Consider the following 88,032-nt stretch of genomic DNA (forward strand, 5'->3'; position numbering starts at 1 on the left):
AAAGTAAAAAATAGAGTTGAGGCCTTCGGCCATCAACCCTATAAATTATAGAACCTATTAATATATCGGTCTTTTATTCCATTTTATAAGCATTTTATGGTAATCTTAACTTAGTTTATTAATAAAGGAGACGACTATTTGAATAACAACGAAAAATTCTCAAAACAAGTCACCGTCACAAACACAGATTGGCTAATTTCCTTGTTGGGCAATCATGATAAATACATACGTATGATTGAAGATAGTTTCGAAGTAGAAATAACCAACCGCGGTGAAATAATTAACATTATTGGTGAGCGTGAAGAGACAGTGGAGTCTGTTCGTCAAATCCTCCTAAACCTTATTCAACTTTTGGAAAGGCGAATCACCCCTCGATCCATGGATGTCATGACAGCCATTAAAATGGCAAAAAGTAATAAATTAGATTTTTTTCTCAACCTTTACGAAGAAGTGGTGGGTCGTTCTGCAGATGGAACAGCTATTCGTGCCAAAAACTTTGGACAGTTACAATACGTTAGAGCTGTTAACCGACAAGACGTTGTCTTTGGTATGGGACCTGCTGGAACTGGAAAGACCTACTTGGCTGTTTTGATGGCTGTCCAGGCTATGCGAGAAGGTAAAGTGAAAAAAATAATACTGACACGCCCAGCAGTCGAAGCTGGAGAAAACCTTGGTTTCTTACCAGGTGATTTGAAAGAAAAAGTAGATCCTTACTTAAGACCAATATACGATGCCTTATATAACATTTACGGAACGGAACAAACCAACCGTCTAATGGAAAGAGGCATTATCGAAATTGCGCCATTGGCTTATATGAGAGGTCGAACCCTAGACGATGCTTTTGTTATTTTAGATGAGGCTCAAAATACAACAATTGCACAAATGAAAATGTTCTTAACTCGATTAGGCTTTGGCTCAAAAATGATTATAAATGGCGATCAGTCACAAATTGACCTACCTAAAGGGGTAAAATCTGGATTGATTGACGCCTATCATAAATTAAGAAAGGTTAAACGCATTGAATTTGTATCTTTTGATGAGTTCGATGTGGTTCGTCATCCAGTAGTTGCGGATATTATTAGAGCTTATAGCAAAGAACCCATGATTGAAAACCTTCCAAGGAGAGAAGAAAATGAATCGTCGACTACAGTTACTTCATGAGCGTTTAGGTAAAGTCTTTATACCTCTTATTACATTCATACTATCCTTAGCAATTTTTTTAATTGGCTATCAACACGTCAAACCAGAAGTTTATCACTTTGAATTGAATCAAGTAGCAGATGAAACAATTTTAGCGCCTGTGACGATGGAAGATGTTGAGCAGACAAAAGCCAATCAACAAAGAGCTAAGGATGCTATTAATGATATCTATTTATATCAAGAAGATATCAGGATTCAGGAAATTACGCGGATTGAGCAGTTTTTTGGCTTTGTTCGTGAGGCTCGAAATGGTAAGTACTCACGAGACGGTGTAATTGATTCTTTAAAGAATGCATCTAAAGAAAAGCCACTGGATCAATCTTTTAATGAAAAGGTCAATAATTTACCAACTAAAAAAACCAACTTCGATAATTTATCCGAGGAGCAAAAGCGAACAGTGATTCAAGCACAATTACAAATGGTAGATGAAAATGTTTTTAATTTGTTTGATCAGCTTTCTAACCGCTCAATTGATCAAGTTTTTAAAATCAGTCCCTTAGAACTATCTGAATTACAATCGAATTTAACTGATTTTATATCCGAGAGTCTTGCTCAAGAATTAGGTCCTGATCAAGTTGATAAAGAGTTGGATAAATATCGTTTACAAATCACATCTTCCGATATGTCAGAGCTTGCTCAGCAAACGACTTTAAACTTTTTAGGCGCCTTGATAAAACCAACGATGGTATATTCGGAGTCAGAAACAAATCGCTTAAAGGAAGAAGCAGCTTCCAAAGTTCAAACATCTTATATTCTACAAGGACAAGTTATTGTTCAAGAAGGTCATATTATTAATCAAAATAATATGCGACAACTTGAGATGTTTGGTTACTTGGATGCATCGACTAAGCAATATCTCATGCCAGTCTTTGTTCTATTAATTTTTGTCCATGCTTTTCTATTCGTTTATATCTTTTCTGATAAATTAAATTGGACAGATTTAAGCCGTGCGAATATGCAGGCTACTGCTTATATGATTATTGTTTTTGGGTCGTTGATCATGGCCAAGATGGGACATTTCTTCCAACAGGCAGGTCTAGAGTATGGTATGTTGCTTCTACCTTTGATGATTTTACCAGGATATTTAAAAGAAAAATCTTCCTATAAAGTAACATTGTTAGCATTTCTATTTATTAATATCTTTGCTATTTTTATAGTTAGTGATTTAGACAATCAAACTGTTGTAACCTTCATCAGTTTATTTTACCTATTTACTACCATTGTTTCCGTTTTACTGACTACTTTTTCTGATCGTCAGGCGATGAAAGTAGAAAAAAGAGTGGCCTTAAATATCATTTGGCAGTTCATAATTGCTTTGCCTCTAATGGCTGTTCTTACAATTCCTATATTATCTCGTCAGGCTTTTATCATCCTAATAATGACAATTGCAGCTAATTTACTTGGCTTGTTATTAATCGCTGTTTTTGAACCCTACTGGGAGCAACTTTTATCCAGTCGTTCAGCCATGACGATGAATCAGTTAGCTAATTTAAATCATCCCTTATTAAAATTGTTGATTGAAAAAGCACCGGGAACCTATCATCATTCAATTATGGTGGCTAATTTAGCAGCGAATGCCGTGGAAGCCATAGGCGGGGATTCCTTGACCACCCGGGTAGCCTCTTACTATCATGATGTTGGAAAGACAGTCCATCCCCTATTCTTCGTTGAAAACTTATCTGGAGGCATTGAATCACCTCATCGCATGGTAGGGCCAGATGAGTCTGCTAAAATTATTATTGATCATGTTGCTCAAGGTGTAAAATTATTAGAAGAGTACCGTATGCCTCAGTCTGTTATTGATTTATGTAAAGAACACCATGGCACAACCATGACTAGCTATTTTTATTACCAAGCTAAAGAGCAAAAAATGCCTATTAATCCAGAGACCTTTAGATATCCTGGCCCGATTCCACAATCAAAAGAATCCGCTATAGTGATGATTGCAGATTCAATGGAAGCAGCCTCTCGAACAATGAAAGAACATACTCAAAAGAGTATTGAAGAATTACTGGATTCCATAATTGCGAGTAAGATTAACGATGGCCAATTTGCCGATTGTGGGTTGACGGTTGATGAACTAAAAACAGTAAGAAAGTCACTAATTTTAGGGATAGCTAGTATGTATCACACACGTGTGGAATATCCTAAATAAGGAGAAGAAAATGCAAGTTGAATTAATTGATGAAGGTCAGAGGCTGACTGAAAAACAAAAACAGATTATCTTAGACTTAATTGATCAAGCAGGCTTAAAAATCGCTGCTCCTACTCAAGCAGAATTAGACATAACCATCGTCGATAATCACACCATTCGCCAATTGAATCGCGACTACCGTGGTATTGACCGAGCAACGGATGTGCTATCTTTTGCTTTAATGGAGGGGGAAGAACCAATAGATTGGTCAGTTATCAGCTCAAATGAAGTTCAAGAGCCAATCAATCTTCACTTGGGAGATATTATTATTTCAATCGAACGAGCGCTTGAACAAGCCAGTGAATACAACCACTCTCTAGAAAGAGAGTTGGGATTTCTAGCTGTCCACGGTTTCTTACACTTAAATGGTTATGATCACCAAACCATTGAAACTGAGAAAGAGATGTTTGCAATTCAAGAAGAGGTGCTGAGTGAATATGGACTCACAAGATAATCCTTTTAAGAATTCAAATTTTTTCCAGTCTTTTATTTGTGCCAGCCAAGGATTTTTTCAAGCAATTAAAAGTGAAAGAAATCTAAAAATCCACTTATTTTTTGCTTTAGTGGCAGTCCTTTTAGCCTTTTATTTTAAATTTGAACCACTGAAATGGACGATTTTACTATTAACTATTGGCCTTGTTATCTTTTCCGAATTAATCAATACAGCAATAGAAGCGGTTATTGATTTAATTGTAGCAGACCAATGGCATCCCTTAGCGAAAAAGGCAAAAGATATCGCTGCTGCTTCTGTTTTAATGACAGCAATCATTTCCATTATAATCGGGGCTATACTATTTCTCCCCTATTTATTTTAAAAGGTGACAATTAATCATACTAAAGGAGTTTAAATGAAAAAAGATTTTAAATCGGGTTTTGTAGCTATTCTTGGCCGTCCCAATGTTGGGAAATCAACTTTATTAAATCAAATTATTGGCCAAAAAATAGCGATTATGTCTGATAAAGCCCAAACAACCCGCAATAAAATTCAGGGTGTCTATACCCGTGAAGACTCACAAATCATTTTTATTGATACCCCCGGAATCCATAAACCCAAGCATGCTTTAGGAGACTTCATGATAAAAACAGCCTATTCCTCTTTGAGTGGGGTGGATGCAGTGATTATGGTAGTCAATGCGACAGAAAAAATAGGACCTGGCGATCAATTTATTATCAATCGTTTAAAAGATGTCCAGCAACCAGTCTTTTTAGTTATTAATAAAGTAGATCTGATTGAAAAAAATTTGCTTTTTGATATTATCACTAAATATCAAGATGCTTATGATTTTGATCAGATTATCCCTTTATCTGCACTTACAGGTGAAAATGTCGAAGCTTTATTAGACCAACTGACACTCAGCTTGCCAGATGGCCCCCAATATTACCCGGCTGACCAGGTAATGGATCATCCTGAGTATTTCCTCGTTGCGGAGTTAATTCGTGAAAAGATTTTAATGTTAACACGCGAAGAAATTCCTCATTCAGTAGCCGTCCAAGTCCAATCCATGCAAAAAAATGCTGATGACAAGGTAGAAGTACTAGCTACAATAATCGTGGAACGTAAAAGCCAAAAGGGAATAATTATTGGTGCTCAAGGATCAATGATTAAAAAGATAGGTCATCTGGCACGACGTGATATTGAAAAGCTTTTAGCAACCAAAGTCTATTTAGACTTATGGGTCAAGGTGCAAAAAGATTGGCGGGATCGTCAAAGTAATTTAAATGAATTGGGCTATCAGAGTGAGAATTATTAATAAGGAGAGTGCCAATGAACGAAAAATTTACCGGAATTGTTTTGTTTATTCGGCCGTACCGCGAAAAAGATAGTCTAGTTAAAATTTTTACACGTGAATTTGGTACTAAAATGTTTTTTGTAAGAGGTTTACAGTCACTCAATCATCCCCTTAAAAAGCATTTAATCCCATTGACAGAACATCAATATTGGGGAACTATTAACCAACAGGGTTTGTCCTTTTTGAAAGAAGGTCAAACTCTTAACCTCTTTCGATCCATTCAATCTGATCCCTTTAAGCAAGCGCATGCTGCTTATATAAGTCAACTAGTGGATGCCAGTGTGGATGATAATAGCAAAGATCAACAGCTATTTGATTTTTTCCAAGCTACTCTAAGCAGTCTCAATGAGCGTGAAGATGCCCGGCCTATTCAATTACTTTTGCAACTTAAACTTTTGCAACGCTTCGGGCTTCAATTAAATATGAAAAATTGTGTAGTCTGCGGATCGAGCCAGAGGATTGAGGACTTTTCGATGGTCCATTTGGGTGTTTTGTGTCATAACCATTTAGATAAAGATCCCAACCGAATGCATCTTAGTTCTAAGCAAGTCAAAATTTTACAACTCTTTAATGAAATTAAACTGAATCAATTAGGACAAGTCTCAATTTCAGACCTTTCTTACAAAAAAATTGATGAATTGATCTTCACCATCTACCATGAACAAGTAGGGATTAAATTAAAAGGAGAATCTTATCTCAATCAATTATATAAAGTAGCCGACCAATTGAAAATCAGTAAAAATCAAGGAAGATAATTGACAAAAAGCTTTATAATTAGTAGAATTTTAACAAGCCAAAGCAATTAAAAGAAGATAGTAAAGCGACTCTAGGCAGGTGAAAGCTAGAGCAAATCGAATGGTCCTTTGGGTTAACAAATGAATTTTAAGAGTGCTAGTCTAACTAGAATTAGGGTGGAACCGCGAATTTATTTCGTCCCTATGACCTCCAAAGGGGGTCATAGGGACTTTTATTTTAAGAAAGAGGTGTTAAAATGGCAGTTGAATCGTTACAAGATATGATTTTAACCTTGCAAAATTTTTGGTCAAAGAAAGGATGTTTGATCCTTCAATCCTATGATACTGAAAAAGGAGCCGGAACCATGAGCCCCTATACCTTTTTAAGGGCTAATGGACCAGAACCTTGGAATGCCGCTTATGTTGAACCGTCAAGACGACCTGCTGATGGAAGATACGGTGAAAATCCTAACCGCTTATACCAACACCATCAGTTTCAAGTGGTTATGAAGCCTTCTCCTCTTGCTATACAAGAATATTACCTGGATTCATTGATTGAATTAGGCATTGATCCCCTAGAGCATGATATACGGTTTGTAGAAGATAATTGGGAAAACCCTTCCTTGGGTTGTGCGGGACTGGGATGGGAAGTTTGGATTGATGGTATGGAAGTGACTCAATTTACCTACTTCCAACAAGTGGGGGGATTAAAGTGTGATCCGGTAATGTCAGAGATTACTTATGGCTTGGAGCGTCTTGCTATGTATATTTTTGATGTGGAAAATGTTTATGATTTAGAGTGGGCCAAAGGCGTGAAGTATGGCGAAATCTTTTTCCAACAAGAATATGAGCAGTCTAAATATTCTTTTGAATTAGCTGATACTGACTTATTAATGAAGCAGTATGAAGCTTATGAAAAAGAAGCCAACCGTTTACTTGAGGAAAACTTAGTTCATCCAGCCTATGATTATATTTTAAAGACCAGTCATACCTTCAACTTAATGGATGCTAGAGGGATGATTTCGGCATCAGATCGCCCTGCTTATTTAGGACGTGTTCGTAAATTAGCTCGCGGTATTGCTAAGACCTTCGTACAAGAAAGAGAAAAACTTGGATTTCCATTATTAAAAGAAAATAAGAACTAGGAGGATTGCTATGAGAGATTATTTATTAGAAGTAGGAATGGAAGAAATTCCAGCTAGATTTTTATTGAAATTGCGTGATCAATTAGCCGAAAAACTTGCAGCATTTCTTGCAGAAGAAAGAATCAGCTTTCAATCCATTGAAACTTACGCAACTCCTAGAAGATTAGCTCTAAGAGTAGAAGGTTTATCTGATCAGCAATCAGCTTTAGAAGAAGAAGTAAGAGGACCGTCCGTAAAAGTTGGACAAGATAACGAAGGGAATCTGACGAAAGCTGCATTGGGCTTCTTAAAAGGTCAAGCCTGTCAAGAGGAAGACTTATTTGTTAAAGAAGTTAAAGGAACTGACTACCTCTTTGTGAATAAGGTGGCTGAGCAGAAGAAAGTAGAAGAAGTGTTAAAAGCTATCCCAACTGTTCTTGCCAGTATGCATTTCCCAGTTACCATGCGGTGGTCAGATTTAAATTTAGAATATATTCGTCCGATTCATTGGATACTTTCATTACTAGAAGATCAGGTGATTAACTTTGAATTTGCTGGTATTCAGGCGAATAATTTTTCACATGGTCATCGTTTTCTAACTAAAAATGACAAAGTTATAATTAAAAATAGTCGTGACTATGAAAACGCACTAGAAAAGATGTATGTGATTGCCAGTTTTGAAAAACGACAAGAGAAGATTTACCAGCAAATTCAAGCGATTGAAGATGAAAGGGGCTGGGTTATACCGGAAAATGATGAATTACTAGAAGAGGTAACAGCCATTGTCGAGTGGCCAACTGCTTTTTACGGCAGTTTTGAGGAAAAATATTTAGAAATTCCCCAAGAAATGGTCATCACAGCAATGCGTGATCATCAACGTTATTTTTATGTTTTAGATCCTAAAAGCAAAGAATTGTTGCCTTATTTTATTTCAGTACGAAATGGTAATGATCAGCATATTGATCAAGTCATTAAAGGTAATCAAAAGGTATTAAGAGCTCGTTTAGCAGATGGTTTATTCTTTTACCAAGAAGATTTAAAATTATCTTTAAAAGAAGACTTAGCTAAATTATCAAGCTTGAAAGAGCATTTTAAGTTAGGTACTTATAGTCAAAAACAAGAACGTGTTAAACACTTGCTTGAAGAATTGATGGATTTTATCGATTTATCTGCTCAAGATCAAAAGACCATTTTGCGTGCTAGTGAGATTTACAAGTTTGATCTTGTGACTCAAGCGGTAAATGAGTTTGCCGAATTACAAGGTGTCATTGGTGGGATTTATGCCAAACATTATGGTGAAGAAGATAGTGTAGCGCAAGCAATTGCTCAGCAATACCTACCAACTTCGGCTGGAGGGAAATTACCTGATAAACCTGCGGCTGCCGCCTTATCGATTGCAGATAAATTAGACAGTCTAATTGCTTACTTCAAAGCGGATATGATACCAACAGGGTCTAATGATCCTTATGCATTAAGAAGACAAGCCATGGGATTAATTGACATTCTTTTAGACCAATCTTGGAATATCGATTTAAAGAGCTTGTTAGTGAAGATTAACCATGAAGATGCTGATTCAGCAGCCGATTACTTAAATGATTTGCTTAGTTTTATAGAAGCTCGGATTCAAGTTAGATTAGGTAATCTAGGAATGGATTACGATATTATTCAAGCAGCACTCGCACAAAAACAACTAAATCCTGTAAAAATAAAAGAAACGGCTAAAAGTTTACAAGACTTCAAAGCTGCCAAACCGGTTGAGTTTTCAAAAATGATTGAAAACTTGGCACGAGTAGTTAATTTAGGTGAAAAGGTTAGCGAGCAAGTTAAAATCACTGATAACCTAGCTGAAAGTCAACTAGAAAAGGACTTAATTGAAAAGATAGTGGCAATAGAGGACTTACAAGACACCTCAAGATTAATGGAATATTTTGAAAGCATTAGTCCAATGATTGCTTCATATTTAGAACTACATATGGTTAACGCTGACCAAGAAGCTCTTCGCCATAATCGCTATCAAATGATGTACCAATTAACACAAACAATTCTCAGTCTCATGGATCCTAGAAAAGTGGTCCATAAATAAGAGTAAAGGAGCGATAATAATGTCTACCTTTTTAGATCGCGCAAAAGTGAAGGTAATTGCTGGTAAAGGTGGCGACGGAATGGTCGCTTTCCTAAGAGAAAAATATCGACCAGATGGTGGACCTGCAGGAGGAGATGGCGGCCGCGGTGGCGATGTCATTTTTCGAGTGGATGAAGGCCTTCATACTTTGATGGATTTTAGATACAATCGTCAATTCAAAGCGCATAACGGGGAAAATGGAATGAGTAAGAGTAAATATGGAGCGAATGCAGAAGACCTTTATGTAAAAGTTCCACCAGGAACCTCTGTTTATGACGAAGCAAGCGGTAGACTCATTGCCGATTTAGTGGACCATGGACAAGAAGTAATTGTTGCTAAAGGAGGGAGAGGGGGGCGTGGAAACATACGCTTTGCCACGCATAAAAACCCTGCTCCTTCAATTGCTGAAAATGGAGAACCAGGTCAAGCCTTGGAGTTACAATTGGAACTTAAAGTTCTAGCAGATGTGGGCTTGGTTGGTTATCCAAGCGTGGGCAAATCAACCCTATTGTCCATTATTTCTAATGCTAAACCCAAAGTAGCAGATTATCAATTTACTACCTTAGTACCCAACTTGGGAGTGGTTAAAATTGCTGATGGTCAGGAATTTGTCGTTGCAGACATGCCGGGCCTTATTGATGGTGCTTCTGATGGTGTTGGTTTAGGTATTGATTTCTTACGCCACATTGAAAGAACTAAAACGTTATTACATATTGTGGATATGGCAGCGGTACATGAACGCGATCCCTTTGAAGATTTTTCTTCTATTATGCAAGAGTTAGCTAATTATCATCCTCGTCTTTTAGAAAGACCCATGTTGATTGTGGCTAATAAAATGGATTTAGATCAAGCTAAAGATAATTTAAAAGTATTTGAAGAAAAAATATCTGATTATTATCAGAATTTAAATCTTTCTATTCCAAAAATTTATCAAATTTCAGCTTGGCAAGCCCAGGGAATTGATTCATTGATGCGAGCAACAGCTCAATTAGTTGACTCCAGTGACTTTATACCCTTGGAGGAAAAAGAAAGTGATCATAAAAATTATACGATCGACGAAAGCCCTGATTTTACTGTTCGTAAACTTGAAGAAGGTTATTGGGAATTAGAAGGTGAAAAGATTATCAAGCTTTATAAAATGACCAATACAGCTCATGATGAAAGTTTACAACGCTTTGCACGTCAACTGCGATCAATGGGTGTCGATCAAGCCTTGAGAGAAGCTGGCGCGAAAAATGGCGATACAGTTTACTTAGAGGATTATCAATTTGAGTTTATTGATTAGGTGGTTTTAATATGCAAAATAAAGTTAAACAAGGGCGTATCCCAATTTTTGACGGTCTTAAGGGAATCGCAATACTGCTAATCATTGCTTATTACTACTTTGAACATATTGTTCCAGGTGGTTTCCTTGCAGTTAATCTATTTCTTTTCATAGCTGGTTTTTTTAACTTTAGACATTTTTATTTAAAAGATATACAAGCTAGAAAAGAGTCCTTTTGGCAATTTATATATAAGCGTTTTGAAAGACTTTTTTTCCCTACTTTATTCGTAGTTTTAACTACGTCTACCTATATTTTACTTTTTAACCGTGATTTTTTATCTAATATTCGGTGGATGGGATTAAGTTCACTCATATTTATTAACAATTATTATCAGATTTTTAATCAACAGTCTTACTTTGTTCAAGCGGCTAATCCAAGTCCCTTTACACATTTGTGGTACGTCTCTTTATATGGACAATTGGTTATTTTAACACCTATTTTAATATTTTTACTTTACAGTTGGCATAAAAAACCTCAAGTAACTATTCGTATGTTATTGATTATTTCAGCCTTATCCGCTTTTTTAATGGGCTATCTTTATAAAGATAACCAAGATCCTACCCGAATTTACTATGACCTTTTAACAAGATTATCTGCTTTTACTCTTGGGGGTTCTTTAGGATTAGCTCTTCCAGTTAATTTATCACCTAAAAAGATTTCATCAAAGAAAATTATGACCATGAATCTTATGGGTTTACTTGCAGTCATTTTTGCTTTCTTCATGATTAAATTCATGTTTGCAACCAAACCTTTTGCTTATCGTTTTGGTTTAACTTTGTTTTCTTTGATTTCTGCTGTAATTGTTGTTTCAAGTATTCATCCAGCAACTATTTGGAACAAAATCTTTCGTTTTAAACTATTTACCTGGATAGGCCAACGATCTTTTTCTTACTATCTATGGTACTATCCTGTCTATCTTTTAATGCCTCAAAACATTAGCTTTATGAATAGGTCTCCATGGTTAAATTATGGTTTTCAGTTGCTTTTGATCATTATTTTAGCTGAAATTACTTACCAATTATTTGAAAAGCGCAGAATTAGTCTTCCAATTGGACAAGACTTTAATTGGCGCAAAATGAAGCATCAATTTGATTATTTAAGCTCTCACCCTCAATCATTAAGAGTAGTGAAATTTATCACAGCGTGTTATATTTTTAATGTCGTGATGGGGGTCATCGCTCTGGCTATTTCTTCACCAGCTAAGGGTGTAGAATCAAGTAAGGAAATTCAAGCCATTATTGAAAACAATATGAATATTGCTGAAGAGTCAAGAAAAACTGAAGAAAGACAAGTAGTTGTTAATAATATCGAAGGCTTAGATCAAGAAGTCTTACTCTATGCTAATGCATTGGAGATAACTTTCATAGGGGATTCAACTTTAGCTGCAGCCACCGAGCGCTTGAATGATGTATTTCCTAAGGCTGTTTTTGATCCGAAAGTCGGTCGACAACTTTATGAATCTTATGATACGGTATATGGTCTCAATCAAACAGGCGGATTAAAGCCTACTGTGGTAACCATGTTAGGCTCTAATGGAACATTTACAGTTGGTCAAATGGATGATTATATTCAAGCAGTCGGTCTAGACCGTGATCAGTATTATGTCAACGTTTTGGTTGATCGCATTTGGACAGATGATGCTAACCGTCAATTGGTAAGAGCGGCTCAAGAATATGGAAATGTTAGAATTATAGACTGGGCGAATTATGCCCGTGGACACGCTGAATGGTTTGCTGAAGATGGCGTTCATCTAAATGATGAGGGGTCATTGGAGTTATCTAAATTTATCGCTAAGGAGATATACCGTCAGCGCTAGTCATAGAAAGAGGTTGATGGAAATATGAAATTACATTTTTTAGGCACAGGTGCTGGGATTCCATCCAGACAAAGAAATGTTTCTTCGCTGGCTTTAAAGTTATTAGATGAGTTGAATGAAATCTGGTTATTTGATTGTGGAGAAGCAACCCAGCATCAAATCTTGGAAACAACCATTCGACCTAGAAAAATAACTAAAATTTTTATTACTCATCTTCATGGAGACCATATTTTTGGCTTGCCAGGACTTCTAAGTTCAAGATCTTTTCAAGGTGGAGAAGACTGTTTAGAAGTTTATGGACCTAAGGGGATAAAAGATTTTATTAAGATTTCCTTAAAATATTCAAAATCCAAACTTGCATACAGTTTAAAAATAACAGAGTTGGTAGACCGAGGTGGCGAGTTAATCTTTGATAATGGCTGGAAGGTTAATTATTTACCTTTAGAACATGGGATTCTTTCTTTTGGCTACCGAGTAGAAGAACCAGATTTACCTGGTCAACTTTTAGTTGAAGAGTTGAAAAAATTTGAGATACCTAATGGTCCAATTTATGGTCAACTCAAACGCGGAGAACGTGTTCAATTAGAAGATGGCAGATGGATAGATGGCCAGAATTTTCTTGCTCCGGATCGACCTGGTAGAATCGTTACCATTTTGGGGGATACCCGTTATTGTCAGAATTCTAAAGTCTTAGCCAGAAAAGCGAATGCTTTAGTCCATGAGGCTACTCATGAAGCAGCGGAAGAAAAAATGGCAAGAGCTTATTACCATTCGACCAGTCATCAAGCAGCCCAAGTGGCTAAAGATAGTCAAGTAGAGGCTCTTTATCTCAATCATATTTCAGCTCGCTACTTAGGCAAGGCTCTCAAGCAACTTGAAAAAGAAGCTTGTTCTATTTTTCCTAACAGTCATCTTGTTAATGACTTTGATGAATATGAAATCCCACTTAATTAATGAGTTTATGATGTGTAAGGAGAATAACGATGTTGTCTAAATACCAATGGCAATTGCCAGAAAATTTAAATGGAAATCAAAACTATCAAAAATTATTAATAGCGGGAGAAGACTATTCGCCCGCTTTTTTAGCAATCTGTTTTAATCGTGGTCTTCATGATCTATCGGCAATAAAAAAAGCCACCGAACAAGAGCCAACTTTATATCATGACCCCTTTGCCTTATATCAAATGGATATAGCAGTAAAACGCATCCATTTAGCCATTGAAAAGGGAGAAAAAATTTTGATTTATGGTGATTATGATGCAGATGGAATCACTTCTTCTTTAATTTTAAAAGAGGCTTTAGATGCTTTAGGAGCTGACAGTCGAGTCTATCTACCCAATCGTTTTAAAGATGGCTACGGTCCCAATATCGATCGTTATCAAGAGTTTATTGAAGAAGGGGTTCAATTAATCATCACGGTTGATAATGGAGTGGCAGGTCATGAAGCAATTGAATTTGCTCAAGAAAAGAAGGTCGACGTTATTGTAACTGACCATCACGAGTTACAGGAAACGCTGCCAGCTGCATATGCCATCATACATCCTCGTCACCCTCAGGGAAGTTATCCTTTTGGAGATTTATCTGGAGCAGGTGTCGCATTTAAAGTAGCAACAGCCATCCTTGGTGAAATACCAATAGAAATGTTAGATTTAGCAGCTATTGGTACGGTTGCTGATATGGTCTCTCTCTTAGATGAAAATCGAACAATTGTTATTGGAGGAATCCATCAGTTAGAAGTTACTCAGCGGCCCGGACTACAGCTTCTATTAAACCAACAATTACAGTCAAAAGATGATATATCTGCCGAAACGATTGGTTTTATTATTGGTCCTCGACTCAATGCTGTGGGACGGTTGGGAGATCCTCGACCGGGATTCGATTGGTTGGCAGCTTTTACCGAGCAAGAGGCTAGTCAGTGGCTTGAGTTTATTGAACAGGAAAATTATAAAAGACAGCAATTAGTCACTCAAATTTATCAAGAAGTTACATCAAAATTAGATGTTTTAAAGGAGTTGCCTCGAATTATTTGCCAGACTTCTCCAAATTGGCATCCCGGAGTTTTAGGAATTGTAGCTAGTCGCATTTGTGATAAATACCAGCGCCCATGCCTACTTTTCAACTTTGACAAGAAAAATCATCAGTATAAAGGTTCAGCTAGATCAAAAGAAAACTTTAATCTTTTCAAAAATCTTAGTCAGCTAAAAGGACTATTAAAGCATTTTGGTGGTCATAGCCAAGCGGCTGGTATGACAATTGAAGAAGATAATTGGCAAAAATTTCAGACTGAATTAAGCCAGTTAGCTGATAAACACAAAGATCAAATTTTAGCCAAAACTTCCTTGTCGGTTGATGCTAGACTAAGTTTGACAGATATTAATTTAAAATTAATCGAAGAGATTCAAAAATTAGGACCTTTCGGTATGCATAATCCTAAGCCTATTGTTTTATTTAAGGACTTAAAGATGATTGAAAAAAGAGTAATTGGAGCGAATAAACAACATGTTAAAATGAAATTTAATCAATCAGGCACTGCAAACTCACTAGCTGCCATAGCGTTTAGTATGGCGGATGACTTTGAAGATTGTCAATTGGGTATTCAGTTGGATATGGTTGGAGAACTGTCAATTAACGAATGGAAACAACAAAAAGAATGTCAATTAATTGTCAAAGATTTTAATTTGGAAGGGCAATTGTGGATTGATTACCGAGGGAAAACACATTTTGATAAATTAAAACAGCTGTCTGAGGTGGTTTATTGTTTTCAAGATAAAAAAAATGCGGCACTCTTTTCTGAACAGTTGAAAAACGACTATCAATTGATTAATTATGAAGCATTACCCATTAATTTTAAATATGAAAATCTAGTGTTGATTGAGCCCCCCCAAAATCTTAATAAACTAAAAAAACTTTTAAAGAGTCACGGATGGGAAAAAATTTATTTAGCCAGTGTTGTTGTAGAATCCAGATATTTAGCAGGCTTGCCCCAGCGTCAAGACTTTGCAAAATTGTTCCAACTGCTTAAGCAAGAAGGTAGTCTTCAACTAAAAGATTTACAAGTTCTTTCTAGCTATTTATCAATTCCATTAATAAAAATAAAAACAATGATTGTGGTGTTTTTTGAGGCGGGTTTTGTTACAATAAAAGATGGACTTGTAATCATGAACCAGCTTAAGCAAGCCAACAAACTTGATTTAATGGAGTTGCCTGCCATGAGCAAGTATCAAGAAGCCATGGAAGCAGAAAAATTATTGAATTTTCAAACACTTGATCAAGTGAAAAGCTGGATAAATAAGGAGACTTAAAATGGATTATACAAACTATATCGCTCGTGTTGATAATTACCCAGAAGAAGGTATTATTTTCCGTGATATCACACCTCTCATGGGAAATGGTCCCGCTTTTGAAGCAGCGACTCAAGAGATAGTAGACTATGCTAGAGAATTAAAGGTGGACATGGTCGTAGGGCCTGAAGCGCGTGGTTTTATTATTGGATGCCCAGTTGCTTATGCGCTTGGAGTGGGCTTTGCCCCTGTCCGTAAAAAAGGTAAACTTCCTAGAGAAACAATTGAAGTAGACTATAGTTTAGAATACGGATCAAATGTCTTACAAATCCACAAAGATGCTATTCAACCGGGCCAAAGAGTCTTAATAACCGATGATTTATTAGCAACAGGTGGAACCATTCAAGCAACTATCCAATTAGTGGAAAATCTTGGAGGAATTGTCGCAGGGTGTGCTTTTCTTATTGAGTTAGATGACTTAAAAGGAAAAGAGAAGTTGGGAGATCACAAGTATTTCACACTAATGCACTATTAGAAATAAAAAGAGCCTAACCAGTTTTAATCTCTGGTTAGGCTAATCTTTAATTGAGTTGATTAGAAATAGCGATTAAGACTAACTACTTTGCCTAAAATTGAAACGTCGGGCAAGATAATATCGTCCATGGTATCATTTTCAGGGCGAAGTACGATATGATCTTTTTTCTTATAAAAAGTTTTACATGTTGCTTCATTATCTTCAGTCATAGCAACAACGACTTCACCATTATTGGCAGTTGCTTGTCTGCGGACGGTGATGATATCGCCATCCAAAATGCCAATATTAACCATGGATTCACCTTTAATGATCAGCATAAATAATTCGCTTGAATCATATTGAAGATCGGTAGGCTTAGGATAATATTCCATAGCTTCTTCTTCAGCAAGAATCGGAGCACCTGCGGCAACATAGCCGAGTAAAGGTACTTTATCGGATTTGATGCCCAATTTTTTAATTCCCAAGGCCGTTATTTCAATCGTCCTTGTTTTACTGGCAGATCTTTCAATCAGTCCACTTTCTTCTAATCGGTCAAGATGACCGTGGACAGTGGATGGAGAAGAAAGTCCAACACGCGCTCCAATTTCGCGAACAGTGGGTGGATAACCATTTTCATTGAGTAATTCATAAATAGATTGTAGCACGTTTAATTGCTTGGTCGTTATCTTAATCATTTCACTCACTCTTTCTATAGGATAATTTAATTGTAGCAGAAGTAGAATTATAAATCAAACAAATGTTCGTAGCAAAGGAGGATCGCTATGCTTTCATCTTCAAAACTAGCAAGAATTAATGAGTTAGCTAAACTTCAAAAAACTAAAGGCCTTACGGATTCAGAAAAAGAAGAACAGAATCAATTAAGACAAGAGTACTTAAAAGTCTTCAGACAGCACATGGTAAGACAGGTTGAGGGAGTTAAAATTGTCGATTCAGATGGAAATGATTTAACACCTGAAAAAGTTAAAAGAATTCAAAAAGCTAAAGGAATGCATAATCGTAAAGATTAATAGGTTAGAGTATTTAATCGGTTAAATTTTTAAAAGGAGAGATGGTATGTCAACATTTTCATGGGTTTTAATTGTTATTTTAGCATTGGTAGCAGGAGCAGTGTTAGGTTTCTTTATTGCTCGGAAGTATATGATGAATTATTTTAAAGAAAATCCACCTATTGATGAGCGCATGATTACGACTATGATGGCGCAAATGGGGCAAAAGCCTTCCAAGAAAAAAGTTCAGCAAATCATGCAGTCTATGAAGATGCAATCGAAATAGCTTTGTTTGAAAATATGTTTTTTCTTTCACAATTTTTGTTACTGTTTTCTGTCCTTAAGGAGCAGAAAAGGCGCAGAAAATTAGGTTTTCTTTAATCAAGTATACAATAAATTATTTTTAAGATTAAAAACCTCCTCCCTAGAGCAGCTTAACGACAGCTTCAAGGGTAGGAGTTTTTTTATAAAGCGTAATAATTATTTCTTTTTAGCAGGAACATAGCTAAAGCTTGGGTCTAATTGATGATCCAAATTATCAAAAGCCTTGGCCAATTCCTGGTCTATTTTAGCTAGTTGATCTTTATTATAATCTAATTCAGGATTATATTTAATGGCAGGTCCAAAAGCTATTTTAGCTCCTTGTCTCTTAAAGAATGATTTAAAGTCTAAAGGTGGTTGAATAGCAATTGGGATGATGTCTTTTTTTGAAAGACGTTGAATGAAAGCAGTTCCACCTTTAATTTCAGTTGTGTACCGACTACCAGAAGGAAAGATACCTAAATTCAAATTTTTTTCAGTTAATTGTTTGACGGCTATTTTGATCGTTTTAGGACTAGGTTTTTCTCGATTAACTGGAAAAACATGTGCCTTTCGTAAAATGCTAGCTAACAAAGAATTATGAAAAATTGATTCTTTTGACATAAAAGAAATTTCAAGTGGATAAAGTGCAATGGCCAAGTATAATGGATCCCAAAAAGAGCGGTGAGTGGCTGCTAGAATAAAAGTTGATTGATTGGGATCGGGAATGTTTTCTTTGCCAATTATATAGGATTTCCCATTAAAAAGACGAAAGAGACAGCGTAAAATGGCTACGGCAAACTGATAAAAAGTCATATTCAATTTCCTTTCAGTTACAATGTTTGTTATTATTTTACCAAGATTCAATCAAGATTCAAGTCAGCATATTCTTAAGGATTTATCAAGTTTTTTATAGGAGGAATGAATGATGTTTAAAATATTGAATTTCACTATTTTATTGTTAGTTAGTCTTACTTTTACAAGAAACGTTATAGCTAATGGTAGCTTAGGAGGGGTCTATTTAATTGAGACATACCCTATCAAGGAAAATTTATTTATACAAGGATTTGAGCTTGATCAAGAGGCCCAACTCTTAATCGGCACAGGTTTATACGGAGAATCAGCTTGGGGTTATTTTAATTGGGAAAAAGGCTTGTTAGACCGCTCCATTGGATTAGATAACCAATACTTTGGAGAAGGGATTTCTTTGCGTGACAATGAACTTTGGCAGTTAACTTGGAAAGAGGGCAAAGTTTTCAAATGGGATGTAAAGACCAAAGAACTAGTCAACACTTATGAAATAAAAGGTGAAGGATGGGGATTAGCTTATAATGAGGAAAAAGATCTGTTCTACTTGTCTGATGGGTCATCAACTATCTATACTTATAATCCTGACAACTTTAAATTAGTTGATCAAGTGGAAGTGAATTTAGAAGGAGAGCCATTAGATCAGTTAAATGAGTTGGAATATGCCAATGATGCAATTTACGCTAATATTTGGTATGATAATCGCATTGTTAAAATTGATCCCCAAAGTGGTCAAATACTTAAAACATATGATTTGACTCCTATGCTCGATCAGTTGGATCTTACAGCAGAACAAAGAGAAACAATGGATGTCTTAAATGGGATTGCTCATATTGAAGCGGATCAATTTTATTTAACTGGAAAAAATTATCCATTAATTTTTAAAGTGGAATTGAAATAATAGAAAGGAAGGTAAATAGTGGCTGCTATAACTTATGAATTAATCAAAGAAGAAAAACATACGGGAGCTCGATTAGGGATACTTCATACTCCACATGGCTCATTTGAAACCCCCATGTATATGCCGGTAGGAACATTAGCTACCGTCAAATCATTATCACCTGAAGAGTTAAAAGATATGGGAGCGGGTGTGATATTAAGTAATACCTATCATTTATGGTTAAGGCCTGGTGAAGAGATTATTGAGCAAGCAGGCGGGCTTCACAAGTTTATGAACTGGGATCAAGGGATTCTAACCGATTCAGGAGGGTTTCAAGTCTTTTCTCTGAGTGAGATTCGTGATATAGAAGAAGAAGGCGTTCATTTTCGTAATCATATTTCAGGAGAAAAATTATTCTTATCTCCTGAGAAAGCCATTCAAATTCAGAATGCTTTGGGATCAGATATTATCATGTCCTTTGATGAATGCCCAGACTATCATCAGCCTTATGATTACGTTAAAAAGTCGATTGCTAGAACTAGTCGTTGGGCAGAAAGAGGATTAAAAGCACATCAAAATCCTGAAAAACAAGCACTCTTTGGCATTTGCCAAGGGGCAGGTTATAAAGACTTGCGCTTACAACACGCTAAAGACATGATTGCTTTAGATTTCCCAGGCTATTCCATTGGCGGCTTATCAGTGGGCGAGACTAAAGAGGAAATGAATGAAGTCCTAGATTACTTAATGCCAGTTTTTCCTAAAAACAAACCACGCTATTTAATGGGGGTTGGTTCTCCTGATGCCTTAATTGATGGTTCCATTCGTGGTGTGGATATGTTTGATTGTGTCTTAGCTACTCGCATTGCTCGAAACGGTAGCTGCATGACTTCGCAAGGAAGATTAGTGGTGAAAAACGCTAAATATGCACGTGATTATAGCCCCATTGATCCTAAATGTGACTGTTATACCTGTCGTAATTATAGTCGCGCTTATATTCGCCATTTAATGAAGAGTCAAGAAACCTTTGGGTTACGTTTAACTTCGATACATAATACCCATTTCTTATTGCAATTGATGCGTGATGTTCGTCAAGCCATTCGAGAAGATAATTTATTAGAGTTTCGTCAAGCTTTTCGTGAAGAATATGGTTATAACAAACCAAATGCTCCAGAATTTTAATGGAGAAAGTCTTAAAAAACTGTTATAATATAAGAGATATTTAGAGGAGGAATTTTTAATGGGAAATAGTTATTTTGCTTTTTTACCAATGCTTATTATGTTCGCTTTATTTTACTTTATGTTGATTCGTCCCCAAAAAAAAGCGGCCGATGCAAAGCGCCAAATGATTGAGGCAATGCAAGCAGGTGATGGAGTAGTTACAATTGGGGGATTGCATGGAATAGTAGATGAAGTAAAACAGCAAGAAGGCCTTGTTGTAATTGACTGTGAAGGTATATATTTAACCTTTGAAATCAGTGCGGTAGCAAATGTTCTTAAGAGTGCGGGTACAAATGATGAAACCGTCTACTCTTCTGAAAATAAAACCACTGTTGAAGGGAAGTTAGAAACGGATGCTAATGTGTAAGTCTTAGCATCTTAAATGAATAATTGAAACATTTATTAGTAGGTAATTATTACTTATTAATAAATGTTTTTTCACTTATTCTATCTAGCTTTATAGTATTATTATTAGGATATGAAGCCTTTAGGAGGCTAAATATGAGATATGGCTTACTTACTTTCGATGATCCTAAACCGGATACAAGTCGCAAAATATTACATGTGGATATGGATGCCTTTTATGCTTCCATTGAAATTCGTGATAATCCGTCCTTAAGCAATCAACCTGTAGTTATTGCTAAACATCCAAAATTAACTAATGGACGGGGGATTGTGACCACTTGTAATTACATAGCGCGTCAATACGGTATTCATTCTGCAATGTCTTCTTTGGAAGCTTATAAGCGCTGTCCTCAAGCTGTTTTTATCAAAGGCAATATGGCTTATTACCGCTCGGTTTCGCAAGAAATTCGCAAAATTTTTTATCAATACACTGACCAAGTGGAGCCTCTATCCCTAGATGAAGCCTATTTGGATGTATCGAAAAATCATATAAAGGAAGAATCAGCTTTAAAAATCGCTCGTCTTATCCAGGCTCAAATTTATGAAGAAATTCATCTAAGTTGTTCAGTAGGAGTTTCTTATAATAAATTTATTGCTAAATTGGCTTCAGATTTTCATAAACCGAATGGTATTACCTTGGTTTCTCCGGATGAAGCCATACCTTTTCTTCATGCGCTCCCAATTAAAGATTTCTATGGGGTAGGCGCTAAGTCTTTAAGTATTTTTGAAAGCCATAACATTAAAACTGGCTCAGACCTAGCAAAGTTTTCACTCGAAGAATTAATTGCTAAATTTGGAAAAATGGGACACTCACTTTATTTTAAGGTTCGAGGTATTCACAATGTGCCTGTCAGTCAAAATCGGCAAAGAAAATCGATGGGAACTGAACAAACCTTTCAAACTTTCCTTTTAGATGAGGAGGTTATTAAGGAAAAAGTACGCCAACTAGTAGTGAAAATATCGCAAGATCTAAATGCTAAAGATTTATATTGTCAAACGCTCACTCTTAAGATACGTTACAGTAATTTTGAAACAGTGACCAGGCAAGACAGCTTTGCCTATCCAATTAATGATCGTTATCAATTAATGAATAAAGCTATAGAATTGTGGGAAGATCACGGTGAGGCAAATAGAGAGATTCGTTTATTAGGAATTTCAGTATCCAAGTTATTAGACCCTCAAAGTGAACCCTTACCCATTCAATTAGATATTTAATAGAAGGATATAAAATGGAAGGGTTTCTTCAACTGAACCCCATCTTTCAGTCGGGTATAGTCGGCATAGGAACATGTTTATGTACTGTATTTGCTGCATCTTTTGTTTTTTAGTAAAGAAAGTAGACAATAAATTACTAGCCATGATGCAGGGATTAGCAGGTGAAATTAAGGTGGCAGCTTCTTTCTGGTTACTTTTAGCTCCTGCTTTAGAATAACTTGCCAGTGTTGGTTTTAAAATTCCTGAACGGTTTCCAGCAGCAGTTGGCTTTTTAGTTGGTGGTGTCTTCTTACGCTTAATGGATCAGTTTGTTTCGCACTTGCATTATGCTGAAGACTATGATTTTCGTTCAAGTGGAAGAATTAATTCCAGAATCACAAACAGAAGGCAATACAGACTTAGCAACCATGAGTTTTATGGTAGGTTTTGTGATTAAAATGATTTTAGATGTGGCTTTAAGATATATTATTAATAAATAAGATTTTGAGGTGATTCTTTGGGAACTAAGCATGAACGCATTATCCAATACATTCAATCCTTGCCCATAGGAAACAAAATTTCTGTCAGAGGCATAGCTAAGCAATTGCAAGTGAGTGAGGGAACTGCTTATCGTGCTATCAAAGATGCTGAAGAAAAGGGACTTGTTTCGACTATTGAACGGGTAGGGACTATACGTATTGAACAGAAAAATCACTTATCAGTCGGCCATTTAACCTTTGGTGATATAATCCCTCTAATTGATGGCGAGGTCTTAGGGGGGGAAAAAGGACTGGATAAACCCCTGACCAAATTCATTATTGGAGCGATGACCTTGCAAGCTATGGAGCGATATTTTGAAAGTCAGACCCTGATTATTGTTGGTAATCGGTCTGAAGTTCACCGACACTCCCTAAAGAATGGTATCGCTGTATTAATAACAGGTGGCTTTAAAACAGACCACGATATTATAAGACTAGCAAACCAAGAAGAGCTACCCATTATAACGACTAGTTATGATACTTATACTGTTGCCTCATTAATCAATCAATCAATCAACGAGCAAATGATTAAGCAAGAAATTGTAACAGTTGAAGAAGTCTATACTCCTATTGAAAGAACGGTATCATTGGAGCCTTCAGATACTATTGAGAATTTTAAGAAGAAATCGAGTGAAACTGGTTTATCAAGATTCCCAGTGGTGACCAATAAGCGTTTAGTAGGAGTCGTAACTGCTAATGATTTAATGGGAAGAGGTAACAGTGTTTCAATTGAACGGGCGATGAGTAAAAATGTCATTACTGTTAAGCCGCATATGAGTTTAGCATCTGTTTCATATAAGATGATTTGGGAAGATATTGAAATGATTCCCGTTGTTGCTGACAACTTGCAACTTTTGGGTGTCGTTTCTCGCCAAGATGTTATGAAGGCCTTACAAAATATTCAACAGCAACCACAAACAGCTAATACCTTCGAACACGATCTGTTAAAACACTTGGTTGAAGTTAACCGTAATGATTTTAAAAATCGTTATGATTATCAGTTTGAGGTCCAACCCCAGATGGTTAATACTTTGGGGACTTTATCCTATGGAGGGCTTTGCGAGTTGATTGCCCAAGTTGCAATTATCAAGGTAAAGGATTTAACAGGTCATAATAATATTCTTGAATCACTTAATCTTAATTATTTCACATTTATTCAATTAGGAAACTTGATTGAATTTCAAGTTGAAATTTCTAACTACAATCGACGTTCGGCAATTTCTCAAGTGAAAGTTTTTGTTGAAAATATTCTGGTCGCTCAAGCAACAGTTGGTTCACAAATGGTAAATAAAAGACAGAAGGAGTCTAACTAATGACAGTTAAGCAAAGCTTAATCGAAAAGTTAATAAGTCTAATTGATCAATATGATCGTATTATTATTCATCGACACATCAATCCAGATCCAGATGCGATTGGTTCACAATTAGGGCTGAAGGCCACAATCAAACATAATTTTCCAGATAAGACTGTCCTAGCTGCTGGCAAGATGGGCAAGGGGATTGAGTGGTTGGGCCGTATGGATAATGTTGACAGACAGGATTATGAAGATGCTTTGGTAATTATTTTAGATACACCAGTTTTTGAACGGATTGACGGAAATGATCACATTCAAAATAATACTTTAATCAAAATAGATCATCATCTGGTAGTTGAGCACTTTGCTGAATTGGAAATTGTTGAAATTCTAAGTTCTTCAACTGCAGAACTCATTACTAAAATGATCATGCATTCTCAAGGTCAATTGACCCTTTCACCACAAGCTGCTACATTCCTATATGCGGGCATTGTCGGTGATACAGGACGGTTCCTCCATTCAAATACCACTCAAGCAACCTTTGAGGCAGTAGCTTATTTGATGGCTCATCAAGCTGAAAATACTCAAATTAACCGCAAGATGAATGAGTTATCACTCAATGAATTGAATTTCCAATCATTTGCCATTGATCAAATTGAATTGTATGAAAAGGGAGTAGCAACAATGACCTTGAAACAAGCAGATTTAATTCAAAGAGGAATGACGGTTGATGGAACCAATGCGGTTACCAATTTACCAGGACGTTTAAAAGAAGTATTAACATGGGTTATTTTTATTGAAAAAGAAGACTCACATGGAGAGTATCGTGCACGTATTCGCTCAAAAGGCCCAAATATTCATCAAGTAGCGATCCAGTTTAATGGCGGTGGTCATGAAATGGCTTCGGGAGCCAATGTTTATGATGATGAAGAGAAAAAAGAGCTAATTGATCAAATGATTAAAGTTAATGCTCAGTTTTTAAAAGATCAAAACATTTAATAATCTAATCGATAAAAAGTTTTTTCCCTTTAACGTGGCACTGCACCCCATAAATGGGACAGAATAAAAAACACCTTTGTTAGGCTGCTTGTTGACGTTTTAATTTGATTTTGAGTGGATCTATCTCGCTAAGTTCTTCTAATCCTTTGCCATAAGTCTATTGTTTACCTCCAGCTTGATTGAAGCGCTAGGTTTGACTTTAACGGTCCCAAGGCCAGCAAGTTTTTACTTGAGATGTGTTCTTAATGTTTCATTCATCTATTATTTGTTTATTAGTCCGGCCTTCATTTTTCATTTCAATACATTTCGATTTTGTTTCTGCAGAGTAAGCTAGGTGATTAACCCTAATCAAACACCTCCATTAAATTCATTTCACACGAATTCAACGGAGGTGTTTTTATGTTTGCCTCACTATTTGGGGGCAGTGCCTAGTACAGGTTAAAGTGAAAGGATCTTTATTTTGTTTTGTTATTCATTAAACCATGAGCGATTGTCCTTTTCGATCAGATAGTCACCTGCTTCTGGTCCGTTAGACTGGGCAGGGTAGAAAGCCAAATCGGGATCTTTTTCTTCTTGCCATAGAGCATGAATGGAATCGATAAATTGCCAAGCATACTTGACTTCTAGGTAGTGAGCGAAATTACTCAGGTCGCCGTTCATACAGTCAAAAAGTAATTTTTCGTAGTCACCTGGTATAACCTTGGTAAGTTCTCGTGGAAGATGATAGCATAAATTGAGCTCTTTAATTTCGTTACGATGGGTAGAATCAGACTGGGATAAGCACAAACGAATGCCAGCATGAGGAGCTAATTCAATTTGTAAATAGTTAGCTGGAACATTTTCAGCTTGCTTCTTATAGATTATTTTAATATCGGTCTGTTTATTATTAAGATGCTTACCTGAGCGCAAATAGATGGGGGTGTTTGCCCATTTATCTTGCTCAATGGCTATTTTTAAAGCCATATAGGTTTCGGTTGTCGAGTCACTGGCAACGTCTTTTTCTTGACGGTAAGCTACGTGACTTTGGTCTTCACTTTGTATGTATTGCCCACGTACCACATGTTTTTTTAAAACTTCTAAGTCAGCATAGTGTTTCAATTGTTTCAATCGATCAATTTTTTTCTGCCTTAAAGCCTCATTACTCCTATTAGCAGGTAGGTCCATAGTGATCAAGGTTAATAATTGCAGGGCATGATTTTGGATCATATCGCGACTGACCCCACTAGTTTCATAATAGGCTCCACGATCTTCGACTCCAATTTCTTCATCTAAAGTGATTTGAATGTGGTCGATATTGGCTGGATCCCATAGGAATTGGCTGAGAAAGTTGTTCATCCGAATGGGTAGAATTTGATTGACAATACTCTTACCTAGATAATGATCAATTCGATAAATTTGATTTTCATCAAAGGACTGAGTTAACTGAGTCTGTAATTCTTCAGCTGTTTTTTCATCATATCCAAAAGGTTTTTCAATAATTAGTCGGTTATATCCCTGGTCAGTGAGTAAGCCTTGATTTTTTAATTGAATGGTAATAACTGGGAATAACTTAGGAGATAAAGAAATATAAAAAATCTGATTTCCTTGAGTTTGATATTTTTCTGAGAGAGAAAGAGATAGCTTTTTAAGTTGGTTATACTGTCGACTTTCCTTTACATCATTAGCTTGATAATAAAAATGCGAGAGAAAATCTTCAATGTTCTCATTCGCTTGTTTAGCTTGTGAAAGACTTTCTTTAACCACTTGACGAAAGAATTCATCGTCCCATGCTCGTCTAGCGGTCCCAATTATTGCAAAATGGTCAGCTAAAAAGCCTTTATTATATAATTGATAAAGGGCAGGGTATAATTTACGGTGGGCTAAGTCACCACTAGCCCCAAAAATAGTCATAATTAAGCGATATTCTTTCATCTTTATGATGCCTCCATTTTTACATAGTTTTTATTATATCAAATTAGATCTTGGATTCAAGATTAAGAATCCGTCATATTTTATCAGATAGCTTTATGGTATACTTTTTTACGAATGACGTTATTATAAGCAAAAGAATATATAGAGGAGAAATATATGAATTTTAATGAATTAAATATAAAAGCATTTATTAAGCAAGCACTGGATAGAATATCATTTAAAAAGTTGACCCCGGTGCAAGAAGAAGTGATCCCTCTTGCCTTAAAAGGCGAGAGCCTTATTGTAAAGTCTCAAACTGGGTCAGGAAAAACACATGCCTTTCTTATTCCGTTATTGGAGCAATTAGATCCTAGCGATCAAAAAGTTCAAGCAGTTATTACAGCTCCTAGTCGTGAATTAGCCAATCAAATTTATGAATTTGCGACGGAATTAGTAGGTGATCAAAGTGAGAGTATCAGAATTTCACGTTTTATAGGTGGAACGGATAAGGAAAGACAGATAGATAAATTAGCCAACCAACAACCGCATCTAGTAATTGGAACGCCAGGGCGAATTTTTGATCTGATGCAAGCCAATGCTTTATGGGTACAAACAGCTAAGACGATGGTTGTGGACGAAGCGGATATGACTTTTGATTTGGGTTTTTTATCAATTGTCGATGAAATTGCTTCTAGAATGGCAGAGAATCTGCAAATGATGGTTTTTTCTGCTACGATTCCTCAGCAGGTAGCAGTGTTCTTAAATAAATACATGACCGGACCCAAAGAGATTACGATTAAACCGAAGCAAGTGCTAACTGACCAAGTGGAAAATTACTTAATTGATATCAAAGGGATCAAACGAGAGGAAATGGTCTATAATCTATTAACAATGGGTCAGCCCTATTTAGCAATTGTTTTTTGTAATACTAGAAATTATGCCGATGACTTAAGTGAATTTTTAAAAAGCAAGGGCTTAAAGATAGCCACCATTCATGGTGGCATGCAACCAAGAGAAAGAAATCGTTTAATGAAACAAATTCGAAATCTAGAGTTTCAATATGTGGTGGCTTCTGATCTTGCGGCCAGAGGAATTGATATTCCAGGTGTTTCGCACGTTATTAATACCGAATTGCCAAAGGACTTAGAATTCTTTGTCCATCGTGTCGGTCGAACAGCGCGAAATGACTTAACCGGCACAGCCTATACCTTTATGGGGCCTGACGATGAAGCGGCTATTGAGAGCTTAGAAGCCAAGGGTATTAAATTTACTGAAGTCAAATATAGTAAGGGTGAGTTAAAAGAAGTTGATCATCGGAGTCGACGCTCCGTTCGCAAGAATACACAAGAAAAAACACAAGATCCTAAGGTGAAACAATTAATTAATCGCGCTAAGAAGACTAAAGTCAAGCCGGGCTATAAAAATAAACTGAAGCAAGAAATAAAAGAGCATAAACGCTCAGTTGGCCGACGTAAAAATAAATTGAGAGCTAGACAAGAACGAAAAAATAAGACAAATTAAGGGACTCCTGAATTAGGAGTCCTTTTTGTCTTCATCTGTTTTAATATCTTCTTCTTTGATAATGTTGATATCCATATGAGATAACAATTGATGCATGAAGAGAGTATGTTGTTTAAAAGTATGGTAGATAATAAAGAGTGTTAGGCCCACAAAGAGATAGAAAGGAACATAAAAGCCTGACCATAATAATTGAATGATTTCTATCATTAAGATTGGCACAAAAGAACAAACCATAACTAACTTCATTCGCACCATAAAAGGTAAAGGAAAGTTTAAACGCATGTTCAAGATACCGGTTAATAAAGAGGTAATAACTAGAAAATAAAAGTGAGCGAAGACCGCGGCTATCCAAGTCATTATTATAGTAAAGAAGAGTTGAGTTAAACTAAATTGACTAGCATAAGTCAAAACGGCCGCTAGATTTTCTTTATTAGTGACCATATCATGATTAAAGGCAAAAACCTGACCATTTTCGGGTGTATAGACCAGTATTTGGTTTTTAACTAGTAACAAGTTGAAGGTGCTCGTCAATTGAGGGTCTCTATTATCTACTGACTTTAAAATTAAACCTTCTCCTTCAGAAAGATTGGTCAACTGATCGTCTATAATTAATTGAAATTGTCGTGATTCATAATATAGAGCTTTCTCGCCTTCATTAAGTTGGAGTTCACCCGCATTAATGTGGAAATCAGGTAGATAATTAATGCTTTCATTAATATCTGTTTGAATGGATCGCAGTGTTGGAAAAAGGGCTTTTCCAAAATTCAAAGCCATTAAAATGGTGATAATTAAAGGAAGGACTAATACTTGCTTCCATTTGACATTGAGGCTCTCGATATAAAAGCGTGGATTATTCAAGCCATTTTTAAGGATAAAAAATAATTTTTTCAAATAAAACATCCTTTATTCTATAATTTAATAGAGCTATCTTATCCAACTATTCAGCATTATGCAAGTTGGACGCCTATATTTATTATAACATGAATTATTTATTTTTATGGCGAAATTTGTTTTGATCTACTATTAATAAAGCAATAGCTAGAAAGCTAACCAAGCCACCATAATAGATAGAGTCGGGGAAATAAGTCATCTTAATTGTATGTTTACCTTTGGTCATTGGAATAGCCATTAAAGTATCATTTAAAACTGGAAGGGCTTCTACAGACTGATTGTCCACTTTAACATGCCAATAAGGATCATAAGGCAATGTCATCAGCAAATATCCTTCTTCTTGCTCAATATTAATTTGGCCTTCCAAAGTATTTTCTTCAAAAGAAGTAATTTTTAGAGACTTATTTTTTCTTTTTGTGATTAACTGCTGATAGTTTTTAAGGTTGAATTCATAGAGATTTATAAGGTTGGCTTTAAAAGTGTTTTTCTTTAACTTAACTCTAAGTGAATGTTCTTTACCTGATTTTTTAAAAGCCGCATCCATAATTTGGCGGCTGTTAGTAGGCGAATAAAACTCATAAGGCTTACTATCTAGTATAAGTTCAACTCTGTTGTTAGAAAAATGATTAGGAAAAGTAAAATAAAAGGGATTGTTTGATTCAGTATCAAAGGATAGGGCAAAAGAAGCATCCCTTTTGGGATTTTCTTTTTTATAGGTATAGAAGTCCCCATCTCCTTTATTGGTCACATTCAGATTTAGATAATCAATTTTTTTGAATTTTTTTTGTTCAAAGAATTGTAGCTTTTCACCGTCAAAGTTCAGCAAGTCTAATAAGATTTCTTGATTTTCAATGGGCTTATATTTTTTAAACTTAGCTTTTATAACCACAGGAGATACTTCCATTCCTAGTCCCAAAACATTCGGATTTTTATAGTAGACATAGCGCTTTTCTTTTTTGAGTTTTTGATGCGCTCGAATATCAAAATCGCTGACTTCTCGATATAAAGCGTAACTTTCAACCGTGGCATACATATTTGTATTGGAGGTGATATCGATGAGGTAGCGAATATTCAAAAAATCATCGGTAAACAGGGTCCCACTGGTGTAATAAATGGAATTACTAGTGTGTGGAATTCCCAAATAACCATACAGTTGGCTAGTAGAAGCCTCTAAGGTTGATCCAAAATGATTGACGCTAGGATAATTAGCGAAAAAGGATTCATTTTTTGTTCGATTAAAGGTCTTATGGATGCGATAGAATTCATTTTCTTTAGGTTGAACAGGGGCAATCATCTCATCCAATAAGGCAATATAATCTTTAAATCGAGAAGGTTGCACATAATGATCATTAGATGACAAAATGAAGTAACCGTTTAGAGTCATATCTCCACATGTTAGAAGGAGTATTAGGAAAAGCAACCCCTTATTGGGCTTGCGATTAAGATAGAAAATAAAACTAATTAAGAGCATGAAGATGAGGCTATAAAAGATTTTTGCATCACTTAAAAAGCTATAATTATCATTCAAAAAATAAAATAAACAAAAGACTGTTAAAGAAAAAACTATGGTGAGTATTTGATAGAGTCTGATCTTATGAACGTATTTATAAGAGCGAATCGCTAAAATTAATAAAAAGAATGAAACTAAGAATGAAAAACGAGAAGGATACCAAATCGGAAATTGACCAAGGTGCCATGCCTTATCTAAATTAGTGAAAGTAAAGGAGGCAAAGTAAAAGACTAATAACATAAAGCTGATTAGTTTTTCTTTCATTCTTATCTTAGCTGAGAGAAAGTATAAGATAAGAAGAACTACCACAGTCATGCCCACATAAAAATTGGCTGAACCGTTGGATAACTGATTAAAATTAAAAGCACCGATAAAGTTTTTGGCCAGTAAATCCATCAAGGAGTGTTCACTTGAACAATCAAAAATAAAATCGAAGGATCCTTTCTTATGAGCATTTTTGCTGCTCAGAGTTGAAATAAAAGTAGGGAGTAAAAAGAGTCCTGACAATCCGGTTGAAAGCAGTGAATATTTTATAAAAGAAAAGTATTGCGAAAAAACTTTTTTGATTGAAAGGTGTTTCTCATCTTCGAAAATGACAAAAAGACTATAACCCATTAAAAAGATCGAAATCATATAAGCTATGTAATAATGACTGATCATTGCAATCGCTAAACTAAAAACATAAAGAAGCGGTTTGTTCTCTTTGAGTAGATAATCTAGACCTAGTGCAATTAGTGGTAACCAGAATAATCCATCTAACCACATGATATTCAGTTGGTAGGCCATGGTATAAGACATGAAGGTATAGGCTTGACTAAAAGCTATATTCATGACTGGCTGGATGGTGTATTTTTTTTCAACAAAATAATAAAAACTGGCCGAAATGGCTAGCAGTTTTATGAGGGTTAAAAATAGAATGGCGAAATCTAAATTTTCAGTTTTAAAAAATAGTAAAATCAGATTAAAGGGACTCATTAAATAATACGCCCATAAGCCAATCATCTCACCACCAATTCCTTTTTCAAAAGAATAAAGGAAGAGTCTAGGATTTTCTGTGAGTGCTCGTTGATACAAACTGAAAAAATCGATGTATTGCTGGCTTAAATCAACGGTGAGCAGGGTACGTTCTTGTTGATCTCCTATGGGAATAAATTTCATCAAATAGGCTAACATACTTGCTATTAAGAAGCTAATAAATATATTCACTAAAATAAAATATTTTCTACTTTTAATTTTCACGAAAAAACTCCTTTTTCTTGAAACATTGCTTATCTATCTTAGCAAAAAATAGTGATAAAATCACAAAATAATAAATGTTAATTTATGACTTAACGGATAAAGTTTCAACTTGAGGTATAGTTTGCTATAATAACTTAGACTTTAGAAATAGATTACAGAAAGTATGATGAAGATGCCTAAAAAATTAAATAAAAATAAAAAAAAGAAGCGTTCACATATACCTAGGCGATTAAATCTTTTATTTTTTACAGCCTTTTTAGCTTTTACAGCCCTTTTTATTCGTCTGGGCTATTTGCAACTATATAAAGGAGAAAGTCTTACTAAAATGGTTCAACGAACCGAATCAACCATTTCAACGGGGGCTGTGCCTCGTGGAATGATCTATGATAGCCAAGGTGATGTGATTGTCGGTAATCAACCGGAACGAGCTATTCTCTTTACCAGAGATCGTGCCTCGAGGGTAGATAATGGAGATCTTATTAAAATTGCTACTCAGTTAGCCTCTTTAATTGAATTACCAACTCAAGGAGTTACCGAAAGAGATAAGAAAGATTATTTTATCGTAAATAATATCGACGAAATTCGTAAACGTTTAAATGATGAGGAACTGCTTTTATCAGGCAGTCAGGCTTATGAAGCTCAATTATCAAAAGTTGAAGACGAAGATTTAGAATTTTCGGAAGCCGAATTAAAAATTATTGCCATCTATAAACGTATGGCAGCTGCTTACGAGTTATCGACCGTTACGATAAAAAATAAAAATGTTACCCAAGAAGAAATAGCTAGGGTGAGTGAAAACTTAAGAAACTTACCCGGCATTCAAATTGGGACTGATTGGCAAAGAGTTTATCCTAAAAAGGATATGCTTCGTTCTATCCTAGGACAAGTTTCGACTGAAGAGCGCGGTATTCCAAGAGAAGACGCTAAGGAATTATTGCTTAAAGGTTATGCTATGAATGATCGAATCGGAATTTCTTATTTAGAAAAGCAATATGAATCGATTTTAAAAGGCTCTAAATCAGTTTTTAATATTGTGACAGATGCTAAAGATGATATTCTAAAAAATGATAAAGTCTACGAAGGTTCAAAAGGAAACAATCTGGTATTAACTATCAATACAGATTTTCAAGCTAAGTTAGATGAGATTGTTGAAAGCAGTTTAGTTAATATGGGAGCCGAACAGGGATTAAATGATCGAGTTTATGTGGTAGCCTTAAATCCAAAAAATGGTGAAGTATTAGGCATTTCCGGTAAGAGATATGCTTATGATAAAAAAAATGATACCTATAATCGTGAGCAAATTGTTGATGACGCTTTAGGAGCCATTAACACATCCTACGGTATGGGGTCTAGTGTCAAGCCTGCCATGATCTCAATGGGTTATAAAGAAGGCGTTATTTCTTTAACAGATAATGTAATTGTTGATGAACCATTAAAATTCCAAGCTTCTCAAGAGAAAACATCCCTATTCAATCGAACAGGGCAAATTCCTATTGATGATATGATTGCATTGCAACGTTCTTCAAATATTTACATGATTAAGTTAGCCATGCGTATCGGTGGGCAATACAATTATGAAGAAGAGGGACGATTGAATATTAATCCTCGGACCATCGATATTTTGAGAAGGAACTTTGCTGAATTTGGCTTGGGAACTAAGACTGGTATCGACCTCCCCAATGAATCAACGGGATATACACCTGCTAGTAATATGTTAGTTTCAGCACTTGATTTATCGTATGGTCAATTCGACTTATACACACCGTTACAGATGGCTCAATATGTCTCTACAATAGCTAATAACGGCAAACGTTATTCACCTAGATTGGTTAAAGAAGTTCGCGGAACTGATAAAAACGGTCAATTAGGTGGGATTGTTACCACTATTCCACCAAAGTTAATGAATGTCATTCAAAATGAACCTGCCCAAATGCAAAGAATTCAAGAAGGAATGCGAATGGTTTCCCATACCCAAGAAGGAACTGCTTCATTTTATTTGCAGGATTATCCTTTTCAAGTAGGGTCGAAAACGGGAACGACAGAAGCCTTCTATGCAGGACCTATTCAATATGCAAAAAATGATCCTGTTATAAATGGTACTTACATTGGTTATGCACCCTTTGATGATCCTGAGATAGCTATTAGCGTGATTGTCCCTTACCTTAACCAGTCTTCATACGGTGGTGAAGCCACTCGAATAGCACGGGACGTGTATAATGCTTACTTTGAATTGAAATCAGCCACTAGAGAGACTATTATTGATTATAAGAATAAGAAAAATTTAACTTCGCCTTAATTAGGGTTAAATTTTCAGAAAGATTTATTTAAATCTTCACAAAGGTTTGCTAAACTGAGAAAAAATAGATGAGGTGAAATAATGGATATTTGGATTTTAGTACTGGCTCTATTGGTGCTGGCAATTATTGTCTTGGTGATGTCTTTGTTTACCAAAGACTCTACAGGTAATGCAAGCTTAAATAAAAAGCTTGAAGATCACGCAGAAAAAATCAGACAGTTACAACATTCGATTAATCAACTCAAGGTGGAAGATACTTCCATTGAAAGTGTTGAGGAAGAATTTATGCAGCCTTTAACAGCTCAAGATGTTTATTTTGCACCCAAAGAAGATGCTGAAGAATTTGAAGCAATTGAAGCAGTTGAAGAGCATGAAGCTCTTGAAGTTGCAGAAGAAGTGGTTCAACCGCGTGTCAATTATGATGTCAATGATCGCAATCGCGAAGACATCATTCGTTACTATTCACAAGGTTATACCTTAAAAGAAATTGAAGATGAGGTTGATGAAGAGCTCGTAACCATTCAATACGTGATCGATGAATATATTGAAAACCGCTAGTTAGGAGGTTTAATATGAAAAAAGAAAAATTAAGATCATTAGGGGTGGGGCTTCTAATTGCCAGTTTACTAACGGCTGTTTATGCTACCTTTGTTCAAGGGTATGTGCCAATCGAGGGAGTGACCTTACCTAGCTTACTTGATGGGCAAGAAACCAGGCAATTAAAAGACAAGGTTAAAGAAAGTGAAGCCAGTTTAGAAAAACTAACAGGCGATAATGAAAACTTAAAAAAACAATTAGAAAAAGTGACCACCGATAACGAATCCTTAACAGAAAAGGTTGCTAAACAAAGAGAATCAATTGATTATTTAGAGTCACTGAGAGATGAGAGTGATAATACTGAAGAACAAGATGAATCCATAGATTCTAATGATGAAACTGCAAGTGAAGATAATAACCAAGCTTCTGCTGAAGGAGCCTTTGTAATTCGTCAAGGAGAGAATGCTAGTCAGATTTCTCAGCGATTAGAAACAGAAGGATATATTACCTCCGCTCAAGAGTTTCAAAACCTTATCGAACAATGGCAATTATCTTCATTAATTCAAACAGGCGAATATCAATTGAACTCTGATATGACCATTCATGAAATTGCTAGCCAGTTAACTCATGGAGCTTATTATTATCAATAAAAAACCATAGCTAAATTTTAGAAACAATGGTATAATCTTATAGTGCTGTTCTTGGAAGAGTAAATATTTTTTAGTTTGGAGGGAAAATCATGCGCGTAAACATCAATTTAGAATGTACTGAATGCGGTGAACGTAATTACTTAACTAATAAAAACAAACGTAACAATCCTGATCGTCTGGAAGTTAAAAAGTACTGCCCAAGAGATCGTAAGGTAACATTACACCGTGAAGTTAAAAAATAATTTTTATGAAAGTCTGGGCCATTAATGACCTAGACTTTTTATTTTTAACTGAATTAGGCTCAATAGGAAAAAATAGCTACTTAGTGTATAATGGACTTCAAATTATTAAAGGAGTTTCAAATATGAAAAAGAGACGTATTTTAGCCTTACCCTTCGTTACTTATTCCTTAGTAGCGATCAACTTAATGGTCTTCATTTATATGTTAATAAGATTTCAAACAACAACATCCTTAGAGGCTTTAATAAAAACGGGAGCGAAGTCCAATGAATTAATTCTTTATGGTGGAGAATGGTGGCGATTAATTACACCAAGCTTTATACATATTGGTTTTGAACACTTGCTTTTTAATAACCTTTCTCTTTATTTTATAGGGCAAGACTTAGAAAAAATTCTTGGACACGGACGCTTTTTAATAATTTATTTACTTGCTAGTTTTGGGGGCAATGTATTTTCTTTTGCCTTTAATGACAATGTTTCAGCAGGTGCTTCGACAGGTATTTTCGGCTTGTTTCTAGCTTATATTGTCTTAGCGAAAATGTATCCCAATATGATTGTTTTAAGGCAAAGAGCCATTAATTTTTCACTGTTAATTATTTTGAATGTCATTACTGGTTTTTCTTCTCAAGGGATTGATCAGTGGGGACATTTTGGTGGAGCGGTATACGGTGGTATGACGACCTTAGTCTTAGGTCTAGGTCACCGATTGCATGCCAGTGTTGATAAGAAGATAAGATCAGGGGTTTTTTGGGGAATATTTATTTTGACTGCTCTCTTAATTATGGGTAAAATTTTTAACTATCGCTAGGAGGCTGTATATGAAAAAGATTATCGGCATCGATTTGGGTGGAACGAGTGCTAAAATGGCCATTATTTCACAAAAAGGTCAAATTATTGAAAAATGGTCAATACCAACCATGACTCAAAATAAAGGTCAAAAAATTGTTCCTTCGATTATCGAATCTATTCAAAACAAATTAGAAGAAAGACAAGAAGTAGCAGAAGATTACCTAGGCATTGGAATGGGTAGTCCGGGCACTATTTTAGAAGATGGTTCAGTTAAGGGAGCCTATAATTTAAATTGGGTACACCCTCATCCCGTTAAAAGCCAATTTGAAAGAGCAATCAACCTTCCCTTTATGATCATTAATGATGCTAATTCAGCTGCTCTTGGTGAACTCTGGCAAGGAGCAGGCAAGGGTTGCAGTGATTTAGCAATGTTAACTTTAGGAACAGGAGTTGGAGGAGGAATTATCTGCCAAAATCGTTTGATTAAAGGAGCTTCGGGTTCAGCGGGAGAAATTGGCCATATAACAGTGGACTTTACCGATCGTTTTCCTTGTTCATGTGGTAAAAAGGGATGCTTAGAAGCGATTGCTTCAGCCAAAGGTCTCAATAACTTGGGTCAACTTCTTGCTAAAGATTATCAAGGCCAATCTTCTTTGTACCAAATGTTCCAAGCTAGCCAAGTGGTTGAAGCTGAGGATTTAATGGTAGCAGTAAAAGCTAATGATGACTTTGCTCTGGAAATTTTTGAAAACTTTTCAAAATACATAGGCTTAGCTTGTTCATACTTAGCAAACATTCTCAATCCGCAACAGATTGTTATCGGAGGGGGTATCTCCAAGGCTGGAGACTCCCTTAAGGAATCCATTGAAAAACAATATCAAAAATTTGTTTTTCAACCTATCAAAGATCAAACACAAATAAGCTTAGCTGAATTAGGCAATGACGCCGGAATTTTAGGAGCAGCTTATTTAATTTTAGTAAAAGAAAGTAGGAAATAATGATGAGTATATTTGAACTGTTTTTGTGGATAATTGTAACTGTTCTTTTAGTTTATGGTATTTTCTGGGTAAGCCTTTGGATAATGCGCAAACGATCAGCCCAATTGGTCGCTAGTGGAGAATTAAATGAAATTATTCGCAAAGTCCAAGTGGTGGATGTTCGTGAAGCGGGAGAATTTGATGCACGTCATATTTTAGGAGCTAGAAGTATTCCAATGTCGCAATTTAAAATGCGTTTTAGTGAAATTCGAAAAGATATTCCTGTTTATTTAGTGGATGATAATTATTTTTTAAGTTCAAGAGCTGCTAATATATTAAGAAAGAATGGATATGACCAAGTCTTTATTCTAAAGGGTGGAATGGAAAAATGGTTTGGGAAAACCAAATCGAATCAATAAAAAATGAAGTGGCAGAATCCACTTCATTCCTATTATCCTTTATAATGAAAAAAAGAAATTACGAGACTAAAAATGACACCAGCTAACATGGTAATCACCATAATAATCGAAAAGATTTTTATACGTCGATCGTATTTACTTTTCTTTTTTTTGTTGGCTTTCATTGGCTGGAACCTCCTATCCATTGATAAAAATAGTGTAACGCAAACGCCTATAAAATGCAATTTGTCTTTATTAAGTTAACTTTAATTCAAGTTAAAAGTTTGTTAGAATGAGATAATCATGAAAGTGAAGGAGATAATTAGATGACATTAGCTCAAATTGGTGTAGTTGGAATGGCTGTAATGGGAAAGAATTTAGCGTTAAATATTGAAAGTAGAGGTTATCGTGTAGCAATTTATAATCGCTCACAGTCTAAAACAGAAGCAGCCATAAACGAAAATAAAGATAAAAATTTAGTAGCTAGCTATGACTTGGAATCCTTTGTTCAATCAATTGAAAAGCCTCGCCGTATCTTGTTAATGGTAAAAGCAGGTCAAGCGACTGATTCTACAATCCAATCACTTTTACCTCTTTTAGACCAAGGAGATATTTTAATCGATGGAGGGAATACCTTCTTTAAAGATACTATGAGAAGAGCAGAAACTTTAGCTGACTCTGGCATACATTTTATTGGGATGGGAGTTTCTGGTGGGGAAGAAGGTGCCTTACATGGTCCTGCCTTAATGCCTGGTGGACCAAAAGAAGCCTATGAATTAGTTGAGCCTATCTTAAAAGAAATTGCGGCAAAAGCACCAGCTGATCAAGAACCCTGTGTAGCTTATATGGGAGCAAATGGTGCCGGTCATTATGTTAAAATGGTTCATAATGGTATTGAGTATGGTGATATGCAATTAATTGCCGAATCCTATGCAATCATGGATAAATTATTAGGAATGTCTGCAGATGAGATTGCTCAAGTCTTTGAGGAATGGAACCAAGGAGAATTAAATTCCTATCTAATCGAGATCACCGCCAAGATTCTTAAGGAAAAAGACCCTGAAAGCAAGCGACCAATGGTTGAAATGATTATTGATAAAGCTGGTAATAAAGGGACTGGAAAATGGACCTCGCAATCAGCTTTAGACTTAGGCGTTCCCTTACCTACAATTACAGAATCGGTTTATGCGCGCTTTATCTCTGCTTTAAAAGAAGAACGTGTTAAGGCTTCTCAAATTATTCAAGGACCTTCGCATGATACTTCTAGCTTCCAAAAGGATCGTAAACAGTGGATAGAGAAAATTCGTCAGGCACTTTATTTTTCAAAAATTATGTCCTATGCTCAAGGGTTTGCAGAATATCGCAGCGCTTCCGAAGAATATCAATGGGATTTAAATTATAGCCAAATTGCCCGTGTCTTCCGTGCAGGGTGTATTATTCGTGCGCGCTTTTTGCAAGATATTTCTGATGCTTTTGATCGTAATAGAGAATTAGATAACCTTTTATTAGATAATTTCTTCACTCAAATCACTAATCAGTATCAATCAAGTGTTCGCGAAATTGTTTCTTTATCAGTTCAAGCGGGTGTTGCTGTTCCTGGATTTTCAAGCGCAATTGCTTATTATGACTCGTATCGTAGTGAAGTACTTCCAGCTAATTTAATTCAAGCACAGCGTGATTATTTCGGAGCGCATACTTATGAACGTGTGGATAAAGTTGGCAGCTACCATTTCATTTGGGATGAATCGCGTGAAGAAAGAGTAGACCAATAGTCTAAGACCTTAATAAACGTTAATTGGTTAGTAAGTTAAGTCTATAGGAGGAAGTTCGCATGGTAAAAAATGTAAATCAACGTGTCTTAATTGTTGAAGATGAGAAGAACTTAGCTCGCTTTGTTGAGCTTGAGCTTCAACATGAAGGCTATGAAACAGCTATCTGTTATGATGGGCGCAGTGGTTTGGAAAAGGCCTTAGAAGAAAAGTGGGATGTTATTTTACTTGACCTAATGTTACCTGAATTAAATGGGTTGGAAGTTGTACGCCGTATTCGTCCAGTTAAAGATGTACCTATTATTATTATGACGGCTAGAGATTCTGTCATTGATCGTGTTTCAGGTCTTGACCAAGGAGCAGACGACTACATCGTTAAACCATTTGCCATTGAAGAATTATTAGCCAGACTCAGAGCACTTTTCCGTCGAATCGAGACTGAAGATGAATCAAGAACTCAAAATCAACCTTATCTAAAATTTAGGGACTTAGTGGTTGAAAAATCAAGCCGTATGGTGAAAAGACAAGGTGAGTTAATTGATTTAACTAAAAGAGAATACGAATTATTAGTCTTTTTAATGGAAAATATCAATATGGTTATGCCACGAGATGTCTTATTAGAACAAGTATGGGGCTATAAATCCGAGGTTGAAACTAATGTGGTGGATGTTTATATCCGTTATTTGAGAAATAAAATCGATATTCCAGGAGAAGAATCTTATATTCAAACGGTTCGTGGTACAGGCTATGTCATCAGAAACTAAATCATCTTCTGTCTTTACTTTTAAGAAAGACCAACCCCTTTCGCTTAAATGGAAATGGGGTATTTTCTTATCCTTAGCAATGATTATGCTGTCATTTATTTCACTTTTAATCTATCGCCAGTTAACGATTCAAATGTACGATGAACAATCAAAGGAAAGTCATCAGATGCAATTTGAATTTTTAATTAAGGGGCTATCCGACCAAGATCAGCCTTTCCAAGCTCAACAATTCCTTGACCAAAAAGAACAAGATAGTGAGACAAAAGTTAAGTTTTTAATAGATCACTATTCTAACGACCAAACTATCATTCGCCTATATAGTCCCGAACAAAAGTTATTAAATGAAAGTCAGCATTTTCAATATCCTATTGGATCATCTAGTAAAGAGCTTGAAAGGCAAAATATAAAAGGAAAGAATTATCTAATCGGCTCTAGTCGGATTTCGAGTCGTATTAATCAAGAATTATTAGGCATTGTTCAATATATTGTTCTACCTGAGGCAAAAGTAGCGTATGTTCAAAAGTTAAATTATTTTTTGATTCGTTGTTTTCTAATAACGACTTTGATTTCAATATTATGTGGCTTTTTAATCGCTCATTATTTTTTAAGGCCCTTAACTTATGTTATTAACACTTTAGATTTATTAGAAGGAGATACTCTCTCTCAGGTTCGTGTTGTTCGACCGCGAACCAATGATGAGTGGAGCGATTTAAGTTTACATGTTAATAAACTGCTCGATAAGATTGAGCTTTATGTAAAGGGTCAAAAACAGTTTGTGGAAGATGTTTCGCACGAATTAAGAACGCCGGTAGCGATTGTTGAAGGACATTTAAAGATGTTAAATCGCTGGGGTAAAGAAGATCAGCAGGTTTTAGATGAATCTATTTCTGCTTCGCTGCAAGAAATTACACGAATGAAGGAATTAGTCCAAGAAATGTTAGACCTTTCAAGAGCAGACCATGTAGACGTGGATTACAAAGACGAAGTAACCGAAATCACCACCGCAGCTTCTCTAGTCCACCATAATTTTGAAATTTTATATCCAAACTTTCATTTTTATTTAGATAATGAGAAAAGTAAAAAAGTTTATGTCAATATTTATCATCATCACTTTGAACAGATCTTAGTAATATTACTTGATAACGCTGTGAAATATTCGACAGATCGTCCGGAGATACATATTTCAGTCAGTCAAACCATGAATAAGGTTGAAATTGCTGTCCAAGATTTTGGAGAAGGAATGACAGCAGAAGATAAAGAGCGTGTTTTTTCAAGGTTTTACCGAGTGGATAAAGCACGAGCGCGTGCCAAAGGTGGTAATGGCTTAGGGTTAAGTATCGCTAAACAATTAGTAGAAGGCTACCACGGAAAAATTCGGGTGGAGTCTGTCTATCAAAGAGGATCGATCTTCTATGTTGAGTTTCCGATTTTAACGGACCAACACTTAATTTATAAAAGTGAAAGGATTGCCAAAGAACTTGCTAAAGAAGAAAAATAAAACGAGCCTCAGCACAATAATGTGGTGAGGCTCATTTTATGTAGATTTATTTATTCTTTCTTTGCTTTCCAGCATTTCTAGCTTTTGGATTTTTAACCGGCACAATACGGTCAGCATTTACTTTTTCTAATTGTTTTTTCGTTTGTCTCGCTTTTTTCTGTCGCTTTACTCGCGGCATATTTTGATACTTTTTGACTTTTTCATCAATATCTTTTTGAATTTTTGGTCGTGCAACCTGATTCATATAGAATTGTTGAGCTAAAGTGAAAAGAGAACCAGTGAAGAAATATAGTCCGATTCCCGCGTTAGAAATATAAGTGAAATAACCTAACATAATTGGGTTCATATACATCATTGATTGTTGCATTTGATTGGCTTGAGGATTATCGGAAACGGGTGTAGCTGTTCCTTTTTGCATTAACCAACTAGATAAGAAGGTAGTTGCTGCAACTAAACCAACTAATAGTAAACTCTTTCCACCCAAGTGAATACCTAAGAAAGAGGACTCTGCAATTTTATCGGATGTACGAACCGCTGTATAAACAGCTGAAATAATTGGCATTTGAATTAATAATGGTAAACAGCCAGAAACGTTCGATAACATGTTAATGTCATATTTTCCGTAAACTTGCATTAACTCTTGTTGCAGAGCAGCTTTTTCTTGTGGATTATCTGTTCCTTTCATTTCTTCTTGAATTTCTGCAATTTCAGGTTGGGCATATTTCATTTTAGCTGAGCTTTCCATTGATGATTTAGTCATCTTATAAGTCGATGGAAGCATAAACAAACGAGTGATTAGGGTAACTATCATGATTGCAATCCCATAAGAACCGCCAAAAATATCTGCTAAAAAGTCTAAGAAGTTAGCAGTTGGTACTCCTAAATATTCATAGATAGGTCCAGTTGGGTTACCCGATGCATCATAGCGAATACAGCCTGTTGCTATCAATGAAACCATCGAGATAAGAAAAATTAACTTCCAATATTTTTTTATAAATTTCATTTTTCACGCTCCATCTAATTGATATAATTAACGATATATTATTTTGTGTTATTTTACAACAAATACAATGACTTGATACATTCTAAGCTAAAATTTGTGGTTTATCAAGTTAGTAATCATATAAAAGAGTATTTCTAGAAGTTGAATTTTAATTGGTATAAGCCTTTAATAAACTTAGAAATACGATAATTTGTTCGATATCATTTATCATAAATGATATAATAACCCATGCACGAGAGTTCTGAAAGGATGTGATGTAAATGGCTCAAAAGAAAAAACAATCCAAGCGTCAGAGTCAATCACCCAATCAAATGAAGTACCAATCAATCTACTTATTTTTAGGTATATTAATTACTTTCTTAAGTTTAGTCGCTATTTTCAATTGGGGCATTATGGGTTTAATGCTAACTAATGGTTTTCGTTTAATGGTAGGTGAAAGTTACGGACTTCTCTTATATACCAGTTTATTCTTAGGTTCCATGATGATGCTAAAAGGAAGAGTAATTAATGTACCTTTGAGACCACTCTTAGGTGGTTTTTTAATTATAATCGCATTAGCAGGGTCTTTACACTTTATTGAGTATTACGATTACTTACAAAATAATACTCAGCAGTCGGCGTTTGAGCATGCATTTCGAATCTACCGTAAGGAATTATTATCTCAACAAAGTATTTCTAGCTTAGGGGGTGGATTGGTCGGAGCAGGTCTTTATGTCAGTATCGGATATTTATTTGGTAAATGGGGATCTTATCTCTTCTTCTTTGTTAGTTTCTTTATCGGCTTAATTTTTCTTTTAGATCGCCCTTTAATTACCGGTTGGCAAGCCATTCAGCAATTATTTAGCCAAATGACTAATCTTTTTAAAGAACTTTTTCCTGATTTTTCAGAACTTAAAGAGGTTTACCAAGATAAAGGTGATGATCTTAACGATGAACGAAGCATCATCGCTGCTAGTCCATTGGAAGAAAATCCTGATGAGGTTATGAATATTGAAGGCAACGAACTTAATGAATCAAAGCAAGAAAAGCAAAATGTATTTACAACACTATTTAGTCGTTTCTATTCCTTCTTTATGAAAACAGAAGAAACACAAAGTCTTCCTCCAAAGGATGTTTCATTTAACAATCGAACAGCTTATATGCCAACCTTCGAAAGAGAAGACCAACCCGCTTTTAACCCCACCACAGAATATGAATTTAAGCCTTATCGTCAAGAAGATTATCAGCAAAAATCTTTAAACTCCAAACGTTTATCCCAAGAAGAAGGACGTGTCTTGGATTTAGACTTCTTTGATCAGATGCACGATCAAGAAATAGCGCATTCTCAAGCTGATAGTCAATCGATTGATTCAATGACAAAAGAGCAGCTGAATCCTTTACCAACGAAGGAAGTAGAAAGCCTAGAAGAAATTGAAACAGCCATAGCACAAGACGAAATGGCTGATGAGGCACTTTCTAAACAAACGCCTAATAAAGCAGATGTCTTAGCTACTGCTAGTCATTGGCAAGACGCTAGTAATCAAAGGCAAGCTCTAACTGACGATGACTTAGATCAGGTTTTAAGTAAGGAAGAACTACAAAAGCAAACCAAAACCAAACAAAAGAAATCTAAAACCTATCAATTCCCTGGGAAAAAGCTACTAAAAAAATTACCAGTAGTCGACCAGTCGGAAGAATATCAACGTATTAATGACAATATAAAAAAATTAGAATTGACTTTTGAAAGTTTTGGGGTCGATGCCAAGATAGTGAAGGCCAATTTGGGTCCTTCAGTCACTAAATATGAAATTGAACCTGCTGTGGGAGTTAAGGTAAGTAAGATTGTGTCCTTATCTGATGACATTGCTTTGGCACTAGCAGCACGTGATATTCGAATGGAAGCCCCTATACCCGGCAAATCGCTAATAGGAATTGAAGTTCCAAATACCCAAGTCAGCCCAGTCGCCTTTAGTGAAATTGTCGATGCGGGCTTGGAATCTGATAAACTCTTAGAAGTGCCTTTAGGACGAGATATTTCAGGTTCAGTTTGTCTGGCTGACTTAACCAAGATGCCCCATTTATTAATTGCTGGAGCAACAGGTTCAGGTAAGTCGGTTGGTGTGAATGTAATTATTTGTTCTATTTTAATGAAGGCAAAACCTGAAGACATTAAATTTTTAATGATTGACCCGAAAAAGGTCGAATTAACCCTCTACAACGACTTACCCCACCAGTTATCACCGGTGGTTACCAATCCACGCAAGGCAGCTAGAGCTTTAAATAATGTGGTAGAAGAAATGGAAAGACGCTATGAACTATTTGCTACAAGCGGGGTGAGAAATATTGATGGCTATAACGAACAAGTGGAGAGTTGGAACAAAGAAGAAGGAACTGGCTACGAGAAATTACCGAAGATAGTCGTTATCATTGATGAGTTAGCAGACCTCATGATGGTGGCCTCTAATGATGTTGAAAATGCCATTATCCGTTTAGCTCAAATGGCGAGGGCAGCCGGTATCCATATGATTATAGCGACGCAAAGACCTTCGGTTGATGTTATTACTGGAATTATTAAGGCCAATATTCCTTCTCGTTTAGCCTTTGCTGTTTCTTCTGGAACAGATTCACGCACAATTCTAGATTCGGTCGGTGCTGAGAAATTACTGGGTCGTGGTGACATGCTCTTCCAACCTATGGGCAAAAACAAACCGATCCGAGTTCAAGGAGCTTATATATCTGATGAAGAGGTAGAGCGCATTACTGACTTCATCAAGCAACAAAGACAAGCCGATTATGATGAAAATATTGTCGTCAGTGAAGAGAGTGTCTTAAACTCAGAAGCCTCTGATGATGAATATTATCTTGAAGCAGTGGAGTTGATTAAGGAACAGGATACTATCTCTATTTCACAACTCCAACGCAAATTTAGAATTGGTTATAATCGTGCAGCCCGTATGATTGATGACCTAGAAGCACAAGGTTTAGTTTCCGCACAAGATGGGAGTAAGCCAAGGCAAGTCTTAATTGAATCAAATGAAGATTAATTTTTAGACCAAGGATGATTAAAATAGTTTTAAAAAAACATGGTCTATTAAAATAAATTTGTTACTGAAATTTATGCTATTATCCGATATAATATGAGGGACTATGAACATTAGCAATGGAGAAAGGAGTTTCGATCAACATGGATCATGCTGTTATCGAAATGCGAGATATTTCCAAGAAGTTTGGCAATTTTTTTGCAAATAAAAAGATTAATTTAGAACTTAAAAAAGGAGAAATTCATGCCTTACTTGGTGAGAACGGGGCAGGTAAATCAACTTTAATGAATATCTTATCCGGTTTACTAGAACCTAGCTCCGGTCAGATTTATATGAACGGTAAGGCTGTGACAATCGGATCTCCAAAAAGAGCAGTCGAGTTAGGAATCGGCATGGTGCACCAGCATTTTATGTTGATTCAAGCCTTCACCGTAGTTGAAAACATTATTCTAGGTGAAGAACCGACCAAGGGACTGGTGGTGGATAAGGCTCAAGCACGCGAAAAAATTGTTGAGCTTTCTAAAAAATATGGTTTGTCAGTAGACCCTGATGCTAAGATTGAAGATATTTCAGTGGGTATGCAACAACGAGTGGAAATTCTAAAGACCCTTTACCGTGGTGCAGATATTTTAATTTTTGATGAGCCGACGGCTTCTTTAACACCGCAAGAGATTGACGAGCTAATGGAAACAATGCATAAATTGTCTAATGAAGGCAAGTCTATAATTATTATTACGCACAAGTTAAAAGAGATTAAGCAAGTGGCTGACCGTTGTACTGTTATTCGCCGAGGAGAGTCAATTCAAACCGTTGATGTGGCTGAAACTTCAACGGTGGATTTAGCGAATATGATGGTAGGAAGAAACGTTAACTTTAAAACCGAAAAGAAATTAGCACACCCGACCGATGTAGCTTTGTCAGTTCAAAATATCCATATTGAAGATCATCGAGGCATCGTAGCTGTAGACAAGCTCTCATTTGAAGTGAAACACGGTGAAATTGTTGGGATTGCAGGGATAGATGGTAATGGGCAATCTGAATTAGTTCTGTCCATCACTGGTTTAATCCCACCTAACTCAGGTGAGATTTACTTAAATGGTGAGAATATTACCCACTATACAACGCGTCAAATTGCGCAAAAAGGTCTGGCTCATATTCCTGAAGACCGTCACAAATACGGTTTAATTCTCGATCGAAAATTAGAAGACAATATTGTATTGAAAGATTATTATCATTCGCCCTTTTCAAAGTCTAATTTCTTGAACTTTAAAGAAATAGAAAAGCGGGCAAAAGAACTAATTAAAAAATATGATGTCCGAACGGTCTCCGAAAAGGTCAATGCCCGTTCGCTTTCAGGAGGAAATCAACAAAAAGCGATTATTGCGCGTGAATTGGAGATGCATCCCGATATTTTAATTGCAGCGAATCCTACACGTGGGTTGGATGTAGGGGCTATTGAATTTGTTCACCAAGCATTAATCAATGAACGTGATAAAAACAAGGCGGTTCTGCTAATGAGTTTTGAGTTGGATGAAATAATGAACTTATCTGACCGTATATTAGTTATGTTTGATGGTAAGATTGTAGCCGATATCCCGGCTGCTGAAACTAATGAAGAAGAATTAGGGTTATTAATGGCCGGGACGCCTTTTGAAGAAGTAATGGCTAATCGTAATAAGAAAGAAGGGAGTGAAGGTAACTAATGTCAAGATTAACTAAAATATTTACTTCCGTAGCCTCGGTCATTATTGGTTTGGTTTTTGGAGCCCTTTTAATGTTGGCCTTTGGTTATGATCCAGTGACAGGTTACAAATTTTTAATTACAGGAGCTTTTGGTAATCCGTTTTCCATCGGTCAAACCTTCCGAGCAGCAGCTCCTTTAATTTTTACTGGACTGGGTTTTGCGGTGGCTTATACGGCTGGATCGTTTAATATTGGTCTTTCGGGTCAAGCCCTATGGGGTTGGTTTGTATCCGTAGGGGTGGCCTTGATGATGCCCGAATCACCTGCTTGGCTAGTCATTCCTTTGGCTATTATCGCCGGAGCATTAGCCGGAGCCTTGTGGGCAGCTATCGCCGGCGTTTTAAAAGCCTATTTTGGCACCAGCGAAGTCATCGTAACCATCATGTTAAATTATATCTCTATTTATTTTGTCGATTATTTAATTCGCTATGTCTTAACCGATCGAGCAGATAGAACGCCTTCAATTGGTCAAAATGCCAGCCTAAGAATGGAATGGCTCAGTCAATTAACTAAAAACTCCACCCTACATGGTGGGATTTTCCTAGCAGTGATTGCTGCGGTAATCATTGGCATCTTAATGTCACGCACGACGACTGGTTTTGAATTAACCTCAGTGGGTCTCAACCGTTATGCTTCTAAATATGCCGGAATGTCTGACAAGAAAAACATTGTGCTTGCCATGCTCATCTCTGGTGCCTTAGCTGGTTTAGGGGGCGTAATGAATGGCTTGGGTGAATTTGGATTCATTAACCTTCAAAATGGTGTGGCACCGGCTATTGGTTTTAACGGAATGGCTGTCGCTTTACTAGGAATTAATAATCCAATCGGTATTATCTTCTCAGCTATTCTCTTTGGTGCTTTAGAAACAGGGGCATCGACCATGGCGTTATTTGCTAAAATTCCTTCCGAAATCGTAGATATTGTCATGGGTATTATCATCTTCTTTATTGGAGCGAACTTTATTATTACTTATTTTAAAGATAAATTATTCCCACAAAAACAAAGTATAGCCACTAAAGCTAATTCAGAAGGAGGCGAAGTCTAATGTCAGTTAATCTGCTAACACTTATCGTTTCTTCAACCCTTGTTTATTCAGCTCCTCTAATTTTTACAGCCATTGGTGGTGTTTTTTCAGAACGTTCTGGGGTTGTTAACGTGGGGCTAGAAGGAATCATGGTTATTGGTGCCTTAGCTTCAGTTGTTTTTAACTTAAATTTTGCGGATCAATTTGGCGATCTGACCCCTTGGTTGGCCTTGATAGCAGGAGGTCTGGCAGGTATCCTCCTTTCAGCTATCCATGCATTGGCCACTGTCCATTTAAGATCTGACCATATCATTTCAGGAACCGTTATCAACTTGATCGCGCCAGCTTTGGGTGTCTTTCTAGTTAGAGTATTATTTGATGGTAAAGGTGAAACACCTTCCATTAGAGAGTCCTTTGGTTATGCGACTTTCCCCATTTTATCGGATATTCCTTTTATTGGACCGATTTTCTTTAAAGCTACTTCAGCCCCCGCTTATGCTGGTATTTTACTAGCGGGTATCGCTTGGTTCGTTTTATTCAAAACACCTTTTGGCTTAAGGTTACGCTCAGTCGGCGAACACCCTCAAGCAGCGGACACACTAGGTGTCAATGTTTATGGCATGAAGTATGCCGGAGTTTTACTTTCAGGCTTTTTTGGTGGTTTAGGTGGGGGTGTTCTAGCGAATACCATTACCTTGAACTTCTCACTTTCGACGGTTGCCGGGCAAGGGTTTATGGCGATGGCGGCCATGATTTTCGGTAAATATAATCCGCTTGGCGCAATGGGAGCGGCTATTTTCTTCGGCTTTGCCCAATCCCTAGCAGTTTTAGGGTCACGTATTCCTTATATTGAGAGTATTCCATCTGTTTACTTACAGATTGCACCTTACTTAGTGACAATTATTGTCCTGGTCGGAGTGGTTGGTCAGTCCAGAGGGCCTGCAGCTAACGGAATTACTTATGTCAAATCGAAATAAAATACTTAGACTGATCATGAATTCATCATGACAGTCTTTTTTAAATGAAAAGTTAGGAATGAAAAAGATGAATGGAAATAAAAAACGTTATCAAACGTGGAATAAGCATTTAAAGGATCATTTTGGCGAAAAGGTCTTTAAAGTCTCACTGGACGGTGGCTTTACTTGTCCTAATCGTGATGGTACAGTTGCCTTTGGCGGTTGTACTTTTTGTTCGGAATCTGGTTCGGGCGACTTTGCTCAAAGTCGGTTGGATCCGCTACCTATTCAATTAGGAAAAGGGATCCAGCAAATGCACAAAAAATGGCCTAAAGTTCAAAAATACATCGCTTATTTTCAAAACTTTACCAATACGCATGCTCCCCTACATGTTTTAAAAGCGCGGTTTGAACAAGTCATTCATGAAGAGGGTGTGGTAGGCATAATGATAGCGACGCGTCCAGATTGCTTGCCTGATGATGTGGTTGAATACTTGGCAGAATTGAATCAAAAGTATTATATGTGGGTAGAATTAGGACTGCAAACTGTTCATGACCAGACCAGCGTCCATATAAATAGGGGACACGATTACCAATGCTACTTAGATGGTGTTGCCAAGTTGAGAAAACATCATATTCCTGTGTGTACCCATTTAATTAATGGCTTGCCTGGTGAAGACTACGCCATGATGATGGAGAGTTTGAAGCGAGTTGTTAAGGAATCTGATATTCAAGGCTTAAAGCTTCATCTCTTGTATTTGATGGAAGGGACAAAAATGGTCCAAGATTATCAGACGGGGCGATTAAAATTTATGACACAGGAGGAATATGTGCAATTAATCTGTGACCAATTGGAGTATGTCCCTCAGGATATTATTATTCACCGATTAACCGGCGATGCACCGCGTGAGCGATTGATTGGACCTCAATGGTCACTGAAGAAGTGGGAGGTCTTAAACGCTATTGATCAAGAGCTTGAAAGAAGAGGATCCTATCAGGGGATGCGAAGTTAATCCATTAAAATAAGGCACCATGGGGTTAGATAGTGAACTTTATGGTACTTTATTTTTAAAAGATTTGATAACCAGCTTTTTGAAAAAGAACAAGAGAAAATAACCTCTTTTTATTCAAAGTATCGATCATTGCATCACTATTTTATTTCTAATAATAAAAGAATAAGGACTGAAAAAACTATCAGAACTTCTAATTAAAGAAACTACAGATCTCTTATTTCAAATTATTAAATATCTCTTGACCTGTCCCTTAGGGGGGCTGATATATTTGATTTAAAAGGAGGTATGTACTATGTTGATGAATGAAGTGAGAGAAAAAACAGGTCTAACACGTAAAGCCATAGAATATTATGAAGAAAAAGGATTTATTAGTCCAGAAAGAGAGTCGAATAATTACAGGATTTACACTGATGAAGAGGTTGATATTCTGAAGAAAATATCTATTTATCGAAAATTAGGTTGCTCAATAGAGGAAATTGAAGGTATTTTACAAGAACCCAATAAGTCATCGTTAGCCACTATCATTCGAGATAGAGAAATAAAATCACAATTAGATAATAAAAGAGTTGAAATATTGAAACTACTCCTTGAGGGATTAGATATAAACACTGTAAAAGAACAATTGATTTTAATCGATCAACAGGAATCGATTTATTCTAAGTTAGTAAGAGCATTTCCTGGATATATTGGTCAAATTTTCTTTTTATCATACAAAGCTTTTTTAACAGATACGTTGAAAGAGGATAAGATAAAATATTATGAAGACTATATTGAATTTTTAGATACTATGCCTGACTTTGAGTTAGATGAAGATGAGAAGATAGCAATAGACCAAGCATCAAAAACCATTTCACTAACAGACATTGAAGAGGTAAATGAGGAAAAAACAAAGGCTATTTATAATGCAGACGAATGGTTAGAGGAAAACAAAGAAATGTTAGAAAGATATCAGTCTTTTAAGGAAAGTAGTGTTTATCTAAATAACCCAATATATCGTATTCAAGAAAAAATGAAGAAGCATATGCAAGATTCAGGTTATTATGAAAAAGCTATTCCTTTGATGAAAAAGTTTAGTCCAGCATATAATGATTATTATGAAGAGTTATTAGCAGCAAATCAAAAGTTGATAGATAAAAACATATAAACTCAAGTAGGGTAATTATCGTAAAAGGACGATAGAAATTAAAATCTATCGTCTTCTTTGTACCAAAAATCAGAAAGGAAAGATGGATAGGATAAGAAGCCCTACTTGATAAGCAAGGTAAAAACATAATAAAACACATGGCGATTGGAAATGAATGAATCCATTCGCTTTTTTTAAGACATGAAATTTAAAAAAGACATGAAGTATTTAATAGTTGGAGAGAGTGGAAAAGGAAAGTCCACTTGACTCAATATACTATTTGGTAATCTCCAACCTTTGGACGGAAAAATATTGATTGATAATAAAGAATTGTCTTATCGTCAATTAAGAGAAATCATTTTTATAATAGTCAATTTTCTAATGTTTTTTCAGATAATTATGCTAATAATGTCACACTATTTGATAGTTTTACAATAAAAGAAGAAATTAGTTTACCTGAAAAGCACAAAAATAAAATTTTAAAGAGTGATAATTGTAGTCAACTTAGCGGTGGTCAGAAACAAATGATCAAATTGCAAAGAGCTATACTTTCTCAAATGCCTATTTTATTAATGGATGAACCATTTTCCGCGATGAATTCTGAACTCGAAATCGATCTCACTAAAAAATTAGTGCAATTAGATAAAACAATCATATTAGTCAGTCATAATACGAATCCTGATTACTTAAACCTATTTGATGAAGTTATTTATTTATAAAATGGGAAGCCGTGTTAAAGAGTTACATTTACCTGGGGTAGAATACATAAGTTTTGAGAATTGAGATTGTTTCCTTCTAAAAATTTAGTATGTCTTTATAAAATCTAATTCATTTAAACTTTACCTCTACAAAATATAAGGAGTATAGCTTATAAAAGGAGCTCAGTAATGAAAGAACAGTTATTAGAGAAGATGAAGTTTAATTCACAAAACTATAATTTGGATGAAATAAAATGGTTAATTAATAATAGAGGTCATCCTAACTCAGAAAGTAGAGATAAATTAATCTATAGGACTTTTGTCAGAGGAATGGCAAAAGAATTATTTTCAATAGATCAAGTTAGGTATATGATTGACCAATTGTTAGAGAAAGATTTTATTTTATTTGAAATTGATAAAAAAGGGGAAGCTACTTTAAAACGCTCTTTTTCCTTATTACTTCTCTCCTTAATTGTTACATACGACAATGAAAAAGGCTCAATATACTATAAACTTTTAGACGAAGAAGCGTTTAAAAAAATTGAAAATGATACTTTGACTTACTTTTATAAAGAATTGGATTTTTCGGGATATTCTGATCGTTTTGGGTGGGTTCACACCTTTGCACATGCTGCAGATCTAATGGTTGCAATCGTTAAACACCCCTTATTTAATAAAAAGAATCTGGAAGCTATCTGGAGAGCGATTATGAACTACTTTAGAAAGATAGAAATAAAGCCGGCAGATGATGAAGAGTACCGTCTAGTCTATATTATTAAAGAATTATTTGTTCATAACATTTTACACGAGGATAAATTAAAAGTGTGGATTAACCGAGAAAAGTTCCCCCGAAAAAATAATAAAGAATATTACCAATGGTCAGCTTTTCGTTCATTTTGTATGGCTATATATATTGAATTAGATCATTTAAGTCTTATTAGCGATGAGTTACAAAAGTGTTTGTATGATCATATAAACAGGTAATCCGATTTAATAGTTAAAAATCTAAAATGAGTGACTGACTTAGCTGAATGATGAAATATTGCCATTAATCAAGAAATAGAGAAATGAATTTATACTTTCGAATTTATCATTTGCGGTGTTAGTATTTAAAATTTTTTTGGTTAGGGATTTCTCGATTGTTTAGCTTTACTAATTTATGGATCATTTAAAGTTGATTTTTTCTCACTTCTATAAGTCAAACTTAAAAAAGTCTAGGAAGGAATTACCCTCCTATTTTTGTTATCAAAATCATCAATGTCTATATTCGAAAAAGAAGTTATCGATAATTTTAAGCAAGATAATTATCTTAATTACGATATCTCTGTAAAAATAAATTCAGATCAAGCTTTTTTTAACCAATCGGAATTACTGCCTTTTTAACGATTACTCATATGATACAAATTCTAATTGAAAATTAAAATTCTTATTATAAAATTCATATAAATAAATTATTTTGGAGGTAATGTATAGCTTTTCCATATATATTAGTAGGCTTATTTTATGTAAGTCTGATTTTAGGAATATTAGATTTATCAGATAACAAAAAACAACAAAAAAGATGCAAAGACAGATCAATGCTTTATGTAGACTGACAGGTCATAATGAATTAGATACGACAGTTTTATCTGAAGAAAATAAAAAATAAAAAATGAAAATGACATTTATCTTATTATTTATAAAAACAGAAGATTCATAAATCTTGATATTGGGGAATTTTTCTAATAGTTAAGATTTAATCGTTTTAGATTTTTCAATAAAATCTTTTTTTTGAAAGGGTTAATCTAATATCTTCTGCCATACAATTAAAAGTTAATAAATATCTCTCAACTTAAGAGAGAGTAAATTTTTGATCTGCAGAAATTAAAGGGAAAATTTTATCAACGTTTGCAACGAGTAATTGTTCATCAGAGTTATAAGAAAAGTTTTTTTGATAGAGCTAATAGCTCTATTTATTTAAGAAGACCTTTTGCATAATTTTTTTAAATATACCTTTTTTCTTTTACAGCAATTCGAATATAATCGTCAACATCATATTCTTCATTTGAATCGTTGTTGTCTGCTATAAAGATTTCTCCAAATTGATTGATAAGGATAAAGGAATTGTCCTATCTTTCTATAATGCGATAAATTTTACTAGAATCTTCAATATTATATGCTTTAGTATATTCTAATATTCCATAAGTTAACTCAACCATATTTAGTAATTCCTTTCCTAAAGTTATTATTTTATCTAGTAATTGTTTTAATGTTAATTCTTTGTCTATGAGTTACCATAGATAGAGTCAAATTAATTGTACAACCTATACCATAAAATGGTAATTGTTAGACCAGTATTTCATCTCTTAGCTCATCATATCCACGCATTTTTGATGAGCAATCGATTGTGTTGATACTATTGATTCCTTGCATTGTACCGTTCAGCTAAAATGCCAGGGAAGCAACCGCAGGACGTTATTTTTGTCGAGATACGTGGGTCTTTGTCATCAACCTCCTGATTTTAATTTATTTTAAAAAGGAATTGTGTTTCACTGTCGTAAGAATTTCTATTAATATCTTCTTTTCCACGATTATTTGTAATTAGGAATGCAGTTATTATAAGAAGATCATAATATATTTAATTGATAAATTGTACCTACTTCCTCTATATACGATTACGATTGGAGATTTTTTATAAATGATATTAAACCTTCGATTTAATTAGAGTTGAACACACTTCATACAAATATTCAAAAAGTTAGTTACTTCTATAATTTTACTAAAGATATACTTAAATAACTGAAGGAGCAGATTATGTTGAGAATTGAAAGGATTTCTATCTTATAATTCCCTCAAAAGTTAGATCCAAATCTAATTTTTGAGGGTTATTTCATTCTAAAAAGATAGGGTGTCTTTATGATTTATAATTTGTATAATTATTTATGAAAAGATGGGGGGATTTAGCAGTGAATAAAGTCTTGATTATTGAAGACAATATAGAAATAGCAAATCAAATTCAAAATTATATACTGAGCCATGATTATCTTGCAGACATCGCTCATTCCTATTATGAAGCTTTAGAAAAAATAAATATTACTTATGATGTTGCTTTATTAGATATCAACTTACCAGACAAAGAGGGGCATCATTTAATTGAACAGTTAAAAGTTAAAGATATTCGTGTCATTATTACAAGTGTGAAGAATGATGAGGATTTTATTATACGATCGCTAGATAGTGGGGCGGATGATTACTTGATTAAGCCTTTTTCTTTAGCGATACTTCGGGCAAGACTGGATGCCGTTTTAAGAACGATTCCTTTGACGGAAAATAAAACTTTAGCATACAAAGACATTGAAATTGACCTTACAAGATCGCAAGTTCATTATCATCACCAGTCCGTTAATCTAACAGCGCTTGAATACGAGATTCTTCTATTGTTTTTGAAAAATCCACATAGGGTTTATACAAGAAGTCATCTGATGCAAATGTTTTGGGAGGATAGGGATAAATACGTTAATGACAATACATTGACATCGACCATTAAGAGAATCAGAGAAAAGCTTGATAAGGATGTAATTACTACAATTAGAGGCATAGGATATAGGATGGATTAAATGATATATATACTTTGGATTTTCAGTCTACTAGGCTTATATTATTGGCTTGAATATAGAAAGAAGCAAAGAATCAATGAATTGCTTCAATTAATCGAAAATATGAACAAAAAAAATTATACCATGCCTATGAAGCAAGATGATTTTTCGATGTTAGAAGATGGTCTATACAAATTATTTATTGCTTTGGTGGAAGCTCGGGAACAGACTGTCGATAACGCTCAAAGGCAGATAGAATACCTTGAAGATATTGCCCATCAAATTAAAACACCTATAACAAGTATGCAGTTTTCTTTGGAAACCATAGAAGTCCAAGAAGCCAGTAAGTCGGAACTTTTAATTTTAAAAAGACAATTGTTAAGACTGAATACACTTTCAGATATTTTATTAAAGCTTTCGAGTCTTGATGCAAAAGAAGACCCCATGAAAAAAGAGACCATAAATTTAGCAGAATTAGTGGAATATGCTTCAGAAACAGTTGATTTTAGAAGGAATGTTCATTTTGAAGTGAGTGATTCTCTCGAAACTCTCTTTATAGAGGGTGATTTTTACTGGCTGGCTGAAGCCGTGACGAATATTTTAAAAAATGCCTATAATCGTCCCCTATGTAATCATATAAAGATTGATTCAAGGAGAAATCCTTTATTTACCTCGCTTACTATTCAAGATAATGGCGGTGGGATAGCTAGAGAGAACTTGAAAAAAATCTTTAGAAGATTTTATAAGACCCCTGATTCCAATGGGTTTGGAATTGGATTGGCCATGGCTAAGAGTATCGTTGAAAAGAATAAAGGAGAAATAAATGTCTCAAATGTTGAGAATGGGGCAAAATTTGAAATTAAATTCTATAATGTCACCTAATTATCACATTGCCAGACTATTATTAATTTACTAACTAATAGGAGGCTATTATGGAGATCTTAAAAGTAGAAAACTTGAAAAAAGAATACGGAAATGGAGATAATCTTGTTCAAGCTTTAAAAGGGGTCAATCTAACCATTGACAAAGGAGAATTTGTGGCGATAGTTGGTCCTAGTGGTTCAGGCAAGTCTACTTTACTCCATATTGTGGGTGGCGTCGATTTTCCAAGTGAGGGCAAAGTTTATATAGAGGGAAATGATATCGCTAATTACAGCGCGAAAGAATTAGCCTTGTTCAGACGGAGAAAAGTTGGTTTAATCTATCAGTTTTATAATCTCATACCCAATATTTCAGTCAGACATAATATAGAACTCCCCTTAAAATTAGACGGAAAAGCAATTGACAAGGGGGGGTTAAGGATATAGTTCAAAAATTGGGGATTGAAAATAAGTTAGACAGTTTCCCTAGTGAGCTCTCAGGTGGCCAGCAACAAAGAGTGGCTATTGCTAGAAGCTTAATTTATAAACCTTCGATTATACTTGCAGATGAACCAACAGGTAATTTAGACCGTAAAAATTCGCAAGAGATTATCGATATTTTAAAATTCTTTAACAAAAGTTTAAAACAAACGATCATAGTCATTACCCATGATGAGGAAATCGCTCTTCAAACCAATAGAGTGATTACAGTTGTCGATGGTAAAATTGAGGGGGATGAGCGCAATGAATAAAAGAAATTTCCCTATTTTTATTTCGCTGTTTATTGTGAGTCTATTTTTTTCGGTGGTCATCTATTATGGCTACAACAATCTCTTAATTCATTATAAGTCTACTATGGCTCAGAATTACGCCGATGCTGTGATTAAACAAGAATTAAACAGTCAAGAAATTAAGCAACTTCAATCGATAGAAACAGTAAAATTAGCTGGTGGAACATCAGTTCAACCAGATTCAGGCTTATATGAAAAGGATATTTTAGCTATCAATTATCAAGATGAATCAATCAATCAAATGCGAAGCTATTCAGAGATGATTGAAGGACACTTTCCTGAAAATGATTCACAAATAGTCCTTTCCAAATCCTTTATTGATAAGCATCAGCTTAAATTAGGGAATAGACTATCAATTAAACTGGGTAGTCGAGTGGTTAATCAAAAAGAAGTAGGTCCGTTAAGTACGGTAACTAATGAAGAAACATTTAATGTAATAAATACTAAAGAGTATGAAATCGTAGGTGTTTATGAAGATGTCTATAATAAATATAGTAAAATTACCCATGCATTGACCTATGCCATTAGTGATCAACCACTGCAAGCTTCAATTAAATTTGATTCTTTTGAAGAGGCTTATAAAAATAGAGAGACTCTACAAGAACAAATGAGTCAAACATTAGATCGCACTCTAGATTTAGAGTTTAATGAAAGACTGATTGCATATTTCGGGGTTGAAAATGATCCGATACAACAATTTATGTCAAAAGCTATGATCATTTTTTCCTTAATTGTCTGTTTAGCTCTATTTATCTTTTTCATCAAAAATATATTCTGGGTATGGGGACTTAGAAAAATAAAAGAGCTTTCAGTGTATAAGTCGATTGGAACTACCAATTTACAAATATATAAGCTGTTAGTGAAGGAAGCTATTTGGCTATCTATCATCCCAATTTTAATTGGGCATTTCCTGGGATTTGCAATCTTATCTGATTTATTTATTAATATTCAAAAAGCACAAGAAGTGACAAAAATAGAATTAATCCAAATTAATCCTCTTTTAAGTCTGGTCATCTTATTGATTACTTTTTCAGTGGTCTTATTTGCAGTCATAACTCCAACAAGAAAAATCACTCAAATCAGTATTATTGACGGAATAAAGGGTAATATTAGCTTGGGTAAAACAAGTAAAAAAAAAGCTGATAATCTTTGGCAAGAGCTAAGATTGAATAACCTAGCAAGTATAAAATCGCAGACATATATTTCAGCTATAGGTATTATAATCATTTCTTTATTCCTTTTGGTTGTGTCAATTTCGCGTTATTATACTAATTTTGGCTACTTTGATGAAGGGTATAATATTATCGTTGATTATTATAGTAAAGATAATGAAATTCCTGTAGTCTTAAAAGATATCTTAAAAGAAATACCGCATAATAAAGGGTATATTTCGAAAGCGAAGTACTTATCTATTGAAAATAATTTAGCCTTATCCAACCAGGCAGAGGAAGTTGGTTTAGGCAAAAAACTAAAACAAGAACTAGAAAAAATGGACTCAGATTATCTTGAAGGCTTCTTGATTGCTTTAGAAGAAAAAGATTTAAAAAAGATGGGAGGAGAGAAGGGGCAATTCATTTTAGACAATCGGGTTCAAGAGGATCCTCAAACACCAATTGCCAAGGCAAAAAAAATCCCTTATTTCAAAAATGTTGAAAAAATGGATATATTCATTGGTGAAAACTATCGGTCAAAAATTAAAATCGCTACTACCATTAATGATCCTGGTATGTATGAGTCGCGGACGCTACCCTTTCAAGTTAAGCTTTATACTGATTTTGCTAATTATCATCGCTTGATGGAGGATGCTAATTCGGAAGTCGCTCGCTATCCCTATAAATTAAAAATAAATGTCGCTGAAGCAGAAGTGAATGATGTGAAGCATTATATTGAAGCGAAGATTAATCAGCAGGTAGCTTATGATGACCAATACGAGATAATCTCAGGAGAAGAAGTCAAAAAAAATCGAGTTCAAAGTCTAAACTCCTTAATAAAAATTATTGTGGCGATAGGTTTGATTATATTTATCTTAAATTTAACCAATGGCTATTCATCCATTAATATGAGTTTAATGAATAGGAAAAAAGAAATTGGCATGCTTTATTCTTGTGGAATGGATTCAAAAGAATTAAAAAAACTCTATCTAAAGGAATTTTTCTTCGAACAAATAAAATCGTTTATGCTTTCAATTTTTGTGACGCTTGGCGTTATGATTAGTATTTCATTGTTATCCTCCACTCTAAGTCTGGGGGTTCTGATTAATAACTATTACTATTTACTATTTTTAGGATTTTCTTTGGTTATCTATCTAATTAATATACTTATCTATTACCTCTCATTAAAAAGAATTTTAGATAGACCCATTATTGATTTAATTAGAACGATCTAAGTTTAACATTATAAAGATGTGCTAGACATCCGCATGGTTTTCTAGCACATCTTTTATTTTGTCTAAGAAGAGGGTAAAAAAACTGGAATAATAAAGGTTTAAAGAAGAAAAGTTTTCCGTAGAAATTGAGAAATTAACCTATTTTAATTAATTTTAAGTCTTTTAATTAAATTCAAATCTCCCTAAATAATTTAAGCGAATACAAACATTATCACTTTCTTATCACATTAGGACTCTATACTAGGTTTAAGTAATCAGTTGGATCATATAATAATTATAGATGAAATGGGGTTTATTATTTATGCTAGAGTTAGATTTACGCTCACGGGTAAAAAAGTATCGGAAAATAGTTCAGATAATAACCCTTGTCGGTTTAATTCTTTCAATGATTATTATTTATTTTATTTCTTGTGGCACGTATTTTAAGCCTGAAAATAAAGGTGGAATGTTTACCGTTCACCTCCGTCAATTAGGTTTTTGGGGGCCGCTCTTCTTCATTGGAGTACAAATTTTTCAAGTAGTTATTCCCATCATACCAGGTGGGATGACTTCAGTAGCAGGAAATTTTGTCTTTGGAACTTTAATTGGTTTTATTTATAATTATATAGGGATTACCATTGGATCGATTATTGCTTTCTTTCTGGCACGTAAGTACGGAAAATTTTTTATACTCTGCTTTATTTCGGAAAAGTGTTATAAGAGATATATGGCTTGGACATCAAATGTTAATCGTTTTGCTTGGATATTAGGAACATTATTCTTCTTACCAGCCGCGCCTGATGATATTCTATGTATGATTGCTGGGCTGACTTCTTTGTCTTTTAAAAAGTTTATTTTAATTTTTATCCCAACAAAAGCTGTTTCTACTTTTGTGTTTACTTGGCTAATACAAGAAGGAATTTTATATTCTATCGATTGGCTGACACACTTATAAAATTATATTAATTAAAACGGTAGAAGGAGAAAATAAGGTGAAAGTTTCTACTAATTTATTAAGATTTAGTTTAAAATCTAAATGATATACTTCCTACAAAATAGAAGTAAAGAGGGTACTGAAATATGAAATTTCATGAATTTGGCGATCGAAAGTGTCCACATATATTATTGGTGCATGGTGGAGGTAATTCTTGGTGGAATTATCTTCGCCAAGCGCGTATGTTATCCGAAAACTACCATGTCATTTTACCAACACTTGATGGTCATGGAGAAGAATATCAGAAAGATTATATCTCGACTGAAAATTCTGCACAGCAAATTATGGATTATATAAGAAATAATTGTGATGGAGAATTGTATGCTGTAGGTGGTGTTTCTTTGGGTGGGCAAATTGTTATGGAGTTATTATCATTAGACAATGAAATAGCACAGAAAGCAATCATAGATGGAAGTCTTTGCATTCCTCAGCCAAAATTAGCAAGAGTTAGTACGATAATTGTAAAACTTTTTGGTAAACTTATGTTTAGTAAATTAGCTAGTAAAGTTCAACTTAGTTTAATGAAAAAAATGTATCCAAATATGGCTTACCCAGCAGAACTAGAAAACTATTATATGGTAGATATGCCAAGACTTCCCATGAAAACATTAATCACAATGTACCAAACATATATGGGAGGATATAAGCTAAAAAGGTCTATTATAGATAGTAAAGCACAGGTTTTATATATTTATGGTGAAAAAGAAATGCGCTGTGTCAAGGAATCAGCGAAGCTATTTCGAAAAATGCATCCTAATTGTACTCTATATGAAGCCAAAGGTTATAGTCATGGCTACCTATCGGCATATCTTCCTCTAGAGTGGATGGATCTGGTTCAACCATTTTTAGAAAATAATGTTTAATTTAGGAGAGAGATAAAATTCTTTAACAAATCCCTATTTGTAGAATAAACAAATTCACAGACAAAGCTAAAGAGATAGCAATATCGTCTTTTTAACCTAATTAAAAAATAAAAAACGGATGAAATAAGAATTCCATTAATTAGTTAAAAACTTCAATTATTAAACCTAATCGGGGCATTTTTCGAACAGATTTCAGATTATTCAAGAATGAAAGGTTCTCTAAGCAAAATTGTTCATATTTTGGAACAAAAAACAGAAGATCATCTAAAAGACAAGACATATTTATCAAGTCCGATCGAATTAGAAGATGTCCACTTTAGTTACAAAGATTATTCGATCATTAACGGAGTGACTCTAAAAATCAAGCCAGGTCAACAATTAGCCATTGTGGGTCCATATAATAGTTAAAAAATTACTCCACTACCTATCACATAGTCGAAAAACGATGAGTATGTTAATGTTCTCTTGAAGTAGGATACAAGTGGATGAATAAGAAGGAAAAATGGATACAATAGATTTTTTTAACCTTTTTGATCTTCAACAGAGTGCCTCCTTATAATTTAAATGGTCATTAAAAATAAAGATAGTTTATATGGATTGTAATTGACAGTAAAAATGCTTTCAAATCACCCTTAAAAGACTGGGTGTTTTAAATGGTATGATATTAAAAAACAACGAATTCAGAATTCTTGAAAAAGTTCTATTTTTATTCTAAGATAAATTTGTTAACGAAGACCAATAAATTGAATGTGTATAGATTGACAGTTCGTTGCTTTAATGAATTGCTTTAGGAAGGGGGCTTCAAGAAAAGTATAGGAGATAACTAATGACATTCAATGGGGTTGTTCGTTAAAACGATATGGAACATAGTCTTGTTTATAACTAGTTAATGAAATCAGTTATAGGGTTGGTTTTTGTATTTAAAGGAGCGTTTTATATGGATAAAAAGATTACCGTTATTGCTGGTGGTGTGATAGGTAGTTCTTTCCCCATTGTTTTTGCTATTGGAGGATATAATGTAGTTTCTTATAACAAATGGGAAGAAGAAGAAGAAAAAGTAAAAAAATATATTGATAATGCTTTAAATACCCTAGTTACTCAAAATGTTTTTACATCAGAAGAAAAAGATTCTATTTTAAGTAGAATTTCATACACAGGAAATATTGAAGAAGCTTTAGAAGATGTTTACTATGTTCAAGAGTGCTTACCAGAAAAATATGAAATAAAACAAGAATTTATTAAAGAGTTTGAAAAATATGCACCTGACGAAGCGGTAATGGGTTCTTCAACTTCAGGCTTATTGATCAGTGAAATAGCAAAGTATGCTGAAAAGCCCGAACGAATCATTGGTGCCCACCCATATAATCCACCTCATTTGATTCCTTTAATTGAACTAGCTAAAGGTGAAAAATCAAGTGATGAAGCAATTAAAATAGCCAAAGAAATCTTTGAATCTTCTAATAAAGAACCGATTGTTTTGAATAAAGAATTAAAAGGTTTTGTTTCTAACAGAATTCAAGCGGCTGTTTTTAGAGAGCTTATCTCGATGGTCTTAGACGGTGCAGTATCGATGGAAGATGCTGATAAGGCAGTTACCTTTGGACCAGGCATTCGTTGGGGAATTATGGGACCGGGTCTTGTCTTTGAACTAGGCGGAGGAGAAGGTGGAATTGAAGCTGTCCTCAAACATATCGGTCCATCGTTAGAAAGCTGGTTAGAAGACCTTGCTACATGGACTGAAATTCCCGAAGAAGCCAAGGAGAAAATTCCGAAAATGGTCGCAGAATCGCTTAAAAACAGACCAAAAGAAATTGGAAATGATCGGGAATCCTTATTAAAATATAGGGATGAAATGTTGTTAGATATCCTTAAACTCCATGATAAATTTTAATAGATCGTCTCGACTGTATAAGAAATCCCCCTTCATCCTAAACGGATGAGGGGGAATTTTTCTGTGGGGAGAGAGTAGGTTCATTGCAAAAGTGAGTGTTCGCAGCACTTGATATCACATTATTTCTACAAGCCCCAGAACATTTAGTTAAGAAAATGTTATGACCTGTCTTAATAGGAATAATCTATTTCCCTCGACTTGCGAACTGTCTAGTCCATATTAACTGAAAAATGATGAGTCTTTTCATACTCATCTTACCTCTTAACGCTATCCTTGTTGTAATGCCTTTGTCTTCAGCCTTTGCTTATTTAGGCGAAATTTTGGCTTATCGTTTGTATAAAGAACTAATGATTAAAAGTAGTCACCTTGATCAAATTCAATACCCATTTTAATTTCTGAGTGATCTTCGATCTAATTCTTAAAATCAACTGAACAACTGAATCAATTGACCGTTAAGGATAGAGCTAGTTCTAACTCTGTTCTTTTGTTTTTGTTTGAAAGCCCTACTAAGGCTATAGGGTTATGGTTAGAATACTAGGCGATATGGATAGAATTTTGCAATCTACCACATAAAAGACAGGAATGTGCAAACACAAAAGCAATTAAACTTTACATGGTGACAACAATACTTTACATATCTCTTTTGGAATGTTATTATTTAGATAATAGTTAAAGGAGGAGCAAACTATGGAAAAAGAGGATGTTTTAAAAAAAGCACAGCGAGCACAAAAAGACGAAAGGGACGAAGCCATTAATACGAAAGCTTTTCAAATTGGGTGGGTAGGAGTATCGGTTGTAATGTTACTTCTTATTGTTTTGAGGGTTATCTTTAATGAATCAGCCATAGACATTATGATAATCTTAATGGCTCAAGTAGCTGCGGCTTCATTTTATCAGTATTCTAAAATGCCAGATAAAAAGCTCTATTTGGTAAGTGGGATCATAGCTATATTAGCTATTATATTAGGCTTTGCCTCATTATTAAGTAGTTACGGAGTTTTTTAAATATGGGAAAAAAAGAAGAATTAGTTTTACTAAATCGCTTAAAAGTTGCTAGAGCAGAGAAAAGTTTGACTCAGGAAGAATTAGCCAAATTAGTGGGGGCTTCTCGACAAACTATTAGTGCTATCGAAAAAGGACAATTTAACCCATCCGCAAGATTAGCGCTTATTATTTGCATTGCTTTAGATAAAAAATTTGAAGAGTTATTTTACTTTGGCTAATTTAAGTAGGCGTTGATCTTCGGTGTACTTCTTAAAACAGACTGAATAGTTGAATAAATGGATTCTTAAAGAATGGAGTTCGTTTTTTGCTCTATTCTTTTTATTTTATCTTTATTTTTACTGTTTAACAAAGACTATTCTGTTAAGCTTAAGCTATCAGATGAAGTCTTGATTGAATCTAGTTTATGGACAACAGTCTTAAGGACAGATAGTTTTTAATAAAATAGAGAGATGATTCAGCATAGTATATTTATAGATTAAGGGGAGAAAAATGGAAATCAAAGAACTTTCAAAAGAAAACGTAGAAGAGTTTATCATTTATTTGAACAAAGCATTGGCAATAGAACCGGATAGGATGACAACGGATGATATAGATGAAGAAGCGATAATTAAAGTGGTTTCCAATCAACCCAACGAACTAAGTCGCTCTTTATTAGCTTATAAGGACCATCAGATTGTGGGTAGGTTGGAGTTTCATTCTTATCTTTGCATTCAAGATTCTTATAGGATGGCCTATGTCAATTGGGTCTATACACTGCCAGACTATCGACACAGGGGAGTGGCTCAGTCATTATTTAAAGCATTTGAGAATATTTGCTTACAAGAAGAAATAAATCAGTACTTTTTAATCCAGGCAGAGAATCAAGCGGCGAGCCGTTTTTATAAGGCCTTTGAACATGGAACATCTAGTAAAGAAATAATTTTAAGAAAGACATTATCTAAGTTTTAGAAAGCCAAAGCAACTTATAGAAGACATCTTTTCTTTAATCCCAGCTTTTCACTTATCGATTTGTGAGACGGCTGAAATCATGCTAAAATAGGAGGAGTAAATTTATTTAAAAGTCGTGATTGAATGTTAAGTATTTTTTTTAAAGACTGTTACTTATTCTAGCTAGTTATTAATCAATAGGGGAGCTTAAGATGTCACTTGAAAAAACAATCTATCTCAATCAATTACTTTCCTACTATGGTTCTCTCCTAACGGATCGTCAATTATCCATGATGCAATCTTATTACGAAGAAGATTTATCATTATCGGAGATCGCAGACTATTATGAGATTAGTCGCCAGGCTGTGCATGATATTCTAAAACGTTCAGAAAAATTATTAGAAAGCTATGAGGAAAAGTTACGTATTTTAGCCAAAAGCAATGACCGACTGAAACATTTAAAAGAAATTCGCTCAATGGTGGCAGATCAAGATGACATATTAGAAAAAATTGACTATTTAATTCAATTAGAAAGCTAAAAAGGAGCAATATTATGGCATTTGAAGCATTATCCGAACGATTACAGAATTCCATTTCATTTGTCGGTAAAGGGGAAAAAATTACCGAAGCCGACCTTAAACAAATGATGCGTGAGATCCGACTTGCTTTACTGGAAGCGGACGTTAACTTCAAGGTAGTGAAGACTTTTGTAAAGAAAGTAAATGAGAGAGCCCTCGGATCAGAAGTCCTAGACTCACTGTCACCGGCTCAACAAGTGGTTAAAATTGTTAATGAAGAATTAACCGAATTAATGGGGGGCGAGCATACCCCGATTAATATCTCTAAACAACCACCAACCGTAATTATGATGGCTGGTTTGCAAGGGGCTGGTAAAACAACTACGGTGGGTAAATTGGCGAAACATTTAAAAGAGCAAGGTTTAAAGAAACCCTTGCTAGTTGCTGGGGATGTTTATCGTCCAGCAGCCATTGACCAACTCCAAACGATTGGTCGACAACTTGGTTTTGATGTTTTCAGTCAAGGAACGCAAGCAAATCCGGTCGAGATTGCTAGAGAAGCTCTTCAACAGGCGCGTTTAAATGGTAACGAAGTGGTCTTAATCGATACGGCGGGTCGTCTTCACGTAAATGAAGAATTAATGGAAGAGCTGCGTCAGATTAAAGCAGCTGTTCAGCCCGATGAAATCCTCTTAACCGTCGATGCTATGACCGGTCAAGATGCTGTAAACGTAGCAGCGGCCTTTAACGACTCGCTAGATATTACCGGTGTTGTTATTACCAAATTAGATGGTGATACACGAGGAGGAGCCGCGCTTTCTATTCGTGCCATTATCGACAAACCGATAAAATATACCGGGCAAGGTGAGCAATTAAGTGCACTTGAGCCTTTCCATCCGGATCGTATGGCAGGACGAATTCTCGGTATGGGCGATATGATGACCCTTATTGAGAAGGCTCAACAAGATTTTGATGAAGAACAAGCAGCTAAGATGGCTGATAAAATTAAAGATGCTTCCTTTGATTTTAATGATTTTATTGATCAAATGGATCAAGTTCGTAAAATGGGGCCTATTAAAGACCTACTTAAGATGATCCCTGGTATGAATAAAATTCCTGGTCTGGAAGATTTTAATATCGATGATAAAGAGATGAATCGAGTCAAAGCAGTGGTTCAATCCATGACTCCTTATGAAAGAACCAATCCAGATGTCATTTCCCAAAGTCGTCGACGCAGGATTGCGGCTGGCTGTGGTCAATCCTTACAACAAGTTAATCAATTAATTAAGCAATTCAACCAATCGCGTGAAATGATGAGTCAAATGTCCAATGGTAAAATGGGGGGCATGAACAAAATGATGAATCAATTGCAACAAGGAGGACAAAAGGGTGGAATGCCAAATATGGGCATACCTTCTTTGGGTAAAATACAATCGCCAGAGCAGATTCAAAAAGAGCAAGAACAAAAGAAAATTGCCCGTCTGTTGAAGAAAAAACGCAAGCGTAAATAAATTTTTAGTCTGTAAAGGAAAAACCCTTTACAGATTGTTTTTTTTCTGTTATTATTCATAACTGTGATAGAACTTATGGAGGTGAAATACATGGCAGTTAAAATTCGTTTAAAGCGTTCAGGAGCTAAGAAGCGTCCTTTCTACCGTATCGTGGTAGCAGATGCACGTTCTCCACGTGACGGTCGTATTATCGAAAAAATCGGTACTTACAATCCTGTTTCAGAACCAAGAGAATTAGTAATTGATGAAGAGAAGGCTTTAGAATGGTTAGCAAATGGGGCACAACCCTCAGATACCGTTCGTAACCTTTTATCCAGTCAAGGAATTATGCAAAAATTCCACGAATCTAAATTAAGCAAATAGCCTAATCAATAGCGTCAAAAGATAAGGATGTGCTCTCAATGACAGAAAAAATTGAACGTTTAATTCAAACTATTGTGGAACCTTTAATAGACCACCCAGAGGAGTTTCAAATTGAACTTCATGATACTGAAGAATTTATGGAGTATCATTTAATCTTACATCCTGATGATGTAGGACGAATTATTGGTAGAAAAGGCCGTGTCATTCGAGCAATTCGAACAATTGTTTACAGTGTTCGTCTACGTGATCAAAAACGCTCACGTATCGTCATTGCTGATGACCTCAATGATAATGAAGAAGAGTAAAATAATAGGGTAACTTATTATTTATTCCATCTTAAGGCACTAAACTGAGTCTAACTTAAGTTAGTGTCTTTTTGTATGTGCCCTGAGTAAACTCGTACTCAAAACTTTAGACAAAGAACACAACTTTTTATACCCTTAACTTACAAATGAATTTACAGGAGGAACACATATGGAATATTATCAAGTTGCAAGGATTGTCAATACCTTTGGTATTAAAGGGCAATTAAAATTATTGATGGACACCGACTTCATAGAGGAACGTTTTGCTAAAGAGAATCGTTTATTTGTAATGAAAGACGGAAAAAGTATCCAGCAAGTGACTGTTGAATCCTTCCAAGAACATAAGGGTTCTTATCTTGTGAAATTCAAAGAGTTTAGTAATATTAATCAAGTTGAAAGCTTTAAAGGGCTAACTTTAGCTATTCCTGCTGATGACCAGCAAGAACTAGAAGAAGGGGCTTATTATCACCACCAAATTATTGGTTTAAGTGTATATACAAATCAAGGTGAAAAATTAGGAAAGATTAAAGAAATCATGGCCTTAGGTTCTAATGATGTTTGGGTGGTTAAAGCTGAAAAAGCAAAGCAAAAAGATATCTTACTTCCTTTTATTGATGACGTTGTTAAAGAAGTGGATTTAGCTCAAGGAAAAGTAACGGTGGAGTTAATGGAGGGACTTGTTGATGAAGGTTAAAGTATTAACGCTTTTTCCGCAAATGTTTGCCCCTATGCAGGAGTCATTAATGAAGGCTGCTCAAGATAAGGGGATTCTTGAGTTTTCCACCCTTGATTTTCGCCAATTTGCCGTTAATAAGCACGGTCATGTCGATGATTATCCCTATGGTGGTGGAGCAGGTATGTTGTTGCGTCCTGAACCGATAGTGGAATGTTTAGAAAGTCTCGACTTAGATTCAAAGACACCGATTATCTTGGTGGATCCTACTGGCGAACCCTTTACGCAAACTATGGCGCAAGAGTGGTCGACAAAAGATGAGTTGGTTTTTATTTGCGGCCATTATGAAGGCTTTGATGAACGGATTCGTTCTTATGTCTCTCAAGAAGTTTCCTTAGGTGATTATGTTTTAACCAACGGGGAGTTACCGACTATGGTGATGATTGATGCGACAGTAAGGTTAATACCGGAAGTTGTCGGGAATGCTGAATCCATTGTTAGTGAGTCTTTTCAAGATCATTTGTTAGAATACCCTCAATATACAAGACCGCAAAATTTTCGCGGAATGGAAGTGCCAGAGGTTTTATTGAGTGGTCATCATGAGCGAATTGACCAATGGCGTCAAAAAGAAAGTTTGAGAAAAACAGTTGAAAGAAGACCCGATATGTTAAAAAAACGTAGCTTAAGTAAGCAAGAAGAGCAGTGGCTAGAAGAATTTAAAAATTTGGCTCAAAATTAAGCAATTGAGCCTTTACAAGTGTTTTATTTCTTGTATAATTGTTTAAGTGGTCTATTGACCCGAATTAACGATATTCCGCTAAATAGAAAGACTATTTAAGAATATTTGTTGGAAGGAGAAATGAAAATGAGTAATTTAATCGATAAAATTACCCAAACTCAATTACGTGATGATGTTCCTGATTTCCGTCCTGGAGATAATGTTCGTGTTCATGCCCTGATCGTTGAAGGTGAACGTGAGCGTATTCAAATCTTTGAAGGCTTAGTAATTAAGCGTCGTGGTGTTGGAATCAGTGAAACATATACTGTTCGTAAAATTTCTAATGGAGTAGGTGTTGAACGTACATTCCCTGTACATTCACCACGTGTCGCTAAATTAGAAGTAACACGTAAAGGTAGAGTACGTCGTGCTAAGTTATACTACATCCGTTCATTGTCTGGAAAAGCAGCACGTATCAGAGAACGTGGACGTTAGAAAAGACTCAGAAAGCCTATTCTGTAGGCTTTCTTTTTTTGTGTTAGGAAAATTTTTTTCATTTAAAATAAACATGAGGAGACTCCCAAAAGTTAGCGTTTAAAACGTTCTTTTGAGGGTCTCCTCTCTACATTTAAATGAGAAACTATTTTATTGTTCAAAGATATCCGAGCGATATGTAGGTAAGTTCTTCTTTAATTCATTAGCTTGCCGAGTCAAGCTTAATCCAATATCAGTATCGGCAACATAATAACGTTTTGGTTTTTCAGTCACTACATATTTCTTTGGTAGGATATCAAAGCGTGAGGCAATAGCATCTTCTCTGCTTGTAAATGGCTGGTGAGCACAGATATAAATTTCAAATGAATTATCTACTAGGGTATAGCCGGCAATGCCGGTTACTTTTTGATAAGGTTTTGCCAAGCCACCATCGATGACTAACATTTTTCCATTGGCTTTAACCGGTTTTTCACCTGCAACGGCTTTAACAGGTGTGTGTCCGTTAATAATATAGCCGGTCGGTTCTAAATCAAACTCTGCCAGCATTTTTAGGCAAAAATCTTCATCATTCCTTAACTCATAATATGGATTTTGAATTTCTTTATGGGTTGTTTTATCTTCAAGGAAGTAACGTTCAAATGTTTTCATGGCATGTTTACCAAAGAGTGTAGAAACAGGACCACACCATAAATACCATACTAAATCGGTATCAAAATCATCCATAGAGTTCTTATCTAGAAAAGTTCGTGTAATCGATTCGCCAAACTTTTCCATCAAACTGCGTCCACTATATTCTTTACCATCTAGGGTGACTTTCATAAATTCCCCGTCTTGATGAGTGGGGATACAGCCGTGGAAAAGTAAGTTGCCATTGTAGCACTTATACATGGTTCCCTTTGAGACTAAAAAGTTAATATGACGTTGTAACTTTTCAGAATTTTGGAATTGATGCAATAAGTCTAAGAGTACTAATTCCTCGCCTAAAGTCAGTTCAAAGGGTTCTGCAGAATCGACCCTTTGGAAGCAACCGTTCTTAATTGGGTATTCAACGCCCTCAACCACGACACTTTGACGGTCAGCGGATAATTTATCCAGTAAGAGTCTTTCTTCCATATTGAATTCAGGACGCCGTTGGATAATTTGACTTTCCACTTTGAATTGCATAATCGAAATAGCTTGATGCATGAGTGTGATTTCATCAATTTCCTCTTGGCTTAATTCGGAATTATCTCCGCGAGGGTGAAAGGCTGGATTGTCTTGGTAATAGCGATGGCCATATTTGGCTAAGCGACTTAAGTCAATTCCATAATCTTTCAAGAGTTGACTATGACCATAGCGCAGCTGGATACGGATAACATTGGTCAAACAAGCTAATGATCCTGAATAGGCACCAATCCAGATAATATCATGGTTACCTAATTGAATATCAAGCGAAGGAATTTCCATTAGGCGGTCTACGATTTTATCCGGATTTGGTCCTCGATCGTAGATGTCTCCTAATACATGGAGGTGGTCAACCACAAAACGTTGAATTAACTGAGCTAAAGCCATGGCAAAGTGGTCAGCAAGATTGAGGTCAATAACGGTGTTAAAAATAGTGTGGTAGTAGCGTGACTTATTATCTTTTTCGTCATATTGATAAATAAGTTCTTCTAGAATATAGGCATAGGATTTTGGTAGAGCTTTTCTTACCTTGGAACGGGTATACTTACTAGAAACATGGCGCGTAATTTGAACTAATTGATCTAGGAGTGTCATCCATTCATCTTTTGTTTTTTTGGCATTTAATATCAAGTCTTCTGGGTAATAAATATTGAAACACAATTCTAACCTTTCATCTTTAGTTAGAGTATCATGAAAAAGGTCATCGACCTTAATTGAAATAACACCTGAGCAGTTCCGTAGCAAATGATCAAAGGCTTCGAATTCACCATGTAAATCGGAAATAAAATGTTCGGTTGCTTTAGGTAACTGCTTAATAGCCTCAAGATTTATAATTTCGATTAAATCTTCAACAGTTTGAGCTTTTTCTAATCTATCCATTTCCTACCTCTTTTCAAATAATATAAATTTTTTATGATTCTATCTATAAGCTATGCAATTTAATTGTGAAAGTCAATCCTTTGTTTCAAAGTCAAACTTTGATATACTTAAATTCGATTACACTTATTGTGAGGAAAGAGGGAAATTAATGTCAGAATTTAAAGAAAGATTTGATGCTTTACTAAAAGAAAAGAAATTACCTGCTAATTACCAAGAAATTCAAGACGGAAACCACCTATATCGTTTTCAATTTAAGGTGAGTAAAGAGCGTAGACTTGTTGTAGAAGTGATTATTCAAAATGCTAAAGGCGCTCATTTAGATGCTCAGATTATTTACCGTCATGTTCATTTATTAAAAGATTATAATCAGCGCCCTGAAGCATTAGAAGCAATCAATGAATTAAACGAAGCTAAAACAGGTTATTATAACCTTTATTTGGCAGGAGATGGTGAAATTTACCTGCGTAACCTACTAAGAGCCACTCAAGACCCTACTTTAATTTATGAAGTATTGGTAATGGGTTCTAGTATTGCGCGTGCATTACTTGTTGAACTGGAAAAGAAATTAGGCGAATCTGCTAATCCAATGATTTAATGGAGGAAAAATAAATTGATCATTGAATATATACAACAAAGACCTTGGCTAAACTTTTTATTTGAACTGACGGTGGCCTTAACAGCTGCCTTATGTATAGGTATTGGCTTAAAACTCTTTTTAATGCCTGGAAATATTTTCTCATCAGGTACTTCTGGTTTAGCACAAATTTTAAACTACTTTGCAGTGAATATCCCAGTTATAGGTCCTTATATGACAGTAGGGAATATCTATTTTCTATTTAATATTCCGATTATTATTCTTTCATGGGTGAAATTAGGAAAGCAATTTACTATTTGGACCTTAATTGTTGTTTTTGTATCTTCCTTAGCAACTAATATGATTCCTTTAACAGTCATTTCTTCTAATCCGTTGCTTAATGCGATTATAGGTGGAGTGATTTGTGGCATTGGTTCTGGGATAACTATTAAATATGGTATGTCATGTGGTGGTTTAGATATTATTACTTTGGTAATTTCTCGTGCTACTGATATGAATGTGGCATTCATTGGTTTTGCCATCAACTCATTAATTATTTTAGCTTCTGGCTTATTATATGATTGGGAATTTGCCCTTTATACCTTGATCTCCATTTATGCCTTAGCTAAAACAATTGATGCCATTCATACCAATGAGCAACGCCTTACAGCTTTAGTAGTGACTAATAATACGGATGAAGTAGTCAACGCTATTTATAAGTCAATTGTTCGAGGAGTAACTATTCTTGAAGGACAAGGTGGCTACTCGCGTGATAAACGAGATGTCTTAATGGTTGTTTTAAACCGCTATGAAATGTTCCCCTTAGAGCAAGCCATTCGACAAACAGACCCTAAAGCTTTTATTAACTTTATTCGTTCGAATAAAGTGGTAGGTCATTTCTTTAGTAGAGACCAACAAAAGGCTATGAGGAAACAAGTTCAAGTCGACAGACCATTAGAAGAGGAATCCGAAGACTTTAGCTTTTTCAACCTGCCGATGGAATTTGACCAATTATATGATGGAATCGAGCATGAGGATGACGATTTCTAAACAAAGTAAAAGAGCAAGGGATATAGTGACCCCAAGAAGTTGGACCATGAAATCCAACTTTCGGGAGTCAGTACATTCTTCCTTTGCTCTTTTTTAGTTTCTGATTACTTTTGCTAAAAGGATGGTTTACTTTATTCCTATTAACGCCTAGGAGCGAGATACGTGCATTTTAAGCATTTGGATCACCTTAACCTTTCTTTTTAGTTTGAGTTAATGACAATCCCAACACTCCTTTCACAAATTAGTCTCTGCACTTACTTGACATAAAATAAAATACCCCCACCAAAAATTGGTTAGGGGGTATGTGAGTTGATTATTTTAATTGAGAAGTTACCTCCAAGAAATGCAGGCTGAGTGGAAGAGTTTCTATTCAGAAAGAGTGATTGAATGCAGCTTCTGAATTTTTTCAAACTGAAAAGTTGCTTCAACATCATAACGCCTCCTTCAATAAGCAAGATTAGAATTTTCTCTTCAAATAAATTATATCAAAGTGAAGCCAGAAATAAAGTAATAACTTATTATTAGTTAAAAGAAAGATTAAAATAATCGATAAGATAATGAGCCAGACCATCTTGATCATTGGAATGCTCAGTAATATCGTTAGCAATATCTTTGAGGGGTTGGATGGCATTACTCATTGCCACGCCATGACCTGCAAATTCAATCATCTCCAAGTCGTTATCTTCATCACCGAAGGCTAGAATATTTTGACGAGGAATATGATAGAAGTCAGCAATGGTTTTAACACCCACTGCCTTGTGTAAATTTTTACTAACCACTTCTAAAACGGGTATTTCACCCCCCCAAGTTCGCACAGAAACTTGATTTGGATAGCTAGCCATGATTTTCTTTTGAATAGGTATTTGGTCTGCTTCCGAAGTGAAAAGGGTTACAGCAATCGGATTATGAATGAGAGTTTGTCGAGAAAGTTTTTGATAGCTTGCGTCTTCGGCTGGATAATAGGGTGACTCAGGAAGATTCATTGAGGAAGTATAAAGACGCTCCTTACCTTCGGCACAAACTAGCTGAATGCCTAATTCATCTTGCCGGTTAAATAAATCAAAGACTATTTCACGATCTAACTCATGGTAGTAACTTGCTAGCCACTCAGGTCGGTCAGGGAAGTGACAATAGGCACCGTTAAAATTAACCATAGGTGTAACGATGTTTAAGACTTGATAAATTTCTTTACTAGTCCGATAAGGTCTTCCAGTAACGATACAAACTAAATGACCCATGTGATCTAATTTTTGCAATGTTTGAATCGTTAAAGGAGTAAGTTTGGATTGATTGTTTAGAGTAGTGCCATCTAAATCAATGGCAATCATATGTTGGCTCATTAATTCGCCTCCTTTAGAGATTGCTTCGATTATAGCAAAGATGAAAGCTTAAGGGCAACTATTCATGATTATTGGCTAAAAGCTTGAATTGATGTAGAATGAAAACAAAGAAAGTGAGGCGTTTGAATGGATTTAGAAAAAATGCGCGACACAAAAAGTTTAAATGATGAAGAACGTATGATTGTGGATCGTTTATCGAATGTGATTGACCCTGAATTAGGGGTCGATTTAATTAATTTAGGTTTGATTTATCGAGCCGATTTAACTGAAGAGGGGATTTTAAAGATTTTATTAACTCTAACTACTCCAATGTGCCCAATGGCAGATGTTATTGTGGATGAATTAAATGGAACTTTCGAAGATGTTCCTCAAGTTAATAATGTTGAAGTTACTATTACTTTTGATCCACCCTGGTCTTTAGATAAATTATCACGCTATGCCAAGATAGCTTTAGGAGTGATGTAATGGATATCATGGTTTCTGATTTTGTGATTGAAGATGGGCCATTTGGCCCTCTTCCAGGACGGACTCTATCTCCTAGTGAGCAAGTGAATCAGCCCTTACCACTTGTTTTTTTCTATCATGGATGGACCAACTCAGCTGGTGAACATTTACATTTTGGTATGGAAATTGCCCGACAAGGCTTTCGAGTAGTCATGCCAGATGCCTATTTACATGGGAAAAGAGGGGATAGAAAGTCGCTAGAATTGCAAGGTTTTTTAATGGCTCTTCGAGCTAATATAGAAGAATTTCCATTATTATTCGACCATTTTAAATCGACGATTAAGGATAATTTTGTGGCAGTTTCGGGAATGTCAATGGGAGCAATGACCACTTTACTTTTACTCAGTAGACACCCATTTCTTTCAGCAGCCGTTTCCTTAATGGGGAGTGCGCACATTTCTAAGTTGATTGATCAAAATATTATTAATAACCAGTCATCATCTAATCAAAGTCTAACGAATAATCAACTTTTAAAAGAAACACATAAAGAATTTGCCATTATTTATCAGTCAGATTTAAGTAAGCAAGCCGAAAAGATAGCCAATCGCCCTTTATATATTTGGCATGGCGAAAATGATCCGCTTGTTCCTTATCAAGATACGGTAGAATTTGTGGAATCCATCATCGATCAACCCTATAGTCAAAATACATACTTCAACCACGAACCTGCTTATCATCGGGTTCCATTTAAAGAAATTGTTAAGATGGCCAGCTTTTTAAAGGCAGCTTCTCTTAAAGAGATCGATCAGATATGGGAGTACGTAGAAAAGCTATCTTTAGAAAGAAAAGATTTTTTTGAATAATAAGAAAGGTGATTGCTTGCAAAAAACTAAACAATGGTTAGACCATCGGGTGGATTTAAGTTCTTATATTGAAAAAGTTAGCCAAGACCAAATCAATCAATTGGTTTTCAAACTGATTCTTCTTTTACCCTCCTCAATGATCGCCACAGATATTCGTAGTGGCTTTCCGCTCTTAATCAGTATCGAAAGGAATCGAATTAAGGATATAGTCTTACAACGAATCTCTCTATTAATTGAAGAATATGCACTTGACCTCTCAGACTGGCATCAATTAAATTTTATAATTGATCAGAGTCAAAAGACTATTAAGAAATATTATCAGGATCATTCATTGATTGATTTAGATTCTATACAAGTGGAAATTAATTACTTTTTAAAATAATTTAAGTAATTTAGTAGAAGTTTATTTTTTCCTAAAAATTTTGCCCCAACCTATTGACCATTCCTGACCAATAGGTTATACTCAATTTAAGCTCTTTGAGAGAGCTTTTAATATAGATTAAACAATTTGACCAATTCTGACCTTAAGGAGTGAGAATATGATAGAAAAAATGACAACCACTTTGCAAAGCGCCATAGCTGAAGCGCAACAAATTGCTATTAGAAGACAGCATCAAGAGATTGATATCCCGCATTTATGGCGTATATTTATTCAAGCAGACCATTATGCTGCAAAATTATATGAAGATATAGGTGTTGATCGGTCGGCTTTTCAAGCAGTGATTGAAGGAGAAATTGATCAATTACCTCAAGTTGCCGGTCAAAATATTCAATATGGCCAACACTTTAGTCAAAGATTTACTCAGTTATTGAATGACGCCAGTCAAATAGCAAAGAAATATAAGGATGAATACTTAGCCACTGAAGTGATTCTACTAGCTTTATATAAGCAAAAAAATAATCCATTGACCAAATGGTTAAACCAAAAGGCTATTAATGAGTCCCTACTAAGAGAAAGAATTGAGAAATTAAGAGGGGGAGATCGTGTGACATCACAAAACCAAGAAGAGACTTATGAGTCTCTAGATAAATATGCAACGAATCTTAATGATGCGGTTAAAAATAATAAGCTGGATCCAGTAATCGGTCGTGATGAAGAAATTCGTGATGTTATCAGAATTTTATCTAGAAAAACCAAGAACAATCCGATTCTAATTGGTGAGCCAGGTGTAGGTAAAACAGCCATTATCGAAGGATTGGCCCATCGAATTGTTCGCAAAGATGTTCCCGAAAACTTAAAAGATAAGGAACTTTATTCCTTAGATATGGGCTCCTTAATAGCAGGAGCAAAATATCGTGGAGAATTTGAGGAACGTTTAAAAGCCGTTCTTAAAGAGGTAAAAGAATCCGAAGGGAGAATTTTACTCTTCATTGATGAGATTCATACCATTGTTGGTGCAGGTAAGACAGAAGGATCGATGGACGCTGGTAATTTGTTAAAACCGATGCTAGCAAGGGGAGAGTTGCACTGTATTGGTGCGACAACCTTAGACGAGTATCGTGAAAACATTGAAAAAGATAAGGCCTTAGAACGTCGATTCCAGCGCGTTTTAGTCCAAGAACCAACAGTTGAAGATACTATTTCTATCCTAAGAGGTCTAAAGGAACGTTACGAGATTCACCATGGGGTCAATATCCATGATAATGCCTTAGTGGCCGCTGCAACCTTATCACATCGATATATTACCGATCGTTTCTTACCAGATAAGGCAATTGACTTAGTTGACGAGGCATCTGCTACTATTCGCGTAGAAATGAATTCTATGCCAACTGAAATGGATGCTGTCAACCGACGGTTAATGCAATTAGAAATTGAAGAGGCTGCCTTGAAAAAAGAATCTGATGAGGCTTCTAAGAAACGTTTAGAAAATCTTCAAGAAGAATTGGCTGATTTAAGAGAAGAAGCCAATCAACTGAAAATGCGTTGGGAAGTAGAAAAAGAAGCTTCTAACGCTTTAAGAGATAAGCGAGAAGCCTTAGATAATGCGCGTAGACAGTTAGAAGAAGCTCAGAGTAATTATGATCTTGAAGCAGCGGCTCGCTTACAGCATGGCGAAATTCCGCATTTAGAGCAAGAATTAAAAGAGTTAGAGGCTAAAGCAGAAGAAACTTTACAGTCTGATACTGAACGGTTAACTCAAGAACGTGTGACTGATGTTGAAATAGCCAAAGTAGTTGAAAGATTAACTGGTATTCCAGTCAGTCGCTTAGTTGAAGGAGAAAGAACCAAGTTAATGCACTTGGATCAAACGCTTCATCAAAGAGTGATGGGGCAAGATGAAGCGGTAGAAAAAGTAACACAAGCTATCCTAAGATCAAGAGCTGGTTTGCAAGATCCACGTAAACCAATTGGTTCCTTCCTCTTCCTAGGTCCAACCGGTGTTGGTAAAACAGAATTAGCCAAGTCCTTGGCCGAAGTCTTATTCGATGATGAAAACCACATGGTTCGAATCGATATGTCTGAGTACATGGAGAAGCATTCCGTTTCTCGTTTAGTCGGGGCCCCTCCAGGTTATATTGGTTATGAAGAAGGTGGCCAATTAACAGAAGCTGTAAGACGTAGTCCATATTCCATTGTCTTATTAGACGAGATTGAAAAAGCTCACCCAGATGTTTTTAATATTCTCTTACAAGTTTTAGATGATGGCCGTCTGACTGATTCTAAAGGTCGTGTTGTAGATTTCAAAAACACTGTTTTAATCATGACTTCTAATATTGCTTCTCATTTATTATTAGAAGGAGTGAGTGATAAGGGAGAAATTCTAGCTGAAGTAGAAACACAAGTAAATCAAGCTTTAAGCAACCACTTTAAACCTGAATTTCTCAACCGAATTGATGATGTCGTTCTCTTTAAACCTTTAACTCGAGCAGATTTACAAGGTGTAGTAGAGAAATTCTTAAAAGATTTACGTCATCGTTTGGCTTATCAAGAAATTGAACTCCAATTAACCTCAGAAGCCATCAATTGGCTAGCGGATAAAGGTTATGATCCGATTTATGGAGCCCGTCCTTTATTACGTTTTATTACTAAAGAATTGGAAAATCCATTAGCTAAAGCGATTATAGCGGGTGATATTCTGCCAAACTCACTTGTAAAAGTGGATTTAGCTAATGATCATTTGCAATTTGAAGGTTTAGCATCCGGTAATTAATTGCCAAATCTTCTAATTAAATCTTTTACTATAAGTTAGGGTCCTGATTGATTATCAGGGCCTTTTTTACAATTAAACTAGTGAAAACATACCTTCTAAATGGTGTAAAAAGGACTAAAAGATGCTAGAATAGAATGCATGAGAAAGGGGAATGCTTTTGAAACAAATTGATAGATTAGATAAAATTGTTGTTCGCTACATCTTTTTAATTGCTGGTTTAGTCTTAGCAATCTTTAATTATGATGTGATTTTTTCATGGATTAATCGTTTAGGCCAAGTTTTTTTACCGATTCTTTCGGGCCTCGCGATTGCTTATGTTTTAAATATTTTAATGGTGCGTTATGAAGACTTGCTAAAGAAAGTCTCAGATAAAAGTTGGATTAAACCCTACCGACGCCCGATCGCCATTCTTTTGTCTCTTATAACAATTATTTTAGTATTGTTATTTGTCTTAGGCTTGGTCTTACCACAAGTTTACAATGTAATTACAGAGTTTATTACAGCTGTTCCCTTTCAAATTACTCGCATAGAAGAAGCACTTACCAATCTTGAGAAAATGTTACCAGCAGAATCGATGGAATTCTTAGACCGTTTTGAAATAAATTGGGCTGATATTCTTAAAAGTATTCAAGATATGGGAAATCGATTTATCACTGGAGTAGTAAATACCACCCTCTCTACGGTCGGTTCTTTAACTTCTATTATTATTAATGGAGTATTGGCCTTCATTTTCTCTATCTATTTACTGTTATCGAAAGAAAAACTAATGGACCAATTTTTAAGAATCGTTACCACTTATACTAGTAAGCCGGTATCACGCAGAATATTTTATGTGTTAACGACATTGAATGACTCTTTTAAACATTTCTTTACAGGATCTGTGATTGAAGCAATCATATTAGGTTTTTTAGTTACCGTAGGTATGTGGATCTTTAGATTTCCTTATGCTGGAATGATTGGATCTCTAACTGGTTTCTTTGCTTTGGTTCCTATGCTAGGCGCTTATATTTCAGGAGCTATTGGTGCCTTATTAATTTCAGTGCAATCGGTTCCCCAGGCATTATGGTTTATTATCTTTATCATTCTCATCCAGCAATTCGAAGGAAATGTCATTTATCCACGAGTTGTGGGAGGATCGATAGGATTGCCAGGTATGTGGGTTTTATTCGCTGTAACCATTGGCGGGGGACTATACGGAGTAGCTGGTATGTTGCTAGGAGTTCCGATAGCTTCCGCTATCTACAAAATAATTAAGCGCGATGTCCTAGAGCGTGAGACTTATTCTTACGAAGAAAGACAAAAGTTATTACATATTGCTAAATACGACTCTTTTAAGCAAGTAGCTGATGATAATCAAGAGTCAAATCAAGATTTTAATTAATTTTATTAAACTCCCTCCCTGATTTAGGCACTGACCCCAAATAGTGAGGCAAACATAAAAACACCTCCGTTGAATTCGTGTGAAATGAATTTAATGGAGGTGTTTGATTAGGGTTAATCACCTAGCTTACTCTGCAGAAACAAAATCGAAATGTATTGAAATGAAAAATGAAGGCCGGACTAATAAACAAATAATAGATGAATGAAACATTAAGAACACGTCTCAAGTAAAAACTTGCTGGCCTTGGGATCGTTAAAGTCAAACCTAGCGCTTCAATCAAGCCGGAGGTAAACAATAGACTTATGGCAAAGGATTCGAAGAACTTAGCGAGATAAATCCACTCAAAATCGAATTAAAACGCCAACAAGCAGCCTAACAAAGGTGTTTTTATTCTGTCCTATTTATGGGGTGCAGTGCCTACCCTTAATTAGGAGTTTTTATTTAAATATGAAATTATAAGACTTTAGTTCGCATGATTTTGCTACTAATGAAAGCAATTTCATGATATAATTTAACTAAAGGAGGTGGTTTCATGCTTATAAGTTTTTTTCTAGCAATTAGTGCTTTAGTAGTATCATTATATACGCGCTGGACTTGGTTATTATGGTCCATTGCAGCTGTTCTTTTTGCCATGTTTTTTGGGATAGAAGGCCAAGCAATATTGCACTATTTAATCTTTATGATTGGTGTCATATTGCTGATTCTTGAGGTGTATATACCAGATTTAGGTTTAACAGGATCAGTTGGCTTAATCGCTTTTATTTTAGGTTTATGGCTAAAGTTTCAAGATTTATCGACTGTTACTCTAATTGTATTAGCTAGCTTAGCGATTGTTCTCATTTTATTCTTGATTTTTAATAAGATGGGTTACAATTTGCAGTTTAGTCCCGATTTTATCTTGGATAAAGCAATTAACAAAGATGCAAATTCCAATTCAGAGACTAAGGATCATACTTATCTTGCAAGCTTAGTTGGTAAAGAAGGAATAACGGTAGGAGGCTTGAGGCCGGTTGGTAAAATAAAAGTCGATGATCATTATTTTGAAGCATACAGTCTAGAAGAGATGATAGCTGCTAACCAACCGATTAAAATTGTCAAAGTTGTTGACAAAAAAATTTATGTAAGGAGCGAAATGAATGGATAATTTTTATCTGGATGAAGGGTCACCCATAGTGATGACTGTAGTTATTATTATATTACTGATTTTCTTGATTTCAGTGTTCTTAAGATTTGTTCCAATTGGCTTATGGGTAACTGCTTATTTTTCCGGCGCTAAAGTTTCAATAGGTGATTTAATAGGGATGCGCTTAAGAAGAGTTAAGCCTGCTTATATTGTTAATCCCTTAATTAAAGCCACCAAAGCCGGTGTACCGATTACAACTGATCAATTAGAAGCTCATTTTTTAGCAGGTGGAGACGTTAACCAAGTGGTTGATGCCTTGATAGCTGCCCAGCGTGCTAATATTGATTTAGAGTTCGAACAAGCTGCCGCTATTGATTTAGCAGGGCGAAATGTTTTTGAAGCCGTTCAAGTTTCAGTTAACCCGAAGGTTATTGAAACACCGGTTATTGCAGGTGTAGCTATGGATGGTATTGAAGTTAAAGCCAAAGCTAAAGTTACTGTACGTGCTAATATTGAACGATTAGTAGGTGGTGCGGGTGAAGAAACAATCATTGCCCGTGTAGGGGAAGGTATTGTAACGACTGTAGGTTCAGCTTCGACCCACTCCATTGTATTGGAAAATCCCGATTCCATTTCGCAAACAATCCTTAGAAAAGGTTTAGACTCAGGAACTGCTTTTGAAATACTTTCGATTGATATTGCTGACGTTGACGTCGGACGTAATATTGGAGCTAAATTACAAACCGATCAAGCGGAAGCAGATAAGAAGATTGCTCAAGCTAAGGCTGAAGAGCGTCGTGCAGTAGCCGTTGCTCAAGAGCAAGAAAATATTGCCGAAGTTCAGAAAATGCGTGCCAAGGTGGTTGAAGCGGAATCTCAAGTTCCTCTAGCTGTTGCTGAAGCCTTCCGTAATGGGCGTATCGGTATTAAGGATTATTATGATTTAGAAAATATTCAATCAGATACACAAATGCGTGAATCGATTGCAAAAAGTGGTACGCCATATAATAATGAAAATGAGTGATTATAATGGGATTTTTTGAAATTATAATTCTGGGATTTATTATCAACTATTTCGGTTCAAAAATAAAAAAAATGAATCGTCAGAATGGTTCTTTTGATTCCATTAAGGATAAAATGTTTCAAAGTTTAGATCAATTAGAAACAACTACTTATCATGAAAAGTATCCCAATCTCGATAATTTCTTTGAGACCGATGAAGAATCAGAGAAAAAATTTGAATCAGAAGTTAATAAAATTCAAGAAGGAAAGATTGATGTAGATCCTCAAACAATCGATCGTTTAAAAAGAAAATATCGAAAGGATATTCAATCTTTTTCTAACGATTTAAAAAAACAAGTAAATCAATTGATTGAGCAAGGTCCTCAAGCAGTTAAAGATAAAGCTATTCAATTGTCGGCATATCACCCTAACCGTGAAAAATTATTAGAAATTGCTAAATACTACGAGGATTTTGTGAATGAATTTCAAGAGCATCCTAGCAAAGGAGATTTAATCGCTAAATCTTCAACGGTTACCCAAGATTTTAATGATTTTTCTGATATGGACTATGAAATGGAACAATTCATTATTGAAGGGGAAGAGTTAGCTGAGTTTAGTCAACCAATGCAGGTTCAACGATTAAGCTCTCGAGAGGATTCTACCAACCATTCCAATCAGTTAAAAGAAGCCATTATATGGTCAGAAATTCTAGGACCGCCTAGGTCTAGAAAATAAAAAAATCCTATTCTGTTATTTATCAGAATAGGATTTTTTTTTATCGCTGCCAAAGGCATTATAAAATACTTTTACCATTTGTTTAAAGTTCTTTCGCGCTTCGATAATCGATTGATTGAGATTTATTAAATGATATTGTCTTAAATCATTTCTAAAAAATTGAATATACTGTTTAGCAAAATCACGCAAATCCTTTTGCAAGGATAGGTCAAATTGTCTAAAACGGTAATGAACTTTGTTAAGATAATAGGTTGGCTGATTAATGAGTTGGTTAATCGATTGCGCTTCACAGGCATCAATTAAGTCAATTAGAGCAGAGATAATACGTTTTCGTCTGGCGGGAGAGTTTCGCAAGATCCAGTTTTTATTGATTTGATTGATACTTTGGCTGGTGATTGTTAATTGTTTCGCTCGTTGAAATTGTTTCCCTTCAATTTTCCAATTTGCTAGATTATGTTGCATCAGTCCACGCTTTTTACTTTTAATTATAATGGCTTTTTGATCATGGAAAAGCAAGTTACCAATAATACTATCTTCAGGAATAATACGGATATGCTTTTGGTTCACACGTTTCATCTTATTTTGACGCAAGTTAACGGTATGAAAGCCAGGTGAATCCAAAGTGTAAATTATTTTAATCTGACTAATAGTTTCAAGAGACATTTGGCTAGCTGCATAGAGAGCTAAGTGGCCTCCTTTAGAATGTCCTCCTAATATTAAATGACTGGTTGGATGAGCTTGAATGACTTTTTCAAGGTATTGGCTCGCAATAATTTGTGCCGGAATGGATGATTGGTAGGTGAGGATGATATCCTCCTTCCAACCTACTATCATGTCATCGGTGCCACGAAAAGAAACGAAAAGGAAGTTGTTTCCTAAATCTACTAATAGAAAGGCTGACTGAGTTTCTAATTTAAAGTCTATTGAGTTTAAAAAACCACTAATTCTTAAATTTTTAAACCGACGATAGTCTGCGATTTTTTTAATCAGTTGACTCCTAAAAGGATTGGCCATTGTTTGATCGGTTTCTTGAAAATATTGGTTAAAGGGTTGGTATAGTCTAGCTAGATGCTTAAAAGTTAAACCATCTTTAAAATCCATTGAATCGGTAAAAAACCGATCGATAGGGAGGTAGGTTAGTTCTAAGATAATCGCAGCATCTAGTTCATTAAAGGGTTCCTCTTGAAAGCTTAATTGACCATATTGCTCTAAATAAGTATATAATGATGACATGCTGACACCTCCTAGCTCTTAGTTTAGCCGAATGGAGCGTTATAAAGCAAATGTATGAGTGAAAAAAGTAAAGTTGAATTAAAATAGTTTAAAAGCAAAAATTCATTTGCATTTTTTGATCGAATAGCTTATATTTATAAGAGTGCTTAGGCACAATTCACACGTTAGTGGATAGTTACTAGGGTGCTCTCATGAGTCTAATAGCTAAATGAAACTAGCGGAGGAAAATACAAAACCAAAAGGAGTTTATAATATGGCAGTTATTTCAATGAAACAATTGTTAGAAGCTGGTGTGCACTTTGGACACCAAACACGTCGCTGGAATCCTAAAATGAAACGTTACATCTTTACAGAACGTAACGGTATTTACATCATCGACTTGCAAAAAACGGTTAAGTTGGTAGATGAAGCATATAATTTCATGCGAGATGCAGTTGCTGATGGTGGCGTTGCTTTGTTCGTAGGAACTAAGAAGCAAGCTCAGCAAGCAATTGAAGAACAAGCTGAAAGAGCAGGTCAGTACTACATTAACCACCGTTGGTTAGGTGGCTTATTAACAAACTGGGATACCATCCAAGGACGTATTCGTCGTCTAAAAGCTTTAGAGCAAATGGAAGTAGATGGAACTTTCGATGTGCTTCCTAAAAAAGAGGTCGGTGAATTACGTAAAGAGTGGGATCGATTAGAAAAATTCTTAGGTGGTATCAAAGATATGCCAAGAATACCTGACGTGATCTTTATCGTAGACCCACGCAAAGAGCGTATCGCGGTTCAAGAGGCTCGTAAATTAAATATTCCAATTGTTGCGATGGTGGACACTAACTGTGACCCTGATGAGATTGACTATGTTATTCCAGCAAACGATGATGCCATTCGTGCCATTAAATTAATTACAAGCTCTATGGCAGAAGCAACAATTGAAGCAAATCAAGGTCAAATTGACGTGGACACTGATGAGCAAGGGGATAGCCAATTCTTTGATAACTTATTTGACAACAAGGAAGAAAATACAGAATCAGAAGAAGCTGAAAGCTCTCCAGCGACTGAAGCTGAATAAATAAATTAAGAAAAGCTGTCAAAAGTTGCCAAGCATCTTTAGACAGCTTTTTTATGAAAATACATACATTAGGCTTTAGCAAGCTGAATAATTTTGATATAATAATTAAGGTAGCACATTATTGAATGATATTTCCAAGGAGGATTTTATAGATGGCAAAAGTAACTGCAAAACAAGTAAAAGAATTACGTGATATGACTGGTGTTGGAATGATGGATGCTAAGAAAGCCTTAGTTGAAGTTGATGGAGATATGGACAAAGCAGTCGACTTATTACGTGAAAAAGGACTTGCAAAGGCTGCTAAGAAAGCAGACCGTATCGCTGCAGAAGGTTTAACTGCAAGCTATATTGATGGAAATACTGCTGCATTAGTTGAAGTAAACTCTGAAACAGACTTTGTTTCAAAAAATGACAAGTTCATTACATTAGTTAATGATATTGTAAAAGCTGTTGCTGAAGGTAAACCAGCTGATATGGAAGCAGCCAATGCCTTGGAAGTTAATGGACAAACAATCGCAGAATTAATTACAGAATCAACTATTGTAATTGGTGAAAAACTTTCTTTCCGTCGCTTTGCCCTTTTAAATAAAGGGGATAATGATGTCTTCGGTGAATATTCTCACCAAGGAGGACGGATTGGTGTTTTAACTGTCGTTGCAGATTCTAAAGATGAAGATGTAGCTAAAGACGTTGCGATGCATGTTGCTGCAATCAACCCTAAATACCTAAATCGTGAAGATGTAGATGCTGAAGTAATTGAACGCGAAAAAACTGTTCAACGCGAGCTAACATTAAACGAAGGCAAGCCTGAAAAGATTGTCGACAAGATTGTTGAAGGTCGTATGAATAAGTTCTACGGCGAAATCGTATTGAACGAGCAAGCTTTCGTTAAAGATGGCGATCAAAAAGTTGCAGATTATGTTGGTGCTAAAGGGGGTAAAGTTACTGAGTATGTACGTTTTGAAGTTGGAGAAGGAATTGAAAAACGTAAAGATAACTTTGCTGAAGAAGTAGCCGCTCAAATGGGCAAGTAATTTACAACATTTAATAGAGACCCCAGTTTTTGCTGGGGTCTTTTTAAAGGAAAAGAAGGGTGAGAATAATGGTTAAAACAAAATATCAAAGAGCAATTCTAAAACTGAGTGGAGAGGCTTTAGCAGGTGAAAATGGATTTGGCATTGACCCTGCGACAGTCCGTTCAATTACCCAACAACTTAAAGAAGTTTATCAATTAGGCATTGAAATAGCTATTGTTGTAGGGGGCGGAAATATTTGGCGTGGATCGATTGGTGCTGAAATGGGAATGGACCGGGCACAAGCAGATTATATGGGTATGTTAGCAACTGTAATGAATGCTTTATCCTTGCAAGATGCATTAGAAAATCTGGATGTCCCCTCAAGAGTTCAAACATCTATTGAAATGCGTGCTGTAGCTGAGCCTTATATTCGCAGACGTGCGATTCGTCATCTTCAAAAGGGTCGAGTAGTTATTTTCGCTGGTGGTACTGGTAACCCTTATTTCACAACAGATACCACTGCTGCTTTGAGAGCGGCTGAAATTGAAGCAGACGTTATTCTGATGGCTAAAAACAATGTGGATGGTGTTTACAGTGCAGATCCAAAGACGGATGAAACAGCTACTAAATATGAAAATTTAACCCACTTGGATGTTATCTCTAAAGGCTTAAAAGTAATGGATTCTACGGCTTCTTCCTTGTCTATGGATAACAACATTCCATTAGTTGTCTTTAACTTAAACGAACCTGGGAATATTAAACGTGTCATTCTTGGTGAAAATATTGGAACAACTGTTGGAAATAATCATGATTAGTTCTTGTTAGACGATAATACATATGTGACATAAAACAAATAAAAATAGGGAGCTTCTGT

General features: G+C 35.4%; 81 protein-coding genes and 2 pseudogenes. 73 read left to right on the forward strand and 10 right to left on the reverse strand.

Translation table 11 applies throughout. From position 1 onward, the window contains the following. Window positions 1-138: 138 nt before the first annotated feature. The 13 genes from ACQV2G_RS00635 (at window position 139) to ACQV2G_RS00695 (ending at window position 16,121) form a co-directional block, all read left to right on the forward strand. Window positions 139-1,161: a PhoH family protein gene (locus ACQV2G_RS00635; RefSeq protein ID WP_428873818.1), complete on the forward strand. Its 1,023-nt coding sequence runs from the start codon at window positions 139-141 to the stop codon at window positions 1,159-1,161. Then, window positions 1,133-3,355, forward strand: a complete 2,223-nt coding sequence (locus ACQV2G_RS00640; RefSeq protein ID WP_428874676.1) for an HD family phosphohydrolase — start codon at window positions 1,133-1,135, stop codon at window positions 3,353-3,355. The genes ACQV2G_RS00635 and ACQV2G_RS00640 overlap by 29 nt, the downstream gene beginning before the upstream one ends. A gap of 10 nt (window positions 3,356-3,365) precedes the next feature. Further along, window positions 3,366-3,848, forward strand: a complete 483-nt coding sequence (gene ybeY, locus ACQV2G_RS00645; RefSeq protein WP_428875802.1) for an rRNA maturation RNase YbeY — start codon at window positions 3,366-3,368, stop codon at window positions 3,846-3,848. Continuing rightward, window positions 3,832-4,209 carry a diacylglycerol kinase family protein gene (locus ACQV2G_RS00650; protein WP_428873815.1) on the forward strand — a complete coding sequence of 126 codons (378 nt, stop codon included), beginning with the start codon at window positions 3,832-3,834 and terminating at the stop codon, window positions 4,207-4,209. The genes ybeY and ACQV2G_RS00650 overlap by 17 nt, the downstream gene beginning before the upstream one ends. A 33-nt stretch (window positions 4,210-4,242) precedes the next feature. Further along, the gene (era, locus tag ACQV2G_RS00655; RefSeq protein WP_428873814.1) at window positions 4,243-5,145 is read left to right on the forward strand and encodes a GTPase Era; all 903 of its coding nucleotides are present in this window, start codon (window positions 4,243-4,245) and stop codon (window positions 5,143-5,145) included. Window positions 5,146-5,159: 14 nt separating this feature from the next. Beyond that, window positions 5,160-5,939, forward strand: a complete 780-nt coding sequence (gene recO / locus ACQV2G_RS00660; protein WP_428874678.1) for a DNA repair protein RecO — start codon at window positions 5,160-5,162, stop codon at window positions 5,937-5,939. Between the two features lie 236 nt (window positions 5,940-6,175). Continuing rightward, window positions 6,176-7,063: a glycine--tRNA ligase subunit alpha gene (glyQ, locus tag ACQV2G_RS00665; RefSeq protein WP_428874679.1), complete on the forward strand. Its 888-nt coding sequence runs from the start codon at window positions 6,176-6,178 to the stop codon at window positions 7,061-7,063. 10 nt (window positions 7,064-7,073) lie between these two features. Then, a complete protein-coding gene (gene glyS / locus ACQV2G_RS00670) occupies window positions 7,074-9,125 on the forward strand; it encodes a glycine--tRNA ligase subunit beta (RefSeq protein WP_428873811.1) in 2,052 nt (683 codons plus the stop codon). A 19-nt stretch (window positions 9,126-9,144) separates the two neighbouring features. Continuing rightward, window positions 9,145-10,449, forward strand: a complete 1,305-nt coding sequence (obgE, locus tag ACQV2G_RS00675) for a GTPase ObgE (protein WP_428875803.1) — start codon at window positions 9,145-9,147, stop codon at window positions 10,447-10,449. Between the two features lie 11 nt (window positions 10,450-10,460). Beyond that, on the forward strand, window positions 10,461-12,305 hold the full coding sequence (locus ACQV2G_RS00680) for an acyltransferase family protein (protein WP_428875804.1): 1,845 nt from the start codon (window positions 10,461-10,463) through the stop codon (window positions 12,303-12,305). 24 nt (window positions 12,306-12,329) lie between these two features. Then, on the forward strand, window positions 12,330-13,259 hold the full coding sequence (gene rnz / locus ACQV2G_RS00685; protein WP_428873808.1) for a ribonuclease Z: 930 nt from the start codon (window positions 12,330-12,332) through the stop codon (window positions 13,257-13,259). Window positions 13,260-13,288: 29 nt separating this feature from the next. Next, window positions 13,289-15,607, forward strand: coding sequence for a single-stranded-DNA-specific exonuclease RecJ (recJ, locus tag ACQV2G_RS00690; RefSeq protein WP_428874682.1), 2,319 nt, complete (start codon window positions 13,289-13,291; stop codon window positions 15,605-15,607). 1 nt (window position 15,608) lies between these two features. Then, entirely contained in the window at window positions 15,609-16,121 is a 513-nt protein-coding gene (locus ACQV2G_RS00695) for an adenine phosphoribosyltransferase (protein WP_428873806.1), read from the forward strand. Window positions 16,122-16,180: 59 nt separating this feature from the next. Here the strand turns inward: ACQV2G_RS00695 and lexA are convergent, their stop codons facing one another. Beyond that, entirely contained in the window at window positions 16,181-16,795 is a 615-nt protein-coding gene (lexA, locus tag ACQV2G_RS00700) for a transcriptional repressor LexA (protein ID WP_428873805.1), read from the reverse strand. An 87-nt stretch (window positions 16,796-16,882) separates the two neighbouring features. Between lexA and ACQV2G_RS00705 the strand changes: the two genes are divergently transcribed. Further along, window positions 16,883-17,128, forward strand: a complete 246-nt coding sequence (locus ACQV2G_RS00705; protein ID WP_428873804.1) for a DUF896 domain-containing protein — start codon at window positions 16,883-16,885, stop codon at window positions 17,126-17,128. Between the two features lie 46 nt (window positions 17,129-17,174). Continuing rightward, complete coding sequence (locus ACQV2G_RS00710) at window positions 17,175-17,393, forward strand: YneF family protein (RefSeq protein ID WP_428873803.1); 219 nt, start codon at window positions 17,175-17,177, stop codon at window positions 17,391-17,393. A 194-nt stretch (window positions 17,394-17,587) separates the two neighbouring features. On the opposite strand, the gene ACQV2G_RS00715 is transcribed toward ACQV2G_RS00710, so the two are convergent. Further along, window positions 17,588-18,223, reverse strand: a complete 636-nt coding sequence (locus ACQV2G_RS00715; protein WP_428874685.1) for a lysophospholipid acyltransferase family protein — start codon at window positions 18,221-18,223, stop codon at window positions 17,588-17,590. 109 nt (window positions 18,224-18,332) lie between these two features. On the opposite strand from ACQV2G_RS00715, the gene ACQV2G_RS00720 reads away from it, so the two are divergent. The 8 genes and pseudogenes from ACQV2G_RS00720 to ACQV2G_RS00755 all read left to right on the forward strand — a co-directional run bounded on the left by ACQV2G_RS00720 (window position 18,333) and on the right by ACQV2G_RS00755 (window position 24,743). Then, window positions 18,333-19,115, forward strand: a complete 783-nt coding sequence (locus tag ACQV2G_RS00720; RefSeq protein ID WP_428874686.1) for a glutaminyl-peptide cyclotransferase — start codon at window positions 18,333-18,335, stop codon at window positions 19,113-19,115. An 18-nt stretch (window positions 19,116-19,133) separates the two neighbouring features. Then, a complete protein-coding gene (tgt, locus tag ACQV2G_RS00725; protein WP_428873800.1) occupies window positions 19,134-20,273 on the forward strand; it encodes a tRNA guanosine(34) transglycosylase Tgt in 1,140 nt (379 codons plus the stop codon). A gap of 58 nt (window positions 20,274-20,331) precedes the next feature. After that, the gene (gene yajC / locus ACQV2G_RS00730) at window positions 20,332-20,679 is read left to right on the forward strand and encodes a preprotein translocase subunit YajC (RefSeq protein WP_428873799.1); all 348 of its coding nucleotides are present in this window, start codon (window positions 20,332-20,334) and stop codon (window positions 20,677-20,679) included. 134 nt (window positions 20,680-20,813) lie between these two features. Continuing rightward, on the forward strand, window positions 20,814-21,932 hold the full coding sequence (gene dinB / locus ACQV2G_RS00735; RefSeq protein ID WP_428875805.1) for a DNA polymerase IV: 1,119 nt from the start codon (window positions 20,814-20,816) through the stop codon (window positions 21,930-21,932). Window positions 21,933-22,011: 79 nt separating this feature from the next. Further along, window positions 22,012-22,149: a hypothetical protein gene (locus tag ACQV2G_RS00740; protein ID WP_428873797.1), complete on the forward strand. Its 138-nt coding sequence runs from the start codon at window positions 22,012-22,014 to the stop codon at window positions 22,147-22,149. A 121-nt stretch (window positions 22,150-22,270) separates the two neighbouring features. Beyond that, window positions 22,271-22,411, forward strand: a pseudogene (locus ACQV2G_RS00745) (hypothetical protein); the annotation flags it as partial. A gap of 17 nt (window positions 22,412-22,428) precedes the next feature. Continuing rightward, window positions 22,429-23,763 (forward strand): DRTGG domain-containing protein, encoded by a 1,335-nt coding sequence (locus ACQV2G_RS00750; protein ID WP_428873796.1) that lies wholly within the window; start codon window positions 22,429-22,431, stop codon window positions 23,761-23,763. Next, window positions 23,763-24,743, forward strand: a complete 981-nt coding sequence (locus tag ACQV2G_RS00755; protein ID WP_428875806.1) for a DHH family phosphoesterase — start codon at window positions 23,763-23,765, stop codon at window positions 24,741-24,743. Before ACQV2G_RS00750 ends, ACQV2G_RS00755 begins: the two co-directional genes overlap by 1 nt. A 468-nt stretch (window positions 24,744-25,211) precedes the next feature. On the opposite strand, the gene zwf is transcribed toward ACQV2G_RS00755, so the two are convergent. After that, a complete protein-coding gene (gene zwf / locus ACQV2G_RS00760) occupies window positions 25,212-26,654 on the reverse strand; it encodes a glucose-6-phosphate dehydrogenase (RefSeq protein ID WP_428875807.1) in 1,443 nt (480 codons plus the stop codon). Between the two features lie 156 nt (window positions 26,655-26,810). Here zwf and ACQV2G_RS00765 point away from each other — a divergent pair, with 156 nt between their 5' ends. Continuing rightward, the gene (locus tag ACQV2G_RS00765) at window positions 26,811-28,154 is read left to right on the forward strand and encodes a DEAD/DEAH box helicase (RefSeq protein ID WP_428875808.1); all 1,344 of its coding nucleotides are present in this window, start codon (window positions 26,811-26,813) and stop codon (window positions 28,152-28,154) included. A gap of 12 nt (window positions 28,155-28,166) precedes the next feature. On the opposite strand, the gene ACQV2G_RS00770 is transcribed toward ACQV2G_RS00765, so the two are convergent. Then, a complete protein-coding gene (locus tag ACQV2G_RS00770; RefSeq protein WP_428875809.1) occupies window positions 28,167-29,045 on the reverse strand; it encodes a DUF1189 family protein in 879 nt (292 codons plus the stop codon). A 94-nt stretch (window positions 29,046-29,139) separates the two neighbouring features. After that, on the reverse strand, window positions 29,140-31,794 hold the full coding sequence (locus tag ACQV2G_RS00775; protein ID WP_428875811.1) for a YfhO family protein: 2,655 nt from the start codon (window positions 31,792-31,794) through the stop codon (window positions 29,140-29,142). A gap of 172 nt (window positions 31,795-31,966) precedes the next feature. On the opposite strand from ACQV2G_RS00775, the gene ACQV2G_RS00780 reads away from it, so the two are divergent. The 7 genes from ACQV2G_RS00780 to ACQV2G_RS00810 all read left to right on the forward strand — a co-directional run bounded on the left by ACQV2G_RS00780 (window position 31,967) and on the right by ACQV2G_RS00810 (window position 37,702). Further along, on the forward strand, window positions 31,967-34,090 hold the full coding sequence (locus ACQV2G_RS00780; RefSeq protein WP_428874690.1) for a peptidoglycan D,D-transpeptidase FtsI family protein: 2,124 nt from the start codon (window positions 31,967-31,969) through the stop codon (window positions 34,088-34,090). 81 nt (window positions 34,091-34,171) lie between these two features. After that, the gene (locus ACQV2G_RS00785) at window positions 34,172-34,648 is read left to right on the forward strand and encodes a terminase gpP N-terminus-related DNA-binding protein (RefSeq protein WP_428873789.1); all 477 of its coding nucleotides are present in this window, start codon (window positions 34,172-34,174) and stop codon (window positions 34,646-34,648) included. Window positions 34,649-34,662: 14 nt separating this feature from the next. Beyond that, complete coding sequence (locus ACQV2G_RS00790; RefSeq protein ID WP_428873788.1) at window positions 34,663-35,277, forward strand: endolytic transglycosylase MltG; 615 nt, start codon at window positions 34,663-34,665, stop codon at window positions 35,275-35,277. Between the two features lie 89 nt (window positions 35,278-35,366). Beyond that, window positions 35,367-35,519, forward strand: coding sequence for a 50S ribosomal protein L33 (gene rpmG / locus ACQV2G_RS00795; RefSeq protein ID WP_090290502.1), 153 nt, complete (start codon window positions 35,367-35,369; stop codon window positions 35,517-35,519). A 122-nt stretch (window positions 35,520-35,641) separates the two neighbouring features. After that, window positions 35,642-36,325 carry a rhomboid family intramembrane serine protease gene (locus ACQV2G_RS00800; RefSeq protein ID WP_428875812.1) on the forward strand — a complete coding sequence of 228 codons (684 nt, stop codon included), beginning with the start codon at window positions 35,642-35,644 and terminating at the stop codon, window positions 36,323-36,325. A 10-nt stretch (window positions 36,326-36,335) separates the two neighbouring features. After that, window positions 36,336-37,304 carry an ROK family glucokinase gene (locus ACQV2G_RS00805; RefSeq protein WP_428875813.1) on the forward strand — a complete coding sequence of 323 codons (969 nt, stop codon included), beginning with the start codon at window positions 36,336-36,338 and terminating at the stop codon, window positions 37,302-37,304. Continuing rightward, the gene (locus ACQV2G_RS00810) at window positions 37,304-37,702 is read left to right on the forward strand and encodes a rhodanese-like domain-containing protein (protein WP_428873785.1); all 399 of its coding nucleotides are present in this window, start codon (window positions 37,304-37,306) and stop codon (window positions 37,700-37,702) included. Before ACQV2G_RS00805 ends, ACQV2G_RS00810 begins: the two co-directional genes overlap by 1 nt. Before the next feature lie 32 nt (window positions 37,703-37,734). Here the strand turns inward: ACQV2G_RS00810 and ACQV2G_RS00815 are convergent, their stop codons facing one another. Further along, window positions 37,735-37,866, reverse strand: coding sequence for a hypothetical protein (locus ACQV2G_RS00815; protein WP_428873784.1), 132 nt, complete (start codon window positions 37,864-37,866; stop codon window positions 37,735-37,737). Window positions 37,867-38,007: 141 nt separating this feature from the next. Between ACQV2G_RS00815 and gndA the strand changes: the two genes are divergently transcribed. Genes gndA through ACQV2G_RS00830 form a run of 3 tightly spaced genes read left to right on the forward strand, consistent with a single transcriptional unit; the run spans window position 38,008 to window position 41,712 of the window. Further along, complete coding sequence (gene gndA / locus ACQV2G_RS00820) at window positions 38,008-39,453, forward strand: NADP-dependent phosphogluconate dehydrogenase (protein WP_428874692.1); 1,446 nt, start codon at window positions 38,008-38,010, stop codon at window positions 39,451-39,453. 59 nt (window positions 39,454-39,512) lie between these two features. After that, entirely contained in the window at window positions 39,513-40,214 is a 702-nt protein-coding gene (locus ACQV2G_RS00825) for a response regulator transcription factor (protein ID WP_428873782.1), read from the forward strand. Further along, entirely contained in the window at window positions 40,198-41,712 is a 1,515-nt protein-coding gene (locus tag ACQV2G_RS00830) for an ATP-binding protein (protein ID WP_428874693.1), read from the forward strand. The genes ACQV2G_RS00825 and ACQV2G_RS00830 overlap by 17 nt, the downstream gene beginning before the upstream one ends. A gap of 46 nt (window positions 41,713-41,758) precedes the next feature. On the opposite strand, the gene yidC is transcribed toward ACQV2G_RS00830, so the two are convergent. Further along, on the reverse strand, window positions 41,759-42,715 hold the full coding sequence (gene yidC, locus ACQV2G_RS00835; RefSeq protein WP_428873780.1) for a membrane protein insertase YidC: 957 nt from the start codon (window positions 42,713-42,715) through the stop codon (window positions 41,759-41,761). A gap of 260 nt (window positions 42,716-42,975) precedes the next feature. Between yidC and ACQV2G_RS00840 the strand changes: the two genes are divergently transcribed. The 26 genes and pseudogenes from ACQV2G_RS00840 (at window position 42,976) to rplS (ending at window position 70,145) form a co-directional block, all read left to right on the forward strand. Then, window positions 42,976-45,738 (forward strand): DNA translocase FtsK, encoded by a 2,763-nt coding sequence (locus tag ACQV2G_RS00840; RefSeq protein WP_428875814.1) that lies wholly within the window; start codon window positions 42,976-42,978, stop codon window positions 45,736-45,738. A gap of 140 nt (window positions 45,739-45,878) precedes the next feature. Beyond that, on the forward strand, window positions 45,879-47,438 hold the full coding sequence (locus ACQV2G_RS00845; RefSeq protein ID WP_428873778.1) for an ABC transporter ATP-binding protein: 1,560 nt from the start codon (window positions 45,879-45,881) through the stop codon (window positions 47,436-47,438). Next, window positions 47,438-48,523 (forward strand): ABC transporter permease, encoded by a 1,086-nt coding sequence (locus ACQV2G_RS00850; protein WP_428873777.1) that lies wholly within the window; start codon window positions 47,438-47,440, stop codon window positions 48,521-48,523. Before ACQV2G_RS00845 ends, ACQV2G_RS00850 begins: the two co-directional genes overlap by 1 nt. After that, window positions 48,523-49,479, forward strand: a complete 957-nt coding sequence (locus tag ACQV2G_RS00855) for an ABC transporter permease (protein ID WP_428873775.1) — start codon at window positions 48,523-48,525, stop codon at window positions 49,477-49,479. The genes ACQV2G_RS00850 and ACQV2G_RS00855 overlap by 1 nt, the downstream gene beginning before the upstream one ends. A 67-nt stretch (window positions 49,480-49,546) precedes the next feature. Beyond that, entirely contained in the window at window positions 49,547-50,470 is a 924-nt protein-coding gene (locus tag ACQV2G_RS00860) for a TIGR01212 family radical SAM protein (protein WP_428874695.1), read from the forward strand. A gap of 292 nt (window positions 50,471-50,762) precedes the next feature. Beyond that, complete coding sequence (locus tag ACQV2G_RS00865) at window positions 50,763-51,614, forward strand: MerR family transcriptional regulator (RefSeq protein ID WP_428873773.1); 852 nt, start codon at window positions 50,763-50,765, stop codon at window positions 51,612-51,614. 425 nt (window positions 51,615-52,039) lie between these two features. Continuing rightward, complete coding sequence (locus ACQV2G_RS00870) at window positions 52,040-52,312, forward strand: ATP-binding cassette domain-containing protein (RefSeq protein WP_428875831.1); 273 nt, start codon at window positions 52,040-52,042, stop codon at window positions 52,310-52,312. Window positions 52,313-52,480: 168 nt separating this feature from the next. Beyond that, window positions 52,481-53,275 carry a DUF2785 domain-containing protein gene (locus ACQV2G_RS00875; protein WP_428875815.1) on the forward strand — a complete coding sequence of 265 codons (795 nt, stop codon included), beginning with the start codon at window positions 52,481-52,483 and terminating at the stop codon, window positions 53,273-53,275. 1,961 nt (window positions 53,276-55,236) lie between these two features. Continuing rightward, window positions 55,237-55,887 (forward strand): response regulator transcription factor, encoded by a 651-nt coding sequence (locus tag ACQV2G_RS00880; protein ID WP_428874698.1) that lies wholly within the window; start codon window positions 55,237-55,239, stop codon window positions 55,885-55,887. Beyond that, on the forward strand, window positions 55,888-56,748 hold the full coding sequence (locus tag ACQV2G_RS00885; protein WP_428875816.1) for a sensor histidine kinase: 861 nt from the start codon (window positions 55,888-55,890) through the stop codon (window positions 56,746-56,748). It begins immediately after the preceding gene. A 50-nt stretch (window positions 56,749-56,798) separates the two neighbouring features. Beyond that, window positions 56,799-57,478 (forward strand): annotated as a pseudogene (locus ACQV2G_RS00890) (ABC transporter ATP-binding protein). Then, a complete protein-coding gene (locus tag ACQV2G_RS00895; protein WP_428875817.1) occupies window positions 57,471-59,903 on the forward strand; it encodes an FtsX-like permease family protein in 2,433 nt (810 codons plus the stop codon). Before ACQV2G_RS00890 ends, ACQV2G_RS00895 begins: the two are co-directional and overlap by 8 nt. A gap of 301 nt (window positions 59,904-60,204) precedes the next feature. Beyond that, window positions 60,205-60,837 (forward strand): TVP38/TMEM64 family protein, encoded by a 633-nt coding sequence (locus ACQV2G_RS00900; RefSeq protein WP_428875818.1) that lies wholly within the window; start codon window positions 60,205-60,207, stop codon window positions 60,835-60,837. Window positions 60,838-60,962: 125 nt separating this feature from the next. Next, window positions 60,963-61,739, forward strand: a complete 777-nt coding sequence (locus ACQV2G_RS00905) for an alpha/beta fold hydrolase (RefSeq protein ID WP_428875819.1) — start codon at window positions 60,963-60,965, stop codon at window positions 61,737-61,739. Between the two features lie 240 nt (window positions 61,740-61,979). Then, window positions 61,980-62,147 carry a hypothetical protein gene (locus ACQV2G_RS00910; RefSeq protein ID WP_428874703.1) on the forward strand — a complete coding sequence of 56 codons (168 nt, stop codon included), beginning with the start codon at window positions 61,980-61,982 and terminating at the stop codon, window positions 62,145-62,147. 529 nt (window positions 62,148-62,676) lie between these two features. Beyond that, window positions 62,677-63,630: a 3-hydroxyacyl-CoA dehydrogenase NAD-binding domain-containing protein gene (locus ACQV2G_RS00915; protein WP_428875820.1), complete on the forward strand. Its 954-nt coding sequence runs from the start codon at window positions 62,677-62,679 to the stop codon at window positions 63,628-63,630. A 687-nt stretch (window positions 63,631-64,317) separates the two neighbouring features. Then, window positions 64,318-64,635 carry a DUF6442 family protein gene (locus ACQV2G_RS00920; protein WP_428873909.1) on the forward strand — a complete coding sequence of 106 codons (318 nt, stop codon included), beginning with the start codon at window positions 64,318-64,320 and terminating at the stop codon, window positions 64,633-64,635. 2 nt (window positions 64,636-64,637) lie between these two features. Then, window positions 64,638-64,853: a helix-turn-helix transcriptional regulator gene (locus tag ACQV2G_RS00925; protein WP_428873910.1), complete on the forward strand. Its 216-nt coding sequence runs from the start codon at window positions 64,638-64,640 to the stop codon at window positions 64,851-64,853. A 271-nt stretch (window positions 64,854-65,124) separates the two neighbouring features. Then, entirely contained in the window at window positions 65,125-65,583 is a 459-nt protein-coding gene (locus ACQV2G_RS00930) for an N-acetyltransferase family protein (RefSeq protein WP_428875823.1), read from the forward strand. Between the two features lie 191 nt (window positions 65,584-65,774). Beyond that, window positions 65,775-66,101 carry a YlxM family DNA-binding protein gene (gene ylxM, locus ACQV2G_RS00935; RefSeq protein WP_428873912.1) on the forward strand — a complete coding sequence of 109 codons (327 nt, stop codon included), beginning with the start codon at window positions 65,775-65,777 and terminating at the stop codon, window positions 66,099-66,101. Window positions 66,102-66,115: 14 nt separating this feature from the next. Next, a complete protein-coding gene (gene ffh / locus ACQV2G_RS00940; protein ID WP_428873913.1) occupies window positions 66,116-67,591 on the forward strand; it encodes a signal recognition particle protein in 1,476 nt (491 codons plus the stop codon). Between the two features lie 90 nt (window positions 67,592-67,681). Then, window positions 67,682-67,954: a 30S ribosomal protein S16 gene (gene rpsP, locus ACQV2G_RS00945; RefSeq protein WP_428873914.1), complete on the forward strand. Its 273-nt coding sequence runs from the start codon at window positions 67,682-67,684 to the stop codon at window positions 67,952-67,954. A 38-nt stretch (window positions 67,955-67,992) separates the two neighbouring features. Beyond that, complete coding sequence (locus ACQV2G_RS00950; RefSeq protein WP_428873915.1) at window positions 67,993-68,259, forward strand: KH domain-containing protein; 267 nt, start codon at window positions 67,993-67,995, stop codon at window positions 68,257-68,259. Between the two features lie 169 nt (window positions 68,260-68,428). After that, on the forward strand, window positions 68,429-68,953 hold the full coding sequence (gene rimM, locus ACQV2G_RS00955) for a ribosome maturation factor RimM (protein ID WP_428873916.1): 525 nt from the start codon (window positions 68,429-68,431) through the stop codon (window positions 68,951-68,953). Next, entirely contained in the window at window positions 68,943-69,671 is a 729-nt protein-coding gene (gene trmD, locus ACQV2G_RS00960) for a tRNA (guanosine(37)-N1)-methyltransferase TrmD (RefSeq protein WP_428873917.1), read from the forward strand. The genes rimM and trmD overlap by 11 nt, the downstream gene beginning before the upstream one ends. Window positions 69,672-69,797: 126 nt before the next feature. Beyond that, window positions 69,798-70,145, forward strand: coding sequence for a 50S ribosomal protein L19 (gene rplS / locus ACQV2G_RS00965; RefSeq protein WP_428873918.1), 348 nt, complete (start codon window positions 69,798-69,800; stop codon window positions 70,143-70,145). Window positions 70,146-70,295: 150 nt separating this feature from the next. On the opposite strand, the gene ACQV2G_RS00970 is transcribed toward rplS, so the two are convergent. Further along, window positions 70,296-72,188 (reverse strand): fructose-1,6-bisphosphatase, encoded by a 1,893-nt coding sequence (locus tag ACQV2G_RS00970; RefSeq protein ID WP_428875445.1) that lies wholly within the window; start codon window positions 72,186-72,188, stop codon window positions 70,296-70,298. 148 nt (window positions 72,189-72,336) lie between these two features. Between ACQV2G_RS00970 and ACQV2G_RS00975 the strand changes: the two genes are divergently transcribed. Then, entirely contained in the window at window positions 72,337-72,783 is a 447-nt protein-coding gene (locus ACQV2G_RS00975; protein WP_428873920.1) for a hypothetical protein, read from the forward strand. A 15-nt stretch (window positions 72,784-72,798) separates the two neighbouring features. Next, a complete protein-coding gene (locus tag ACQV2G_RS00980; protein ID WP_428873921.1) occupies window positions 72,799-73,812 on the forward strand; it encodes a YitT family protein in 1,014 nt (337 codons plus the stop codon). A gap of 521 nt (window positions 73,813-74,333) precedes the next feature. On the opposite strand, the gene ACQV2G_RS00985 is transcribed toward ACQV2G_RS00980, so the two are convergent. Continuing rightward, window positions 74,334-75,152 carry a Cof-type HAD-IIB family hydrolase gene (locus ACQV2G_RS00985; RefSeq protein WP_428875824.1) on the reverse strand — a complete coding sequence of 273 codons (819 nt, stop codon included), beginning with the start codon at window positions 75,150-75,152 and terminating at the stop codon, window positions 74,334-74,336. A 126-nt stretch (window positions 75,153-75,278) separates the two neighbouring features. Here ACQV2G_RS00985 and ACQV2G_RS00990 point away from each other — a divergent pair, with 126 nt between their 5' ends. The 8 genes from ACQV2G_RS00990 to ACQV2G_RS01025 all read left to right on the forward strand — a co-directional run bounded on the left by ACQV2G_RS00990 (window position 75,279) and on the right by ACQV2G_RS01025 (window position 83,852). Beyond that, window positions 75,279-75,617 (forward strand): metal-sulfur cluster assembly factor, encoded by a 339-nt coding sequence (locus ACQV2G_RS00990; RefSeq protein WP_428873923.1) that lies wholly within the window; start codon window positions 75,279-75,281, stop codon window positions 75,615-75,617. Further along, complete coding sequence (locus ACQV2G_RS00995; RefSeq protein WP_428875826.1) at window positions 75,617-76,459, forward strand: serine aminopeptidase domain-containing protein; 843 nt, start codon at window positions 75,617-75,619, stop codon at window positions 76,457-76,459. Before ACQV2G_RS00990 ends, ACQV2G_RS00995 begins: the two co-directional genes overlap by 1 nt. A 16-nt stretch (window positions 76,460-76,475) precedes the next feature. Next, the gene (locus ACQV2G_RS01000) at window positions 76,476-76,841 is read left to right on the forward strand and encodes a hypothetical protein (RefSeq protein WP_428873925.1); all 366 of its coding nucleotides are present in this window, start codon (window positions 76,476-76,478) and stop codon (window positions 76,839-76,841) included. Window positions 76,842-76,998: 157 nt separating this feature from the next. After that, window positions 76,999-79,611 (forward strand): ATP-dependent chaperone ClpB, encoded by a 2,613-nt coding sequence (gene clpB, locus ACQV2G_RS01005; protein WP_428873926.1) that lies wholly within the window; start codon window positions 76,999-77,001, stop codon window positions 79,609-79,611. A gap of 157 nt (window positions 79,612-79,768) precedes the next feature. After that, window positions 79,769-80,992 (forward strand): AI-2E family transporter, encoded by a 1,224-nt coding sequence (locus ACQV2G_RS01010; RefSeq protein WP_428873927.1) that lies wholly within the window; start codon window positions 79,769-79,771, stop codon window positions 80,990-80,992. Between the two features lie 532 nt (window positions 80,993-81,524). After that, the gene (locus ACQV2G_RS01015) at window positions 81,525-82,136 is read left to right on the forward strand and encodes an NfeD family protein (RefSeq protein ID WP_428875442.1); all 612 of its coding nucleotides are present in this window, start codon (window positions 81,525-81,527) and stop codon (window positions 82,134-82,136) included. Between the two features lie 31 nt (window positions 82,137-82,167). Then, window positions 82,168-83,139 carry a flotillin-like protein FloA gene (floA, locus tag ACQV2G_RS01020; RefSeq protein ID WP_428875832.1) on the forward strand — a complete coding sequence of 324 codons (972 nt, stop codon included), beginning with the start codon at window positions 82,168-82,170 and terminating at the stop codon, window positions 83,137-83,139. A gap of 5 nt (window positions 83,140-83,144) precedes the next feature. Then, window positions 83,145-83,852, forward strand: coding sequence for a hypothetical protein (locus tag ACQV2G_RS01025; RefSeq protein WP_428875828.1), 708 nt, complete (start codon window positions 83,145-83,147; stop codon window positions 83,850-83,852). 15 nt (window positions 83,853-83,867) lie between these two features. On the opposite strand, the gene ACQV2G_RS01030 is transcribed toward ACQV2G_RS01025, so the two are convergent. Further along, the gene (locus ACQV2G_RS01030; protein ID WP_428875830.1) at window positions 83,868-85,085 is read right to left on the reverse strand and encodes an Mbeg1-like protein; all 1,218 of its coding nucleotides are present in this window, start codon (window positions 85,083-85,085) and stop codon (window positions 83,868-83,870) included. A 253-nt stretch (window positions 85,086-85,338) separates the two neighbouring features. On the opposite strand from ACQV2G_RS01030, the gene rpsB reads away from it, so the two are divergent. The 3 genes from rpsB (at window position 85,339) to pyrH (ending at window position 87,973) form a co-directional block, all read left to right on the forward strand. Next, on the forward strand, window positions 85,339-86,142 hold the full coding sequence (gene rpsB / locus ACQV2G_RS01035; protein WP_428873931.1) for a 30S ribosomal protein S2: 804 nt from the start codon (window positions 85,339-85,341) through the stop codon (window positions 86,140-86,142). Between the two features lie 152 nt (window positions 86,143-86,294). Then, the gene (tsf, locus tag ACQV2G_RS01040; protein ID WP_428873932.1) at window positions 86,295-87,176 is read left to right on the forward strand and encodes a translation elongation factor Ts; all 882 of its coding nucleotides are present in this window, start codon (window positions 86,295-86,297) and stop codon (window positions 87,174-87,176) included. Window positions 87,177-87,244: 68 nt separating this feature from the next. After that, window positions 87,245-87,973, forward strand: coding sequence for a UMP kinase (gene pyrH, locus ACQV2G_RS01045; protein WP_428873933.1), 729 nt, complete (start codon window positions 87,245-87,247; stop codon window positions 87,971-87,973). The last annotated feature ends 59 nt before the right edge of the window (window positions 87,974-88,032 follow it).

This window comes from Facklamia sp. P12955 (genome assembly GCF_050409565.1).
Lineage (GTDB): Bacteria > Bacillota > Bacilli > Lactobacillales > Aerococcaceae > Facklamia.

Excerpts from the sequence above, each read along its gene's own strand:
- era (WP_428873814.1), top strand. The coding sequence starts at position 4,243 with ATGAAAAAAGATTTTAAATCGGGTTTTGTAGCTATTCTTGGCCGTCCC.
- ACQV2G_RS00805 (WP_428875813.1), top strand. The coding sequence starts at position 36,336 with ATGAAAAAGATTATCGGCATCGATTTGGGTGGAACGAGTGCTAAAATG.
- ACQV2G_RS00900 (WP_428875818.1), top strand. The coding sequence starts at position 60,205 with ATGCTAGAGTTAGATTTACGCTCACGGGTAAAAAAGTATCGGAAAATA.
- ACQV2G_RS00755 (WP_428875806.1), top strand. The coding sequence starts at position 23,763 with ATGACAGTTAAGCAAAGCTTAATCGAAAAGTTAATAAGTCTAATTGAT.
- floA (WP_428875832.1), top strand. The coding sequence starts at position 82,168 with ATGACTGTAGTTATTATTATATTACTGATTTTCTTGATTTCAGTGTTC.
- ACQV2G_RS00815 (WP_428873784.1), bottom strand. The coding sequence starts at position 37,866 with ATGAAAGCCAACAAAAAAAAGAAAAGTAAATACGATCGACGTATAAAA.
- ACQV2G_RS00830 (WP_428874693.1), top strand. The coding sequence starts at position 40,198 with ATGTCATCAGAAACTAAATCATCTTCTGTCTTTACTTTTAAGAAAGAC.
- zwf (WP_428875807.1), bottom strand. The coding sequence starts at position 26,654 with ATGAAAGAATATCGCTTAATTATGACTATTTTTGGGGCTAGTGGTGAC.
- yidC (WP_428873780.1), bottom strand. The coding sequence starts at position 42,715 with ATGAAATTTATAAAAAAATATTGGAAGTTAATTTTTCTTATCTCGATG.
- ACQV2G_RS00950 (WP_428873915.1), top strand. The coding sequence starts at position 67,993 with ATGACAGAAAAAATTGAACGTTTAATTCAAACTATTGTGGAACCTTTA.
- ACQV2G_RS00840 (WP_428875814.1), top strand. The coding sequence starts at position 42,976 with ATGGCTCAAAAGAAAAAACAATCCAAGCGTCAGAGTCAATCACCCAAT.
- ACQV2G_RS00810 (WP_428873785.1), top strand. The coding sequence starts at position 37,304 with ATGATGAGTATATTTGAACTGTTTTTGTGGATAATTGTAACTGTTCTT.
- ACQV2G_RS00995 (WP_428875826.1), top strand. The coding sequence starts at position 75,617 with ATGGATATCATGGTTTCTGATTTTGTGATTGAAGATGGGCCATTTGGC.
- ACQV2G_RS00715 (WP_428874685.1), bottom strand. The coding sequence starts at position 18,223 with ATGACTTTTTATCAGTTTGCCGTAGCCATTTTACGCTGTCTCTTTCGT.
- trmD (WP_428873917.1), top strand. The coding sequence starts at position 68,943 with ATGAAGGTTAAAGTATTAACGCTTTTTCCGCAAATGTTTGCCCCTATG.
- ACQV2G_RS00985 (WP_428875824.1), bottom strand. The coding sequence starts at position 75,152 with ATGAGCCAACATATGATTGCCATTGATTTAGATGGCACTACTCTAAAC.
- ACQV2G_RS00930 (WP_428875823.1), top strand. The coding sequence starts at position 65,125 with ATGGAAATCAAAGAACTTTCAAAAGAAAACGTAGAAGAGTTTATCATT.
- ACQV2G_RS00855 (WP_428873775.1), top strand. The coding sequence starts at position 48,523 with ATGTCAGTTAATCTGCTAACACTTATCGTTTCTTCAACCCTTGTTTAT.
- ACQV2G_RS00970 (WP_428875445.1), bottom strand. The coding sequence starts at position 72,188 with ATGGATAGATTAGAAAAAGCTCAAACTGTTGAAGATTTAATCGAAATT.
- ACQV2G_RS00800 (WP_428875812.1), top strand. The coding sequence starts at position 35,642 with ATGAAAAAGAGACGTATTTTAGCCTTACCCTTCGTTACTTATTCCTTA.
- rpsB (WP_428873931.1), top strand. The coding sequence starts at position 85,339 with ATGGCAGTTATTTCAATGAAACAATTGTTAGAAGCTGGTGTGCACTTT.
- recJ (WP_428874682.1), top strand. The coding sequence starts at position 13,289 with ATGTTGTCTAAATACCAATGGCAATTGCCAGAAAATTTAAATGGAAAT.
- ACQV2G_RS01015 (WP_428875442.1), top strand. The coding sequence starts at position 81,525 with ATGCTTATAAGTTTTTTTCTAGCAATTAGTGCTTTAGTAGTATCATTA.
- ACQV2G_RS00850 (WP_428873777.1), top strand. The coding sequence starts at position 47,438 with ATGTCAAGATTAACTAAAATATTTACTTCCGTAGCCTCGGTCATTATT.
- ACQV2G_RS00905 (WP_428875819.1), top strand. The coding sequence starts at position 60,963 with ATGAAATTTCATGAATTTGGCGATCGAAAGTGTCCACATATATTATTG.
- rpmG (WP_090290502.1), top strand. The coding sequence starts at position 35,367 with ATGCGCGTAAACATCAATTTAGAATGTACTGAATGCGGTGAACGTAAT.
- ACQV2G_RS01030 (WP_428875830.1), bottom strand. The coding sequence starts at position 85,085 with ATGTCATCATTATATACTTATTTAGAGCAATATGGTCAATTAAGCTTT.
- rplS (WP_428873918.1), top strand. The coding sequence starts at position 69,798 with ATGAGTAATTTAATCGATAAAATTACCCAAACTCAATTACGTGATGAT.
- ACQV2G_RS01025 (WP_428875828.1), top strand. The coding sequence starts at position 83,145 with ATGGGATTTTTTGAAATTATAATTCTGGGATTTATTATCAACTATTTC.
- ACQV2G_RS00990 (WP_428873923.1), top strand. The coding sequence starts at position 75,279 with ATGGATTTAGAAAAAATGCGCGACACAAAAAGTTTAAATGATGAAGAA.
- rpsP (WP_428873914.1), top strand. The coding sequence starts at position 67,682 with ATGGCAGTTAAAATTCGTTTAAAGCGTTCAGGAGCTAAGAAGCGTCCT.
- ffh (WP_428873913.1), top strand. The coding sequence starts at position 66,116 with ATGGCATTTGAAGCATTATCCGAACGATTACAGAATTCCATTTCATTT.
- obgE (WP_428875803.1), top strand. The coding sequence starts at position 9,145 with ATGTCTACCTTTTTAGATCGCGCAAAAGTGAAGGTAATTGCTGGTAAA.
- ACQV2G_RS00845 (WP_428873778.1), top strand. The coding sequence starts at position 45,879 with ATGGATCATGCTGTTATCGAAATGCGAGATATTTCCAAGAAGTTTGGC.
- glyS (WP_428873811.1), top strand. The coding sequence starts at position 7,074 with ATGAGAGATTATTTATTAGAAGTAGGAATGGAAGAAATTCCAGCTAGA.
- ACQV2G_RS00680 (WP_428875804.1), top strand. The coding sequence starts at position 10,461 with ATGCAAAATAAAGTTAAACAAGGGCGTATCCCAATTTTTGACGGTCTT.
- ACQV2G_RS00740 (WP_428873797.1), top strand. The coding sequence starts at position 22,012 with ATGTACTGTATTTGCTGCATCTTTTGTTTTTTAGTAAAGAAAGTAGAC.
- tsf (WP_428873932.1), top strand. The coding sequence starts at position 86,295 with ATGGCAAAAGTAACTGCAAAACAAGTAAAAGAATTACGTGATATGACT.
- ACQV2G_RS00920 (WP_428873909.1), top strand. The coding sequence starts at position 64,318 with ATGGAAAAAGAGGATGTTTTAAAAAAAGCACAGCGAGCACAAAAAGAC.
- ACQV2G_RS00650 (WP_428873815.1), top strand. The coding sequence starts at position 3,832 with ATGGACTCACAAGATAATCCTTTTAAGAATTCAAATTTTTTCCAGTCT.
- ACQV2G_RS00865 (WP_428873773.1), top strand. The coding sequence starts at position 50,763 with ATGTTGATGAATGAAGTGAGAGAAAAAACAGGTCTAACACGTAAAGCC.
- ACQV2G_RS00720 (WP_428874686.1), top strand. The coding sequence starts at position 18,333 with ATGATGTTTAAAATATTGAATTTCACTATTTTATTGTTAGTTAGTCTT.
- ACQV2G_RS00875 (WP_428875815.1), top strand. The coding sequence starts at position 52,481 with ATGAAAGAACAGTTATTAGAGAAGATGAAGTTTAATTCACAAAACTAT.
- ACQV2G_RS00825 (WP_428873782.1), top strand. The coding sequence starts at position 39,513 with ATGGTAAAAAATGTAAATCAACGTGTCTTAATTGTTGAAGATGAGAAG.
- ACQV2G_RS00695 (WP_428873806.1), top strand. The coding sequence starts at position 15,609 with ATGGATTATACAAACTATATCGCTCGTGTTGATAATTACCCAGAAGAA.
- ACQV2G_RS00785 (WP_428873789.1), top strand. The coding sequence starts at position 34,172 with ATGGATATTTGGATTTTAGTACTGGCTCTATTGGTGCTGGCAATTATT.
- recO (WP_428874678.1), top strand. The coding sequence starts at position 5,160 with ATGAACGAAAAATTTACCGGAATTGTTTTGTTTATTCGGCCGTACCGC.
- ACQV2G_RS00765 (WP_428875808.1), top strand. The coding sequence starts at position 26,811 with ATGAATTTTAATGAATTAAATATAAAAGCATTTATTAAGCAAGCACTG.
- ylxM (WP_428873912.1), top strand. The coding sequence starts at position 65,775 with ATGTCACTTGAAAAAACAATCTATCTCAATCAATTACTTTCCTACTAT.
- ACQV2G_RS00925 (WP_428873910.1), top strand. The coding sequence starts at position 64,638 with ATGGGAAAAAAAGAAGAATTAGTTTTACTAAATCGCTTAAAAGTTGCT.
- rnz (WP_428873808.1), top strand. The coding sequence starts at position 12,330 with ATGAAATTACATTTTTTAGGCACAGGTGCTGGGATTCCATCCAGACAA.
- gndA (WP_428874692.1), top strand. The coding sequence starts at position 38,008 with ATGACATTAGCTCAAATTGGTGTAGTTGGAATGGCTGTAATGGGAAAG.
- clpB (WP_428873926.1), top strand. The coding sequence starts at position 76,999 with ATGATAGAAAAAATGACAACCACTTTGCAAAGCGCCATAGCTGAAGCG.
- yajC (WP_428873799.1), top strand. The coding sequence starts at position 20,332 with ATGGGAAATAGTTATTTTGCTTTTTTACCAATGCTTATTATGTTCGCT.
- glyQ (WP_428874679.1), top strand. The coding sequence starts at position 6,176 with ATGGCAGTTGAATCGTTACAAGATATGATTTTAACCTTGCAAAATTTT.
- dinB (WP_428875805.1), top strand. The coding sequence starts at position 20,814 with ATGAGATATGGCTTACTTACTTTCGATGATCCTAAACCGGATACAAGT.
- rimM (WP_428873916.1), top strand. The coding sequence starts at position 68,429 with ATGGAATATTATCAAGTTGCAAGGATTGTCAATACCTTTGGTATTAAA.
- ACQV2G_RS00895 (WP_428875817.1), top strand. The coding sequence starts at position 57,471 with ATGAATAAAAGAAATTTCCCTATTTTTATTTCGCTGTTTATTGTGAGT.
- ACQV2G_RS00640 (WP_428874676.1), top strand. The coding sequence starts at position 1,133 with ATGAATCGTCGACTACAGTTACTTCATGAGCGTTTAGGTAAAGTCTTT.
- ACQV2G_RS00710 (WP_428873803.1), top strand. The coding sequence starts at position 17,175 with ATGTCAACATTTTCATGGGTTTTAATTGTTATTTTAGCATTGGTAGCA.
- ACQV2G_RS00975 (WP_428873920.1), top strand. The coding sequence starts at position 72,337 with ATGTCAGAATTTAAAGAAAGATTTGATGCTTTACTAAAAGAAAAGAAA.
- ACQV2G_RS00860 (WP_428874695.1), top strand. The coding sequence starts at position 49,547 with ATGAATGGAAATAAAAAACGTTATCAAACGTGGAATAAGCATTTAAAG.
- pyrH (WP_428873933.1), top strand. The coding sequence starts at position 87,245 with ATGGTTAAAACAAAATATCAAAGAGCAATTCTAAAACTGAGTGGAGAG.
- lexA (WP_428873805.1), bottom strand. The coding sequence starts at position 16,795 with ATGATTAAGATAACGACCAAGCAATTAAACGTGCTACAATCTATTTAT.
- ybeY (WP_428875802.1), top strand. The coding sequence starts at position 3,366 with ATGCAAGTTGAATTAATTGATGAAGGTCAGAGGCTGACTGAAAAACAA.
- ACQV2G_RS00790 (WP_428873788.1), top strand. The coding sequence starts at position 34,663 with ATGAAAAAAGAAAAATTAAGATCATTAGGGGTGGGGCTTCTAATTGCC.
- ACQV2G_RS00915 (WP_428875820.1), top strand. The coding sequence starts at position 62,677 with ATGGATAAAAAGATTACCGTTATTGCTGGTGGTGTGATAGGTAGTTCT.
- ACQV2G_RS00705 (WP_428873804.1), top strand. The coding sequence starts at position 16,883 with ATGCTTTCATCTTCAAAACTAGCAAGAATTAATGAGTTAGCTAAACTT.
- ACQV2G_RS00885 (WP_428875816.1), top strand. The coding sequence starts at position 55,888 with ATGATATATATACTTTGGATTTTCAGTCTACTAGGCTTATATTATTGG.
- ACQV2G_RS00780 (WP_428874690.1), top strand. The coding sequence starts at position 31,967 with ATGCCTAAAAAATTAAATAAAAATAAAAAAAAGAAGCGTTCACATATA.